We start from the raw sequence: 111,346 nt of genomic DNA, 5'->3' as shown, positions 1-111,346 counted from the left end.
CGACCAGCTCGCGGCCAAGTTCGGGCTCCCGGCGGGCACGTACGGCTCGATCGTGGTGTGGGACGACCCGGAGCCGTGGGGCAGCACGCACCACTGCGACGACCAGTCCCTCGGGGACCTGAAGAAGAAGCAGACCAACGGCATCATCTACCACAAGCAGCGGCTGACCCTGACGAACACGTCGAAGTACTGGAGCGCAGGCTGGCTGAAGCCGGGCACGGCGTACAGCGGCGGCGCGGGCTGCACCCTCTACAAGCCGCCGAACAACGACGACGGGACCACCAACGAGTGGAAGTGGAAGCGCACCAGCGCCATCGCGGCCCGGTTCACCACGAAGGACACCGGCACCAGCGTGTTCGTCGCGACCATGCACCTGCCCCAGGAGAACCGGCAGAACGCCTGCTCCGGCGACGGTGAGACGGGCATCGGCGGCACCGGCATCCACATCGGCGCCGACGCCACCACTCTGATGAACAGCTCCACGATCCGCGTCGTGGGCATCGACGCCAACCGCACCGGCATCCCGGCGAGCACGCTGAGCGGATACGGGATGACCGGCTACGGCACCGCCGCCACCAGTGGCAGCAGCAAGATCGATTACCTGTTCGTGCGGGGGACCGTGCAGTCTTCGCCGGTCGGGTACACGGTCGCCGGCACCAAGTCCAACCACAAGGCGCTGTACGGGTTCATCACGTACTGACCGGAAGGGCGGTGGTCCCCCGCACGTCTCGCGGGGGACCACCGCGTCCTGTTGCCCGGAGCCGCCCGAGCTCCGGTCAGCAGGTGTTGCCGAGCCCAATCCCGGCCGGCGAGCTCGATGGTCACCGCCTGCGCTCACGCTGCCCCATCCGGCTGCCTCCGCGTATCAGCCGTCCGTATGGCGCAGGGGTCCAGCAGATGACAGATCGGTGTACGCGGACCGACAGCCCCTGGCGACACGAGGGATCCATGCTGGTGAGCGCGGATGGTCGATCAGGTCGACCGATTGTCGCGGGGTGGCTCGGCCGGCCCCGCCCGGCACCGGACGAGGAGTGGGCGCGGGGTCGGCGGCGGCCTAGGATCAGCCCATGATCCATCCCGGGTATCCGCTGACCACCGAACGGCTGGTGCTGCGCCCGTGCACCGCCGGCGACCTGGACGACGTGTGGTCCTACCAGCGGCTGCCGGAGGTGGTCGAGCACATGCTCGCCGAGCCGCGTACCCGCGAGCAGTCCTGCTCCTCGGTGGAGGCGATGGCGCGCGAGACCGCCCTGACCCGCGAGGGCGACTGCCTCACCCTCGTCATGTTCTGGCCCGAGCGCGGCCGGGTCGTCGGCCACGTCGAGCTGGTGTGGCGCAGCGAGCCGAGCCGGCAGGGCGAGCTCGGCTACGTGCTGCACCCCGACCACCAGGGTCGCGGGCTGGCCACCGAGGCCGCGCGGGCGCTGCTGCGCTGGGGATTCGAGGACTTCGGGCTGCACCGGATCTACGGCCGGTGCGACGCGCGCAACACCGCCTCCGCCGCGCTGCTGGAGCGGCTCGGCATGCGCCGTGAGGCGCACCACCTCGGCAGCGCCCTGGTCAAGGGCGTCTGGCGCGACGAGTACGTGTACGCGATGCTCCACAGCGAGTGGCGCGAGCGGCAGGCCGCCTGACCCGGCCCGGACCGTGCGGTGCTAGCGTCGCACGGTGTCAAAGCGCGAGATGGACCAGCTCACCGCCGAGTTCTACGGCGCCTTCGACAACCGGGGCGGCGTCGCGCCGGACGTGGCACGGATCCGGCGCCTGGTCCTGCCGGGCGGCCTCATCGTCAAGACCGGCCCGGACTTCACGGCGTACACCGTGGACGAGTTCATCGAGCCGCGCCTGCGGTTGCTGACCGGCGGCCGTCTGGTCGAGTTCGCCGAGTGGGAGACGGCCGAGCGGACCGAGCTGGCGGGCGACATCGCCTGCCGGTTCGGTGAATACCGCAAGAGCGGGATCCTCGACGGGGTGGCGTTCGAGGGCGGCGGCCACAAGACCATGCAGTTCGTACGCACCCCGGACGGCTGGCGGATCGCGGCGCTGGCCTGGCACGACCACCCGTGACGGGTCCTGCGTGGACAGTCACCCCACGGCATCGGCTCGCAGCGCGTCGGCCAGGGCGGCCAGGCGGCGGCCGTAGGTCTCGCCGTCGCGGCGGCCCAGCGGCGTACGCTCCCACACGTCGCGGTCGGCGTTCTCCCGGAAGTCCGTCTCCCAGTACAGCGTCCCGTCCGGACCCCACTGCGACTCCACCGCGAACCCACCCGGCGCGGGGCCGAGCCCGCCGCTGACCCCGAACAGCGACTGCGCCAGCGCGGTGCGGTACTCGGTGCGGTGGAACAGCTGCAGGAACGAGTCCTCGTCGCCGACCAGGGGCAGCAGCACCGGCCGGGTCTCCTCGCGCAGCAGCCGGCTCTGCGGGAACTGCCACACCTCGCCGTGCCAGCGCGGGAACGAGTTCACCGTGTCGAAGTCCAGCACCCGGCAGTCGTGCAGCGCGTCCAGCGCCGCGACCGGCCGGTGACCGTTGCCGGCCTGGATGCGCCAGGTCGGGCGGCGCAGCAGCCGCAGCAGCACATCGTCGTGGTAGGCCGCGACGGCGGCGAGGCTCGCCGTGCGCAGCGCCAGCAGCGCGGGGTAGTGCTGCAGGTTCGTGGCGCGCGGATCGGGCGCGCTGTCGTCACGCTGCCGGGCGCGCATCAGCTGTTCGACGACCCGGACCCACAGCGCGGTGTGCTGCCGGTCCCGGTCGAGGAACACGCCGTGGGCGAGCAGCCGCATCAGGGTGTCGCACCGGCTGCGTACCTCGTCGTGGGCGTGCTGCAGCGCGGCGGGATCGGCGTCGGGGGCCAGGGGGGCGAGGGTGCGCAGGTAGTCGCGCAGCCGGCGCAGCTCCGTCTCGAACAGGTCGGCGACCTCGATGTGCTTGACCGGGTCGGGCAGCAGCCGCTTGAGCCTGGCCACCGCCATCGCCCTGGTCAGTGGCGGGTCGGCGAGGTCGTCGAGCGCCTCCAGCCGGTTGACCAGGTCGGGGAAGAACTGCTCGGCCGCCGCACCCGTGATGACGTGGGCGCGGTGCTGCGCGACGAGGCGCCGGGCGAGCTGGCCCAGCTCGTCGCGGGAGGTCCAGAACAGCGGGTAGCGCCGGGAGCGGGTGCCTTCGAGGGCGGCGACCAGGCCGTGGTCCCAGTCGCCCGACCAGCCGCTGACGACCAGGCCGTACTCGTCGAGCACCCGTTCGAGCAGCTTGCGCAGCGGCGGCACGTAGGCGCTGAGCTCCTCGACGGTGTTGAGCTGGTCGGTGCGGGCGTAGTCACCGTGCAGCTTGATCACGGTGCAGCGGGCGTGCGGCAGCGGCTCCATGCCCTCGATCGCAGCCGGAGTGGCGATGACCTGCGGGAAGATGCCCTCGGCTTCGAGCGCCTGCTCGATCAGGCGGTCGAAGTTGGTGGTCACGATGACGCGCACCGCGCCCCGGGCGACGAGCTGCGCGATGGCGCGATGGGCGGCGCCGGGCACCTTGACGCCCTGGGCCCGTTCCTCGGGGGTGGGCTCGAAGAACGACGCCAGCAGCGCGCGCCGGGCGGCGGGGGTGCTGGCCAGCGCCTCCAGCAGGGCCGAGTAGCCCAGCGGCGCGCCGTCGCCGTGCTTGGCCCACCACTGCTCGATGTCGGCCTCCGTTGGCACCTGCTCGCCGGCGGCCGCGGCCACCTTGGCAACGAGGGCGGTGACCACGCCCCAGCCGGTCGGCACACCGACGCCGGTGGACGTGCCCGAGCCGAGGAGCAGCGCATACACGCCGGGCTGGGCGTGCATGGCGGTGGCCAGGCTGATCCGGGCGTCGAAGGCGGGGCGGCCGGCGGGAAGGAGATCGTCCATGGGCAGCAACCATAGACAGGCGGGACGACGGTGCGCAGGCCCCCGTCGCCGTGCCGACAGGTGGTGCTCGCCTCACCGGGCGGTGAACGCGCCGTCCACTCAGGTCCCGGCATCATCGCCCGGTCGGCGAACAGGCCCTGTCAGCCGGCCGGGCGATGATGCCGGGTGCGTACCCCGAAATCAGTACCTGGTGTAGGTGACCGAGTCGTACCTTGCGGTCAGCGGTGTCCCCGGGTACACGAAAGGCCCGAGCCAGCCGTCGACGCCGATGCCCGGCCACAGGTTCGCCATGATGCGCTGCGGGCGGGTGGGCAGCGGTCCGCGTGAGCCGTTCTCCTGGTGTACCAGCCTCCCGTCGACGAACCAGTTGATGGTGCCCCTGTTCCACCACTCGATCGCGTAGTTGTGGTAGCCGGTGGAGGCGTCGAACCCGAGGTTGATGATCGTCTCGTGTCCGCCGACGCCGTTGGTGAAGTAGTTGGTCTGCATCTGGGTGGTGTTCTTGCCCAGGATCTCGATGTCGATCTCGTCCCAGGGCTGGCCGTCGCTCGGTCCGGTGTAGGTGAAGAACGACGTGACGGTGCCCGAGCGCTTGACCGCCATCATCCGCACCTCGAACCGGCCGTACGAGTACAGGTCCGTGGTCCGGAACTCGCCGGAGGCGTAGGGCTTGCCGGAGCACCCGGCGGGGCAGCTGGCGGTGTCCAGGTTGATGCCCGTGACGCCGCCGCTGTTCCAGACATGGTCGGCGCGCCAGCCGACGTTGAACATGCTGCCGTTGCTCCAGCCGTCGGCCTTGTACCAGCGGCTGGTGTTGAACGAGTTGAAGTTGTCGGTGAAGCTGCCGCCGATCGCGGCGAAGGCGGGGGACGGGATGCGGACCGCGCCGGCGACGGCGGCGAGGGCGACCGCCGCGGCGACGGCGAGGGTGCGGGTGAGGCGTCTCATTGCGTGCTCCATCTGCGAGGAGGCGACCGCGGGCGAGCGGTGCGCCGTGGACGGGGACTGCGGGCATCCGGCGCCGGTCGGCGGGCGGATGGGGCGGCGGCCGGCAGGCGGGCGTCGTCGGGAGCGACGCGTGCTGCCTTCCGCTACACGAACAGCAGACTGGAAGTGCTTCCAGTCGATTCCAGTGGTCCAGCGGCGTCACGAGAATGATGTGCATGAATCAGAGGAGTGTCAAGAGCTGCCTTTGTCATCGAGCGGCAACTTGGCATTTACAGGTTCGCTGGACGCGTGTAGCTTCCAAAGTGGAAGCGCTACCAGTGCACTGATCGAGGGTCCGTCCGGACCAGGTGGTCGCGGCGGCGTCAACGTACGTGAACACCTGCGGGACCCGGTGCCTTCCGTCCGCCCGTGCGGCGGATCGGCCCCGGCCGTACGGCGGGCGCGCGCCTTCAGCGACGGTCGGTCGTGCGCGTCGAACCGCGCACGACCAGGCGGGTCGGCAGGATCAGCGGAGTCGGCCGCGCGCCGTCCAGAACGGAGAGCAGCATGCGGGTCATCTCCGCGCCCAGCGCTGGAACGGGCTGATGGACCGTGGTGAGCTGGGGATCGGTGTGCTGAGCGGTCTGCAGATCATCGAAACCGACGACACCGACGTCGCCGGGAACGGCGCGGCCGTGCGCCCGCAGGACCCGCAGCGCGCCGGCGGCCATGTTGTCGGATGCGGCGAAGACCGCGTCGAGGTCGGGGTACGCCTGCAGCAGCCGGGTCATCGCGGCCGCGCCGCCGGCCTCGCTGAAGTCGGCGTGCTCGACCCGCCCCGCGGGAAGCTCCGCGACCGCCATCGCGTCGCGGAAGCCCCGGTAGCGCGCTTCGGCCACCTCGAGGCTGAGCGGCCCGGTGATGGTGGCGATGCGGCGGTGACCGGCCTCGACGAGATGCTCGGTGGCAAGGCGCGCGCCGCCCCGGTTGTCGGTGTCGACGTACCATCTCGGCTCGCCCCGAAGCGGCCGCCCGCCGTACACGACCGGCACCGTGGCCTGCTCGGCGAGCTTGGTCAGCGGATCGTCGCCGTGCAGGTTCATCAGCATGATGCCGTCCGCGCGGCGGGATCGCACGATCTGCTGGAGCTTGGCCCGCCCCTCGGGCCGTCCGGCCAGCACCAGGGTCAGGGTGAAGTCGGTGGGCTCCAGGGCGACGCTGATGCCGTAGATGACCTGGGCGAAGAAGGCGTCGGCGAAGATGCCGGGCTGATCGGTGGCCACCGCCAGGACCACCGCGCCGATCCGGTTGGTGGCCAGCGCCCGGGCGGACGGGTTGGGAATGTAGCCGAGCTCCCGGACCGCGCGCTGGACCGCCGCACGCTTGGGGGCGCTGACGTTGCCGACGTTGTTGATCGCCCGGGACGCCACCGAACGCGATACACCGGCCCGCTCGGCGACGTCGTCGAGGGTGGGCGAACGGTCAGGCGGAGCGGTGTCCATGAGGGGGACCGGTCTTTCATCGCGGGGATCAGCGGGACCCATAGTAGGGCAGTCGCGACGGGCCGAGGGCCTGCCGCACCTCCGCAGCCGGGGCCGGCCCACCCCGTGACCACATGTTGCAGCGGCGACCGCAGCCCGAGCAGTATCTGGAAGCGGTTGTGGCGGTCCGCATCGTGGCCTGCCATTGACATAGAACTGTCCATCCTCGACGATACAGCCTGAAACTGGGAGCGCTTCCAGTCCGTCCCACCGTTTCGAGGAGACCCGATGCACACACGACGACGACGGCTGCTCGCGTCGCTTGCCGCCGTAGCCCTGACAGCGGCCGCCGCCGCGCCCGCCGCGGCTGCCGGGCACGTGGCCCCGGCTGACCGCACCCTGCCCGCCGACACGCGCTTCTACGTCGACCCCGACGCCGGCGCGGCTCGCCAAGCCCTCGCCGACCTGCGCGTGGGCAACGTCGCCGACGCCGTACGGATGGGCCGGCTCGCCACCTGGCCGCAGGCGATCTGGATCGACAACGGCACACCCGCGCAGATCGGCGCCCAAGTACGCAAGATCATGGCTGCCGCGCGGCTCACCCGGACCGTGCCCGTGCTGGTGAGCTACTTCATCCCCGGGCGCGACTGCAGCCTGTACTCCGCGGGCGGCGCGCAGTCGTCGGCCGAATACCGGGCCTGGATCTCGGCGTTCGCCGCCGCGATCGGCGACGGCAGGGCTGTGGTCGTCGTCGAACCTGACGGTCTGTCGCTGCTGCCCAAGGACTGCGCAGGGAACATCGACCCGACCGGCGAGCTGACCGCGCAGCGCCTGGCCGACCTGAAGGCAGCCGTGGGCCTGTTCGGTGCCCAGCCCAACACCTCGGTGTACCTCGACGCCGGCAACAGCGGCTGGCAACCCGTCGGCGTCATCGCCGAACGCCTCGTGCAGGCGGGCGTCGGCCAGGCCCGCGGATTCGCCCTCAACGTCTCGAACTACTGGCGCACCGACCAGAACACCCGGTACGCGACCTGGGTCGCCAAGTGCATCTGGTGGTCGACGCGCGGCCCGGACTGGGCCCGCGGGCACGCCGACTGGTGCGCCAGCCAGTACTACTCGGCCGCCGCGCCCAACGACGGCCAGCCCGGCAACGCGGTCGTCTACGAGGACCCGGCGACGTGGCACTGGACCGACGCCTGGTTCGACCAGAACGTCGGTGACCCGCCCGTCGATCAGCTGGCCCACAACGTCATCGACACCAGCCGCAACGGCCTCGGCCCCTGGACCCCGCCCGCCGGCAAGTACACCGACGCCGAGACCTGGTGCAACCCGCCGCAGCGCGGCATCGGCGCCCGGCCGACCGCCGCCACCGGGCTGCCGCTGACCGACGCCTTCCTGTGGATCAAGACCATCGGCGAGTCCGACGGCAGCTGCAAGCGCGGAACCCCCGGACCCGCCGACCCGGAGTACGGCACCGTCGACCCTGCTGCGGGCGCCTGGTGGCCGGACATGGCCCACTGGCTGGCTGCGAACGCCGCCCCCGCCCTGACCGTCAACCCCGCCCTATTGCCGTGACGCGGCGGTGGGACGCCCTTCGGGCGCTCCACGGCCGGTTCTGAACGCGCGTGCAGCGGGCGATGGCGTCCGCTGCACGCGACGTGTCGAGCCGCTCGGCTGAGCCGATGTCCAGGACGCTCCCAGCCTCCTCCTAGAAGGATCTTGGCCGCTCCCGAGGATGGGGTCGCAGGATGAGGTCATCAGGCGATCAGCGAGATGACCAGGGAGATCGAGATGGGCAGGGCGGGGCGGTCGGGGCGGCAGCCGGCGTACGAAGGCCGGCCACTGGCCAGGCCTCAGGAGGAGGTCTTCGATCAGGGCCTCGGCTTCGACATCGGGACGTTGCTGGGCCGCCGGCAGCTGCTGCGCGGCCTGGGGCTGGGTATCGCCGGAGCGGGTCTGGCCGCCTGCGGGAGCAGCCCCGCGGGCACGTCCTCCACCGGCACGACGGCCTCCGGCGAGATCCCGGACGAGACCGCCGGCCCGTATCCGGGCGACGGTTCCAACGGCCCTGACGTGCTGGAGCAGAGCGGTGTGGTCCGGTCCGACATCCGGTCGAGCTTCGGCACCGGCAGCGCGACGGCCGAGGGCGTGCCCATGACGCTGGAGCTGACCGTCGAGGATCTGGCGGGCGGTGGCGCCTACGCGGGTGCGGCCGTGTACGTGTGGCACTGCGACCGCGACGGCGGCTACTCGATGTACTCCGACGGGATCATCGAGGAGAACTACCTGCGCGGTGTCCAGATCGCCGACGCGCAGGGCAGGGTGCGGTTCACCAGTATCTTCCCGGCCTGCTACTCGGGCCGGTGGCCGCACGTCCACTTCGAGGTCTACCCGGACCGGGCCGCCCTCACCGATGCGGCGAAGGCCGTCGCCACCTCGCAGGTGGCGCTGCCCGCCGACGTGTGCGAGACGGTGTACGCCACGGCGGGCTACGAGCAGTCCGTCAGCACGTTCGCTCAGGTCAGCCTGGACAGCGACAACGTCTTCGGGGACGACGGCGGCGCGAGCCAGCTCGGCGCGGTGTCCGGTGACGTGGGCAGCGGCTACACGGTGTCGCTCACCGTCGGCGTCGATACCGGGACGGCTCCGGCGGGCGGCGCGGCCCCGGGTGGCGGGCCCGGCGGGGCCCCGCCGAGCGGACCGCCGCCCACCAGCCGGTAACGGGCGATGGCCGGCCCGGACGCGCAGCACGGCCGGGCGGCTTGGGAGGGTCGCTGCACGGCGGCCCCCGGCACCGGCTTACCTCGCTGCGGCGACGTCCTGCACGGTCCAGCCCACGTACCGGGCGATCTCCTCGTCGGGTGTGCTCAGCAGGTCGACCCAGTCCTCCAGCGCCCTGGCGAGGCTCGGCGGGATACCCGGATTGTCGGGCTCGACCGGCCGGCGGACGACGTTGTCGATGTGGAGGAAAGCGCCGTCGGGGTCCAGGGCGGCCAGCACCTCGTCGTCACTGGTCCGGTCGTCACCGCTCGCGATGATCTCCCCGGTGTGCCAGTCGGTGTACTGCCAGGTCGCCGGGCCGGTCTGCCCACCGTCGATGATCCGGTGGCCGTCGGCTTCCAGCTTGCCGATCGCGTCGGCGAGATCGCGTTCCGCCTCGCGCTGCACGACCAGATAACGGCGCACATACTCCTTCACCAGGTCCATGACCCGCAACCCCCACGGCATACCTCGGCCCTTGCTCCTCCGGGCGCTCGATACAGAGTGCCCGGCCCGCCGCCCCGTGCCAACGGCACACGCCGTCGGCATCCGGCATTCACCGTCAGCGGTAATCCGCCGCACGGATCGCAGACGTACCCGGCCACCGGCCGAGCTAGCGCCTGCTGCTGATCCGCCGGCGGAACTCGGCCACCGCGGACCCGACAGCGCCGTTGAGGCGTTCCAGCTCGTCCTGGGACGGCTCCCGCCGGAGCCCCACGTTGAGCTGGAAATCGCCGTCCACGATCGTCACGTCCAGTTCGGCGAGCAGGTCGGCGGGCAGCCGGCTGAAGACGAACTCACGGAACGCCTCGATGATGGTCGACTCCATGTCTCCGCAGCCGCAGGTCTGCCCGGCCGTCACCGCGCTGAGGTGGCTTCGCCCCGTGATCGCGTCGGGGTGTACGCCGTCCAGCTGGGACACGCCCTCCTCCAGCACCGCGCGGGCCTCGGCGAGCCGTTCCTCATGTTGCAGGAAGACACCCAGGGCGACGCACGCCCGCCCGAGCATCTCCCGGTCGGCACCCCGGCGCGCCTGTGCCACCGCCTCGGCCAGGCGCTGCTCCGCCTGGTCGGCCTGCCCGGCTGCCTTCAGCGCGTTGCCCCAGTTGCGCAGCACCTGGCTCAGCTGCTCGGGCCTGCCGATCCGCTCCGCCCTGGCGTACGCCGACGCGTACGTGTCCAGCGCCGCCGCCTCGTCACCCGCCTCGGCCTGCGCCAGCGCCAGGCCGAGGGCCGCCGTGAGCGACTGCTCGGCGTTGCCCTGCCGGTCATGGGAGGCCAGCACCCGCCGGATCGCCTCCACGCGCCCGGCCTGCTCGCCGCGGTCGCGGCCGAGATTGGCCAGCATGGACAGCGTGTTGAGGGTCGCCGGGTGGTCCGGGCCGAGCCGCTTCTCCAGCGCGGCGGCCAGGCCGGTGAGGACGTTCTGGTGCACGGCCGGGTCGCCCTCGTCGAGCCGGTCCACGGCCGACCGTGCCAGCAGTTCGACGATACGGTCGGGCAGCTGGTGCAGGTCGGGGAACAGCGGGCCGGTGCCGCCCGCCGCGACGATCTCGGCCCGCAGCGCGAGCGCGGTCGCGAGCCGCTCGTGGCCGTTGCGCCAGAAGTTGTCCATCGCCTGCTCGGCGACCTGCTGTGCCTGGCGCAGGTCGCCGCGCCGGAGCAGCACCTCGGCCAGCGGTTCGAGGCCGAAGGCGTAGCCCGCGTGCCCGCGGCCGTAGAAGACTCCGCGATCCTGGGCGCACTGCCGCAGCTCGGCTTCGGCCTCGTCGAGCCGCCCGACCATCCGCAGCGCCATTCCGAGGTTCATCCGGTAGGTCAGGTGCTCGCGCCGGTGCTGCGGGTCGGTCCTGGTGGCTTCGGTGGCGGCGCGGTAGCACGCGATCGCGCGATCGGGCTGGCCGGCGTTCAGCAGCACGTTGCCCAGGTCGCACTGGGCCGAGGCCCACGCCGCGCTGCCGTGGCCGTGCTCGGCGGCGGCAGCGTGGAGTTCCCGCGTCATGAGTTCTTCGGCTTCGCTTAGGCGGCCCTGCCGCAGGAGGTCGAAGGCAGCTTCGATCGGGGTGGAGGCTTGTGTCACGGAGCGGCAGTCTAGCCCCGCCATGATCTTCCCGGGGGGCATGATCAGCGGCCGGACAGGCGGCCCTCGCCGGCGGCCGGAAAACGAAGCGACAGCCCGCATGCGCAAGATCTACGGTCGGCGGCATGTATGAGAACTCCAGCTCCCTCAGGTGGCGGCCGCTCGCCGTCGAGGACGCGAAAGCGGCGGCCGACCTGCTCAACGCCATGGAGACCGTCGACAGGATCGGCGACTACTACAGCGAGGAGGACACCCTCCAGGAGCTGGTCGATCCCTACGCGGAGCTGGAACGCGGCAGCCTCGCCGCCTTCGACGGGGACGTGATGGTCGGCTACATGAAGGCCAACTACCAGCCGGACGCCGACGAGGTCCATCAGGTCTACCTGGACGGCGGGGTCCACCCGGCCTACCGGCGCCGGGGCATCGGCGCCGCGCTGCTCAAAGCCGGCGTGACGGCGGCGAAGGAGCTGCACGACCGGTATCACCCGACGCTGAAGCTCGTGGTCGACGCCAAGAGAGGCGAGCACATCGCCGGGGTGGCGGAGCTGTTCCGTGCTCAGGGCTTCGCTCCGGCCCGCTACTTACAGCACCTGGAGCACCCGCTCGGCGACGCGGTCCCCGACCCGGCGATCCCGGACGGTCTGCGGATCGAGGCGTGGTCGGAGCAGAACGACGAGGAGTTCCGTGCGGTGCGCAACGAGTCGTTCCAGGACCACTGGGGCACCGCCCCGATGCCCGTGGACTCCTGGAAGAGCAACGTCACCAACCAGGCGTTCCAGCCTGAGGTCAGCTTCCTGCTGCGTGACGTGACGACCGGAACCCCGGTGGGCATGCTGGTGACCAAGTGCTGGGAGGCCGACACGGTGGCGACAGGCATCCGCGACGCGAACTTCTTCCTCATGCGGACCCTTCGGGAGCATCGGAGCCGAGGCGAAGCCCGCGCCCTGGTCGCGCACGCGCTACGGGCCGCCGCCGATCAGGACTACGGCCGGGCCAGCGTGCGAGTGGACTCGGCCGGTGCCGCGGGGGCGGTCGCGGTCTACGAGGAGGCCGGGTTCACGTCGAAGCTGCGCTTGGTGCGCTGGGCCCGCGACGTTTGAGCCCACGCCGAGGCAAGGCGTCGGCCGGCCGGCCTGCCGAGAATGGCGGGCCGCTCATCCTTCCGCTCCGTACATGGCGGCCAGGGTGCTGACCGTCGCGGTGATGCGGGCGCGCAGGGAGGCCGGGGCCAGGATCTCGACCTGGTCGCCCAGGCGCAGGAACTGCATCTCGGCGTGGCTGTCGGACTCGATCGGCACCCGGGCCAGCAGCCAGCCGTCGGGCTGCGGCTCGCCCGCGGCGGCCGCCTCGGCGACGGCGCGCCCCAGCAGGTGCGGCAGGCGTTCCACGGCCTGCGGGGCGAGGCGGATCACCGCCTCGCCCCGGTGCATCCGCGAGCGGAAGTCCGCGATGTGGGTACGCCAGTGCGCCTCCAGGTCGAACCCGGCCGGCCAGGGAAACGTCTGCGGCAGCACGGAAAGCTCACGGATCTGGCTGACCCGGAACGTGCGCACGCCCCGCTCGCCGCGCGCCACCAGGTACCACTTGCCCGCCTTGAGGACCAGCCCGTACGGCTCCAGCCGGTGCTCGGCCAGCGCGGTCCAGCCGTCGTAGCGGACGCTGAGCACGCGCTGCCGCCATACCGCGTCGGCGACGGCGGCGAGGTGGTCGGAGCTGTCGCCGTCCTCGTACCAGCCGGGGGCGTCGAGGTGGAAGCGCTGCCGCATCCGGTCCGCGCGCTCGCGCAGCGTGTCGGGCAGCGCGGCGGACAGTTTCAGCTGCGCGGCGGCGACCGCCTCGGCGAGGCCGAGGTCGGCGGCGACGCCGGGCAGCCCGGCCAGGACCAGGCCCCGGGCCTCTGCGGCGGTGAGCCCGGTGAGCTGCGTGCGGTAGCCGTCTACCAGCGCGTACCCGGTGGGGTCGGCGTAGACCGGGATGCCGGCGGCGCCGAGCGCCTGTATGTCCCGGTAGATCGTGCGCACGGACACGCCCGCCTCGGCGGCGAGCTGGGCGGCGGTCTGGCGGCCCCGGCTCTGCAGCAGCAGGACGAGGCTGAGCAGGCGGTCGGCGCGCATGGCCGAATTCTGCCGAGCGGCACTGACATGGTCTGTCAGGGGTGCCGCCATAACGTGCCGCACATGACGAACACGGATTTCGACTTCCTCGCCGGCCGCTGGCACAGCACGCAGCGGCGGCTGGTCAAGGCCCTGGTGGGCAGCGACGAGTGGTACGAGTTCGAGGCGACCCTGGACTGCCAGGTGCTGCTCGACGGCGAGGGCGTCTTCGACGTGCTGCGCGCGCCGGAGCGCGGCATGGAGGGCGTGACGCTGCGCCTGTTCAGCCCGGACGAGCAGGTCTGGCGGATCTGGTGGGCCTCGAAGGTCAGCGGCGGGCAGCTCGACGTGCCGGTGGTGGGGCGGTTCACCGACGGCACGGGCACGTTCGAGTGCGACGACGTGTGGGAGGGCACGCCGATCCGGGTGCGGTATGTCTGGTCACGTACGCGTACCGAGCACCCACGCTGGGAGCAGGCGTTCTCCACGGACGGCGGGCGCACGTGGGAGGTCAACTGGACGGCCGAGTTCCGCCGCGAGGTGTGAGCAAGGACAAGCCCGTCCTATCCACTAGTCGACAATAGTCGATATTGAATTGCCCGGCGGCACTGGCGGCTCGTAGCGTCCTGGCTACAGCCAGCAACGTCCAGAAGAGAGTCTCGATGACCCTGCTCGAAGCCCCTCAGCTCGTCGTCAACAGCCGGATGCTCTACTTCGGCTGGGTGCCCGCAGACCCGGACGCGGTCGCGGCGCTGGTGCCGCCGGGCCTGAAGCCCATGGCCAACCGCCAGGTCTTCATGAACCAGTACGTCGTCGACGCTCCGGAGCAGACCTCCGGCTTCGGCGCGTACTCGCTCACCTACATCGGCCCCGACCTGGAGGACGCGTACGCGCCCGACGGCGTCACCCCGGGCCGCTGGTGGACGCATTACTTCAACTCCAGCGCGGTGGTGCGTGACTACGCCTCCGCGCGCGGCGTCCCGGCGAGCGTCGGCACCACCACGCTGGACCTGCACGGGCACACGCTCACCGCCACCACGTGCTCGGACGGGGTCCCGGTCATCCGCACCACGGTCCGCGTCGGCCACCAGCTCGGCGAGACCAGCCGCGGGCAGCTGCGCTACCTCACCGAGGTGGGCGGCAGGTTCGTCGCGGGCAACTACCCGTTCATCTCCGAGCCGGTCGCCGACTTCGAGGTCGAGTCGCTGGAGTTCCTGGACCCGAGCCATTCGGTGTACGCGCTGCGCCCGGCGAACCCGCTGGAGATCACCTGGGGCTTCTACGCGCCGCGCGCCTCGTTCGCCTACCCCGGTGGCGAGACCGTGCTGAGCTGATCGAGACCCGGATGCGGCGGTGGTGCGAACCGCCGCATCCGACCTGTTCACACGACGTCGAGGTCGGCCATCATGGCCATGTCCTCGTGCTCCAGGTTGTGGCAGTGGAGCAGGTACCGCCCCCGGTATCCCTCGAACCGCACCAGCACCTGCACCACCTCGTACGGCCGTACGTCCACGGTGTCCTTCCAGCCCGCGTCGATGGCGCGCGGAGCCCGGCCGTTGCGGCCGAGCACCTGGAAGCGCCCCAGGTGCACGTGCACCGGATGGTGGAAGTCCGAGGTCAGCGTCCACAGCTCGGTGGTGCCGAGCCGGGGCGAGGCCAGCGGCGTGCTCGGCGTGAACGGCTGTCCGTTGATCATCCACTGCTTGCCGTGCGCCCCGGGCCCGCTGCGCCGGAAGTCGAAGCGCCTGCTCGTCACCGCCTGCGCCGCGGTCAGCGGCGGCACGTCCGCCAGGATCGCGGGCACCGCGCTGTCGTCGGCCGCCCGGCGGGCCACCCGGAACCGCATGACGTCACCGGCCGCCCCGGTGCCGAGCGCGTTGCGCAGCACCACCTCGGTGCCCACCGGGTACGTCCCGAAGTCGACGATCACGTCGGCGCGCTCGGCGCTCGCCAGCTCCACCCGGTCCAGCGGCTGCGGCCGGGCCAGCAGCCCCAGATCGCTGCCGAGCTGCGTGAACGCCGCACCCGACGGCGGCGGGGGATCGAGCCGCAGGTCCAGCCGCCGGGCGTTGGCGGCGTTGAGGATGCGCAGCCGGTAGCGGGCCGCGTCGACCTCCGCCTCGGGCCAGGGCGCGCCGTTGACCAGGATCACGTCGCCCTCGACGCCCTGGTGGTGCGTGCCGGTCACGCCCGGTTCGCCGAGCAGGCTCGGGTCGCGCGACGGGTAGCGGAAGGACCCGTCCTCCTCGAACGCCCGGTCGCAGATCAGCAGCGGCAGCTCGCGCTCGCCGCGCGGCAGCGGCAGCGCGTCCTCCACCCCGTCCCGGACCAGGAACATCCCGGCCAGGCCCCGGTACACCTGCGGCGCGGTGAAGTCCATGCGGTGGTCGTGATACCAGAGCATCGCCGCGGGCTGGTCCAGCGGGTACTCGTGCACGAACCGCTCCGGCGTCAGCCGCCACACCGACGAGGTATGCGCCGCCTGCCCGCCGTGCGCGGCGTGGAACGTGCCGGTGAGCGGGGCGGGCACCACCAGGTGGGTGGGGTAGCCGTCGGAGTCGGCCGGGGTCGCCCCGCCGTGCAGGTGCGTCGAGGTGGGCACGGGCAGGCGGTTGACCATCCGCACCCGCACCGGGCTGCCGGTGCGCACGTCGAACAGCGGGCCGGGGAACGTCCCGCCGTACCCCCAGATCTCGGTCCGGAAGCCGGGGATGATCTCCATGTCGGCGGGGCGCTGGACCAGCTCGTAGACGCCGTCGGCGCCGGGCCGGGCCGGCGCCGGCCGGGGCAGCGGCACGGTGAACGGCTTCGGCAGCGGGAGCCCGCTGGTCAGTGCGGCACCGGCCCGCTCCGGAGCGCCGCAGCCGCCGAGCCCGGCGATCGCGGCGGCACCCGCGGCCGCGGCGAGGAACGTGCGCCGCGACACCGACCGGCTCATCGGGCCGCCTCCGGCGTCCGGCGCGGCCGGGACCGGCGCACCCGAGGCGACCACACCGCGACGAGCAGCGCCACGGACAGGCCGAACAGCAGCACGCCCAGCGGGATGTGCACGGCGAGCAGGCGCGCGTACCCCATGCCGGACTGCAGCTCGGCGGTCACGAACAGCGCGGCGCACGCGCCGGCCGGCCAGGCGGGGCCGCGGCCCGGCCGCCACACCAGGATCGCGGCGACGAGCTGGAGGAAGATCACCGCGACCAGGATCGAGGCGGTCATGCTGTGCATCTCCAGCATGCCCACATCCCCGGTGACGAACAGCCCGGCGAGCACCGGCTGCACCAGGATCAGCGCGGTGACCAGCGTGGTGAGGGCACGGAGCGTCCACACGGCCCAGCCGGGCACCGGGGGCGGGACGGGGGACGTCGCCACGGGGACAGGGGGGACGCTCATCAGCTCTTCCGCGACTTCCGGTCGATCAGGACCGCGGCGACGGCGCCCGCGACGCCGAGCACGGGCATGATCATGCCGAGCAGGAGGGCCACCCCGACCGGGATGCCCGCGCCGTCGCCGTCGACGAACGGGCGCGCGACGGCGGAGGTCAGCAACGTGCCGGCGATCAGGCCGAGGAACAGGCCGAGGACCGCCACACCGAGTGTTCTCATGAACCCGAAAGTAGGCAGCGCGACGGTGTCGCGTCGTCCCCGCAGGATCGACATCGCGCGTCGACGGCTGACGTACGCCGCCCGCGCGCCGCGTACGTCAGGTGTCGACAGTCCACCTTAGGGGGCGATGATCATCGCAGGTCAGGGCCGGTCTCGGCTACGCTGGCCGACCGTGAGCCGACGACATCTCATGATCGACGCCAGCCTGGGCGGCATGGTGACCCTGATCGTGGCCGTCGCCATCACCGCCGACGTCGGCGGCGCCCGCGGCCCGGACGCCGGCGCCTACCTGTTCGCACTCGGCTTGGGCCTGCTCATGCTGGTCCGGCGAACTCACCCCGGCCTCGCGCTGCTGGCCACCGCCGTCGGCCTGTCCGGCTACTACATCGCCGACTACCCGCCGATCGGCCTGGCCGTGCCCGTCGCCGCAGCCCTGTACTCCGCCGCCGAGCAGGGGCGCACGCTGCTCGCGATCAGCGTCGGCTCGGTGCTGCTGGCCGCATCCTGCTTCTTCCGGCTGCGCGACGGCGAGCAGCTCTCCTACCTGCTCGGCTACGAGCTGCCCTGGTCGGTGGCGGTCATGGCGGGCGCGGTGGCGCTCGGCGACGGGGTGCGCAGCCGGCAGATCCGCCACGCCCAGCAGCGGCGGCGCGAGCAGGACCTGCTGGCGGCGACCCGGGAGCAGGCCGCCCGCCGCATCGCGCAGGAGCGCCTGCAGGTCTCCCGGGACCTGCACGACGTGCTCGCGCACACCACCACGGTCATCTCCCTGCAGGCCGACGTCGCCCGCGAGGCGCTCGACGACCGCGACCCGGCCGCCGCGCGGGCGGCGCTCGCCGTCATCCGGGAGGCCAGCGGCCAGGCCACCGAGGAGCTGCGGGCCACCGTCGCGCTGCTGCGGCAGCCCGCCGAGCAGGCGGCGCGTACACCGGCGGGCGGCCTGGCGCAGCTGGACCGGCTCGCCGCCGCGACGAGCGCCGCCGGGCTGCCCGCCACGGTGCGCGTGCACGGCGCGCGGGCGCCGGTGCCGGCCGTGGTCGACGCCACGGCGTACCGGATCGTGCAGGAGGCGCTGACCAACGCGGTCCGCCACGCGCGCGCCACCCGGGTCGACGTCGAGGTGCGCCACCTGCCCGGCCGGATCGAGATCACGGTCCGGGACGACGGCCGCGGCGACACCGGCGGCCGCGGCGGGCACGGGCTCACCGGCATGCGCGAGCGTGCCGAGATCGTCGGCGGCACGCTCAGCACCACCTCCGGCGCGGGGTTCGCGGTCCGGGTGGAGCTGCCGCTGCGGGTGGCGCCGTGATCCGGGTCGCCATCATCGACGACCAGCAGCTGGTCCGCGCCGGGCTGCGGGCGCTGCTGGAACGCGCCGCCGACATCACCGTGGTCGGGGAGGCCGCGGACGGGGAGGACGCGCTCGTCCTGTGCCGGCAGGTGCGTCCGGACGTGGTGCTGATGGACGTACGGATGCCCGGCGTCGACGGGATCGAGGCCACCCGCCGGATCGCCGCCGCCGCGGACCTCGGCGGGGTCCGGGTGGTGGTGCTGACGACGTTCGACACCGACGCGCACCTGTTCGACGCCATCCAGGCCGGGGCCGCCGGGTTCCTGCTCAAGGACACCCATCCCGACGAGCTGCGCCGCGCCGTGCACGTGGTCGCCTCCGGCGACGCCCTGCTGTCGCCCGCGGTGACCCGGCGGGTCATGGCCGCCGCCGCCCGTGCCGTGACCAGCCCCCGCGACGAGCGGCTGGTCGCCGGGCTCACCGAGCGGGAACGCGAGGTGCTCGGCCACATCGGCGCGGGCCGGTCCAACGACGAGATCGCCGCGGCCCTGTTCCTCAGCCCGGCCACCGCCCGCACCTACGCCAGCCGCCTGCTGGCCAAACTCGGCGCCCGCGACCGCGCCCAGCTCGTCGCGCTGGCCCACCGGGCAGGCGTGCCCGCGCCGAGCGAGCCTGGCTGAACCTCTGCACCCGGTCCAAGCGCCCGGCGCCGCGTTGGTCCGGGCCGCGGTCGGCGTGCACGGGAGCCGGGGCGACCCGGCCTCGCGGTGGCGTCACATGGTCGCGAACGCGCGACGCCGAACCTGCCGGACGGCCAGGCGGGCCGCCGTCTTGATCGGCACGCGGGCCAGGCGCGGGGTCGTCGGCGTGTGCCAGAGCTCGCCGGCGCGCCCGTGCGCCGAGGCGGCCGTCCGGAGCGGAGCCACCAGCCGCGCGCCGCGGGCCTGCCCGATGCGGGGCGCCGGCCGGGAGACCGGCGCCCGGCTCGCGGCCGATCCGCCGCGGCGGGCCGCGAACCACCAGCGGACCAGGAACGACATCACCAAGGCCGCCAGCGCCAGGCGCACCATCGTCTCGTCGGTCATCATCCCGCCTCCCTCGGCCCCTTCGCGGCAGTCGCATATCCCTTCCGCGTGATTTCAAACCAGCGCCACCCACACGGTGCTCGGGGCGCCCGAGGTGCGGGCCGCTGCCGGGCCCGCGGCGGCGATCAGGAAGGATCGGTGGTCTGCGGAAGGGCCCCGGCGGCCCGTTCCCGATCATGATCGGAGGCATCCGTGACCGGATACCCGCCGCCTGAGCCGCGGCCCACCGTCAGCTACGCCGCTTGCACCGTCTCGGTGGTGCCGGGATACCGGCCGCTGCACCTGGACCTGCACCTGCCGCCGGGGGACGGGCCGTTCCCGGTGCTGCTGTGGGTGCACGGCGGCGGCTGGCTGGAGGGCAGCCGGGTGGGCCTGCCCGCGACGGTCGCACCGCACCGCTTCCACCAGCGCTTCCTCGACCGGGGCTGGGCGGTGGCCGACGTGGACTACCGGCTCGCGCTGGAGGCGCACTACCCGGCCCAGCTGCTCGACGTGCAGTCGGCGGTGCGCTGGCTGCGGCTGTACGCCGACGAACTGCGGCTGGACCCGGCCCGGTTCGCCGCGCTCGGCGAGTCGGCGGGCGGGCACCTGGCCGCGCTGGCGGGGCTGACCGGCACCGGGGAGACCGCGGTCCAGGCCGTCGTCAACTGGTACGGAGCCGTCGACCTGTTCGCGTTCGCCGACGCGCCAGGCAGCCCCGAGGCGCTGCTGTTCGGCGGACAGGTCGGCGGGCGGCGCGAGTTCGTCGCGTTCGGCAACCCGCTCAGCCGGGTGCACGCCGGTGCGCCCCCGTTCCTCACCGTGCACGGCACCGCCGACCGGATCGTCGACGTGGCCCAGGGGCAGGTGTTCACCGAGGCGCTGCGCGCGGCCGGGGTGCGGGCCGACCTGGTGCTGGTGCCCGGGGCCGACCACTGCTTCGAGGGGCACGACGACATCGGCGGCCTGATCGAGCAGAGCATCGACTTCCTGGACGAGGTGCTGCCCGGCCGGTGACTCACGACGCGAGGACCAGCGCGGCCACGGCGGCCAGGGTGGGACTGCCCGGTTCGAGGTAGCCGTCGTGGCCGTCGACGCCGCCGGTGGGCAGCGGCCGGGCGCCGAACTCCGGGTCGGCGGGGTGGCGGCCGTGGCCGAGGCCGAGCACACGTACGCCCGGCACCCGGCGGATCCAGTCACCGGCCGCCTGACCGGCCCAGACCCGGGCGGCGGTGGCCAGGTCGGCGGCGCGGTCGACGCCCATCCCGGGGCTGCCCAGCGCGACGAGGTCGGTCACCTGCGCGGGCAGCGCCGGCGCGGCCAGCCCGAGCACGACCGAGCCGTAGCTGTGCCCGATCAGCGTCACAGTCGCGACCGGACGCTGCGCGGCCAGCCCGCGGACGAACCTGTTCAGCGCCGCCGCGCCCGCCGCCGCCCGGTGCTCGGTGGCCACGGCGAGTCCCCAGCCGTCAGGGGTGTCGTAGCCCAGCCACGCCACCACGGCTACCCGCTGCCGCGGGGCTTGCTCGCGGAGCGCGTCGTACAGGTGCCGGGCCTGCACCGCCGGGGCGCGGCGGGCGACGCCGCCCAGGCCGCGGTCGAAGTCGGCCAGCGTGGTGCCGACGCCGGGCACCAGCACCGCTATCCGGTCCGCGGTGGCCAGGTCGCCGAGCACCTCGGCGGCGAACCCGTCCCCGGCCGGGTCGAACAGCAGGAACGTCCGACCGGCGGCGGCCCAGGCCGCGTACGGGGGACCGGCCGCCGCCATCGCGGCACGGGCGGCCGCGAAGCCGCCGGGCGACGGCAGCGGCGGATCGGCGGGCGGGGCGAACAGTCCCAGCGCGACCGCACTGGCCATGCCCATGTTCATCACTCGGGTACGCATGGCCGACACGGTCCGGCGACGGCTGCCGGGTGCGCGTCACCCCGTGGCGCCCACCCGGGGTGCTACCGCGGTGCTACTCGCCCGCGGCGACCAGACCCGACTCGTACGCCAGCACCACCGCCTGCGCCCGGTCACGCAGCCCGCACTTGGTCAGCATCCGGCTGACGTGCGTCTTGACCGTCTGCTCGGCCAGCACCAGCGCGGCGGCGATCTCCTGGTTGGACAGCCCGCGCGCCACCATCCGGAGCACCTCGGTCTCGCGCGCGGTCAGCGCGTGCAGCGACACCGGCCGCGGCCGGTCCGGCCGGGGGCGCGCGGCGAACTCGGCGATCAGCCGCCGGGTCACCGACGGCGCGAGCAGCGCCTCGCCGCCCGCCACCACCCGCACCGCGTGCACCAGGTCGGCGGCCGGGGCGTCCTTGAGCAGGAAGCCGCTGGCCCCGGCGCGCAGCGCCTCGTACACGTAGTCGTCGAGATCGAACGTGGTCAGGATGACCACCTTCGGGCGCTCGGCGCCGGCCAGCCGCCGCGTCGCCTCCAGCCCGTCCATCACCGGCATGCGCACGTCCATCAGCACCACGTCCGGGTCGAAGCGCCGGGCCGCGGCCACCGCCTCTGCGCCGTTCGCGGCGTCGCCGACCACCACCAGGTCGGGCTGGGCGGATAGCAGCGCGCCGAATCCCTGGCGCACCATGGCCTGGTCGTCGGCGATCAGCACCTTGATCAAAGCACTCCTCCGTGGGGCAGCCGCGCCGTCACGGCGAACCCGCCGTCGCCCGTCGCCTGCGCGGACAGCTCGCCGCCCAGGATATGGACCCGCTCCCGCATCCCGACCAGACCGTGCCCGCCGCGTGCGGGCCGCTCCGGCGTGCCCCGCGCGGGGCCGTTGCGGACCAGCACCGACAGCCCGTCCGGGACGCCGGACACCGCGACCTCCACCCTCGCGCCGGGCGCGTAGCGGGCCGCGTTCGCCAGCGCCTCCTGCACGATCCGGTACGCCGTCAGCGCGACCGCCTCGCCGACCGCGCCGGTCGGCACGTTCGCGGCCAGCACGGCGTCGATCCCGGCCGCGCGGGCGTCCTCGACGAGCTGGGCGAGTTCGGCCAGGCCCGGCTGCGGGGCGGTCAGCGCGCGGTCGCCGCTCTGGCGCAGCACGGTCAGCAGGCGGCGCATGTCGTCCAGCGCGGCCCGCGCCGAACCGGCGATCTCGGTGAACTCCTCCCGGGCGGAGTCTGGCAGCTCCGGCAGCCGGTACGGGGCGGTCTCGGCGCGTACCGCGATCATCGACATCGAGTGCGCCACGACGTCGTGCAGCTCGCGGGCGATGCGGGTGCGTTCCTCCAGCACGGCGCGTTTTGCCTGCTCCAGCTCGCTGCGCTCGGCCTGCACCGCCAGCTCCTGCTGGCTGCGCCGCCGCCGCCGTACCTGGTCACCGACCAGCAGGAGCGCGGTGAACAGCACCGTGACGCCCCAGGCGTTGGCCCGGTTCGGCACGTACATCCACACCGGCAGCAGGCTGAGCAGGAAACACCAGGCGCTCACGGCCGGCTCGGCGCGCACCGCCACGAGGAACAGCACGAACAGGCACGCCAGGATCTGCACCGGGTTCCACGGCCACGACTCCGTGGCGGTGAATCCGGCCGTGCCGGCGAACTGGGCCAGGAAGGCCAGCCGCCAGGCCCACAGCGGCCGGTACGGCGCCAGAGCCGCCGGGGCCGTACCGGCCACTGCCAGCACCAGCGTAGTGCCGCCGGACATCCCGCGGTTGTCCGACAGGTACTCGCCCGCCGCCGCGGTCAGGCCGACCAGCGCGAGCAGCAGCACCGGCGCCGCGAACAGGCGCAGGCGCGCCCACCGCGGCCGGGGCGTGCCCGTGGGCGGATAGTCCGGCCCGAACGCCATGCGGCGCAGTCCCGCGAGCGACTGCCCGCCCCGCGGCCGTCTCGTCTCGCGTTCCATCCGGCGTACCCTAGCCGCGCCCGCGCGCCGCGTCGTCGTACCGGGGAGCCATTCGCCCCTGATACCGGCGTACGGGGTGGGAGGCCACCGGTCCCGAATTGGCCGTGGGTGGGCCCTGCCGGGCGGGCTACGGTCGGGCCATGGAGATCCTGCGGTACGCCGCGTTCAGCACCGACCCGAAGGGCGGCAACCCGGCCGGGGTGGTCCTCGACGCCACCGGCCTCGACAGCGCCGCCATGCTGCGCATCGCCGCCGACGTCGGCTACTCGGAGACGGCGTTCCTGGTCGCGCGAGGTGGCGGCCGGTTCGGCGTGCGCTACTTCAGCCCGCTGGCCGAGGTGCCGTTCTGCGGGCACGCGACGATCGCCGCCGCGGTCGCGTACGCCGAGCGCCACGGCACCGGCCCGCTGGTCTTCGACACGCCCGCGGGCACCGTCGAGGTGCTCACCGCCCATGCCGGCGACACGGTGACGGCGACGCTGACCAGCGTGGCCCCGCGTACCGCGCCGCTGCCCGAGGACGACCTCGCCGAGCTGCTCGCGGCGCTGGGCTGGACCGCGGAGGACCTCGACCCGGCACTGCCGCCCCGCATCGCCTTCGCCGGGGTCTGGCACCCGGTGATCGCCGCCGGCAGCCGCGCGCGGCTGGCCGACCTGGACTACGACTTCGCGGCGCTGGGCGAGCTGATGGCCCGTCGTGGGTGGACCACCGTCGACCTGGTGTGGCGCGAGTCGGCGGAGGTGTTCCACGCCCGTAACCCGTTCCCGCCCGGCGGCGTGGTCGAGGACCCGGCGACCGGCGCGGCGGCCGCCGCGTTCGGCGGTTACCTGCGTGAACTCGGCCTGGTGGACACGCCCGCCACGGTCACCGTGCACCAGGGCGCCGACATGGGCCGTCCCAGCCTGCTCACCGTCGGGATCGGTGCGGGCGAGGGGACCGGCATCGCGGTGTCCGGCGGGGGCGTGGCGCTCTAGGCGACTCCCGGGCCGGGGGAAGCGGGCAGGGAGTGGCACCGAGGCGGCGTTGTTAGCGATAACACGGCTGCCTCGGGCCCGGGCCGGCACGGCTCACCCGAGGGTGATCGACGATGCGTATCGACGACCACGGTCCATCCCTTGTAGAGGGAGCCGGGTGATGTTAGCGTTCCCGCAGACACGGGGGAACGCGTCTACATCCGACATACGTCGGCGTATACCCCTGCGCGTTCACAAAATGGAGGGGTCAATGCTCGCATCATCCAGCCGGCTCCGTCGCCTGACGGCCAAGAAGGTCGCACAAGCGGCGGTGCTGGGCGCCCTCGCGGCCGGGACGTTCGGTCTCGGTGCCAACGCGGCCGTGGCGCAGGGCGCCACGGGCGACGTCTACAACTGCTACACGCAGTGGTGGAACACCGCCTGGGCGCAGAAGTGCTACTCGGCGGGCGCCGAGGCCACCGGCACCTACGAGTCGACCATCGACTGCTCGGTCACCGGTCGCCGCTACCTGCCGAAGTTCCGGCGGGTCGGCAGCACCACGACCTACCCGGGAGTGGACTGCACCTTCTCCGCCAGCAACGGCGACATCTACTACTACTGACGCCCAGCGGCACAGTGACCGGGAGCGCGGCCGAGAGCCGCGCTCCCGGTTCCGTTCCATGAAAGAGAATGACAGCCATGACGGTCGTACTCAAAACGGTGTCGCAGGGATACGGGAAGACGCACGTCATCGACCGGTTCAGCAGCACCCTCCACCCGGGCGTCACCGCGCTGCTCGGCCCGAACGGGGCCGGCAAGACGACGCTGCTGCGCACGGTCGCGACGATCATGCCGCCCCGGTTCGGCACCATCCACATCGACGGCGTCGAGGTCGAGGACGAACGCAGCGCCCGCCGCGTACGCGACCAGGTCGGCTACCTTCCGCAGGACTTCGGGTTCGACCCCCGGATGACGGTCGCCGACTTCGTCACCTACGCGGCGTGGATGCGCGGCGTACCGGCACGCCGGTGGCGCCGGGACGTCGCCGAGGTCCTGGAGATGGTGGATCTCGCCGACCGGAGCCGGGACCGGATGGGGAAGCTGTCCGGCGGTATGCGCCAGCGTGCGGGCATCGCCTGGGCGATCGTGGGCAGGCCGCGGCTGGTCCTGCTCGACGAGCCGACCGTCGGCCTCGACCCGCGGCAGCGGCTGCAGTTCCGGAAGATCATCGGGGCGCTGGACGACACTGTCGTGCTGCTCAGCACCCATCTCATCGACGACGTGGCGGCCATCTGCGATCGGGTGATCGTGCTGCACGGCGGCGTGGCGAAGTTCGACGGATCGGTGCCTGACCTCGAGGCGATGGGCCGGGTGGACCTGCCCGGCCATTCCGCCCTGGAGCGGGCGTACATGCACCTGCTGCCGGAGGAGGAGCAGCAGCTGTGAAGGCACTGTGGCTGCACGTGCGCAACTCGCCGCTCCGGTGGGCGCTTCCGGTCCTCGTCACGCTGGACCTGGCGGTGCTCCTGCTGCGCGGCCGGCACTGGATCGGGGTCTGGCCGGAGACGGGTGCCGCCGGGCAGATCCCGGCCTACCTCGTCGGTGTGCTCGGCGCGGGCGCCTCCGCGTGGGCGTCGGCGGCACCCACCCGGCACGGCGTCGCGGAGCAGCTGTCCGCCTCCCGGGTCCACCCGGCCCTGCTCGAGGGCCACCGGCTCGCCGCGACCGCTGTCATCATGCTCGTGCCGTACCTGCTCGGCCAGCTCGTCGCCGGTGCGCTGACCGTGCGGACCAACCCGCCCGGGGTGCACCTGTTTCTCGGCTACCTCGCCCACGGCGTATTCGTCACGCTGCTGTGCGTCTGCCTGGGCTGGGCCGTGGGCAAGCTCTTCGGCTCCGTGCTGGCGTCGCTGGTCGCGTCGCTGGGCTGCCTGGTCCTGATGGGCCTGATGGACCAGTGGACCGGTTTCATCGTGCTCACCGGCCGGCCTGACGTCGCGATCGACCCGGGCGCGCTGCTGCTGCGGTTCGGCATGATCGCGGTCCTGCTGGTGACCCTGCCGTGGATGAACGGCGGCCCTCGGCGCACGCTGGCGCTGGTGCCCGTGCCCGCCTTTCTGGGGATCATGGTGGTCCTGTTCGCGGCGCCGGTGGTGGTGGACCGCGAGCCGCCCGGTGATGATGCCGTCTGCGTGGCCGGCAGGACGACACTGTGCCTGTGGCCGGAGCACGAGAAGTACCTGCCCGTACTGCGCGAGCTGGGTGCCCGCCTGGACCGGCTGCCCGCCGCGTTCACGCTGCCGCCGCGGATCAACGAGTTCGGCGTCGAGCGGGTCCGGGTGGTGGACGGTCAGGGCAACGAGTTCTTCGACGACGAGCAGGGCCCGCCGTTCTTCTACATCCTTGAGGGCAGTCCGTGGTCGTCGGCCGGCGACATCGGCACCGCCATCAGCGCTGAGACCTTCACCTTCGAGGACCGCGCGCGCTGCGCCTGGGGCCGGCTCACCGACGCCGACGACGGCCGGCTGCTCGCCGTCGGGGCGTGGCTGGAGGCCTACCTCGTCGGTGGCGGTGCCCCGGACTACCGCACGAACGCGCCGCCCCGGATCCAGCAGGCATGGGCGGTCGGCCGGGCGGTCGCCACGGACCGGCCCCTCGACGAGCAGTTCAACTGGGCCGAGCAGGAGGTGAAGCACCTCCGTGTCCAGTACTGCGAAGCTGCCGGATGAGGCGGCGGCCGCCGTCTTCCGTGCGCAGCTGCGGGCTTTCCTGGCAGCTCGGCGTACGCGGTCGCTGCTCGGGGCCGCGGTCGTCTGCGGTGCCGTGACCGCGCTGGTCGGCAGCTGGGAGGCGGCCGTGCCGACCGCGGTCGAGCAGGGTCGCGCGGTGATCCCGCTCTGGCGCATGATGGCGATGGCCGTCGCGGTGCTGCCCGTCCTCGCCCTGGACAGCCGCCTGAGTGACCTGGAGGTGGTGGCGACCCGGCGGTTGCGCCGCCTCCAGCGCCTGCACCTCGCCTGGATGAGCGCGGCGTGCCTGGCGGTCCAGGCCGGCCTGGCCGCGCTCGCGGTCCACCCGCTGCTGCTGATCGTCATCGCGAGGTCCTGGCTGGCCTGGTTCGGCCTGGCCCTGCTGGCCGGCGCGCTGCTCGGCTGGCGCCTGGCCTGGACCCTGCCCGCGGCGGCGGCGGTGATCCTCTGGTACTGGGGCTTCGCCGGCGACGGGCGCTACCAGTGGTGGGAGTTCAGTGCCCGTCCCCACGACGACGTGCCGAGCCTCCTACTCGCGTTGGTGCTGTGCTCCGCCGGGCTGGTCGCCTACTCGTTGACGCCCTGGCGGCGCCGGGCGCCGAGGATGCGCGCCCTACGCCCGGGGCGCGGAGCCGAGGCGCCGCCGGGCCGGTGACCGGCAACAGTCCGGCAGCCCGGCCCGTCATCCCACAACGTCCTGATAAAGCCGTTATGAGTGCTTATGCTGGCGGCGGACGTGTGAGGGGGATGGCCATGGAGTTCGGCGTCGGATACTTCCCGACCCACGACGGCATGCACCCGGGCGAGGTGGCCCGGCTCGTGGAGGACCGGGGCCAGAACGCCCTGTTCTTCGCCGAGCACAGCCACATCCCGGCCAGCCGCGAGTCGCCGTACCCGTTCGGCGAGATGCCGCCCAAGTACTGGCACTGCTACGACCTGTTCGTGGCGCTGACGGCGGCCGTGACGGCGACCTCGCGGCTGCGCGTCGGCAGTGGCATCTGCCTGGTCGTCCAGCGCGATCCGATCCATACCGCCAAGGCCGTGGCCAGCATCGACCACCTGTCCGGCGGCCGGTTCGAGTTCGGCGTGGGCGCAGGCTGGAACCGCGAGGAGATGCGCAACCACGGCACCGACCCGAAGGTGCGCATGGCCGTCATGGCCGAGCGGGTCGAGGCGATGAAGGAGATCTGGGCCCGGCACGAGGCCAGCTACACCGGCCGGTACGTCGACTTCGACCGGATCTGGTGCTACCCGAAGCCCGCGCAGTGGCCGCACCCGCCGATCCTGGTCGGCGGCACCGGGCCGACCGTGCTGGACCGGGTGCTCGCGTTCGGCGACGGCTGGCTGCCGAACTGGGGCGAGGACGCCGCCCTGCTCGACCGCATCGCCGGGCTGCGCACCCGCGCCGAGCGGCCGGTGCAGGTGCAGGTGCTGTCCGTGCCCAACGATCCCAAGGTGCTGGAGCGGCTCGCCGCCGCCGGGGTCCGCCGGGCCATGCACTGGCTGCCCTCCGGACCCGAAGGCGTGGTGCACCGGGCGCTGGACGCGTGGGAGACCGCCATCGGCACGTTCACCAAGGGGTGAGCGGCGCGCGGGAGCGGTTCGCCGCGGCCCGGGTGGCCCGGCTCGCCACCGTCGGCGCGGACGGGACCCCGCACCTGGTGCCGGTGGTGTTCGCGGTGGACGGCGACACCGTGTACACGGCGGTGGACCGCAAGCCCAAGCGCACCACGGCGCTGCGCCGGCTGGCCAACATCGCCGCCGAGCCGCGGGTGTGCCTGCTCGCCGACCACTACGAGGAGGACTGGTCGCGGCTGTGGTGGGTGCGCGCCGACGGCACCGCCCGGGTGCTGGACCCCGCTGATCCCGCCACCGGCACCGCGCTGGCGCTGCTCACGGCCCGCTATCCGCAGTACGCCGAGCCGCCGCCGGGCCCGGTCGTCGCCGTCGCCGTGACGCGCTGGACCACCTGGTCCGGCGCGGGGTTCACAGGGGAGCCCGGACACAGTCCGTGAGCACCCGCAGCACCGCGGGTGCGAAGTCGGCCGGCGGCCGGTCCAGGAACAGGTCGGGCTCGGCGGCGAACTCGGCCCGGGTCCGGAAGCCGAGCGACACCACCCAGCCGGAGCGCCCCGTCCACTCCGTCCCCACGTCACCGTCGTAGCGCAGCACACCCCACAGCCCGTGCGTGGTGACGAACAGCTGCGGGGAGTACGCGTTGAACAGCGGCCTGCGCCACATCACGAAACCCGGCTCGACCCGCACCGGCACGCTGCTCGCCAGCAGCGCGTAGGCGCGCTCGTCCCAGTGGTCCGGGCCGGGCGCGGGCAGGTACGCCCCCGACAGGCGGTGCCACCGTACGCGCCGCCGCCGCTCCTCGCCGAGCGCCGTGTGGATCCGCGCCGCCCGCGACATCGCCGCCCACAGCCGTGGCCCGTGCGCGGCGTGCATCTCCACCAGGAACCGGTGCACGTAGTCGTTGATCCGGTGACCCAGCGTGTAGACGGCGTCCCGGTCCACGCCGGGCGGCCAGGCCGCCGTGTCCCGGGCGGCGGTCACGGCGGCGGACTGCGCGGCGGCGTGCTGCCGCAGCGCGGCCTCCCACTCCTGGTCCGGTGTCATTCGCGGCTCATCGTCGGTGCGCGGTCCGCCACGGCCGGCGGCCGGGCATCCTCCTCAACGACGCGCGGCCCCCCGACGCGACGCCCCGCTCAGCGGCGGTCGACGGTGAGGGTGGAGACGCCCGCCGTCGCGTCCACGTCGTAGCGGTCGGCGGCGTCGGCCCAGCCCGGCGGGGTGAAGACGGTGCCACCGGCGATGCCGGAGCGGCGTACGCCGTCGACGGTCACCGTGGCGGCGCCGCCCCCGGCGGACACCCGGACCGGCACCGCCTGGGGCACCCGGACCAGGAACGTGTTCGCGCCGCCGCCCATGCGCACCGTCACCGCGCCGTCGGGCTCGGGCAGCACGGCCTCGATCCGGCTCGACCCGGCCGCGAAGTCCAGCGCCGACAGCCGCCCAGCCCCGAGGTCCACCAGCGTCTCGGTGCTCCCGCCGGACAGGCGCAGATCCCAGCGCACCCGCTGGTCGAGCAGCACCTCCACGGCGGCGGGCCCGGTGCTGCCGGTCTCGGCGAGATGCAGCTCGAACCGGCCGCCCGACTCGACCACCTCCGGGGCCAGCCGCGAATCCGGCGGGGTGCTGATCCGGAACAGGTCCGCGCCCAGGTCCACGGCCCGTACGGTCACCGTGGTGGCGCCGCCGACCACGGCCAGCGCCGCCGCGTCACGGTCCCCGCGCGCGGCGACGGCGACGTGCTCGCGGTGCCCGGGTTCTCCGCCGTCCGCCTCGCGGCCGTCGCGCCACGGCGCGCACCCGGCGAGCAGGGCGGTGGCCGCCAGTCCGATCAGGATGGTGCGTGTGCTCATGGCCTCCGCCTACCCCGGCGCAGCCAGGGCTAACGAATGAACGTGCCGGAACCGTGCGCCGACCCGCATGCGATGGCAGCATGACGGCATGGATCAGCTGCCCACGCCGTACCTGTCGGTGGATCTCGACGTCCTGGACCGCAACCTCGCCCGGATGGCGGCCTTCACCGCCGAGCGCGGGGCGGCGCTGCGCCCGCACGCCAAGACGCACAAGTGCCTGCAGATCGCGCGGCGGCAGCTCGACGCCGGTGCGGTGGGGCTGACCGTGGCCACCGTCGCCGAGGCGGAGATCTTCTCCGGCGGCGGCTGCACCGACCTGTTCATCGCGTACCCCCTCTGGATCGACCAGGCCAAGGGGGCGCGGCTGCGGGCCGTCGCGGAGCGCGCGGCCGTCGCCGTGGGCGTGGACAGCGCCGCGAGCGCGCAGGCGCTGGCCAAGCACGCCGGCGGCCTGGTGGAGGTGCTGGTCGAGGTGGACTGCGGGCATCACCGCAGCGGTGTCCAGCCGGGCGAGGCGGGTGCGGTGGCGCTCGCGGCGGCACGGGCCGGGCTGCGGGTGCGCGGCGTGTTCACCTTCCCCGGCCACGGGTACTCCGCGATCGGCGCGGGCAAGGACGTGGCCGTGCAGGAGGCGGCGGCGCTGCGGCAGGCCGCCGACGCGGTCCGCGCGGCGGGGCTGGAGGTGAGCGTCGTCAGCGGCGGGTCCACGCCGACGGCCTGGTACACCGACACCGCCGACGTCTCCGAGATCCGGCCGGGGGTGTACGCCCTCAACGACGCGCAGCAGTGGGAGCTGGGCAGCTGCGAGCCGGCCGACGTCGCGCTGACGGCGACGGCGACCGTGGTCAGCCGCGCGCCCGGTCACGTCATCCTGGACGCGGGCGGTAAGGCGCTCGGCGCCGACCGCGCCCCCTGGAACACCGGCTACGGCCGCCTGCCCGACCTGCCCGAGGCGCGCATCACCGCCCAGTCGGAGCACCACACGACGGTCGTGTTCCCGGCGGGCACGCCGCTGCCGGAGCCGGGCTCGCGGGTGCGGGTCGTGCCCAACCACGTCTGCGCGACCGTGAACCTCAACGACGAGCTGGTCATCACCTCGCGCGGCGAGGTCGTCGACCGGTGGGCGGTGGCCGCCCGCGGCGCGAACACCTGAGCGGTTCCGTTGCAATCGAGTGAGCTCTAGTGATCACTCGTGTTGCAGTCGGCCGTTGCCAGCCGACGGTCCCCGCCTGACCCACCAAGGTGGTGCGGGGTAGTCGCTTCACAGCCACCTGCCACCACAAGGGCGGTCTCACGGTCGGCTCCACGGCCGTTTTGCGTCTCCCAGCCACTCCGGGCGACGTACTGCTGCAGGTTGATCGCGGCGTTCAGATCACGGTCCATGCTGAGGCCGCAGTGCTCGCAGGTGTAGGTCCGTTCCCGCAGGCGCAGTTTGGGTTTCACTGCGCCGCAGGACGAACAGGTCTTCGAGGAGGCGAACCAGCGGTCGGCGGTGATCAGGCGGCCGCCGTTCCAGGTGGTCTTGTATTCGAGGTGCCGGCGCAGGGTGGCCCACCCGGCGTCGGCGATGTGCCGGGCCAGGCGCCGGTTGCGGATCATCCCGGCGACGTTGAGGTCCTCGACCACGATCGTGCCGTAGGTGCCGGCCAGGGACGAGGTGAGTTTGTGCAGGCCGTCGGCGCGCAGGTTCGCGACCCGGGCGTGTGCGCGGGCCAGGCGGGCTTTGGCCTGCTGCCAGCGCCGGGACGGCTGCCGGCCGGTGCGCCGGTCTGGTCCTTGCCGTCGGGACAGGGTCCGGGCTGCGGCGCGCAGCCGCCCGGCAGCGGCGGCCAGATGGCGGGGTTGGGCACGATTTGCCCCGTCGACAGCACCGCCAGGTTGGCGATGCCGACGTCGACACCGACAGTCTGCTGCGAGTAAGCGGGGGTGCATACGGTGCGGGTGATCTGCACGGTGAACGACACGTGCCAGCGCCCACCGGTGTGGCGGACGGTGGCCGACATGATGCGGGCCGTGCCCGCGTGCAGGCGGCGGGCCAGTTTGCGGGTCGATTCGTGGGTGCGGATGCGGCCCAGCCGGGGCAGGGTCACATGGTGGCGGGTGTCCTCGACCCGGATCGTGCCGGTGGTGAACCGCACCGACGGCGTCACCCGCCGCCGCGACCGAAACCGCGGAAACCCCACCCGCGCACCGGCACGGCGGCCCGACCGCGACGCCGACCAGTTGCCCAGCGCCCGCGCCAAACCATCCAGTCCGGTGTTGAAGGCTTCCTTCGAGCACTGCCCCCACCACGGCACCACCTGCGGCTTGGCCGTGTTCCAGGCGCGCCGCAACGCGGGCAGGGACCAGCCCAGCGCGGGCGTCAGCTGCTCACCGTCCAGGCCGTAGGTGCGCTCGGCGGCGCGCTGGTCGAGGTTGGCACGCACCGCCGCCAGGGCCCAGTTGAACGCGAACCGCCCCGCACCGGCATGGCGGTGCAGGTCACGGTCCTGGGCCGGGGTCGGGTCCAGGGCGAACCGGTACGCCTGCACCACCACGCGACCAGCCACATCGGACACCCGCGCAGACTAGGCGACCCGTACGACAAGACCGCCACCGCGCGCAGATATCGACCGGGCCGAGCACACCAGCACACGCTGGAGCGCACCAAAGCTCACTCCACCACCAGCAGCTGGACACCCTTCCACGAGGCGGTCGTGCAGGACGGGCGGGGGTGTCGCTCTCACCGCATGAAGTGCCACCCCCGCCCGCCGTTCTGATCCGCCGCCCGTCCTCCGGAATGGACGGCGACGGCGGACTACCCGGCCGCAGAACGCCGTCTGCCGCCGGTACACCCATCGAGCGCTTGCGGTGCCCGTAAGTGTTAGCGCGAACATGCCGACGCGTCAAGCATTCACCGTGTGCCAGGTTGCCCGTCCTGGTCGGGCTGATGCAGCACAATACGGCTGACCAGTCAGGACGGTGTGCGGTCGCGATTGCGCGCACGTTACGAAAACGAGTCTTGACGGTGCCGAATGTTAGCGCTAACACTATGGGCCAACAGTCACCGCGGAGGTTTTGGGATGAGCGACCGCTACGTCGTCGGCGTGGATTACGGCACGCTGTCGGGACGGGCCCTGGTGGTCCGGGTCAGCGACGGAGCCGAGGTCGGCACGGCGGTGCACGAGTACCGTCACGCGGTCATGGACACGGTGCTCGCCGCGACGGGGGCGCCGCTGCCGCCCGACTGGGCCCTGCAGGACCCGGACGACTACCGCGAGGTGCTGCGCCACGCGGTGCCCGCGGCCCTGGCGGACAGCGGCGTGCCGGCGGAGCACGTGATCGGCATCGGGATCGACTTCACGGCGTGCACCGTGCTGCCCACGCTGGCCGACGGCACGCCGCTGTGCGAGCTGCCCGACCTGCGCGAGCGCCCGCACGCCTGGGTCAAGCTGTGGAAGCACCACGCGGCGCAGCCGCACGCCGACCGGATCAACCGGGTGGCCGCCGAGCGCGGCGAGCCGTGGCTGGGCCGCTACGGCGGCAAGATCTCCGCCGAGTGGCAGTACGCCAAGGGCCTGCAGCTGCTGGAGGAGGACCCGGCGGTCTACGCCCGCGCCGAGCGCTTCGTCGAGGCGGCGGACTGGATCGTCTGGCAGCTGTGCGGAGTGGAGACGCGCAACGTCTGCACCGCCGGTTACAAGGGCATCTTCCAGGACGGGGCGGGCCCGTCCGCGGACTACCTGTCCGCGCTGAACCCGAACTTCATCGGCTTCCCGGCCAAGCTGGACGGCCCGCCGGCGGCGCTGGGGGAGCGGGCGGGCTCGCTGACCGCCCAGGCGGCGGCGTGGACCGGGCTGCCGGAGGGCATCGCGGTCGCGGTCGGCAACGTCGACGCGCACGTGACCGCCGCCGCGGCGCAGGCTCTGGAGCCGGGCCGCCTGGTCGCCATCATGGGCACGTCCACCTGCCATGTGGTCAACGGGACGGTGCCCGCCGAGGTGGCCGGCATGTGCGGCGTCGTGGACGGCGGCATCAGCGCCGGCGCCTGGGGTTACGAGGCCGGGCAGAGCGGCGTCGGCGACATCTTCGGGTGGTACGTCGAGCACGCCGCGCCCGCAGGCTACGCCTCGCACGAGGTGCTGTCGCAGCAGGCCGCCGCGCAGCCGGTCGGCGCGCACGGCCTGATCGCGCTGGACTGGTGGAACGGCAACCGCTCGCTGCTGGTCAACCACGACCTGTCCGGCCTGATCGTCGGCCTGACCCTGGCCACCCGCCCGCCGGACGTGTACCGGGCGCTGCTGGAGTCGACGGCGTACGGCACGCGCATGATCATCGAGGCGTTCGCCGAGGCGGGCGTGCCGGTCGAGGAGATCGTCGTGGCGGGCGGGCTGACCACGAACACGCTGCTGATGCAGATCTACGCGGACGTCACGAACCGGCCGCTGAGCATCATCGGCTCGGCCCAGGGCCCGGCGCTCGGCTCGGCGATCCACGCCGCGGTCGCCGCGGGGGCGTACCCGGACGTGCACAAGGCGTCCGACGCGATGGGCCGCGTGCACCGGGGCGTCTACCAGCCCGACCCCGAGCGGGCTGCAGCCTATGACGCGCTGTACGCGCAGTACCGGCTGCTGCACGACCACTTCGGGCGCGGCGGCGACGACGTCATGCTGCGCCTGCGCGCCATCCGTAACGCCGCCCGGGGGGAGTCCCACGCATGAGCCAGACCGTCACCGAGGTGCGCGAGACCGTCGCCGCGCTGCACGCCGAGCTGACCCGCTACGGGCTGGTCGCCTGGACGGCCGGCAACGTGTCGGCGCGGGTGCCCGGCAAGGAGCTGATGGTCATCAAGCCGAGCGGGGTGTCCTACGACGACCTCAGCCCGGCCAACATGATCGTGTGCGACCTGCACGGCGACGTGGTCGAGGGCGACCTGTCGCCGTCGTCGGACACCGCCGCGCACGCCTACGTCTACCGGGCGATGCCCGAGGTCGGCGGCGTGGTGCACACGCACAGCACCTACGCCACGGCGTGGGCTGCCCGCGGCGAGGCGATCCCGTGCCACCTGACCGCCCAGGCCGACGAGTTCGGCGGGGAGATCCCGATCGGGCCGTTCGCGCTGATCGGGGGCGACGACATCGGCAAGGGCATCGTCGCCACGCTGGCCGGGCACCGCTCGCCGGCCGTGCTGATGCGCAATCACGGCGTGTTCACCATCGGCAGGGACGCCCGCGCGGCGGTCAAGGCCGCAGTGATGTGCGAGGACGTCGCCCGCACCGCGCACCTGACGCGGATGCTGGGCGAGCCCGTGCCGATGGCACAGGCGGACGTGGACTCGCTCTACGCCCGCTACCAGAACGTCTACGGCCAGGTCGCACCTCCGCCCGCGCCGTAGCTGCACCGCACCGCTCCACGGCCGCCGAGCCCGGCGGCGTACCACCTCTCACCGCGCGCACCACTGAAACACCGTTCCGTCCGGTAGGGGGCGGATCGGCTATGCCCTCACCCATCAAGGAGATCGCATGTTCACCTTGGGCAAGCAGTTCACGCGACGCGCAGCCGTCGCGGTGCTGTCCGCGAGCCTGGTCGCGGGCGCCCTCGCCGGCTGTGGCAACAGTGACACCGGCGGCGAGCCGGCCGACGACGGCAAGATCACGCTGGGCTTCTCGCAGGTCGGCGCCGAGAGCGGCTGGCGCACCGCGAACACCAACTCCATCAAGGAGGCGGCGGCCGCGGCGGGCATCGAGCTGAAGTTCGACGACGCGCAGCAGAAGCAGGAGAACCAGATCAAGGCCATCCGCAACTACATCCTGCAGAAGGTCGACGTGATCGCCTTCTCGCCGGTGGTGGAGTCCGGCTGGGACAACGTGCTGAAGGAGGCCAAGGACGCGGGCATCCCGGTGATCCTCACCGACCGCTCCGTCGACTCGGCCGACAAGTCGCTGTACAAGACGTTCATCGGCTCGGACTTCGTCAAGGAGGGCCGCCTCTCCGGTGAGTGGCTGGTCAACGAGATGAAGTCGGCCACCGGCCCGGTGAACATCGTGGAGCTGCAGGGCACGACGGGTTCGGCGCCGGCCAACGACCGCAAGAAGGGCTTCGCCGAGGCCATCGCGGCCAACCCGAACCTGAAGATCATCGCGTCGCAGACCGGTGACTTCACCCGGGCCGGCGGCAAGGCGGTCATGGAGCAGTTCATCAAGGCCAACCCGAAGATCGACGTGCTGTTCGCGCACAACGACGACATGGGTCTGGGTGCGCTGGAGGCGATCACCGCGGCGGGCAAGGTGCCCGGCAAGGACATCAAGATCATCACCATCGACGCGGTCAAGGACGGCATGCAGGCCCTCGCCGACGGCAAGTTCAACTTCATCGCCGAGTGCAGCCCGCTGCTCGGGCCCCAGCTGATGGACCTGGTGAAGAAGGTCAAGGCCGGTGAGACGATCCCGCAGCGGATCGAGACCGAGGAGACCACCTTCACGCCGGAGCAGGCCAAGGCCGCTCTGCCCAACCGCAAGTACTGATCCGCACACCGAGGGGCCGCCGCCGGTAGCACGCCGCGGCGGCCCCGCCTCCGGCAATCCACATGAAAGGTCTGGTGGGATGGGTAGGCAGCCGGTCCTGACGATGACCACGATCAGCAAGACCTTCCCCGGCGTACGGGCCCTCGACTCGGTCGACTTCCGCCTGTTCCCCGGCGAGATCCACGCCCTCATGGGCGAGAACGGGGCCGGCAAGTCCACCCTCATCAAGGTGCTGACCGGTGTGTACACCGCCGACAGCGGCGTGGTCGCGCTCGACGGGCAGCAGGTGTCGTTCACCGGCCCGATGCAGGCCCGCGCGGCCGGCGTCAGCACCGTCTACCAGGAGGTCAACCTCTGCCCCAACCTGTCGGTGGCGGAGAACATCTTCATCGGCCGGGAGCCGCGCATCCTCGGCGCGATCAACTGGCGCGAGCTGCGCCGCCGGGCCCGCGCCCTGCTGGCCCGCCTGGAGCTGGACATCGACGTCACCGCGGCGCTGGGCACCTGCTCGCTGGCGGTGCAGCAGATGGTGGCCATCGCCCGCGCCATCGACATCCAGGCCCGGGTGCTCATCCTCGACGAGCCCACGTCCAGCCTGGACAGCAGCGAGGTGGCCCAGCTGTTCCGGATCATGCGGCAGCTGCAGAACGAGGGCATCGCCATCCTGTTCGTCACCCACTTCCTCGACCAGGTGTACGAGGTCGCCGACCGCATCACGGTGCTGCGCAACGGCCGCCTGGTCGGCGAGTACCCCACCGCCGAGCTGCCCCAGCTCGCGCTGGTCGAGAAGATGATCGGCAAGGAGCTGGACGCGCTGGAGCGGCTCGACGAGCAGCCCAAGCGCGAGCTGGCCGCCGTCGAGGCGTCCACGCCCCTGCTCGAGGCCGCCGAGCTGGGCCGCAAGGGCTCGGTCGCGCCGTTCTCGATGACCATCCACGCCGGCGAGGTCGTCGGCCTGGCCGGGCTGCTGGGCTCCGGGCGCACCGAGGTCGCCCGGCTGCTGTTCGGCGCCGACCGTCCCGACCACGGCCGGATCACCATGGACGGCAGCCCCGCCGCGATCCGCACCCCGATCGCCGCGATCGCCCGCGACATCGCGTTCTGCTCCGAGAACCGGCGCATCGAGGGCCTGGTCGGCGAGCTGTCCGTGCGTGAGAACATCATGCTGGCCATGCAGGCCGCCCGGGGCTGGACCCGGCCGATCCCGCGCCGCCGCCAGGACGAGCTGGTGCGCAAGTACATCGACGCGCTCAGCATCCGCCCGGCCGACCCCGAGATGCCGGTGCGCAACCTGTCCGGCGGCAACCAGCAGAAGGTCGTGCTCGCCCGCTGGCTCATCACCGAGCCGCGGCTGCTGATCCTCGACGAGCCCACCCGGGGCATCGACATCGGCGCCAAGGCCGAGATCCAGCGTCTGGTGGTGGAGCTGTCCGACGGCGGCATGGCGGTGCTGTTCATCTCCGCCGAGCTGGAGGAGGTGCTGCGGCTGAGCCACAAGGTCGCCGTGATGCGCGACCGGCGGATGGTCACCCAGCTGGCCAACGACGACACCCTCGACGCCGATCGCGTCATGGCCACCATCGCGAGCGGAGCCAGCTCATGAGTGAAGTACGCACCCGGCTCGCCGCAGCCTCCGGGCAGCGGCTGTTCTGGCCGCTGGTCGTCCTGGTCGTGCTGATCGCGGCGAACACCGCCTACCGGCCGAGCTTCGTGTCGATCGAGGTGAAGGACGGCCACCTGTACGGCAGCCTGGTCGACATCGTACGGCTGTCCGCGCCGCTGATCCTGGTCGCGCTCGGCATGACGCTGGTGATCGCGACCGGTGGCATCGACCTGTCCGTCGGCTCCGTGTGCGCCATCGCCGGATCGATGGCGTGCCTGCACATCAGCCAGGCCGCCGACCAGAACAGCCTGTCGACCCTGTTCACCGCGCTGGGTCTGGCACTGGGCCTGGCGCTGGTGGCCGGAGCGTGGAACGGGCTGCTGGTCTCCGTCATCGGCATCCAGCCGATCATCGCCACGCTGATCCTGATGGTGGCCGGGCGCGGTCTCGCGCAGCTGATCACCGAGGGCCAGATCATCACCATCAACTCCGACCCGTACCGGGTGATCGGCGCCGGATATTGGCTCACGCTGCCGGTGGCCATCCTCATCGCGATCGCGGTGACCCTGCTCATCGCGGTGCTGACCAGGCGCACCGCACTCGGCCTGATCATCGAGGCGGTCGGCGGCAACGCCGAGGCCAGCCGCCTGGCCGGCATTCGCGCGCGGCGCATCACGTTCCTGGTGTACGTGATCGCCGGGATCTGCGCCGCCGTGGCCGGATTCATGATCACCGCAGACGTGTCCAGCGCCGCGGGCAGCACCGCCGGGCTCTGGATCGAGCTGGACGCGATCCTCGCCGTCGTCATCGGCGGCACCTCGCTGGCCGGCGGCCGGTTCTCGCTCAGCGGCACCCTGATCGGCGCGCTGATCATCCAGACGCTGACCACCACGGTGTACGCCATGAACATCAGCCCGCAGACGTCGCTGCTGTTCAAGGCAGTCGTCGTGATCGTGGTGTGCCTCATCCAGGCCCCGGCGTTCCGGGCCAGGTTCGCCCGGCGGCGCCCGCCCGCCACCCCGACGGTCGCGGCGGCGCCGCAGAAGGAGCAGGTGCCCGCATGACCACCACCGATCTGGGGAACCTCGCCCGTATCGGGCGGTGGCGGCTGCCACGCCGGCACGTGCCCGTGCTCGCCACGTTCGCGCTGCTGCTGGTCATGTACGGCATCGGCGTCTCGCAGTACCGCGCCTTCTCCGACATCCAGGTCGTCTTCAACGCCTTCATCGACAACGGGTTCCTGCTCGTCGTCGCGGTCGGCATGACCTTCGTGATCCTCACCGGCGGCATCGACCTGTCCGTCGGCTCGGTGGTCGCGATGACGGCGATGGTATCGGCGTCGCTGCTGCAGAACGGCCTGCCGGCCGCGTTGGTGCTACTGATCGCGCTGCTCATCGGGCCGACCCTCGGGTTCGTGATGGGCTGCGTGATCCATTACTTCGAGATCCAGCCGTTCATCGTGACGCTGGCCGGGATGTTCTTCGCCCGCGGCATGTGCAACTGGATCAGCAACTCGTCCATCCCCATCACGGACCCGTTCTGGACCGGTGTGGCCCAGGAGCGCATCGGCGACCCGCGCGGCAACTTCGTGTCGATCAGCGTGCTGATCGCGTTCGCGGTCGTCGCCGTCGCCGCGTACGCCCTGGCCTACACGCGGCTGGGCCGCAACGTGTACGCCATCGGCGGCAACCCGCAGTCCGCGCTGCTCATGGGCCTGCCCGTGGCCCGTACGAAGATCATGGTCTACACGATCAGCGGGCTGTGCTCGGCCATCGGCGGCATCCTGCTCAGCTTCTACACCCTGTCCGGCGCCCCGCTGATCGCGGTCGGCATGGAGCTGGACGCGATCGCCGCGGTCGTCATCGGCGGCACCCTGCTCACCGGCGGCTCCGGGTACGTGCTCGGCACCGTGCTCGGCGTGCTGGTGCTCGGCGTGATCCAGACCCTCATCACCTTCGACGGCACCCTCAACTCCTGGTGGACCAAGATCGTGATCGGTGGCCTGCTGTTCGCGTTCATCCTCCTCCAACGCCTCATCGGCATCCGCAAGAAGTAGCCCCAGCAACCCGTTCCAGCGGAAGGCGACGCACCATGACGACACCCCCCGAGGTCTGGTTCCTCACCGGCAGCCAGCACCTCTACGGCCCGGAGACGCTGCAGCAGGTGGCCGACCAGTCGCGCCTGCTCGCGCAGCAGCTCGACGCCGACCCGGCCATCCCCGCCCGCGTGGTGTGGAAGCCGGTGCTCACGTCCGCCGCCGACATCCTCGACGTCTGCCGCCAGGCCGACATGGCGGGCGCGGTCGGGGTGATCGCCTGGATGCACACCTTCTCCCCGGCCAAGATGTGGATCTCGGGCCTGGACGCGCTGCGGGTGCCGCTGCTGCACCTGCACACCCAGGCCAACGTGGCGCTGCCGTGGTCCGAGATCGACATGGACTTCATGAACCTCAACCAGGCCGCGCACGGCGACCGCGAGTTCGGGTATGTGCAGACCCGGCTCGGGGTGGCCCGCAAGACCGTCGCCGGGCACGTCAGCGACCCGCGTACCGTCGCCCGTATCGCGACCTGGGTGCGGGCGTCGCTGGGCTACTCCGCGATGCGCTCGCTGCGGCTGGCCCGCTTCGGCGACAACATGCGCGACGTCGCGGTCACCGAGGGCGACAAGGTCGAGGCGCAGCTCCACTTCGGCGTGTCGGTCAACACGTACGGCGTCAACGACCTGGTCGCCGCCGTCGACGCGGCAAGCGACGCCTCGGTGGACGCGCTGGTCAAGGAGTACGACGACAGCTACCAGCTGGCGAACGAGCTGCGGCCGGGCGGCGACCGCCACGACGCCCTGCGCTACGCCGCCCGCATCGAGGCGGGCCTGCGCTCCTTCCTGGAGGCCGGCGGGTTCCGCGCGTTCACCACCAACTTCGAGGACCTGGGTGGGCTGCGCCAGCTGCCCGGCATCGCGGTGCAGCGGCTGATGGCCGAGGGCTACGGCTTCGGCGCCGAGGGCGACTGGAAGACCGCGGTGCTGGTCCGCACGCTCAAGGCGATGTCCGTCGGCACCACCGGCGGCACGTCGTTCATGGAGGACTACACCTACGACCTCAGCCCCGGCCAGGAGGTCATCCTCGGCGCGCACATGCTGGAGATCTGCCCGACCATCGCGGCCGGCACGCCGCGCGTCGAGATCCACCCGCTCGGCATCGGCGGCAAGGAGGACCCGGTGCGCCTGGTCTTCGACGCTGCCGAGGGACCGGCGGTGGTGATGGGCCTGGCCGACATGGGGGAGCGGTTCCGCCTGGTCGCCAACGAGGTCGACGTCATCGCCCCGCCGCAGCCGCTGCCGAAGCTGCCCGTGGCCCGCGCGGTCTGGAAGCCTCGGCCCGACCTGGCCTCCTCCGCGCAGGCGTGGCTCACCGCGGGCGGCCCGCACCACACCGTGCTGTCCCAGGCCGTCGGCGTCGACGAGCTGCACGACCTGGCCGAGATGAGCACCACCGAGCTGGTCGTCATCGACGCGGACACCACCCCGCGCCGCTTCGCCGACGAGCTGCGCTGGAACCAGGCGTACTACCGCCTCGCCCGCGGTTTCTGACCGGTCCGCCGCCGCGCTCCCGGGTCCTGCCTTCGATCCGGGAGCACGGCGGGAGTGGTACACCGGTGGACCTCGGGATGATCACACCGGGTTACGATGCGCCCGGGAGGGAGACACACCATGAGTCAGCAGCCCGCCGCACGCGCCGCGGTGATGAACGACGTCGCGCGCCTCGCGGGGGTCTCCCACCAGACCGTCTCGCGGGTGCTCAACAACCATCCCAGCGTGCGCGAGGAGACCCGCGAGCGGGTGCTGCAGGCGGTCCGCCAGCTCAACTACCGGCCCAACGCGCTGGCCCGCGGCCTGGCCGGGCGGCGCTCCCGGGTCATCGGCGTGGTCAGCTTCGACACCATCCTGTACGGACCCGCGGCGACGCTGCTCGGCGTCGAGCGGGCCGCCCGGCGCGCCGGATACGGCATCAGCATCGTCACGCTGGAGCAGCTCGACCGGGCCGGGGTCATGGCGGCCGTCGACGCGCTCACCGAGCAGTCGGTGGCCGGAGTGGTCATCATCGCGCCGCTGATGACGGCGGCCGCCGCCGTACACAGCCTGCCCACCGGCGTGCCCGCGGTGGTGGTCGAGTCCGATGCCGCCGGGGAGCTGCCCGCCGTCTCGGTCGACCAGGTCGCGGGCGCCGGGCTGGCCGTGCAGCACCTGCTCGACCTGGGCCACGAGACGGTATGGCACATCGCCGGCCCCCGCGACTGGGTCGAGGCCCGCGACCGCGTCGACGGCTGGCGGCAGACCCTGGAACGGGCCGACCGCCGCGTGCCACCGCTGGTCAACGGCGACTGGAGCCCGCGTTCCGGCTACGAGGCGGGGGAGCTGATCGCCGGGCGGCCCGACGTCACCGCCGTGTTCTGCGCCAACGACCAGCAGGCGCTCGGGCTGCTGCGCTCGCTGCACGAGCGGGGGGTGCGGGTGCCCGAGGACGTCAGCGTCGTCGGGTTCGACGACATCCCCGAGGCCGCGTTCCTCACCCCGCCGCTGACCACCGTGCGGCAGGACTTCGACGAGGTGGGCCGGCGGGGCCTGGCCGTCCTCCTGGAACTGCTCGACGCCGACGAGACCAGCCCGGCGACCCACCCGCGCGTCGCGCCGACGCTGGTGGTCCGCGCGAGCAGCGGCCCGCCCCGCACCCGCTGACCCTCGTGACGCGGTCCCTGACGGCGGCCGTGCCCACCGATCCGTCGGCGCGGTCCACAACACAGGAGTTGTGGACACAACCCAGAAGTTGTATCCCGGGGACGGACACCTACCGCTGGGCTGTGGAACGGGTCCGATGGTTGCCGTTGCGGGACGTCGTCCTCGCCCGCCACACCCAGACGGCCACCGCGACCACCGCCAGCCAGGTCAGCCCGAGCATCCAGCCGCCCAGCACGTCGCTGGGATAGTGCACGCCCAGGTAGATGCGCGACAGGCCGACCAGCACCGCGCCCGCCGCCGCGGCCAGCCACGCGGTGGCCCACACGGTGCGGTTGCCGGTCAGCATGCAGACCAGCCAGGCCAGCAGTGCGAAGCCGACCAGTGAGCTGGTGCTGTGCCCCGAGGGGAACGAGAACCCGGTCTCCGGCACCACCTGGCCCGGCGGGTTCGGCCGCTCCCGGCCGATCGTCACCTTGATGCCGAGCACCAGCAGCTGCACCAGGCCCAGCGTGAGCACCCCGAGCGCGATCGGATACCAGGAGCGCAGCCGCCAGGAGACGTAGGCGACCCCGGCGACGGACGCGACGGCCAGCGCGACGGCGCTGCCCAGGTCGGTCACCGCGATCATGATGCGATTGAGCCCGGGGGTGCGGTGCCCGGCCAGCCAGTCCACCACCGGCCGGTCGATCACGGTGAGGTCGTCCTCGTCCACGACCGCGTCGAGCACCTCGACGAACACCGACGCCAGCGTGAACACCAGCGCGGCCCCGATGACCAGCAGCACCAGCTCGGCCGCCACCTTCGCGGTCACCCGCGACAGCGCGGCCCGGCCGTGCCGGTCGCCGGTGCGGTACCAGGACGCGCCCGCCAGCATGCGGGCCGCCGGGCGCACCGCGCACACCACGGCGTACGCCGCGCACACCAGCAGCACGACGACGCCCAGCCCGAGCAGCACACTTCCGGTCATCGGCCCTCCTCGGCCGCCATTCGATCAGAGAAGGCTGGGCGAACGCTGGCAACGGGCCGCGGGCTGTCCGGCGTGTCCGGCCGCCGGTCACCGGACGGCCCACCCTGACCGGCGCGGACGGGCACCGCCCGACCCTCCTGTCCGGACTTCCCGTTCCGGGCCCGCGCCCGTCGGCACCATCGACACATCCGTTCCGAACCGAGCAGAAGGAGTGACGGATGAACATGCGGCGCAGGCTGATGACGCTGGTGGCGGCGGTGGTCGTCGCGGCCACCGCGGGCACGGCCCTGGCGGGATCGGCCCATGCGGCCCCGGCGTCACAGGACGTGCAGCCCCTGGGCGTCGGGGTGTTCCAGCAGATCCGCAACGAGTTCTCGAACAAGTGCGTCATCCCGAAGGGGAACTCGCTCAACCCGAACGCGCCGATCGTGCAGCGCACCTGTGAGAACCGGACCCAGCACCGCTGGGCGCTGTTCTCCACCGGCAACGGCTACTACTGGATCGTCAACCAGGGCAGCGGCCTCTGCCTCGACCTCGCCGCCAACAGCGAGGACGAGGTGACCTACGGCACCCGGGCCCAGCAGTTCACCTGCGACATGGCGTACACCAGCGAGCAGTGGACCCCGATCTCGTACTTCGGCACGGGCATCTACCTGTTCCAGAACCGGGTCAAGAACCTGTGCCTGGACGTGCTCGGCCGCTCGGGCAGCAACGACGCCCCGCTGCAGGTCATCGAGTGCAAGCTCTACGAGACGGCGCAGCAGTTCTACTACTACTGATCCACCGGCACGGCCGGACGGCGTCGCTCAGGCGGCGCCGTCCAGCCGTGCGCGCACCAGGTGCGCGTGGTCATGGCCGACCCGGTCGAGGATGGTCCACGCCTCGTGCAGCGCGTCCCGCTCCGCCGCGCCGTCGCCGAGGGCGGCGTGGCTGTCGGCGAGGTTCTGCAGCGTGCTCGCCGCCCCGAAGCGGTTGCCCGCCTCCCGGAACATCGCCAGCGCGCGCCCGTAGTACGTCACCGCCGTGGTGAACTCGCCGAGGTGATGGTGGGCGTAGCCGAGGCTGTCCAGGGTGTCGGCGACCCCCTGCGAGTCGCCGACCCGCCGCAGCCGGTCCAGCGCTCGCTCGCAGTGCGACACCGCCTCGCGGTACTCGCCGAGCAGGCCGAGCTGCCAGCCCACGGCGTTGAGCGTGTACGCCTGCCCGGCCGTGTTGCCCGAGGCGGTGAACAGCTCCAGCGCCCGCCGCGACTGCTCCAGCGCCTCGCGGTGGCGCGCCGAGCGCTCCAGCGACTGCCCCAGGTTCAGCAGCGTCTGCGCCAGCCCGTCCCGGTCGCCGAGGTCGGTGAAGTCGTCCAGCGCCTGCTTGAGGTGGCCGTACGACTCGTCGTGGCGGCCCAGCCGGGAGCAGGCGCGGGCCAGGTCGCGGTGGGCGTGCGCCTGCCCGGTCAGGTCGCCGTCACGCGTCGCCGCCTGTAGCACCAGCTCCTGCGTCTCGTGCCACTCCGGCCAGTGTGCCCGCCGGTCCAGGTAGCCGGACAGCGCCCAGGCGAGCTGCCACGCGTGCCGCCCGAAGCCGCCGTCGGCGGCCCGGCGGATCTCGGCCAGCAGCACCGGATGCTCGGCGTCGAACCAGGCGGCGGCCGCCCCGCCGTCGGCGAGTTCGGCGGCCGCCGCGCCCGGCACCGGTGGCGCGGGCGCGATGTCGCAGAACGGCGGGTGCAGCAGAACCGCGGCCCGGTGCGCGGTGTGCAGGTAGTGGTCGAGCAGCCGGTGCCGAGCCCGCTGCCGCTCGCTGGAGTCCAGGTCCCGCGCCAGCTCGGCGGCGTACGCCCGGACCAGGTCGTGCAGCGCGTACCGGCCGGGGCGGGGCTCGCTCAGCAGGCCCGCGTCGACCAGCTCGGCGAGCACCCGGCCGGTCGGCCCGGCTCCGGTGCCGGCGAGGCAGGCGACCGCGCGCACGCCGATGTCGCCGCTCGCGGTCAGCCCGAGCAGGCGCAGCAGCCGCGCGGCGTCCGCGTCCAGCGCCCGGAACGACCATGAGAACACGGCGCGCAGGTCGGTGGACCCGTCGCCGGTGCGCAGCGCGTCCAGCTCGCCGGAGCCTCCGCACAGCTCGGCGGCCAGCTCGCCCAGAGGCAGCGCGGGCTGCAGCGCCGCCCGGCAGGCGACGATGCTCAGGGCCAGGGGCAGCCGCGCGCACGCGCCCGCGAGCTGCGCGGCGGCGCCGGGCTCGGCGTGCAGGCGGGGCTGCCCGATGCGCGCGGCCAGCAGCTCCACGGCCTCGTCGGTGCTGAGCAGGGAGAGGTTCAGCACCTGCGCGCCGTGTGCCACCACCAGCCCGGCGAGCCGGCTGCGGCTGGTGACCACGGCCAGGCAGCGCGGCCCGGCGGGCAGCAGCGGGCGCGCCTGGTCGGCGTCGCGCGCGTTGTCCAGCACCACCAGGACGGCGCGCTCGGCGAGCAGGCTGCGGTACAGCGCGACCCGGGCGTCCGGCTGCGCGGGCACGCGGTCCGGCGCCACCCCGAGCGCTGCCAGGAAGCCGCGTACCGCCTCGTCCGGGGTCATCACCGCACCCGACGGCTCGAAGCCGCGCAGGTCGACGTAGAGCTGGCCGTCGGGGAAGCGCGGCGCGGCGTCGTGCGCCCAGTCCACCGCGAGCGAGGTCTTGCCGACACCGGCCGGGCCGGTGATCACCACGGGCCCCGCGGCCGCGGTGAGGGCGGCCAGTTCCGCTCCGCGTCCCACGAAGCCGCGTACGCGGGGTGGCAGGCTGCGTGGCGTGAGCCGCTCGGGTGGGGGTGGTGCGTCCACGCCGGGCCGCGTCGGCGCGGCCGGGGCCCGGTCGGCGGGCGCGCTCAGCGCCGCCTCGCCCAGCAGGTGCTCGACCACGGTGTGACGCCGGCGCCAGAACTCCTCGACGCCGAACTCGCGGGAAACCTGTGCGGCGCGGCCGGTCTCACGTGCGTGCACGAGGCAGCCGGCCACCAGGGCCCGGATCACCCGCCAGTCCGGCAGCCGCCCGATCCGCCCGGCGAGGATCGCGCCGAGCTGGCTCTTGCCCAGGCCCACCTCGGCCGCGAGCTGCCGCAGGCTCGGCCCGCCCGCCTGCTCGCGCAGCTGCCGCAGATCGTCACAGAGGCGGGCGAGCAGCTGTGGCGCGACGTCACCGGCGGTCGGCATGACTCTCCCCGTGTCGATGGTCCTACCGACCGTAGTCAGCCCCGCGGTGGCGCTGTATCCACGAACCGACCATGTCCACTTGAAGACACCTCAACCCGGCGGAAGCGGCATCAAGCCGCCGGTGGGCGCGCCTCGTCATCGGCGTTCTCACCGCTCAGGAAGGCGTACATGTCGACGATGTCGAGCACCTCCCGGACCATGCCCGAGGCCCGGGTGAGCCGGAACGAGCCGCCGTGGCGCACCGCGAGACCGTGGGCGCCGAGCAGCACCCGGATGCCGCTGGAGTCCAGGAAGGTGACCTCGTGCATGTCGACCTCGACGGCCCGCCCGGGGTGGCTCTCGATGGCGCCGGCCAGCCAGGTCGTGAGGTCCTGCTCGGTCAGCAGGTCGAACTCACCGGCCAGGGAGACCCGGACGGCGTCTGGCAGAACCTCCACCTCGTGTGTGGCCTGCGGGGTGCTTGCTCGCTCCATGAACAAAGACAATCACAGCCTCCGGACGGCGACAACGGCGACGTCATCGGCATTGGGCGGACTGGTCAGCCGAGTGAGAAGCCGGTCACAGTAGAGATCGAGATCCGCGTCGACGGCGCCGGCGATCTCGGTGAGGTCGGCGATGCCGTCACGGATCGTGATGTCACGCCGTTCGACCAGGCCGTCGGTGTAGAGCAGCAGGGTGCCCCCCTCGGCGACGGTGAACTCCAGGTCGGCGGGCCGGGGGTGGCCGATGCCGAGCAGCGGTGCGCGCTGCCACACCTCGCTCACCTGCCCGTCCTCGATGAGCAGCGGCGGCAGGTGACCGGCGTTGGCCAGCCGGGCGCGGCCCGTACGCGGGTCGAACAGCATCAGGCACAGCGTGGCCATCTCCCCGGGCAGCAGCCGCACCATCAGATCGTCGATGCGCCGGACGATCTCACCGGGCGCGTGCCCCTCGACGGCGTAGGCGCGCAGCGCGTGGCGGATCTCGGCCATGACCGTCGCCGCGTGCAGCGAGTGCCCGACGACATCGCCGATGGCGATCAGCAGCAGGTCGCCCAGCGCCGCCAGCTCGTAGAAGTCACCGCCGATCTCGGCTTCCTGGCTCGCGGGCTCGTACCGCACCGCGAACTGCACGCCGTCCACGGCGGGCAGGCGCCTGGGCAGCAGGCTGCGCTGCAGCGTGATGGCGATCTGGTGGTCCTGGTACTGCGCGCGCTGCGCCTCGGCCGCGGCGGCCAGCGCCGAGGTCAGCTGCGTGAGCAGCTGGACGTGGTGCTCGTCGTCGGAGGCGGTGGTGAACACGTACAGCGGCGGCCGGTCGGCGCGCGGCCGGGCCGTCGCGACGGTCGCGGTCCCGGCGGGCCACCCGAAGGGCAGCTGCCACCGTGCCGCGTCACCGGTGACCAGGCGGGTGCCGATCGGCACCTCCTCGCCGGGCTGTTCCCACTCGGTCAGCGTGACGTGGCCCACACCGGCCGCCAGCGCGCAGGTCCACCCGGCGTCCGGGGTGCTGACGGCGACCGCGGCGACCCCGCCGAACAGCCTGGCCGCGCCGGTCGCGGCGTGGCCGAGCAGCTCGGCGAAGTCCCTGGCCATGGTGACCGCGAGGGTGGTGTCGGCGAGCTGGGCCAGGCCGTCGGCGAGCTGCTCGGCGGCCCGGCGCGCGCGGTAGTAGCGCAGCACCGCGTGCACCGTGGCCACCAGCTCCTGCGGATCGATCGGCTCCACGAGGTAGCCGTCGGCCCCGCCGACCAGGCCCAGGGTGCGGTCCGGCGCGTCCACCGCATGCGCCGACACATGGATCACCGGGATGCCGGCGGTGTGCGGGTCCGACTTGATCCGGCGGCACACGTCCAGGCCGCTCATGTCGGGCAGCTTCACGTCGAGCACGATCATGTCGAAGTGCTGCCGTTCGATCTGGTCCAGCGCGTCGTGGCCGCTCTCCGCCTCGGTCACGGTGAAGCCCGCGCGGGTGAGCCAGTTCTTGATCAGATAGCGCTTCGGGGCGCTGTCGTCGACCAGCAGGACGGCCGCCGCCTCCGGCGCGTTCACCGCTGTCTCGAGACGGGCAGGGTGACGGTGAACACGCTCCCGCTGCCCGGCTCGCTGTCCAGGCTCATCACGCCGCCGAGGATGCCGACCAGCCGGCGGGCGTACGGCAGCCCCAAGCCGGTGCCGCGGATCTTCTGCCGGCGGGGGAGCTGCACGAACTCCTCGAAGATGCGCTCGTGGTCGGCGGCCGGGATGCCGATGCCGGTGTCGGCCACGGTGATCCGCCACTGCCCGCCGTCGCGCTCGGCCCGCATGGTGACCGTGCCCTGCTCGGTGAACTTGACCGCGTTGTGCAGCAGGTTGCGCAGCACCTGGGAGAGCAGCACCTCGTCGGACTCCAGGCAGGCGCCGTCCTCCGGTGCCTCCACGACCAGCTCGACGTCGGGGCTGACCAGGATGGCCTTCAGGGTGCCGCGCAGCTGCTTGAACAGCTGGCCGAGGTCGACGGTGGCCCAGGTCGGCTCCAGATGGCCGGACTCCGCCTTGGCCAGGTCCAGCAGGTCGTTGACCAGCGACAGCAGGTCGGTGGCCGAACCACGCATCAGCTCGATCTGCTCGGCCTGCGCCGGGGTGAGCGGGTCGGAGGCGGAGTCCGACAGCAGCCGGACCAGCCCGATGATCGAGGTGACGGGGGCGCGCAGCTCGTGGCTGACGTTGGCGAGGAAGCGCGACTTGGCCTCGCTGGCCTGGCGCAGCTGCTCGGACTTCTCGTCCAGCTCGGCGTAGAGGGCCACCACGCCGCGGTTGGTCTCCTCCAGCTCGGAGCTGAGCTGCAGGTACAGCGCCATCACGCCGCGGTTGGTCTCCTCCAGCTCGTCGTTGAGCGTCTTGAGCCGGTCGCGCTGCTGCCGGGCCTCCTCCAGGGCGGCCAGCAGGTGCTCGTTCTGCGAGGCGAGCTCGTCCAGCGGGCTGGCCACCGCCGAAGCCGCGAGCGCACGCTGTACCTGCTCGACGCGGTCGGCGTCGGGCAGGCCCTGCTGAGGAAGGCGACGTGACAGCATGACCACTGTCTCCTGCCCGTTCTCGGTGACTTCTAAAACCTCGACGAGCCGTCCCGCGGGCCGCAGTCCCGCCCGGTCGACCGGGCCGGCCACCCGGAGCCGGATCCGCAGGTGGGTGGGCTGGCCGCCGAGCAGGAACGTCACGTCCACCGCATCGGCGCGGGACAGCAGCTGGCGGCCCACGTCGCTGAGCGCGGTGGCCAGCCGGATCTGGTCCTGGTGCTCCAGGCCCAGCGCCGACGCCGCCTCGCGCCCCCGCTGCCGCACGGTGAAGACGTCCTGCTCGCGGCGGAGCACCAGGTGCAGCAGTTCGGTGCCGCTCATGGCGTCGCCCTGGCCACCAGCACGCAGGCGTCGTCGCGGCGGACTCCGGCGTCGCGCAGCACGGTGGCGGCGATCAGCAGCGGGGAACGGGTGTCGAGCCCGGGATACCCGGTCAGGCTCCACTTGTCGCTCACCCCGTCGGAGTGCATGACGAGCAGCGACTGCGCGGTGAAAGGCTGTACGAACTGCCGGAAGCTCGCCTTGCCGTGCCCGACGATGCCGGGCATGGACACCATGCCGCGCCGCTCACCGCCGGTCACCACGGCGGTGGCGACGTTGCCCACGCCGCAGGCGCGGACCACCCCGGCGGCCGGGTCGATCTCGGCGATGGTGACGGCGGCGCCGCGCGTGTGCGACAGGCCCCGGTGCAGGCGCTCCACCAGCGTCGCGGGCGCCTCGTCCGGGGCGGTGTGGAAGATGTTGAAGGCGGCCTGGGCGGCCGCGGCGGCGGCGGGGCCGTGTCCGAGCCCGTCGCACACCATGACCTGCCGATGGGTGGTGTGGTCGCGTACGGCGAAGCAGTCGCCGCTGACCGTCTCGCCGGTGAGTGGACGGGTGAGACCGTCCGCCCAGGCCGGCGGCGGCTCGGCGGCCTGCCAGAGGCGGGCGGCGAGCACGGAGCCGCGCCCGGGGAGGGAGAACCCCTCACAGCGGTCGGCGAGCCGGGCCACCGCCCCGAGACCGATCCCGAGCGTGCCGGTGGTGGAGTGGCCGTCCTCGTACATCGCGGACAGGTCCACCATGCCCGGTGCCGAGTCGATGCTGACGATCTCGACGCCGACGTTCTCGGCCTGCCGCACCGGGCGCACCAGCAGGCTGCCCTCGTCCGCATGCTTGATCAGGTTGGTGGCCAGCTCGGCGACGACGATGGCGATGTCGGCGATCCGCTGCTCGCCGAGGCCGACCGCCCGCGCCAGCTCGACGGTGTAGCGGCGCACCGTGCCCACGGCACTGGCGTCGTCCATCCGGAACCAGGCCGGGGTGGGGGTGAGTGAGCTCAGCGCGCCCACTTGACCACCGCCACGGTGGTCCCTGCGCCGACCGCCGTGTCCAGGTGGAACTCGTCGACCAGCCGGCGCGCGCCGCTCAGGCCCAGCCCCATGCCGGTGCCGCTGGTGTAGCCGTCGGTCAGGGCGAGCTCCACGTCGGCGATGCCGGGCCCGCTGTCGGTGAACACGATGCGCACCCCGTGGCGGGATCCGTTGAGCACACGGCAGACCTCGGCGCTGCCGCCCCCGCCGTAGACGAGCGTGTTGCGGGCCAGCTCACTCGCGGCGGTGACCACCTTCGTCTGGTCGACCAGCGACAGCTTGGCGGCGACCGCGGCGGTCCGCACCAGCTGGCGGACGCGCACGACGTCCTCGTCGCTGCTGATGGCCTGCACCTGGCGGTCGGTGGCCTCGCTCGTCGTCATGAGGAGGCCGTCTCCGGATCGCCGAAGAGCTCCAGATCGTCGGCCGTGTCGGGCTCGGTGCTGCGGGCCAGCAGCTCCAGGCCGCGTTCCACGTTGAGGGCGGTGCGGATGCCCTCCAGGGAGAGGCCCAGCTCCACCAGCGTGATGGCGACGGCGGGCCGCATGCCGACGACGATGGTCTCGGCGTCCAGCACCCGCGAGATCGACGCGATCGTCGACAGGGTGCGCCCGACGAAGGAGTCGACGATGTCGAGTCCGGTGATGTCGATGATGACACCCTTGCAGCCGGTGTCGACGATGCGCTGGCCGAGGTCCTCCTGCAGCTGGAGGGCCATCTGATCCTGCATGTCGATCTGGATCGACACCAGCAGCACCGATCCGATCTTGAGGATCGGCAGCCGGTCCATCACGCCTCCCGCTTCACGGCGCGCTGGTCGGCGTTGCGGCGCTGCACCGCGTGCCGCAGCGCGTCGGCGAGGCTGGCCTTCGTGACGATGTCGCCGAACTCGATGCCCAGGGTCACGATGGTCTGCGCGATCTGCGGGCGGATACCCGAGATGATGCACTCCGCGCCCATCAGCCGGGCGGCCATCACGGTCTTGAGCACGTGCTGCGCGACCTGCGTGTCGACGGCCGGCACGCCGGTGATGTCGATGATCGCGTACGGCGAGCCCGTGTCGACCAGGGCCTCCAGCAGCCGCTCCATGACCACCTGGGCCCGCGCGGAGTCCAGGGTGCCGACCAGCGGGACGGCGACCACGCCCTCCCAGAGCTTCACCACGGGCGTGGACAGCTCCAGCAGCTGCTCGCCCTGCGCGGTGATGATCTCCTCGCGGGCGCGGGAATACGCCTCGAAGGTGAACAGGCCCAGCTCGTCGATCAGCGCCGACCACGCCACATAGTCACGCAGCGCCGCGTCGTCGCCCTTCTCCACATCGGCGGCCTCGTACAGCGCGGTCTTGAGCGCGAACACGCTCGTCGCGGTCTCGCTGGCGGTGAAGCCCATGCGGGCCCGGCTGCGCGACAGCTCGGTGAGCAGCGCGCGGAGCTCGGCGCTGTGCACCGAGTCGACACCGGTGGCGCCGGCCAGCAGCGCGGAGCGCAGCTGCGCCTGGAGCTCGCCGGTGTGGCGGGCCGCCTCGGCGACGGTGAGCCGGCCCTTCAACGGCGCGGCCGCGACCTCCGACCAGCGCTGTGAGATCCTGTCCGAATGGGTGGACAGCAGCTGGCCGAGGCGTTCCGCCTGTTCTGCGTTCAGCGCCATGTTCTCGTGTCCTCTGCCGTGTCGTCGTGTCGCCCTGACCGGTAGGCGACTCTAACACCGTGCGCCGAGCGCTCCCACAGGCTGTGACGGCACAAGGATCACGGTGCAACCAGGTTTGGGACGCGGTCCTGCCGGGCAGGGGCGCCAAGTGATCCCGTGCAGCTGCGACATCCTGGCCGGGCGGGAAACTGCGCGTCCGGCCGCCGGAGGGCGCACCGGACAGCGGCGCGTCCCGTTCACCGGGCACGGATCATGTATGTTGCTCATGCTCCGGGCGCGGGCCGGACCACAGGTGCCGTCGCACCCCGCCCGATCGCGAGCAGAGCCGCCGAGCGCTGCCGGCCTGTCCGCCCGACATCGCACCAGGATGCCGATGGGCAGGGTGGAGGAGATGTGCGCAAGGTGAGCACCCCGTTCGAGCAGCCGCCGTGGGACGTGGCCACGATCTCCTTCAGCAGCGCGTCGCAGCTGGCGGCCGTCCGCGACTTCGTGGGCGACCACGCGCTCGCGGCGGGGCTCCCGCCGGACCGGGTACGCGGGCTGCGGCTGGCGGTCAGCGAGGTCGTCACGAACACCCTGCGGCACACCGTCGGCGGCGGCGTGATGCGGGTGTGGACCGACGGGGACGAGGTCATCTCCGAGCTGACCGACAACGGATCGTTCCGGCACGAGGTCCGGGCGCCCGTGGAGCACCCCACCGCCGCGGGCGGCTGGGGGCTCTACATCACCGGGCAGGTGTGTGACGAGTTCCTCTGCTACAGCAGGCCGGGCCGGACCGTGTGGCGGCTCGTGCTCAGGCGGGCGCCCCGGCCCGGAGCGGCCGGACCCGCACCCGCCCGCCCGCCGGAGGACGCCGGTGAGCCGCGCCTGTAGCCGCTGTGTACCGCTGGTGTAGCGGGCCCGCCTAGCGTCGCGCGCACAGGCCGGGACACCGCCCGGTGCCGTCTCACCGCCGGGAGTGCGCATGCCCACCAGAAGAAGCCTCATCGTGGCGGGGCTCGCCGCCGCGGGGTCCGCGCTGGCCGCGACACCCGCCGCCGCGCTGCCCACGGCCGACATGGAGGCCGTGGTCAAGGCCGCGCAGATCGACCCGCGCCGGGCCGACTCCGCGATCACCCCCGGCAGCCGCGACAGCGTGCTGCTCGTCGAGCAGGCATTGCAGGCGAAGGGCCTGCTGGCCGCGGCGTACGCCGACGGCCACTTCGGCACCCGGACCATCGACGCGTACGCCGCCTGGCAGCGCTCGCTCGGCTACACCGGCCTGGACGCCACCGGCCTGCCCGGCCCCACCTCGCTGCGGCTGCTCGGCGAGGGCCGGTTCACGCTGACCCGGGTGCTGTCCCCGGGCACGGTGTCGACCTGGCGCGGCGTGCCGGTCAACGCCCGGACCAAGGCGATGCTGCTGGAGGCCGAACGGCTGCTCGGCCGGCAGTTCACCATCACCCAGGGCTCCTACAGCCCGGGGGAGGACCCGACGTCGGCCGGCACGCACGACGGCGGCGGCGCGCTGGACCTCGCGGTGACCGGGCTGACCAGCACGCAGCGCACGGCGTCGGTGCGGCGGCTGCGCGAGGTCGGCTTCGCCGCCTGGCTGCGTACCCCGTCGCAGGGCAACTGGCCGTACCACATCCACGCGGTCGCGCTCGCCGACACCGATCTGTCGACCCCCGCCCGCAACCAGGCCGGCGACTATTACCTGGGCATGAACGGCCTGGCCAATCGGGGCCCCGACGACGGCCCGCAGGTCACGAAGGTGACCTGGGAGGAGTACCAGCGGGCGCGCTGAGGCTGCGCACCAGCGCCTGCGCCTGGGTGAGGAGACGGGCGTAGCGGGCGGGCGTCCGGGCGTGCAGCCGCTCGGCCGCGACGGCGGCGGCGCGGGCGTGCGCCGCGGCAGCGGCGGGGTCGAACGGGCGCAGCGTGTAAGCCAGCGCGTAGCGCGCGTAGGCAGGCCCGTCCGTCTCGTCCTCGGCGAATGCGCCGGTCTCGATCAGCGTCTGCCACACCTGCCGGGACTCCTCGGCGGCGGCGCGGCCGTCCTGCCCGGCGTCGGCGAGAGCCAGCGCGAGGGCGAGGTGCGCGTAGGCCGTGCCGGCCCCGGTGAACGCGGGCAGATCCCGGTGGTCCAGGCCACGGTCGACGGTGACGGCCCAGCGGGCCAGCTGCACGGCCTCGTCCACGGCGCCGGCGCGGCGCAGCACCAGGCTCAGGTTCGCGGCGACGAGCACCCGCTGGATGTCGGTGGCCGGATCGCGGTCGGGGTCCAGGCGCGCGTAGGCGTGGGCCTGCCGCAGCCGCGGCAGCGCGGCCCGGTCGTCGTCCAGCACGGCCAGCATGCGGCCGAGCGTCAGGTTGGGCCGGACGGCTGCGCCGGGGTCGCGCTCGGCGTAACGGTCGGCTGTGGCCGCGGCCTCCTCGGCGTAGGCCAGCGCGGACCTCATCCGCCCGGCCGTACCGTGCTCGTCGGCGTGCCACAGCAGCGCCTCGGCGAGCGAGGGCAGCACGGCGTCCGCGGTGCGGCGGCGCAGCCGGGCCGTGTCCTGCCGCAGCCGCGTGGCCGCCACGGCGTCCTCACGCGCGAACAGCCTGTCGGCGCGGCGGGTGATGCGGCGCAGGCGCCGGGTGAGGCGGCGTTCGCGGATGGCGTTCCGGTTGAGATAGAGGCCGAAGACGAGCAGGCCGACACCGACCAGCAGCGGGGAGAGGTCCAGATCCGCGGGCACGGCCATGATCGTAGAGAGCCGTCCGGCCGCTGGTGATCATCCTTTTCGGTATTCGTGCCCGGCCGCCGAGCGTGGACCGGTTTCGCGGCCGCTATTCGAAAATCAGGGCATAATACACATGTGGTACGCGATGCCATTCACGACGAGGTCGTCCGCGAGCACCTGGACCAGCTGGGGCTCAAGCACTTCCTCGACGTCCGGGCGACCGTGCGCTCCCTGCTGGAGCACCTGGCCCGGCTGCAGCGCGCCGCGTACGCCGCGGTCGTCGCCGAGCGGCTGCTGCACGAGCACGAGAGCCTGCCCGCGCGGGAGCGCGCCGCGTACGCCACCGACTGGCGGCCCGCCCTGGACATGGTCTGGCGCGGGCTGTCCGGGGACGCCACCGCCGAACCGGAGCTCGCCCACGCGGTCGGCTGCTTCTACCTGAGCCCCAACTTCGCCGACCGCCGCCGCGACGACCCCACCGACATGCCCGGCAACGCCGCGCTGGCCGCCTTCTACGCCGCCGAGTGCTACCTGCACGGCTGCGTCGAGTTCGCGACCTGGACCGGCTGGCGCGGCTTCGACACCGCCGCCGTGCACGCCGCGGGCGACCGGGCCTGGCCGCGCCGCCGCCCGCCCGAGGTGGACGCGCTCGCCTGGGAGCTGGCCCACCCCGCGATCCAGGCCGAACTGGACCTGCAGCTGGCCGAGATCGAGCTGGTCAGCGCCGAGGGCGCCGACCTGCTCGAGGACACCGCCCGGGACACCTTCCTCAAGCGCCTGCGCCGCCTGTCCGGCTGACCACCGGCACCGTCGGGCGGCGCAGGAGCCATTCGGCGAGCAGCAGGTTGGGCACCCAGCACAGGAACGGCACCAGGTGGTACGCCAGCTCGAACGCCGCCTCGGGGTCCATCCCGAACCCGGCCAGCACCGGGGTCAGCACGCCCAGCCACAGCCGCAGCGTCACCGCCGCGTACGTCATCGCGAACGTGCGCACCGCCCAGCGCCGGTGGGCGGCGAAGTGCCGCCGCCGGGCGGCCCGGACCGCGGCGCCCACGAACCCGATCCACAGCACCGCGAGCAGCCCGAACCCGGCCGTGCCGATGAGGCCGGCCTGGTTCGACGGGGCCAGCACCAGGCCACCCAGCCCGGCCGGCAGGATCGAGAGCGCCACGATCCGCCCGTTGACCCGGTGCAGCCGGGGGAGCCGGGTCCGGATCCGCGCGGCCAGCTGCAGCGGGGACAGCGCCAGCGCGATCCCGCCGCAGACGATGTGGACGTAGAAGGCCGCCTGCGCCCAGCCCGGCAGCGCGGCGTAGCTCGCGGCGAACGCGTCGTCCTGCGCCGCGAGCCCGCGCAGCGAGGTGCTGAGGTACGGCAGCGGCGCGAAGGCCGCGATGGCCACCGCCGTGAGCGCCAGCCACCAGAATCCGGCCGCGCGGCCGCGTGACCTGGGGCGTTCGGTGGGCAGGCTGGTCGTCACCATGAGGAGTCCTTTGTGCTCGGCCGTCCGGTCGGCCTGAGCGTAGGCAGCCCGGCGTGCCCGGGTCTCCACTCGCGACAGGGATCCGGTCTCCCTCACGCGAGGGGTTTCCGGTCGTACGCCTGCCGCCCGGTGCGGCCGGTCGGGCAGGATGGCGGCCATGCGACTGCCCGAAGCGCTGCGGCGCGTGCCGGTGGCCGACCTGTGGCTGGCCGCCGGCCTGTCCGCGGTCTCGGTCACGGCCGCGCTGCTGCTGCCGGTGGGGCCGCCCTACCGGCCCGTCGACGTGGTGGGGGCGGCGCTGAGCGGGGTCGCCCCGCTCGCCCTGGCGCTGCGGCGGACCGCGCCGCTGCCGGTGCTCGCCGCCACCGGCGCGATGGTGCCGCTCGCGGCGGTGCTGGGCTACCCCGTGATGACGGTGCAGTGGCCCGCCTGGATCGCCCTGTTCACCTGCTTCTCGCTGGGCGAGCACTGGGGCCGCCGCGCGGTGGCGGTGCTGCTGACGTGCCTGTCGGTGGCCGGGTTCGCCGTCGCCGACCGGGGCGCGGTCGGCACGCTGGATTACTTCGGCATCGCCATGTGCTTCCTGGTCTCGACGGTCGCCGGGGACGCCGCGCGCAGCCGCCGGGCCGCCGCCGAGGCCGCGCACCTGCGGGTGCTCGCGCTGGCCCGGGAGCGTACGGAGGCCGCCGAGCGCGTCGTCGCCCGGGAGCGCCGCCGCCTGGCCGAGGAGCTGCACGACGCGCTCGGGCACGCCGTCAACGTGATGGTCATGCAGGCCGGCGTCGGCAGGCGCGTGTTCGCCGAGAACCCGCAGTTCGCGGAGCAGGCGCTGGCGCACGTCGAGACGGTGGGCCGTGACGCGCTCGGTGAGCTGGACCGCCTGCTGCGGGTGCTGCACCCCGATTCGGCATCGTCGCCCGGCGGCGAGCCCGCGGTCAGCCGCGCGGACGGGCCCGCACCGGCCCTGACCGGCCTTGCGGAACTCGCCGACCGGGTCCGCGCGGCCGGGCGCGAGGTGGTGCTGAAGCCCGCCGACGTGGCCCTGTCCCCGAGCGCCGAGCGCGCCCTCTACCGCATCGCCCAGGAGGCCGTCACCAACGCGCTGCGGCACAGCAGGAACGGCCCGGTGACCGTGGAGGTCACGCAGCTCGCGGACACCGTGGTGCTGGAGGTGGGCAACGAGGTGCCGCCGATGTCCGCGCCGGTCCCGGGGCGCGGCCTGATCAACATGCACGAGCGGGCGCGCCTGGAGGGCGGCTCGTTCGAGGCGGGGCCGGTCGGCGGCCGCTTCCGGGTGCGGGCCGCGCTGCCCGCCGCCGTGGCGGTGCGGCCGTGATCCGGGTGCTGCTCGCCGACGACGACGCCATGGTGCGGGGCGGGCTGCGCGCGCTGCTGGCGGCCGAGCCCGGTATCGAGGTCGTCGGCGAGGCCGCCGACGGGGGCGAGGCGGTCGCGGCGGCCCGCGCGTCCCGCCCCGACGTGGTGGTGATGGACGTACGCATGCCCGTACACGACGGGACCTCGGCCGGTCGCGAGATCGTCTCCTGGCCCCCGCCGCGTCCCCGGGTGCTGATGCTGACCACGTTCGACCACGACGAGGTCGTCGACGCCGCGATCGCCGCCGGGGTGGACGGTTTCCTGCTGAAACGCGCCACCCCGGAGGAGCTGGTCGCCGGTGTCCGCACCGTCGCGGCCGGGCACGCGCTGCTGGCCCCGGCGGTGACCCGGCGGCTGCTGCGCGAGGCGGCCACCCGGCTGGCCCGCACCGGCGGCACGGCGGCGGCCGCGGCCCGGCTCACCGACCGCGAGGCGCAGGTGCTGGACGCTCTGGCCGCGGGCAAGTCCAACGCGGAGATCGCCGAGGCGATGTACATCTCGCTGGAGACGGTGAAGTCCCACATCAAGAGCGTGCTCGGCAAGCTCGGCGTACGCGACCGCACCCAGGCCGTGGTGTGGGCCTACCGGAGCGGCTTCACCGCCCGGTGAACGCGGTCAGCCGTCGCGCAGCATCGCGTCGGCGACCCCGGGCACGAGCCGCCGGACGACCCGGAACGGCCGTGCCCTGCCCACCGCGACCACCGGCACCCGGCGCGCGATCCCGGCGATGATCTGCCGGGCGGCGTCGTCGGGGCTCATCGCGCCGTCGTTGCGGCCCGCCGTCATCGGCGTGGCGACCAGCGGCATCAGCGCCTCCTGCACGCACACCCCGGCCGCCTCGTCCTCCCACTGGTAGCGCAGCGCCCGCAGGAACACCGCCAGCCCGGCCTTGGTGGCGCAGTACACGGGCGCGCCCTTCTTCGGTGAGTAGGCCAGGGCGGACGTGAGCGCGGTGAACACCCCGCGGGACCGGCGCAGGTGCGGTCCGGCCGCGCCCGCCAGCGCGATCGGCCCGGCGAGGTTGGTGTGCAGCTCGGCCAGCACCGCGGCGCTGTCCGCGGTGGACCAGCCGCCGGTGAACGACTGCTGGTGCTGCACGGCGGCGTTCGCGACCACGACGTCGAGCCCGCCGAGCGCCTCGGCGGCCCGCGCGACCAGCTCGGCGTTGCCCGCCGGGCCGGACAGGTCGGCGACCCAGCCGGTCACCCCGGCACGGCCGGTCGTCTCCGCGAGGCGGCCCTCGTCGCGCCCGCACGTCGCGACCAGCGCGCCCCGCTCGGCGAGCTGCCGGACCAGTGCGGCGCCGATGCCGCTGGTGCCGCCGGTGACCAGTGCGCGTGTTCCGTGGAAGTCCATGCGGCAAGACTGTCCGGGGAGGGCGCCGGTCGGCTTGTACGATTCCGCCATGCAGCTGCGGGTCCCCGGGCACGAGCGCACCGTGCACCCGCACCTGGCCCGCGCCGCGCTGCTCGGCGTACGCCGCCACGGCCCCGGCGCGACCGCCGAGGAGGTCGCCCGGCTCCAGGCGACCGGGGCGCCGGTGCCGGAACGCCTGCACCACCGGCTGCTCGCCGAGCTGGCCGGACATGGCTGGCCCGCGTTGACGGGCGCCGCCGGGCATCTGCTCGACCGCCCACGCGAGGGCGACGTCGCCGAGATGATCGACCGTGGCGCACTGCCCGAGCTGCTGGCGCTGCTGCCCTCGATCCAGCTGCGCTACCACGTGGGCCACACGACCGAGCTGCGCCTGGACGGCGATCTGCTCACCGTCACGCATCGAGCCCTGCTCGGACACCCGCCGAACCCCGCAGAGAGCCTGTTCACGGCCGCCGTCCACGAGGTGCTCGTCGGCGCCTGCACCGGCCGCCGCCCGAAGGTCACGCTCCTGCTGTCCGGCAGCGTCCGGCTCCCCACCGCGAAGCTCATGCGCACCGGCGGCACCCGGCCGGCCGCCGCGACGCCGGCAGGTGTCGCGTCCGCGGCTGGGTCAAGGCTCGCCGGTTGGGAGCTCGACCTCGGCGGACCGCCATCTCCGCAGTCGCCGGCGGCGGTCGTTCGTGACATGATCGCCGCCGATCCGGCCCGCTCCTGGCGGCTGGAGGCGGTCGCGGCGCGCCTGGCGACCTCGTCCCGCAGCCTGCAGCGCGCCCTGGCCGCGGAGGGCACCGGCCTGCGCGAGCTGGCGATCGAGACCCGGGTCGGCATCGCGCGCGGCCTGGTCCAGCGCACCGACCTCGGACTGGCGGAGGTCGCCGCGGCGTGCGGGTTCACCGACCACGCCCACCTGACGCGCTGCTTCACGGCCCGGCACGGGATCGGCCCCGCCGCCCTGCGCCGCACCGGGCAGGAGGAAAGGAAGGGCACCTTCTTAACGGACGTCCGTTAAGAAGGTGCCCTTCCTTTCCTTGGGCCGGTCCTGAAAGGATTCGGACGGTGACGACATCTCTGCTCGCGGTCAGTGACCTACATGTGTCCTACGCGGAGAACAAGCGGGTCGTGGACGGGCTGTGGCCGGAGTCGGACGGGGACTGGCTGATCGTCGCCGGGGACGTGGGCGACCAGTTCGCCGACGTCGAGGCGACGCTGCGGCTGCTGCGCTCCCGCTTCGCGAACGTGATCTGGGTGCCGGGCAACCACGAGCTGTGGACGCCGCCGTCGGACCCGGTCCAGCTGCGCGGCGTGGCGCGCTACGCCGAGCTGGTGCGGATGTGCCGTGACATCGGCGTGGTCACCCCGGAGGACGAGTATCCGGTCTGGCAGGGGCAGGGCGGTCCCGCCGTGATCGCGCCCCTGTTCCAGCTGTACGACTACTCGTTCCGCGCGCCCGGCACCAGCACCAAGGAGGAGTCGCTGGCCAAGGCGTACGCGGCGGGCGTGGTCTGCCGGGACGAGATGCTGCTGCACCCCGACCCGTTCCCGGACCGCGAGTCGTGGTGCTGGGCCCGGCTGGCCGAGACCGAGCAGCGCCTCGCCGCTCTCGACCCCGCCCTGCCCACGGTGCTGGTCAGCCACTGGCCGCTGGTCCGCCAGCCCACCGAGATCATGTGGTATCCGGAGTTCGCGCAGTGGTGCGGCACCGAGCGCACCGCCGACTGGCACGTCCGGTTCCACGCCGCCGTCGCCGTCTACGGCCACCTGCACATCCCGCGCACCACGCACTACGACGGGGTGCGCTTCGAGGAGGTGTCGCTGGGCTACCCGCGCGAGTGGGGGCGGCACGGCACGGACCCGAAGCCGATGCGGCGGGTGTTCACCGCCGCATCGGTGCCCAGCGGCTTCGACTGACCCGTCAGCGGGCCGCCTTGGCCGCCGTGCGCAGGGCCTCCAGCAGCACCTCGACGTCGTCGGCGGTCGTGTAGTGGTAGATGCCGGCCCGCACCGCGCCGCCGGAGTCGCGCAGGCCCATGGTCTGGAAGTACTCCCACGCGTAGTAGTCCCCGGCGAACGCGCAGATGCCCTGGTCGCCGAGCATCGCCGAGGTCGCCGCCGGGTGCTGCGCGCCGAGCCGGAACGAGACGGTCGGGCAGCGGTCGTCCGGCGCCGGGCACAGGGTCACCCCGTCGATGCCGGCCAGGCCGTCCACGAGCCCGGTGAACAGGCCGGCCTCGTAGTCGCGTACCGCGGCCAGCGAGGTGAGCAGCCGCTCCCGCCGGGAGCCGGTCGCGGCCGGGTCCAGCGTGGCCAGGTGTTCGACCGCGGCGGTGACCCCGGCGAGCGAGGCGAAGCTGGGCGTGCCCAGCTCGAAGCGCTCGGGCACGGCGTCGCTGGACGGGCGCAGCTTGAGCGGGTGCAGCGTCTCCAGCAGCACCGGGTCGGCGGCACACGCGGCCAGGTGCGGCCCGGACCACTTGTACGCGCTGGTCACGTAGAAGTCCGCGCCCAGCGCGGCGACGTCGGTCGGCTGGTGTGGGGTGGCGTGCACGCCGTCGACGTACACCAGCGCCCCGGCCGCGTGCGCCAGCGCGGCGATCGCGGGCACGTCGGGCCTGGTGCCGATGGCGTTGCTGGCGGCGGTCACCGCGACCACCCGGGTGCGCTCGCCGATCAGCGCCCGGTACTGCTCCGTGGGCAGCTGGCCGGTGGCCGGGTCGAACTCGGCCCAGCGCACGGTCGCGCCGCGCTCGGCGGCCAGCTGTACCCACGGGCGGACGTTGGAGTCGTGGTCGAGCCGGGACACCACGACCTCGTCACCGGGTTGCCAGCTCGCCGCGACCGTCCGCGCGATCAGGTAGGTCAGCGAGGTGGCGCTGGAGCCGAACATCACGCCGGCCGGGTCGGCGCCGAGCAGGTCCGCCACGGCCCGCCGGGCCTCGGCGACGATCTCCAGCGCGCGGCGGCCGGGCGCGAACGCGTCGCTGCGGTTGGCGACCGCCCCGGTGTGGACGGCGTGCACCGCCCGCGCCACGGGTTCGGCGACCAGCGAGCCCGCTGCCGCGTCGAAGTGCCGGAATCCCTCGCCCAGGGCCGGGTAGGCCGCGCGGGCTCTCGTGATGTCGAACGCCATGGCGGCGACTCTAACCCGGCTCGGGTTGTGTCCGCCGCCGCAGCGCCTGCCAGCCGAGCTGCACGCCGAGCGTCGCCGCCAGCGCGACGCCGAACGCGAGCGCGGTGCCGCGCGGCTCGGCGAGCACCGCCACCAGGAAGCAGAAGACGGCGAAGCCGACCAGCCCGTGGAGGACCCCGCGCAGGGTGTGCACGGCCTGGCCCGAGCCTTGCCGGGCGAGCACGAACGCGGCCACCACGCTGGTCGCGATGGGGAACGGCGCCAGCACGCCTAGGGGCCTGGTGACTTGCCCGGGAGCCCGGCCGGATGCCACTGAGAGTGATGAGTCAATCGCCTGATGTGCGTCTCTGCTGCTCAGGGTGGTCGGATGCGGCTCAGATTGTTGGCGATCGGGCTCGCGGCTGGCAACCTTGCCGCGTGCATGTGGATCAGCTCACCGACTTCGCCTGGACGTTCGACGTCGTGCATCCCGACCCCGACCGGCGCCGGGCGGCGATCGAACGCGAGCGCGGCTACCAGCAGGAGTGGGCGCGCCACCACGCCTGGGTGCGGATGGTGCGCCAGCGGACCGCCGAGGGCGGCGGCGGGTATCCGATGCGCCTGCTCGCCGAGTACGACCAGGTCCACGCCGCGATGCGCGACGCGTACGGCCGCATGTTCGCCGCCCCGATCTGGCACTACCTCTCCGGCGGCGTCGCGCTGGAGGAGCTGGCCCCGTTCACCCGCCACGCGGTGCTCTACCTGCGCTGGGAGACCGAGTACCCGGACGAGTGGGCGGCGCTGGGCAAGAGCTGGGCGGCCAAGCGGCACGTGCTGCGCACCCTCGCCGCGCTGGGGCCCACCCCGGAGACCCACGGCGACCTGCTCGGGCTGGTCGACGCCGCGCTCCGCCGCGAGCACCGCTGCGAGGACCTCGGCTACGTCAAGGTCGCCCGCGTCCTGCACGGGCCGTCGGTCCGCATGATCATCGACTGGGCCGAGGAGGACCTCGACGGGCTGGTCCGGCTGCGCGCCGGCTACCTGCGCTCGGCCCTGGACCACCCGGCCGCCCCGGTCACCCCCGCCTCCTGGCGCGCCTGGCTGCGCGGCTGACCGGCCCGGCATCGCCCAAGCGTGCGCGGAGCCCGGAAACCGAGCCGCGCCCGTACCGCCCGCCGTGGCTAGACTGCCCGCCGAGCGGTGCCGTAGCGCAGAAGTCGTCGCGCCCGACTGCGAATCGGGAGGACGCCGGTGCGAATCCGGCCGGCCCCGCTCCCACGGCGACGACAGGGGAGCGGGTATGGCCGACCAGCGGCGGGAACACCTCATCCGGCTGCCGCTGCACCACCCGGCCCCGGATGTGGTGGCCGAGTGCACCCGCCTGCGCCAGGCGGGTGACTGGGCGGGCGCCTGCCGTGCCGCCGGGCTGACGCCGTCGCTCGACCTCACCGAAGTGCGCGCCGAGTACGGCCTCACCGCCGCCGAGCAGATCGCGGCTGACCTGCGCCGCCTCGCCCCCGACCTGCTACGCGTCTTCCTGCCGTCCGACCATCTGCACCGATACCACTGGGGGCGGGTCCTGGTGCTGACCCGGCGGGTCCACGTGCACCGTCCCCGGGGCGCCGACTTCCGGCGGGAGCCCCAGCGCCTGATCGAGCTGCTCGACGGGCCGCTGCTCGTGATCACCGGCCCGGCCTCGCCGGACGAGCGGCGCGGGCTGCACCTCGGCGTCACCGACGCGTCCCGGCTGCCGAACTACTGGACCCCGCTGCCGTTGTGGTGCTGGGACGCCGAGGCGGTCGCCGAGCGGCGGGCCGCCTACGAGTCCCGGGACCTGGAGACGCTCGGCGACGCGGCCTGCCTGGAGTCCGGCCTGACGAGCGCCCACGACCTGCACCCGCTGGTGTTCGGCGCGGTGCGGCCGGGGCAGGAGCAGCGTCCCGGGCCCGTGCGCTTCGACCTGCCCGAGGTCATGGTGCGCTGCACCGGGCGCTGGCATCGCATGCGGGTGGGCGACGGTCGGCTCGCGGCCCTGGACCACACCCCGCAGGAGATCCAGCGGGAGCTGACGCTCGGCGCGCTCGGCGGCCCGGTGCAGGGCTGCGCGGCCGCGTTGCGGGCCTGGCAGACCGGCCACGGGCGGCTGCCGAAGCGGCTGCGCTGGCAGCGCACGGACCTCTACCGCGCCGCGCGGCACGGGCGCGCGGACGTGGTGATCGCGCTGCTCGACGCGGGCTTCGACCCGGCCGTGGCCGAGGGCAGCGGCGGGACGCTGCTGCACACGCTGTCCCACCTGGACCACGAGCTGCTGCTGCCCCGGCTGCTCGCGGCAGGGCTGCCGGTGAACGGCGCCGACAAGGAGGGCGGCACACCCCTGCACCATGCCGAGGAGGCGGACGCGCGGGAACTCGTGGCGGCGCTGCTCGCGGCGGGCGCCGACCCCGACGTGCGCGACCGCTACGGCCGGCTGCCCGCGAAGCTGCGGCCCGCGCTGCGCTACGACGCGGTCGCGAAGATCCGCACCCCCCTGGGCTGACCGGGGGCCGCCTCACGCGTCGGTGCCGACGGTGGGCGGCTTGGGGATGATCGCGAGTTCGTGTCAGAACCTGCGGTCCAGCCGCAGATCATGACACGAGACGGCGATCATCCCCGGCCACCGCGACGCCCAGCCCCGCCGAAAGGTTTCGGTTAACACCCGGACATCTTGCCGAAAGGGTTTTCGTAGGACATCGTCGTATCGCTCGGACACTTCGCTCTCACCGCCCCGTCCCCGAGAAAGGCGAAGAGATGTCCGCACTGTCCCGCCGTACCGTGCTGCGTGCCGGCGCGGTCGGCGCCGCAGCCGCAGCGGTCGCCGGTAGCCTGCCCGCGTCCCCCGCCCATGCCGCCCGCACCGACATCGGCACATCCGTCCACCCGTTCCCGCTGGGCGCGGTCACACTGCTGAGCGGCCCGTTCCTCAGCAACACCGGCCGTACCCACAGCTACCTGAACTTCCTCGACGCCGACCGGCTGCTGCACACCTTCCGCCTCAACTACGGCCTCAGCTCCTCGGCGACCGCGTGCGGCGGCTGGGAGTCGCCGACCACCGAGCTGCGCGGGCACTCCATGGGCCACGTGCTGACCGGCCTGGCCCAGGCGTACGCCAGCACCGGCACCACCAGCTTCAAGACCAAGGGCGACTACCTGGTCGCGCAGCTCGCGATCTGCCAGGCGCGCGCCGTCACGGCCGGCTACAACACCGGCTACCTGTCGGCGTACCCGGAGAGTTTCATCGACCGGGTCGAGGCCCGCCAGCAGGTCTGGGCGCCCTACTACACGCTCCACAAGATCATGGCGGGCCTGCTGGACATGCACCTGCTGGCCGGCAACGCGCAGGCGCTGACCGTGCTCACCGCGATGGCGTCCTGGGTGAAGTTCCGCAACGACCGGCTCACCCTCACCCAGCGGCAGAACATGCTCGACACCGAGTTCGGCGGCATGAACGAGGTGCTGACCAACCTGTACCAGCTCACCGAGAACAGCGCGCACCTGACCGCGGCGCAGCACTTCGACCACGCGGAGGTGTTCGACCCGCTCGCGTCGAACACGGACGCGCTGAACAACTACCACGCCAACACGCAGATCCCGAAGGTCATCGGCGCGATCCGGGAGTACCACGCGACCGGCACCACCCGCTACCGCGACATCGCGGTCAACTTCTGGGACATCGTGGTCGGCCGGCACACCTACGCCATCGGCGGCAACTCCAACGGCGAGTACTTCAAGGCCCCCAACCGGATCGCCAGCGAACTGTCCGACAGCACCTGCGAGTGCTGCAACACGTACAACATGCTCAAGCTGTCCCGGCTGCTGGTCTTCACCAACCCGGCCCGCGCCGCCGAGTACATGGACTACTACGAGAAGGCGCTGTACAACCACCTGCTCGGCGCGCAGGACCCGAACTCCTCGCACGGCTTCCACAGCTACTACATCCCGCTGCGGGCCGGCGGCATCAAGACCTACAGCAACGACTACGGCAACTTCACCTGCTGCCACGGCACCGGCATGGAGACCAACACGAAGTACGGCGACAGCATCTACTTCCACTCCGGTGACGACCTGTACGTCAACCTGTTCATCGCCTCGCAGCTCACCTGGGCGGCCAAGGGCGTGACGATCCGGCAGGAGACGACGTTCCCGGAGGCGCCGTCCAGCAGGCTCACGGTGACGGCCGGGTCGGGCACGTTCACGATGCGCGTCCGGGTGCCCGCGTGGGCCGGCGGCGCGAGCATCCGGGTCAACGGCACCGTGCAGAGCGGGGTGACGCCCGGCTCGTACGCCGTCATCACCCGCACCTGGGCCACCGGGGACGTGGTCGACGTCGCGCTGCCGATGGCGCTGGTGCGCGAGTCCACCCCGGACAGCGCCACCACCCAGGCGGTCAAGTACGGCCCGATCGTGCTCGCCGGGGCGTACGGCACCACGAACCTGTCCGCCCTGCCCACCCTCAACCCGTCGACCATCGCCGCGACGGCCACCCCGCTGCAGTTCACCGCGAGCGCCTCCACCGGCACCGTCACCCTGCTGCCGTTCTACAAGATGCACGGCCAGCGCTACACGGTCTACTGGAACGTCACCACTACCACGCCGCTGCCCGCGTTCGTGGCGCACTACCTGTTCAACGAGACCTCGGGCACCAGCGCCGCCGACGCCACCGGCAACGGGAAGACGGCCGCCCTGGCCGGGGGCGCGACCTGGGTCGCCGGGCGCACCGGCAACGCGGTCGACCTCAGCGGCACGTCCCAGTACGTGTCGCTGCCGTCGGCCATCCTGGCCGGGGCGTCCGCGTTCAGCATCGCCACCTGGGTGCGGCTGGACACCCGGACCAACTGGGCGCGGCTGTTCGACTTCGGCTCGAACACCACGTCCAACCTGTTCCTCGTGCCCAGCAGCAGCTCCGGCACCGCCCGGTTCGCGATCACCAACTCGGGCTCCGGCGGCGAGCAGCGCATCAACGCCCCGGCCGCGCTGCCCACGGGCGTGTGGACGCACGTCGCGGTGACCGTCGGTGCGGGCGTCGGCATCCTGTACGTCAACGGGGCCGAGGTGGCCCGCAACCCGGCGATGACGCTCACCCCGGCGTCGCTGGGCAGCACCTCGCAGAACTGGATCGGCCGCTCGCAGTACAGCGGTGACCCGTACCTGGACGGTGCGGTCGACTCGTTCCGCGTGTACAGCCGGGTGCTGACCGCGTCCGAGGTGTCCGGCTTCTATTCCTCGGGCCTCTGAGCCCGGCCCCGCCGGTCGCGGCCCTGGGCGGGCCCGCGACCGGCGGAGGCGGATTGTCGGGGTACGCGCGTAGCCTGGCGTCCCATGTGGAACGCTGCGCTGATCGAGGACCTCGCCTCGGCCGACGAGGCCGTTCAGTGTGCGGCCGAGCAGGCGCTGGTGCGAGCCGGGGCGGCCGCCGTGCCCGCCCTGGTCGACGAGCTGTGCCGCACCCCGCCGCGCGTCGACCGGACCGTGACCGGCGCCCTGCTGGCCCGCATCGGCGCGCCCGCGTTCACCCCGCTCACCGACGTCATGACCCGCCACCGGGTGCGGCAGGTGCGCCGCACCGCACGGTTCGCGCTGAGCTGGATGCGCCTGGACGACCTGACCCCGTACGCCGAAGCCCTGTCCCACCCCGACCCCCGCGTCCGGACGCAGGCGGCCATCGGCTTGCGGCATGCCGGTGCACGGGCCCTGCCGTACGCCACAGCCCTGCTGGAGCTGCTCGGCGACCCCGACGCCGACGTGCGCCGCCACGCCGTCGCGGCGGTGACCGCGCTCGGCCCGCAGGCGGTGCCCGCCCTGCTGCGTATCCGTGCCGGAGGGCCCGGCCGCTGCCGCCTCGCGGCGCTGACCGCGCTGGCCGGCATCGACCCCGCCGTGATCGCCGAGCGCGACCGGGCCGCGCTGGCCCGGCTCATCCGCATCAAGTCACGCACGGAGCAGCCGGAGCCGATGCGCCCGTGCGGCACGTGGCTCGCGCTGCCCACCACCGACCAGGCGGCGGTGCTGGCGGCGCTCGACCTGTCCGACGCGCAGCCGGTCACCCTGCGCCTCGGCACCGCCGCCTGGTGGCACGACCAGCACGCCGACGCCGCCACCATGGGCCACCGCCTGCACGCGCGGGTCTTCGTCACCCCGGCCGTGGACGGCTGGACCCTGGTCTTCGGCCTGCCCACCGCGCTCGCCCACGCCACGGACCCCGGCTCGTGGTCCCGGGCGGCCCGGGACCTCTGCGCCAGGCTCAGCGCTCGCTTCGGCGCCGCCCACCTCTACGGTATGGCGTGCACGGACGGCTGGACCGTGTGGTGCCTGGCCGAGCACGGCACCGTGCTGCGCTACTTCGAGGCCGACGGGGAGCGGTGCGGCCCGCGCCACCCGGCCGAGGAGGGCTTCCTGCTGCCCGGCGAGCAGCCGGACCTGCCCGCCGACGCCTACGCCGGGGTCGACCCCGCCGACCCCGGCGCCTGGGCAGCCCGCCGTGCCGACCTGGCCGAACGTCACGCGATCCCGCAGACCTGCCATGCCACCGACATCGCGGCCGCGACCTCGGCCGACCCGAGCACGTTCGGCCCGCACACCCGCATGACCGGGCGGGCGGTGCTCGCGCTGACCGCGTGCGGGCGGGCGTACGGCACCGCGCCCGGCGCGCTGGAGATCTGACGGGTGGCCCGGACCGGGTACCGTCAGCCGATGACCACGACCGACGAAGTCCTGACGCAGCTCGACGCCGCGGCCCGCGCCTTCCACTTCGCCGACCCGGATCACGGTTACCTGCACGCGATCGACGCGCGGCTGCACGCGTACCGCGACGAGCAGCGCTGGGCGATGGTCATCGAGATGGTCGGCTACCACTCCCGCGCGGGCAACGTCATCGATGTGCTGCACTGCTTCGGCAACTGCCTCACCGGCGGCGCCCCCGGTTACGGCGCGGGCGACTTCCTGGAGCGGATCGAGAACATGCACGCGCTGGAGCACGTCGGGCAGCCCGGCGGCCGCGGCGGCATGGTCCCGGTCGTGGTGCGCGGGGAGACCCTCCTGGCGCGGGCTGAGGCCGGGGACCAGCTGTGGGACGTCCTGCGCCGGCTCGTGCCCGAGTACCGCGACCTGCTGCTCGCCGACGAGCAGGAGCTGCGGCACCGGCTGCCGGAGGACCTGCCCCGGGTCCTGGTGCTGCAGGAGTGGTGGCACCGCGACCCGGCCCGCCACGACCAGCTGCCCAGCCAGACCGAGACGTTCCAGCAGCTCGCCCAGGTGCTCGCCGACGGCGACGTGGCGGCGTACCGGCCCACTCAGCGGCCGAACACCCACTGGTCGTTCTGGCCGGAGTCCGGGACGCTCTGACGCCGGCCGCCATGGAGGCGGGGCCGTCCCGGCCCATGGACCGTCCGTCCAGTCACGATCATGGTGGGGGCCGGTCGGGTAACGTCGGTGTCGTGGCGATCATCCTCGTGCCGTACCACCTCGACGAACGACTGCCCGATCGCGACCTGCCGCTGCCGCCGCACCTCGACGTCACCGCGGTGACCGAGGACCTGCCCGGCGGCGACGTCTGGGGGCGGCTCGGCAGCCTCTACACCTCGGTGTCGCGTGAGGTCGCCCGTGCCGCGCGGACCGGCTCGGTGCCGGTCGTCGTGTCCGGCGACTGCACGGTGTCCCTGGCCACCATGGCCGGGCTGCAGCAGGCCGGGATCGATCCGGGCATCGTCTGGTTCGACGCGCACGGCGACGTGCAGACCCTGGAGACCACGGCGTCCGGGTACGTCGGCGGCATGCCGTTGCGGATCATCGTCGGCTACCGGCCGGAGCTGATCTCGCAGCGGATCGGGCTGCGACCGATCGCCGAGGACCGTGCGGTGCTCGTCGACGCCCGGGACCTGGATCCGCCGGAGGCCGATTACCTTTCGAGCGCGGCCGTGCGCCGGAGTGGGGTCGCGGACCTGACCGGCGAGACCCTGCCGCCGGGGCCGCTGGTGCTGCACCTCGACCTCGACGTGATCGACTCCGGGGAGCTGGCCGGCCTGCGCTTCCCCGTGCCCGGCGGACCGACCGCGGACGACGTCCTGGCCGCCGCGCGACGGGTGCTCGACACCGGCCGCGTCGCCGCGATCGACGTCGCCTGCACCTGGCACCCGGGCGGCGCCGACCCCACCGGCCTGCGCGCCCGCCTGCTCGCCGAACTCACCGCCCGCTGACCGTCCGCCTCGGGAGGGCACAGTTTCGTCGAGAGCAGGGATGATCGCGAGTTCGTGTCGGAACCTGCGGTTCTACCCGAGCTTGTGACACGAACTCGCGATCATCGCCGTGGGGCGAGTGGTGACCGGGGCGAGCCGGGCTGGCGTGGTGGGCGCCCGGCGCGCGCGGTGGGAGCGGCGGGGAGGTCGGCGCGGTCGGCGTCGGGCAGCCAGTCGTGTGCGGGGTCGAACCGGATCGCGCCCGGCCCGGGCAGCAGCTTCAGCAGGCGGGGCAGCAGCGGGTGCGGGTTGTCCGCCCGCCACACCACCGACCAGGGCAGATACGGCGTCGGGTGTAGCGGTATCCGCACCACGTCGGCGGGCAGCTGCCACCATGCGCCCAGCGGCGTCACCCGCTCCGGCCGTCGCCGCAGCTCGGCCAGTGTGTGCTCGACGCCCAGGTTGCTCGCGGTGCCGGTCAGCGGCACGCCCAGCGCCGCCGCGTACGCCCGCAGCAGGCCGGTCAGCTCCGGCGGCCGGTCCTCGAACGGGATCCACAGGCCGTACTCGGCCAGCTCCGCCGCGCCCACCGACCCGGCCCCGGCGAGCGGGTGCCCGGCGAGCACGCCCACGGCGATCGGCTCCAGGCACACCAGCCGCCGGTGCACCCCAGCCGGCCAGGGCATGTCCAGGTCGTGCACGCGCCCCCAGGCCACGTCGAGATCGCCGCGGGCCACCGCCTCCAGCGCGGAGCCGAGACCGCGCCGCATGCTCAGCTCCAGCAGCAGGTCCGGGTACGCCGACACCAGCTCGCCGAGCAGCGACAGCGGCCGGTGCACCGGCCCCCACACGTCCACTTTCAGCGGCAGCACCGTCGGCCGGGCCGCCTGTGCCGCGCGCGCGGCCAGGAGCAGCAGCTCGCGGGCGTACGGCAGGAACCGCCCACCGGCCTCGGTCAGCTCGACCCGCTGCCCGCCGCGCTCGAACAGGCGCTCGCCCAGCGCCTGCTCCAGACGGCCGACGCGTTTGGACGGGGCCTGCTGGGTCAGGTACAGCCCCGCCGCGGCCCGCCCGAAGTGCAGCTCCTCGGCGGCGCGCACGAACGCGCGTACCTGCGCCAGATCCAGATCCATCGGGCCAGCCTGGCCTGACAACCGACGGTTGTCCACCCCGTTCGCATGGTTGTTCGACGTGGGCCTGTCCCGGCCGGTTGACTGGATCGCATGACGCTGACCGGAACCGCGGCCGGAGTGCCGTACGTCGCCCTGCCGCCCGAGACCCCTAACGCCCACAGCCCGCTGCTGGTCGCCTGGCACCTGCTCGACCCGCCGCGCAGCGAGGAGGCCATGGCCGCCGCGCTGCCCCTGCACGGGCTCAACGCCTGGCGGGTGTACCTCGGCCTGCCCCTGACGGGCGCCCGGTCCCTGCCCGGCGGGCCGGACGAGCTGATGAAGCTCGTCATGGAGGACGCCGTGCTCAACCTGTTCGAGCCGCTCACCCGGCAGGCCGCCGAGGAGTTCCCGGCCGCGCTCGCCGAGCTGCGTACGCAGCTCGGCACGGACGGGCCGCTGAGCCTGCTCGGCGGGTCCATCGGCTCGATGACCGCGCTGCGGGTGCTCACCGGCAGCGGCCTGGCGATCGACCGGGTCGCGCTGGTCAGCCCGGCGGTGCAGCTGTTCGAGCTGGTGGAGGCGAACTCGCGCCGCTTCGGGATGCCGTACACCTGGAGCGACGCGAGCCGGGCAGCTGCCGAGCGGCTCGACTTCGTGGCCCGCGCCGGGGAGATCGACCGGCCGTTGCTGATGGTGGTGGGGGAGGAGGACGAGAAGGACGCATTCCGCGATCCCTCAGCGCGCCTGTGGGCCGCCCTGCCGGCCACCGCCTCCCTGGTCACGATCCCCGGGCTGGGTCACGCCCTGGCCGAGGAGCCCGGTCTGGAGGCCGCCCCCCAGACCGCCCACGCCGCCCAGGTCGACGCGATCCTCACCGACTGGCTCTCCCGCTAGCCCAGCAGTTCGGCGATGATCGAGGCTCCCACCGCGCTGTTCCAGGTGGGAGCCTCGATCACGGGTGCCCAGGTGCGACCGTGCAGTGCGAGCGTGCCGGTCAGGGGCGTGGGCGGCGGCCGGAGGTGAGGTCGTCGAGCGCCTTGCGCAGGCGGGTAGCGCGGATCTCGGGTGTGGTGGCCTTCAGCAGCGGCAGCATGACGAGATACTGCTCGGTCTTGCCGAGCTGCTCGAAGAACTCCCGCGCCGCGCGGTCGGCGGCCAGCGCGGCGGCCAGGTCGGGTGGGACGGTCGCGTCGCGCTGCGCAACGTAGGCCGCGTCCCACCGGCCGTCGGCCTTGGCCGCCGCCACCTCGGCCAGACCCGGGCCGCGGGCGCGGCCCGCGGCCATCAGCGCCTCCATCCGCTCCACGTTGACCTTCGACCACGGGCTGCCCGGCCTGCGGCGGGAGTACCGCTGCAGGAAGTGGTCGGCGTCGTAGGACTTGCGGACGCTGTCGATCCAGCCGTAGCAGAGCCCGACCTCTGCCGCCTCGATCACGGTGATGGTCGGCCGCTTCGCGTTCTTCTTGCGCACCTTCAGCCACGCGCCGTCCGGGCTGCCGTGATGCTCGGCCAGCCAGGCCTCCCACTGCTCGGCGCTCTCGAAGTCCAAGATCTCCACAGCGTGACCCTATGCGCGATGCCCGACATTCGTGCGACCATGAGCGCCGGATCGGCGGCGAGGTGGAGTGGTTATGCGCTGGGTGTGGCTCGTCGTAGGAGTGCTGCTCGTGCTGTCCGGGATCGTCTGGACGCTGCAGGGCCTGAACCTGCTCGGCCAGTCCGGCGGCATGAACGGGCAGCCGATCTGGGCGGTGATCGGCCCGGTGACCGCGCTCGGCGGCCTCGCGCTGGTCTGGTACGGCCTGCGCCGGCGCCCCCCGGCCCCGTAGCCGGCTACAGCCAGATGTGCTCCTCGGCGATGGCCCCGTCGCGCCACTTCGCGATGGTGACCATGCGCCGGCCGTCCTCGAACTCGCCGACCACGCAGGTCCACTCGCCCGACCCGAACGCGATCGGGTGGGACGCGACCTGAGGCGGGGTTCCGCCAGCGGAGTCGACGATCGCCTTCATGGCGTCGATGTGCTCGTCGATGCCGTGGGTGCGCGGCTGCCCGTGCAGCTCGACGACCACGTCGTCGGTGTGGCACCGGGCGAACGAACCGTGCCAGTCGGCGCCGTTCCAGGCCCGGAAGTCGAGTTCGTCCATGGTCTGCAGGTTGCGGGCCACCTCGTCGTTCGTCATGATCGGCGCTCCTCCGTCGACTCGGTTCATCGAGGGGGTGTCACTTCGCGGGCGGCAGGGCGCCCTCGACCCAGCGCAGCAGCGCGTCCGGGGGGACGGCGCCGAGCTGGCGCGCGACCACCTCGCCGTCCTGGAGGACCAGCAGCAGCGGGATGGACTGGGCCTGGTAGCGGGCGGCCGTGTTCGGCGAGTGGTCCACGTTGACCTTCACGACCTTGAGCCTCCCCGCGAACTGCTGCGCCGCGCGCTCCACGCCGGGCGCGACCATGCGACACGGCCCGCACCACGGCGCCCACAGGTCCAGTAGCACGGGCAGCGACGACTGCACGGCGACGGCGTCGAAGTCGGCGTCGGTGGCCTCGGTCAGCCACGGCAGCAGGCCGCGGCAGCTGCCGCAGCGGGCCACCCCGCGGGCCGCCGCGCTGATCCGGTTGCGCTTGCCGCAGTGCGGGCAGCCGACCAGGTCCGACCTGGACGTCTGTGATGCCTGTGTCATGTCAAACTCCTATGGCCGCGCCCGCTTCGGCCCTCGGCTGCGCCGCCTCGGGTGCCGCGTCGAAGGTAACGTCCAACTCGCCGTCGCGCACGCCCACGTGGATCACCGCGTCCTCGCGCAGGTCACCGGCGATGATGGCGCGCCCGATGCGGGTTTCGACCTCGTGCGCGATGAAGCGGCGCAGCGGCCGGGCGCCGTACACCGGGTCGAAGCCGTGCTCGGCGATGAGCTTGCGGGCGTCCTCAGTGAGGTCCAGGCTGATCCGGCGCTCGCCCAATCGCCGGCGCAGGTCCGCGAACTGCAGGTCGACGATCTTCTCGATCTGCGGCAGGGTCAGCCGGTGGAACAGCACGATGTCGTCGACGCGGTTGAGGAACTCGGGCCGGAAGTGCCCGCGCAGCTCGGCCATGACCCGGGCCCGCGCCTGCTCGGAGATGTCCGCGCCGGACCCCTCCAGCAGGTGCTCGGCGCCGATGTTGGAGGTCATGATGATGACGGTGTTGCGGAAGTCGACGGTGCGGCCCTGCGAGTCGGTGATGCGGCCGTCGTCGAGCACCTGCAGCAGCGTGTTGAACACGTCGGTGTGGGCCTTCTCGATCTCGTCGAACAGCACCACCGAGTACGGCTTGCGGCGCACCGCCTCGGTGAGCTGCCCGCCCTCCTCGTAGCCGACGTAGCCGGGCGGGGCCCCGACCAGGCGGCTGACGGTGTGGCGTTCCTGGTACTCGCTCATGTCGAGGCGGACGATGTTGTCCTCGGAGTCGAACAGCGCCGCCGCGAGCGCCTTGGCCAGTTCGGTCTTGCCGACACCGGTCGGGCCCAGGAAGATGAACGACCCGATCGGCCGGCGCGGGTCCTTGATGCCCGAGCGGGCCCGGATGATCGCGTCGGCCACCACCTGGACGGCCTCGTCCTGGCCGATGACGCGCTCGTGCAGGATCTCGTCGAGGCGCAGCAGCTTCTGCCGTTCGCCCTCCTGCAGGCGGGACACCGGGATGCCCGTCCACGCCGACACGATCTCGGCGATCTCGTCCTCGGTCACGACCTCGCGCAGCAGGCCCCGGCCCTCCTGGCGGGAGGCGAGCTTTTCCTCCTCGGCGGCCAGCCGCCGCTCCAGGTCGGCGATGCGGCCGTAGCGCAGCTCCGCGGCGCGGTTGAGGTCGTACGCCCGCTCGGCCTCCTCGGCCTCGCGGCGCACCCGTTCCAGCTCCCCGCGCAAGTCCTGCACGCGCCGGATGGCCTGGCGCTCGCTCTCCCACTGGGCCCGCTTGGCGTCCGACTCGGCCTTCAGATCGGCCAGCTCCCGGCGCAGCTGGTCCAGCCGGGCCAGGCTCGCCGGGTCGGTCTCCTTCGACAGCGCCGCCTCCTCGATCTCCAGCCGCATCACCCGGCGGGTGACCTCGTCCAGCTCGGCGGGCATCGAGTCGATCTCGGTACGCAGCCGCGCACAGGCCTCGTCCACCAGGTCGATCGCCTTGTCGGGCAGGAACCGGTCGGTGATGTACCGGTGCGACAGGGTCGCCGCTGCCACCAGCGCCGAGTCCTGGATCTTCACGCCGTGGAAGACCTCCAGGCGCTCGCGCAGGCCACGCAGGATCGAGATGGTGTCCTCGACCGTCGGCTCGTCGACCAGCACCTGCTGGAAGCGGCGGGCCAGCGCGGCGTCCTTCTCGATGTGCTTGCGGTACTCGTCGACGGTGGTCGCGCCGATCATGTGCAGCTCGCCGCGGGCCAGCATCGGCTTGAGCATGTTGCCCGCGTCCATCGCGCCCTCGCTGCCGCCGCCCGCGCCGACGACGGTGTGCAGCTCGTCGACGAACAGCAGGATGCGGCCCTCGGCGGCGCGGACCTCGTTCAGCACGGCCTTGAGCCGCTCCTCGAACTCGCCGCGATACTTCGCGCCCGCGATCAGCGAGCCCATGTCCAGGGCGAACACGGTCTTGTCGCGCAGGCCCTCGGGCACGTCACCGCGGACGATCCGCTGCGCCAGGCCCTCCACGATGGCGGTCTTGCCCACACCAGGGTCGCCGATCAGCACCGGGTTGTTCTTGGACTTGCGGGACAGGATCTGGATGACGCGCCGGATCTCGGCGTCGCGGCCGATGACCGGGTCGAGCTTGTTGGCGCGGGCGTCGGCGACCAGGTCCCGGCCGTACTTCTCCAGCGCCTCGTAGGTCACCTCGGGCATCGCGGAGGTGACCCGCTGGTTGCCCCGGATCTGGGTCAGCGCGGACAGGAACGCCTCGCGGGTGACCCCGTTCTCCTTCAGCCGCCGCCCCGCCGCGCTCGCCGAGCCCTCCTCGGCCAGCGCCAGCAGCAGGTGCTCGGTCGAGACGTACTCGTCCTTGAGCCGCCTGGCCTCCCGCTCGGCGGTGTCCAGCACCCGCGACAGCCGCTGCGTCACGAACACCTGGCCCGGCTGCGCGCCCGGCCCGCTGACCTTCGGCATCCGCGCCAGGTCGGTCTCCACCTCGGCGCGCAGGCGGCGCGGGTCGGCGCCCATCTGCTCGACCAGCCGGGGCACGATCCCGTCGGGCTGGTCGAGCAGCGCGGCCAGCAGATGCTCGCCGTCGACCTCGGTGTGCCCCAGCCGCAGCGCTATCGTCTGCGCGTCATGCAGCGCTTCCTGGGACTTCTGGGTCAGCCGGTTCATATCCACGGGCCTGGCTCCTTCGCAATGCGGACTCGAGCTCGTCGACGCGATCCAGCAGGTCCATGACCAGCCCGATCGCCGTGTAGTTCAGGGACAGGTCGGTGTGCAGCCGCTGCACCCGGGCCACCCGGCGCACCGCGGCGGGGGAGAACCACAGCTCCCCGGCCGCGTCGCGGGTGCAGTCGAGCAGGCCGAGTGCCACGTAGCGGCGCACCATGACGGGGTGCAGGTTCGACTGGCGGGCGAACCGGTCCAGGCTGAGCCGGGCCGGGACCGCGAGCGCGTACACCGTGGTCATCGGCTGCTCCTCGGGTCGAAGTCGGACACCTGCGCCAGCTGTTCGTAGAGTTCGCGCTCGCGGTCGCTCAGGGTGCCCGGCACCACGATGCGGACCTCGGCGAACAGGTCGCCGGGCTCGCCGCGCCGGTGCGGCATGCCCTGCCCGCGCAGGCGCAGGCGGCGGCCGCTGGAGGTGCCCGGCGGCACGGTCACCTTCGTCTCGCCGCCGGGCGTGCACAGCGGCACGGTCGCGCCGAGCGCCGCCTCGGCCGGGCTGATCCGCAGCGTGGCGTGGATGTCGCGGCCCTCGACCCGGTAGCGCGCGTCGGGCTGCAGGCGTACCACCAGGTAGAGGTCGCCGGGCTGGGCGTTGCCGCGCCCGCGGCCGCCCTGCCCGGCCAGCCGGATGCGCTGGCCGTCGGTGACGCCCGCCGGGATGTTCACGTCGTAGCTGCGCGGGCCCTCGGCCCCGGACAGCGTGATGCTGCGCTGCCCGCCCCGGTACGCCTCCTCGACCGTCAGCGGCAGCTCCGCCTCCTGGTCGGCGCCCGCGATCGGGCCGGCGCCCCGGCCACCGCGCGCGCCGAACATGCCGCCGAACAGGTCCTCCAGGTCGACGTCGCCGCCGTCGTAGCTCCACGTGAACGGCTCGCCCTGCTCGCCGCCCCGGAACCCGCCGCCGGGGAAGCCCCCGCCGGGGAAGCCGCCACGCCCGCCGCTCCGGCCGCGGAAGCCGCCCGCCCCGGCGCCGGCCATCTCGTCGTACCCCTCGGGGATCCTCCGGAAGTCCTCGCCGAAGCGGTCGTAGCGGGCGCGCGTCTTCGGGTCGTGCAGCACCTGGTACGCCTCGTTGATCTCCTTGAACCGGTCCTCGGCGTCCGGGCTCTTGTTCACGTCCGGGTGGTACTTGCGGGCCAGCTTGCGGAACGCCTGCTGGATCTCGTCGGCGGACGCGCCCCGCCCGACCCCGAGCACCTCGTAGAAGTCACGCGCCACCGCTCACCCCTGGGTGTTGCCCGCGACCACCACGGTGGCCGGGCGCAGCTGCCGGTCGGACTCGCCGTAGCCGGGCCGGATCACCTGGAGCACGGTGCCGTCCGGCTCGCCGGTGCCGGGCACCACGCTGACCGCCTCGTGCCAGACCGGGTCGAACGGCACCCCGGCGTCCTCCCGGCGCGGGAAGCCCAGCGTGCCCAGCGTGCTCACCGCCTGGTCACGTACGGCGCGCACCCCGTCGACGACCGCGGCCGGGTCGCTGTCGGCGTGCGCCAGCGCCAGGTCGAGGTTGTCGATGACCGGCAGGAACACCGAAGCCACCCGGGCCCGCTCGTTCTCCCGTTCGAAGGCGACCTGGCGCTCGTACCGCTTGCGCATGTTGTCGAGGTCGGCCAGCGCCCGGCGCAGCCGCGCCTCCAGCTCCGCCGTGTCCGGCCCGGCGGCCGCCGCGCCCGCCGCCACCGGAGCCGCGCCGGGTGTGGCATCGGCGGGTTCCTCGGCGGTGGCCTGCCCGGCATGGCCGGCCGGACCGTCCAGCTCGGCCGGGTCCATGGCGACCGGTCCGGGCGGGTCGGCGCTGTGCCGGGGCGTGTGCGGCTGCTCCTGCCCGGGCTCGGTGTCGGCCTGCGGACCCGAGCCCCCGTGCGGGTGGTGTGCCATGGCCGGGTCAGCTCGGCGAGAACTCGGCGTCGATGACGTCGTCGTCGCCCTGGCCGGTGCGGGCCCCGGCGCCCTGGCCCGGCTGCGCGCCCTGGCCGGGCTCGCCACCACCGGGCGGCGGTCCCGACGGCCGGGCCATCAGGCCCTGGGCGACCTGCTGCAGGTCGCTGGTGAGCGAGCGCAGCCGGTCCATCGGCGCGTTCTCCTTCAGCGCCTGCCGGGCGTCGTTCACGAGCAGTTCCGCGCGGGCCTTCTCGTGCGCGGGCGCGGATTCGCCCAGCTCGCCCAGCCGCTGCTCGACCTGGTACGTCAGCGACTCCAGCTCGTTGCGGGCGTCGATGAGCTGGCGCATCTTCGCGTCGTCCGCGCGGTGCGACTCGGCGTCGGACACCATCCGCTCGACCTCCGAGCGGTCCAGGTTGCCGCTGTCGGTGATGGTGATCTGCTGCTCGGCGTTGGTCTCCTTGTCCTTGGCGGACACGTTGAGGATGCCGTTGGCGTCCACGTCGAACGTGACGTCGATCTGCGGCACCCCGCGCGGCGCGGGCCGGATGTTCTCCAGCCGGAACTTGCCCAGCGTCCGGTTGTCCGAGGCCAGCTCGCGCTCACCCTGCAGCACGTGGATGTCGACGGCGGGCTGGTTGTCCTCGGCGGTGCTGAACGTCTCGGCGCGCCGGGCCGGGATGGTGGTGTTGCGCTCGATGACCTTGGTCATCCGGCCGCCGAGCGTCTCCAGGCCCAGCGACAGCGGCGTGACGTCCAGCAGCAGCACGTCCGGGCCCTCGCCGGTCAGCACCCCGGCCTGGATGGCCGCGCCCATCGCGACGACCTCGTCCGGGTTGACGCTCATGTTCGGGTCCTTGCCGCCGGTCAGCCGCCGTACCAGCGCCTGCACCGCCGGGATGCGGGTCGAGCCGCCGACCAGGATCACCTCGTCGAGGTCGTTGGCGGTCACCTTCGCGTCGGCCATCGCCTGCTCGACCGGGCCGAGGCAGCGCTGCACCAGGTCCTTGGTCAGCTCCTCGAACTTCGAGCGGGTGATCGTCGTGGTCAGGTGCTTGGGCCCGGACGCGTCCGCGGTGACGAACGGCAGGCTGACCTGTGTCTGGGTGACCGAGGACAGCTCGACCTTGGCCTTCTCGGCGGCCTCGAACAGCCGCTGCAGCGCCTGCGGGTCGCTGCGCAGGTCGATGCCCTGCTCGTTCTTGAACTCCCCGGCGAGGAAGTCGACCAGGCGCCGGTCGAAGTCGTCGCCGCCCAGGTGGGAGTCACCGGCGGTGGCGCGTACCTCGACCACGCCGTCGCCGACGTCGAGGATGCTCACGTCGAAGGTGCCGCCGCCCAGGTCGAACACCAGGACCGTCTCGTGGCCCTTCTTGTCCAGGCCGTAGGCCAGGGCCGCCGCGGTCGGCTCGTTGATGATCCGCAGCACCTCCAGCCCGGCGATGCGGCCCGCGTCCTTGGTGGCGGTGCGCTGCGCGTCGTTGAAGTACGCCGGCACGGTGATCACCGCCTGGGTGACCTTCTCGCCGAGGAACTTCGACGCGTCGTCGGCCAGCTTGCGCAGCACCTGCGCGCTGATCTCCTCCGGTGAGTACAGCTTGCCCTTCACGTCGAAGCGGACCAGGCCGTCCGGGCCCGGGACCACGTCGAACGCGACGGCCTTGGCCTCCTCGCTGATCTCGTCGAAGTGCCGGCCGATGAAGCGCTTGGCCGAATAGATGGTGCCCTTGGGGTTCAGGATCGCCTGGCGCCGGGCGAGCTGCCCGACGAGCCGCTCACCGGCGTCGGTGAACGCCACCACCGACGGGGTGGTGCGCGAGCCCTCCGCGTTCTGGATGACGGTCGGCTGGCCGCCCTCGAAGACCGCGATCACGGAGTTCGTGGTGCCCAGATCGATACCCACTGCCTTGGCCATGCCCAGCTCCCGACGTCGGCCGTCTCCGGCGCGGTCCCCTGCGCGGGGACGCTCACCACCGGGCTGCCTACCCGGGGCACGCCACCTGAAGGTCCGTTATCTGCACATAAATCGGACTCACATCAATCTAGCGGAGCTGGCCGCTGGATGTGCCCGTACCTGCTGTTCAGTGCCCGCCGGACCCGGCGCCACGGCGCGCGCGGGCGGCCCAGATCGCGTACGACGGGTCGCGGTCCAGGTTGTGCCGGTCGCGGTCGTAGCGGCGGGTGGTGCGCGGGTCGGCGTGGCCCATCGCGTCCTGCACGTCCTCCAGCGGCACGCCCTCGCTGCGGGCCGTGGTCGCGAACGCGTGCCGCAGCGAGTGCGGCGACAGGTGCGCGGCGCTCGGGATGCCCGCCCGCTCGGCCAGGCGGCGCACCAGCCGGAACACGGCCACCCGGTCCACCGGCTTGCCGGTGTCGGAGACGAACACCGGCCCGGACAGGTCCGCGACGCTCACCCCGGCCCGGTCGGCGCGCTCCTGCAGATAGCCGTCGAGCGCTGCGGCGGTGCCAGGGGCCAGGGCGCGGCGGCGCGGCTTGCCGCCCTTACCGGAGAAGCGGACCGTACGGTGCCCGCGCTCGTGGCCCAGGTCGGCCAGGTCCAGCTTGACCGCCTCGCCGACGCGCAGGCCGAGGTCGGCCAGCAGGGTGAGCAGCGCGTGGTGCCGGGCGGAGTCCTCGGCCGCGGCGCGCAGCAGCGCGTCCACCTCGGCCGGGCTCATGCCCACGGTGGCCGAGTGGTCGCGGTGCACGCTGGGCCGGTCCGCGCCGGTCACCGGGTTGACCGGGATGACCTCCAGCTTGTGCAGGAACTCATACCAGCTGGACAGGCCGGACAGCTTACGGGCGACGGTGGTGGGCGCCAGGGTGCGCCCCGTGCGCGCGTCCACGCACGACTCCAGCCAGCGCCCGTACTCGTTGACGTGGGTGAAGCGGGCCCGCAGCGGCTCGACGCCGTGCTCGGCGCACCAGGCCAGGTAACCGTTGACGTCGCGGCGATACGCCTCGCGGGTGTTGGCCGACAGCCGCCGGTTGTTCAGCCACGCCTCGGTGAAGTCGACGAACTCCTGCGGCGCGGCGAGCGCGCCGCCCTGCGCCGGGATCACGATCTCACCGTTCACGATCGACAGCTTATCGGCGCGGCCCGACAATGCGGGCCGCGCCACCTCTCACACCGGCAGCGACAGCACGTGCTGCAGCAGCGCGACCAGCACCCGCCGCGACGAGACCTGGTCCCGGGCGTCGCACAGCACCACCGGCACCCCCGGGTCCAGGTTCAGCGCCAGCTGCACGTCGGCCGGCTGGAAGCGCTCGCCGCCGTCGAAGCAGTTCACCGCGACGATGAACGGCGTCTCCCGGTCCTCGAAGTAGTCGATGCAGGCGAAGCTGTCCTTCAGCCGGCGCGTGTCGGCCAGCACCACCGCGCCGATCGCGCCCGCCGACAGCTCGTCCCACAGGAACGAGAACCGGTCCTGGCCCGGCGTGCCGAACAGGTAGAGCACCAGGTCGCGGCTGATGGTGATGCGCCCGAAGTCCATCGCCACGGTGGTGTGCGTCTTGCCCTCCACCCCGGACAGGTCGTCGACCCCGATGCCCGCGTCGGTCAGCACCTCCTCGGTGCGCAGCGGCCTGGTCTCGCTCACCGTGCCGACCATGGTCGTCTTGCCCACGCCGAAGTGGCCCGCGATCAGGATCTTCACCGCGGTGGGCAGCACCACCGGCACGGTGTCGCTAACCACTGAGTCCATTGATGACCGCCTCGAGAACGGGCCGGCTCGCCACACCACGGGCCGGAGTGGGGGATCGGGTGACGATGAGCTGCTGCGCCAGCAGGTCGCCGAGCAGCACCATGACCGTGCCGGCGGGCAGGTCCAGCTCGGCGGCCAGCTCGGCCACGGACACCGGCTGCCGGCTCAGGCGCAGGATTTGCGCGAGCTCCGGTTGCAGGCCGTCGTCGTCCGGCTCGGGCGGCCGGGTCGCCATCACGATCGAGATCAGGTCGAAGGCGCCGCGCACGGGGGTGGTGCGGCCCGACGTCATCGCGTACGGCCGCACCACCGGGCCCGCGTCGGGCCACTCCTGGCTGGACTCCATCCGCTCAGCCCTGCGCCCCGGCCGGCTGGCGGACGGGCGTGGTGATGTACTGGCCCACCCGGACCACCAGCATCTCCATCTCGTACGCGGCCACACCCACGTCGATGTCGCTGCCGCACACCACGGCCAGGCACGCGCCGTTGCCGGCCGAGGTCACGAACAGGTAGCCCGTCCCGAACTCGATCATGGTGCGGCGCACCACGCTGTCCCCGAAGTGCCGCCCGGCGCCCCGGGCCAGGCTGCTCAGCCCCGCCGCCGCGGCGGCCAGGTGCTCCGCGTCGGCCTTGCCCAGCCCCTTCGAGGTGGCGATGAGCAGCCCGTCCGTGGACAGGATGATGGCGTACCTCGCCTCCACGACCCGGTGGACCAGGTCGTCGACCAGCCAGGCGAGGTCGGCCGACGCTGCCGTCTTCTCCGTCACGATGCTCGTCCTTCTCCGTGCGTGGTGGACAGGTCTGTGCGCCCGGCCTCGCCGCGGGCGCGGTGCGCCTCGTCGACGTATGCGGCCAGCATCCGGCTGACCTCGCGCGGCTCGCGGCCGTTCGGGTAGGGCTGCGGCTCGGCGGGCAGCCGCTCGGCATCGGACAGGTCGCGGGGTCGCGGCACGGCCCGCTTCGGCCGCTTCTCCCGCCACGGCAGCCCCACCGGCGTGTACTTCGTGTCGTCGCCGTCCTGGCCGGTGGCGGCCGCGGGTACGGCGGTCGCGCCGTCGTCGGCCGGCTCGCGCACCTCCGGGCTCACCGCGGTCGCGCCCGCCACCGCGGCCAGCAGCCGCTCCCGGGGCCGGTCGCCGACCTCGGGCGCGGAGCGCGACACCAGCTCCGCCGGGATGGTCACCGCCGCGGTCACCCCGTCGTACGCCGAGCGCCGCAGCCGCACCGCGAGCCGGTGGCGCCGGGCCAGCCGGCCGACGACGAAGAAGCCGAGCCGCGCCGCGCCGGTGAGCTGGAACTCGGGCGGCTCGGCCAGCCGGAGGTTCGACTCCTCCAGCGCGTCGTCGGCCATGCCCAGCCCGCGGTCCTCGATCTCGACCAGGTAGCCGCCCGGCACCGCCCGCCCCAGCACGTGCACGTCGGTGTGCGGCGGGGAGAACTGCACCGCGTTCTCCATCAGCTCGGCCAGCAGGTGGATGACGTCACCCGCCGCGTGACCCGCGAGCGCGGCCGGCTCTGCCGCTCGCAGCCGCACCCGCGGGTAGTCCTCGACCTCGGCCAGCGCCGCGCGCAGCACGTCGACCATCGGCACCGTCGCCCGGTAGGTCCGGCTCGCCGGCACGCCCGACAGCACCACCAGGTTCTCCGCGTTGCGCCGCATCCGGGTGGCCAGGTGGTCGATCTGGAACAGCTTGGCCAGCTCCTCGTCGGTGGCGGCCTGCCGCTCCATGGCGTCGATCAGCTTCAGCTGCCGGTGCACCAGCGCCTGGATGCGGTGGGCCAGGCTGAGGAACACGTCGCGTACCCCGCGGCGCAGCTCGGCCTGGTCCACCGCGGCCTGCACGGCCGTCTGCCGCACCACGTCGAACGCCTGGCCGACCAGCCCGATGTCGTCGTCGCCGAAGGCCAGCGGCGGCGCGGCCTCGCCGACGTCCACCTCCTCCCCGTCGCGCAGGCGCGTCACCACCCGCGGCAGGCGCTCGTGCGCCAGCTCCAGCGCCGCCGCCTTCAGCTCGGCCAGCTGCTCCTGCAGCGAGCGCAGCGCCCGGATGGTGAACCGGATCGACAGGATGACCGCGATCAGCCCCAGCCCGGCGGCCAGCACCAGGCGTACCAGGATGCCGATCGCCTTTGGCCGGAACCGGACCACCGTCCGGTCGGCCAGGTCCAGCACCATCGTGCGCAGCGCGTCGATGGCGGCGGTGACCGCGTCGCGCCACTGAGCGGGTCCCGTCAGCGGGGCCGTGCCCGGGACGGCCCGCATCACCTGGCCCTGCAGCGTCTGCAGGGCCAGCATCGCCGGGCTGTTCAGCAGCCGGGTGTAGTCGGCCCGGTCCGGCTGCGGCAGCCGCTCGGCGACCTGGGTGGACAGGTAGCGCTGCGCACCGACCAGCTCGGTGAACGTGGTCCGGTCGGCGTCGGTGAACAGGTTCGCGGCGAGCACCCCGGACAGCACCGCGTCCTGCCGGGACACCATCTCCTGCGCGTGCGTGAGCAGCACCAGCGTGGAGGTGTGGAAGATGACCTCGGAGTCGTCCCAGGCGGTGTACGTGTCGTACACGTCGAAGCCGAGCTGCGCCAGGCCGGTGAAGTAGGCGCCGGCCCCGACCCGGTCCAGCCTGCCCTGGTCCAGCTGCCGGCGCTTGTCCGGCAGCCCGTTTAGCGCGCGCAGCAGCTCGGCGTGGCGCACGTCGCTGGCCTCGCTGGTCGACCACTGCCCGATGGTGCTGTCCAGCGCGGTGCGCAGGCGCTGCTGCGCGGCGTCGGTCGCGGCTCGCGCGGCCTCCAGCGGGGCACGGTCGGCGGTGGCGCCCGCCGCCGCGTAGGTCACCGACTCGCGCCGCTCCTCCTGGACCGCCGCGATCAGCGCCTCGGCCGGCTTGGCGACCTGCTGCTCCAGCGCGGCCAGCCAGACCAGGTTCACGCCCTCGGCGACGGTGACGTACGCGGCGAACGCCCACAGCGCCACCAGGGAGGCGAGCACAGCGACGATCTTGTTCCGGAGCCGGGGATTGCGTGGTCGGGTCATGGCTTCCGCTCTGCGAGGGGTCAGCGGCACGTGCGGTCGTTGCTCACGCCCCGGGGGAGGCCGGGGCGTGACGGGGTGCGCACGGTGTCGCCGACACCGCCGGCCCGTTCTAACAACGCCGTATCCGCGCCGATCGCACTCCCGGTGCGACGCCGCCAAAGCTGCCCGTGAGGCCGATCCGCGCCTGCCCGATCACCGGCTCGCGGCGCGCCGATCGGCCTGCCGCCGGCCGCTCCCGGCGGCCGTGGCGCGGTCAGCGCACCCGCGGGTCGAGCAGCGCACGGGCTGCGGCGGCCAGCACCCCGTCCGCGCACATGGTGGGCGCGCCGATGTAGACGACCTCGCGGTCCATCCATGCCACCTGCGCGATCCCGCCCCGCGCGCGCAGCGAGTCGTCCAGCGCCAACTCGGCGTCGTCGTCGTAGAAGCAGCGTGCCGCGTCGCCCGCCCACAGCACCCAGTGGAAGACGTCCACCCCGGTCACATCGCCGGCGTCGTCGTGAACGGTCCAGCGCCGCTCTCCCTCGGGCAGCGGCTTCACGCTGAAGTCGCCGGTGTCGCGCAGCTCGCGCACCGTCATCGGCGGCAGGTGGTGCGGCGGGACGCTCGGCACGACCAGCTCGTGCAGCTCGTCGACGTGCTCGGGGCAGGTGCAGGCGGGCCGCTGCGGCGGGGTCCAGTCATCGGTGGGGTGGTCGCTCATCGCGGCATCGTAAAGCGGGAGCCCGACAGGCGCCGGTCGTGATCGGAGGCTGCCGAAACGGCGCTCGCCCCGGCGGACGAGACCACCGGGGCGAGCTGGTGCGGCCGTGGCCGCGACCGTCAGCGTCGCGCGACGGCCGCTTCCTCGGCGGCCTCCGCGGCCGCTCGGCGGCGGGCGAAGTGCTCGCTGACGGCCAGGTGCAGGCCGAGATTGAGCACCGCCGGGAACGCGACCAGGAACTCCACCACACCCGGTGAAGCCCCTTCGGCGAACTGCGCCGTCAGCACCGACCACGGCGCGCCCGCCAGCAGCACCGGCAGGCTGAGCACCACGGTTCCGAGGGACGAGCCTCCGGAGATCACCCCGGATCCGACCACGACGAACACCACGACCAGCGGAAGCACCAGGAGAGCGTGCACCAGTACGGCCAACCGTCGACCCGAGATAGTCATTCGGTGGAGGTTAGTGCCGCGCAGGCGACAACGCGAGACCTGTGACGTGCTGCGATGGACCGGATGCGCTGCGTCGGCGCGAGCGCCTCACGCGCCGGGCACCTGCCACGTCATCACCTGGACCGGCGCCGAGCGCACCGACTCGCCCGCCGAGTTGAGCGCGGTGACCTGGAACGTGTAGAGCGTGCCGTGCCGCAGCCCGGTGGCCGTGAACGCGGGCCCGTAGGACCAGCCGACGAGCTGCCCGTCGCGGTAGATCCGGTAGCCGTCGGTCGCGGTCTGCACCGCCTCCCAGGCCAGCCATGCCTGGTACGCCTGCGCCGAGGCCACCAGCGACCGGGTGGCCGGGGGCACCTGGCTCTGCGCCGCCATCGTGTTGACCGCCACCGGGGCGGTGGGCTGGGATTCGCCGGCCCGGTTCACCGCGGTGACGTGGAAGGAGTATCCCGTGCCCGGGGTGAGCCCGTCGACCACCTCGCTCGCGGTGGTGACCGAGCGCAGGAGGACCCCGTCACGGTAGATCCGGTAGGCGGCCGCGCCCGGCGACTCGATCCAGCTCAGCCGGACCGAGTGGCTGGTCGTCTCGTCCGGCAGCGGCATCGCGGGCGCCGCAGGCACGCGCACGGTGCTGTCCGGGCCGCTCAGCACGACGTCGTCGGCCTGGTACGCGTCCTGCGCGTACCAGCCGTGCAGGTAGATCCGCACGGTGTCGGCGGTGGCCGTGAACGTGGTCGACAGCTGGGTCCAGGCGCCGCTGGGCGGGGTCCAGGCGACACCGTGGTCGTGGCCGAGGAAGGCGTATCCGCCGCGCACCCAGGCGGTCAGCGTGTAGCTCGCGCCCGGCTGCACCGGCACGGTCTGCGCGCAGCGGGCCAGGGAGGTCTCGGTCGGCGTCCCGGTGAGCGAGCGTGCGCCGGTGCGGGCCGGGCCGGCCTGGCCGGTGCCGGGCTCACAGTCCCAGGCCGACACCGTGGTGTGCTCGGGGTAGCGGGCCTGTTCGAAGGAGCCGTTCGCGGCGAGGCCGCCCGCGCCGGCGTGGGCCGGGGAGGGCAGGGCGACGGCGGTCGCCGCGGCCAGCACGGCGAGGAGGACGAGGCGCCGCATGATCACTCCATACTGTAAGGTTTCCTGTCTAATTGCGACGCACAGTAACGGCGGCGATCCGCGCCTGTCAATGGTTCGGCGGTCAGGCCGTGTCGAGGTCGTTTGAGAACAGGCCGGAGCCGCGCACGTCGCCGCCGCGCCACCACAGCCGTATTGCGGCGACGGCCTGACCCCGGTCGAGGAAGCAGGCGGTGGGGACGGTTAGGAAGTCGTCCCAGGCCACCCGGCGCCTGGTCCCGTCGGGCGCCCGGCCTCCGCGGGTCACCTGCTGGAACAGGTCGTCGTCGGTATGGATCAGCGCCCACCCGTCGGCCGCCACGCAGATGCCCAGCGAGTCCTCGGGGGTGTCGGCGTCCCGCCACAACGTGAGCCCAGGCAGGTAGCCGACCCCTGCCGCGGCGTGCTCGGCCAGCGCCAGGTCACCCAGGCGCTCGACCTCGGCCGGTTCGGTGATCTCGCCGCCCACCTCGGCGTGGGTGTGCGGCCGGTAGTAGCGCAGATAGGCGGGCGGCACGGCCGTCCCCTTTCGTCGGGGTCGTCGCGCGGCTCACCCCGCGATGTCGACCGGCAGCGAGTTGAGCCGCCCGACGAGCGTGTGCAGCGCCTCGATGACGAGCCGGCGATCGTAGGTCAGCACCGCATCGTAGAGCTGCGTCTCGCCGTCGAGCGGGTGCCGCTCCGGCTCGGCCTGCCGGGCGATCAGCGCGGCGGCGAAGTAGCTGCCCACGGCGATCAGGGCCCGCTCCTCCTGCAGCGGATCGTCCTCCGGCAGCGGCACCACGTGCACCCCGGCACCCAGCGGAGCGGGTGACTCCTGCCCCAGCACGGCCACGGCGACCCCGCGCTGGGCGATGTGGGAGTACGTCATCCAGTCCTGCTCGGAGAACGGCGTGCTGGCGGGGGCCGCGGCCAGCAGCAGCCGGACCGCGTCGGTGTGCAGGGCCATGTCCTCCAGCAGCGCACACATCGGAGTCAGCATGCGCCGGCTCATGCGCAGTGCGCGCGCCCGCTCGCCCGCCACCGAGAACGGGGTGGTCGCGCAGACAGGGTAGGGGTCGACCCGGGGGAGCGCCTCGGCCGACAGCGGCACCTCGACGGCGGGCAGCGGGCCGGGCTTGCCGAAGAGCCAGCCCTGGCCGAACGTCGCGCCCATCGCGCGGGCCGCCTCCAGGTCCTCCGGGGTCTCGATGCCCTCGCAGAGCACCGCGGCGCCGGTGGCGGCCGCCTCCGCGCACACTGAGTTGATCACGAAGGTGCGGGCCCACCCGGGCACTCGGCTCTGCGTGATGCTGCGGTCCAGCTTGATCACGTCGGGCGCCAGTACCGAGATCATGTTGAGGCTGAACGGGTTGACGCCGACGTCGTCGATCGCGATCCGCCCACCCCGCTGCCGGAACGAGGTGACCGCGTGCAGGATCGCCGCGGGATCCCCGGCCCGGCGCTCGGTGATCTCGAGAACCAGGTTCAGCTCCTGCAGCGCGTGCTGGTAGGTGGGCAGCAGATCGATGGGGCACGGGGTGCCGAAGGTCGCCGGATCCACATTGAGGAACAGCGGCACGTCGCGCACGCCCGAGTCGAGGAATCGGGCGCAGGCGTTGATGCCGCACACCCAGTCCAGCTCCGCCAGCACCCCGCGGCGTTCCGCCTCGGCGAACAGAGCCAGCGGCGCGTGGTACAGGCTGTCGGCCGGACCGCGTGCGAGCGCCTCGTACCCGACCGTCTGCTCATCACGGAGCGAGACGATCGGCTGGAAAACGGGGTAAACCTCCCGATCTGCCAGCAAAGCGCTGAAATCGTCATTCACAGCGGGCATAGACATCGCCGCCTCGAACGGGACCTCGCTGAGTGCACAAAACGATCCGTCAGCCTCCGATGGTAGTCGTGCCGGACGCCCCACGCGCCTCTCACCTCGGCAACTGGCACGCCTGGTGGGGGTGTGACATCCTCGGCCCTCTGCCCCGATCGCCGTTCCGCCGTCACCCTGCGAGGAAGGGCAACATACCGATGAGTCTCACCGTGCCGCCCCGGTCGGGGCGTCACCGCAGCCGCATGTCCCGGCAGCGCCGTGTCCTGTTCATCGTCGGGGGCGTCGCCGCCGTCACGGCGCTGAGCGTGGCCGCCGCGTTCTCCCTGACCGCCCTGACGGCCGGCGCGGCCGACCCCGAGGTCCCGTCCGCTCAGGCCACCGGCACGGCCTCCGCGTCGGCGGCGGTGACCGCGTCCGCCTCGGCCGCGCCCTCACCGTCGGCCGTGGGCGGCTGCGCCAGGCCCGCCGCACCCGCCCCGGCGGTGCGGGTCACCGAGGTCAAGCTCGGTACGCGGGTGGTCGGCTACGGCCGCGAGGGCGACACCGAACCGCTGCCGATGGCCCTGGCGGCCGACCCGAACGGCGGCTCCTGGCTGGCCTGGCTGGGCACCGACAAACGCGTCCACCTGGGACGGCTCGACTGCGCGGACCGTCTGGTCGGGACCCCCACCAGCTTCGCCGGCATCGACCTGCAGGACGTGCACGCCGACGCGACGGGCGGGGTGCTGCTGGTCACCCGGCGCGGCGAGTGCGGCAGCGGCCCGCTGTGCGGCGGCTCGTCCAGCCCGTGCAACACGATGCACATGATCCGCTTCGACACCACGGGCCGCCAGGTGTGGGAGCGGCAGGTCACCAACCTGGGCGGCGGCCGCCGGGGCTACGACGACGGCGCCCGGTTCGTCTGGTGGTACCAGCACCACGGGCGGCTGGCCACCGACGGGAGGAACTACGCGGCGTACTTCGGCGTGGCCATCACCGTCCGCAACGGCAACTGCGTGGACATCCACGAGGGCGACCGGATGCAGGTGGTCGACGCCGAGGGCGACCTGGTCTCCCGGCACCGGGACGCGTTCGAGGTCGGGTGCAGCCACAGCTGGACCACCCGCATCGTGTGGGACCCGCGCGTCAGCCGGTTCGTGATGGTCTGCGCGACCGACAACGGCTGCCGTATCGCGCAGCCCGACCCGTACCGGACGGTGGCCGCCGGGACCTGCGACGGCGCCCTGTTCGGCGGCGACCTGGTGCTGGCCGCGCAGAAGGGCTACTGGACGGCGTGGAGCCAGGGCGGGCAGGTGCGGCTGGAGCGCTTCACCACCGGCCGCGCCGACGCGACCGTGCGGACCGGGGTGCGCTCGTCGCATCCGCACCTGGTGGCCTACGGGCCGGGCCGGATGCTGCTGGCCTGGGCGTCGGGCTCGTCGATCGCCGCCCAGGTGTACGACACGGCCGGCGGCAAAGCCGTGGGCGGCCGGTTCACCATCGGCGTCAGGGACCACGACTACCAGGCGTTCAAGCCGTACCCGGACGGCAGCGCCGCCTACCCGGCGGCGGGCTCGGGCAGCTCCTCGATCCGCATCGCCCGGGTGCTGCCGCTGAGCGGCTGACCCGCCGCCGGACCGGCCGGGCCGTCCGCAATACGGCGGAATGTCAGACCAGCGGCCTACGGTGTGGGGGAATCAACCGATCGATGGGGGATGCACCATGTCCGTGTCCGCGAAGACCCTGACCCGCGAGCGCGCCGACCTGCTGGAGACGCTGGCCAAGCACCGCTACTTCCTGCGCTTCACCGCGCAGGGGCTGACCGACGAGCAGGCGTCCGCGACCCCGACCACGAGCGCGCTCAGCGTGGGCGGGCTGATCAAGCACGTGACGCTGACCGAGCGGCAGTGGGCGCGCTTCGCGGTCGAGGGCGCGTCGGCGATGAGCGGCGCCGACGGCGAGAACGACTGGGCCGACGGGTTCCGGATGGTCCCGGGGGAGACCGTCGAGAGCCTGCTGAAGGCATACGAGGAGGTCGCTCGGCACACCGACGAGCTGGTGGCCACGCTCGACCTGGACACCGCGCACCCGCTGCCGGAGGCGCCCTGGTTCGAGCAGGGCGCGGCCTGGTCGGTGCGCCGGGTGCTGCTGCACATCATCGCCGAGACGTCCCAGCACGCCGGGCACGCCGACATCATCCGCGAGACGCTCGACGGCCAGAAGACGATGGGCTGACGCCCGCCCGGGCCCCGGTGCAGGCCCGGCCGGGCAGCGCGTGATCTCCTTGGGGCGCCGACGTCACGAGGAGATCAGCCATGCTTCAGCGCTACGACGCCCGCAACGCCGACCTGCGGTACTGGGTCAACGGCGTCCTGCGCCACCGGGACGAGCCGGGGATCTCCCCGTTCGACTCGGTGGTGCAGGGCGGCGACGCGGTCTGGGAGGGCCTGCGCCTCTACCACGGCCGGATCTTCGCGCTGGACGCGCACCTGGCCCGGCTGCGCCGCTCGGCCGCCGCGCTCGGCTTCGCCGCCGTGCCGTCCGACGCCGACATCACCGCGGCGATCACCGAGACGCTGCGCGCCAACGACATGAGCGACGGCGTGCACCTGCGGCTCACCCTGACCCGCGGCGTCAAGATCACCAGCGGTATGGACCCGCGCCTCAACCAGGCCGGCTGCACCCTGATCGTGCTGGCCGAGCACAAGGCGCCGGTGTACGACACCACGGGGCTCAAGCTGGCCACCTCCAGCGTGCGCCGGCCCGGCCCGGACGTGCTCGACCCGAAGATCCACCACAACAACCTGATCAACTCGATCCTGGCGAAGATGGAGGCGACCCTCGCCGGGGCCGACGACGCGCTCATGCTCGACGGGCGGGGCTTCGTCGCCGAGACCAACGCCACCCACCTGTTCGCGATGATCGGCGGCGTGCTGGCCACCCCGCGCACGGTCGCCTGCCCGGAGGGCATCACCCGGGCCACCGTGCTCACCCTCGCCGCGCAGGCCGGGCTCGACGTCGAGGTGCGCGACATCTCCCTGGCCGAGATGTACTCCGCCGACGAGGTGTTCTGCACCGGCACCATGGGCGAGATCGCCGGCGTCACCCAGCTCGACGGCCGGGTGCTCGGCGACGGGAACATCGGCCCCGTGACCAAGCAGCTCGCCGAGGTCTACCAGGCCCACGCGCGCAGCTCGGGCACGCAGGTGCTGTAGCCGCCTCAGGCGGTGACGCGGTGGGCGTGCAGCTCGGCGTAGTACGGCTGCGCGGCCTCGACGAGGTGGCGCAGCCGGTCGGGCACCCGGGCCGGGGCGGGGTCGTACGCGGCGAAGCCGGTCGACGCCTCGACCGAGGCGTACCAGTGCGGCGCCCACACGCCGTCGGTGTCGCGCGGGCCGGGCGCCCAGCTCAGCATCGCCGGATCCCAGGCGATGCCGAGCGCGGCGCAAAGCTTCGACAGCACCCCGGCCGGATCGCGCAGCAGGTCGGCCGAGTCCACCACGGGGCCGCCGTGCGCCCGGAAGATCTCCGCCTGCTGGACGTAACCCAGGTCGGCCAGGGTCGGCTCGCCGCGCACCTTCGCGTACGACGCCACCACGTGCGCCGGGTCGCGGATCAGGTACGCGTTCGCGAGCGCGCTCAGCCAGTCCCGGCCCACCTCCGGCAGCAGGTGGTGGGTCATGTGCTTCTGGTAGTGCACCGTCACGCCCTCCGGCAGCGGGCCGGTGAGCTGCGCGGCGACGTCCTGCCAGCGCTGCGGCTGGCTCGCCAGCACCGCGTCGCGCCCCGGGTGGTCCAGGCCGGTGGCGGCCAGGTAGTACGCGTACAGCGGCTCGTCGACCACGGCCGTGTCCGGCCGGGCGCCGAAGCTGCGCATCAGCGCGGTGGACACGTTGCGCGGCCCCGACCACATCGCCACCCGCGTCACCATCGCGCCGCCTCCTCGCGTCCGCACCCGTGTCAGTGCCGCAGCGTACCTCCCGCGTTGCCGCCCCACCCCGGACCGGCCCGGCGTAGGCTCGGGTGACCTGCGCTTCCGGGGGCGAGCATGGCGGTGTACGACAGCGGTAGCACCGGCTTGATCATCACGGACCCGTACAACGACTTCATGAGCGAGGGCGGCAAGCTGTGGCCCCGCCTCAAGGACGTCGCCGAGTCCGTGCACCTGCACGAGCACATGCGCGAGATCGTCGTCGCGGCCCGCGCCGCCGGGATCACGGTCCTTTACTCCCGCCACCGCCGCTGGCGGCCCGGCGACTACGAGAACTGGCGCAACGCCACGCCGTACCTGCAGCGCGCGGCGAAGCTGCAGCTGTTCGCGGCGGACAGCTGGGGCGGGCAGTGGCATCCCGACTTCGAGCCCGAGCCCGGTGACGTGCTGCTGCACGAGCACTGGGCGCAGAGCGGCTTCGCCAACACCGACCTCGACGTGCAGCTCACCCAGCGCGGCCTCGACCGGATCATCCTCATCGGGCTGCTCGCCAACACGTGCGTGGAGTCCACCGCCCGGTTCGGCATGGAGCACGGCTACCACGTCACCCTGGTCCGCGACGCCACCGCGGCGTACACCGCCGAGGCGATGCACGCCGCGCACGAGATCAACGGCCCCACCTGCGCCAACGAGATCACCGACACCGCGAGTCTGGTGCGGGTCCTGGCCGGCCCGTGAGGGACCGCGCGGGCGGCCGCCGTGCCGTGGCGTTGCGCCGATGGACGGCCGCGCCACCGGCACCCTGCGCGGTGCCCGGATCATCCTCTGGTTCCAGTTCGCTCTCGTCACGGTGGTCTTCGTCGGCTCGGTGCTGCCGCTGCTGTCGGCGGCCGTCGGCACCGGCGACCTCGCCGGGCTGGCCGATCCCGGTGCTGCTGCTGACGCCGTACGGCGCCCAGCTGCGGATGTGGCTGCTGGACTGAGCCCGGGATCGCGGATCGCCTGCCGCGCTCAGGCTCTGGTGTGCGCCTTGAAGAAGTCCCACATCGCGTCCGTCGCGGCGACCGGCGCGTCGGGCTGGGCCATGCCGCCCTGCTTCGCGCCCGGCCAGCTGTGGCCCATCGCCGCGATGTCGTAGACCAGCACCCGGCTGCCGTCGCCGCACTTGAACCGCTCGATCGTGAGCCCCTTGGCGGGCCGGATCGTGTGCGGCCCGTCCGGGGTGCAGGCCAGCCGCTCGCGCCACGCGGCCAGGCCTGCGGTGAACTGGGCGTGGTAGCGGTCCTGCGCGCCGATGAAGGTGACCAGCGAGACCGGTTTCGCCGGTCGGTACGCCGGATCGCTCAGCGCCCGCCCGCCGATGCCGCCGCTGACCGGGGCGACCGCCGCGAACACGTCGGACAGCTCGATCGCCAGCCGCACGGACATGTCGCCGCCGTTGGAGATGCCGGTCGCGTACACCCGCGCCGGATCGGCCTTCCAGCGCCGCACCATCCGGTCGACGAGCGTCCGGATCAGGCCGACGTCGTCCTCGTCGCCGCAGCAGATCAGCGCGTTCATGCCGCCGGACCAGCCGTCGGGGTAGAGGACAAGGAAGCCCTCGCGGTCGGCCTTGGCGCTCATGGCGCTGGTCTCGGCGACCGCGTCGCCGCTGCCCGGGAACGCGTGCATGACGACCACCAGCGGGAGCCGCTTCGTCCCGTCGTACGACGGCGGCGCGTGCACGGTGAAGGTGCGGTCCCTGCCGTTCCACCGGGTGCTCAGCCGGTGATCGCCCGGCGCGGGCGTCTCCACCGGCTCCGGCGCGGCGCTGGGGCTCGGCGCGGGCCCCGGTCCCGCGTCCGGTGCGGCCTGCTCGCAGCCGCTGGCAGCGAGCAGCGTGAGCACCAGCATCGCCGGCATCCGGCGCAGACGAATCGCGATCACACAAAGTGGACGCGCCGAACCCGCCGCGCGGTTGCCCCGCCCCACCCGCCAAGATCGCGTCGATCTTGCGCGAACTGTTGCCCATATGCCCTGTTTGGGCGTGTCGTCCCCACAGTCCGCGCAAGATCAGCGCGATCTTGGCTGAGCCCACGGGGGGTGGACCGGGGCGGCGGCGTGGCTGCCCCGGTCCGGGTTCGGGTCAGGCGCGCGAGCTGTAACTGACGAAGGACTGCGGCGAGGCGGGGCTGCCGCTCGCCTTCCAGCAGATCACGTTGCGGACCAGCACCACCGAGCCGGACAGGGTCCACACGTTCTGCAGGTTGCAGTACTCGTTGCCGCCCTTGTATCCGGTGACCTGGATGTGGCCCTCCTTCACGCCGACCTTGTGGAACTCGATGTAGTGCAGCCCCGCGCCGGCCGGGGTGAGGTTGTTGACCGAGCCCACGGAGTTGTAGCTGGCCGTGCCGGGCCAGCCGGGTGTCCACAGGTAGGCGAAGTGGTTCGGCGGGCTGAACGCGCCGTACACGGAGCGCTCGCGGTGGTAGGTCAGGTCGAACCAGCTGTCGGCGGGCGCGCCGGTGTGGTCGTAGCAGCGCACCACCACGTCCACCCCGTTGGGCGTGACCTGCCAGGTGTCGACCTTGCAGCGGCGGGGGCTGTTCCCGTGCTGCGCGGTCACCTGCAGGTTGCCGGCGAGCGCGGTCCCCCCGACGCCGGGTAGGAACACCCGGTAGGTGCCGGTGCCGACGCCGAGGTGCACCGAGGTGTTGATCCCGCCCACCGGGTTGTACGAGGTGACCGTGCCGCCGGTCGACTTGCCCTGCAGGTAGGCGTAGGTGCTGGGCCCGGGGAGCAGGCCGGAGCTGGTCGAGTACATGACCGTGAACGCCGACCAGTCCTGGGTGACGACGGCGCCCGTGTACTTGTAGCACTGCACGTCGACGATCTGGTCCGCGCCCAGCGGGAAGTAGTTCCACACCTGGCACCAGCGCGGGTCGCCCGCGACCGCGGTCACGTGCGCCACGCCGTTGGTGGAGGCGATGTTCGGGAAGACGACCCGGTAGCGGCCGACCGCCCCCGGGCTGACCGTGCTGTTCTGCACGTTGTCGCTCTTCCACTGCCGGGCCAGGTCCATCAGGTAGCCGGCGGGCGGCAGGGGCTTGTCCATGAACGCGAACGCCCAGCGGTCGGGCGTGGCCGCCTGGGCGGGCGCCGTCGCGACCAGGGCGGCGCCCGCGCCGAGCAGGGTCGCCAGCAGCGCCGGCAGGATACGGCGGAGTCTCATCGGATACCTCCGGGGGAGGGGGCAGGTGCCGCCACGCTAAACGCATGCATAGCGATGTATCGATGTAGAGACCTAGATCTGCCAGCCGGGCCCGTCCGGGCCGGTCAGCGCCGGGCGGCGCGCCAGGGGGCGGGGCGGCCGTGCAGCCACCACTCCAGCCGCCGGGTGATCCACGGCAGCAGCAGGTACGTCATGATCGGGGTGAGGCACAGCGTAATGAGCAGGGTGCGCGACACCAGCGACACCCCGGCCAGCACCCGCGAGGCGACCGCGTTGGCCGCCAGGCTGAGCGGGAAGAACACCAGCCAGATGGTGACCGCCTGCTTCCAGCGCGGCGGCGCGGCCGGGCGCGCCTCCTCGATGCTGTGCTCCTGCGGCGGGTCGAACCAGCCCTCGATGCCGGTCCGCCGCTCGGTGCGGGCGTGCTCGACGATGCCCTGCGCCGACGACAGCCACCACTGCCGCTGCGCCGAGCGCTCCCACCCGGCCAGCGCCGCGGCGTCGGCGAACCGGTAGAGCATGTGCCACTCGGTGGAGCCGGGGCCGGGGCGCACCCAGCCCGCCCCGAGGAACCCGGGGAACTCCTCGGCCAGCGTCGTGCCCGCCCGCATCCACGCGATCATCTCGCGGGCATGGCTGGGATCGGCCCGGCGGGTGATCGCCACGGTCACCGGTACGGCGTCGCTGCTGCTCATGCCTCCATCCAACACGGCCGGGCGGCGCCGCGCTGTTACGGAGATCAACACCGGTGCTGCGTCACACCGGCTCAGTGCCGCAGGCCGCCCACGACGGTGCCCACGCTGTCCCAGAACTCGGGGTTGCCGAACACGTACGACAGGAACGGGATCAGCAGGCCCAGGTTGTTGAGGCTGAACCAGCGCCGCAGCCCGGCGTCGACGGGCCACCGCGGCACGGACTGCAGCACGGCGTACCAGTCGGCCGCGGCGGCCAGCCGGCTGCTCAGTGCGTCGTGGTCGTCGGCCGTCGACACCAGTGCCTGCCGCAGCGCACCCATCGACGCCGACAGCCGGTCGGCCTCCGCGGCGAACCTGCGCCGCCAGGCCGCCATCAGCCGGTGCACCCGCAGCATGGGCAGCAGGAAGACGAGCACCTCGAACACGATGGCGACCGCGAGCAGCGCCAGGTAGACCGGCCGCCAGGCGAGCTGGTCCGGGGCCAGCGCGGGGATCGCGAGCCACCACGCGGTCAGGTACACCGCCGGGATGGCCGCGACCAGCGACTGCTGGAAGTAGAAACGCCCGATCGGGCGCATTCCGGCCGCGCCGTCCGGGTGACCCGGGGTGATGACGAAGCTGTCGTCGGCCACGTGCAGCATCCGCCACGCGAACCCGAACGCGACCAGTCGGCCCAGCGACTGGCCGGCCACCACCCCGGCCAGGGACTGGAAAACGATGACCGCCGGGTTCAGGGTCAGGAAGTCGCCCAGCCGCGGCGCGGCCACGACCAGCCACGCGACCAGCATGACGCCGCCGAGCAGCGCCCCGCATACCAGGCGGGTACGCCGCACCCGCCGCCGCAGCGTCCGCCGGAAGACGCCCACCTCGCGCCGGGGCGCCCGCAGCGCGCCGCTGTCGAGCAGGTGCCGCAGCGTGTCGGTGAACCGCGCGCCCATGCCCTCAGCCGCCTCGACGCCGACCAGCAGCGCGGCGACGCCGGTCAGGTAGAGCCAGTCCCACCCGGCGGGGTCTGGCCCGTGCGCGAACGCGATGGCGAGCACGGCGGCCGCCGCGACGGACAGCAGCGCCAGCCGGCGCGGCACCGGGCGCGGGCGGCCGCCGGACGGGCGCAGCGCCAGCCCGCCGATCACGGTGATCATCCAGCCCTCCGGCAGGGCCCGGCCGGGGCTGACACCGTGACGCAGCTCGACCAGGGCGACCGTCGCGCCGGTCACGGCCGCCGCCAGCCAGGCGAGCCGCCTGCGCGCTTGCCTGGCGGAGATCGGTGCAGGTGGCACGGGATGGCTCCCTCGGCAGGACCGGTCGACTGCGACCGATGCTGCCGTACCCGCGGCGGGTCTGTCGAGAATGTATCCAGCACCCGTCAGGCGCCTCCTACAGGTGCGGCGCAGTCGCGCCGCGACCACCCGGAAGAGGAGCCATCATGTCCGAGCACCGCGCCAGCCCGCACTTCCGCAAGTCGACCCGCTGCAACCCGGAGGGCGGCTGCGTCGAGGTCGCCCGCACCGACGGGGGCGCCCTGGTCCGCGACGCCAAGAACCCCGACAGCCCGGTGCTGAGCTTCACCGAGCAGGAGTGGCAGGCGTTCGTCGGCGGCGTACGCGCCGGCGAGTTCGACTGACCGTCCACCGGGCCCGGCGCATGTCGCCGGGCCCGTCCCTCACAGCTCCTGGAGCAGCTCCGACAGGATGATCCGGCCCGCCGCCTCGATCAGCGCCAGGTGTGAGAACGCCTGCGGGAAGTTGCCCAGGTGCCGCCCGGCGTCCACGTCGAACTCCTCGGCGTACAGGCCCAGCGGCGAGGCGATGTTCAGCAGCCGCTCCATCATGTCCCGGGCCCGGCCCATCTCACCGACCACCGCCAGCGCCGACACCAGCCAGAACGAGCAGATGAGGAACGTGCCCTCCTTGCCGCTCATGCCGTCGTCGGTCTGGTCGGTGCGGTAGCGCAGCACGAACCCGTTCTCGCTCAGCTCGTCGGCGATCGCCTCGACCGTGTCGCGCAGCCGCTGGTCGTCCGGCGGCAGGAAGCCGAACAGCGCGGCGAGCAGCGTCGAGGCGTCCAGCGCGTCGGTGCCGTAGTGCTGGCGCAGCACGCCGCGCTCGCTCACCCCGTGGGCCAGGATGTCGGCCCGGATCTGTTCGGCCGTGTCCCGCCAGCTCGCGGCCTGGGCGGTGTCACCGCGGATGTCGGCCAGCTGCGCGGCCCGGTCCAGCGCCACCCAGCACATCAGCTTCGACGACACGTAGTGCTGCGGCTCGCCGCGCGCCTCCCAGATGCCCTGGTCCGGCTGCTGCCACACCTTGGTGGCGCACTCGGCCTGGGACACCACGATCGGCCACAGCCGCCGCGGCAGGCGCCTGCTGTGCCGGGTGTGCAGCAGGATCGAGGCGAGCACGGCGCCGTAGACGTCGTTCTGGCGCTGCTCCCACGCGGCGTTGCCGATGCGCACCGGCCGCGCGCCGTCGTAGCCGGACAGCTCGTCACGGGTCGACTCGGGCAGTTCCCGGCGGCCGTCGATGCCGTACATGATCTGCAGCGAGCCGTCCTCGGTCGGTTCGACGTCGGCGACGAACTGCATGAACTCCTCGGCCTCCCACTCCAGGTTCAGCCAGTGCAGCGCCTTGAGCGTGAAGGTGGTGTCCCGCATCCAGGTGAAGCGGTAGTCCCAGTTGCGCTCGCCGCCCGGCGTCTCCGGCAGCGACGTGGTCAGCGCGGCGACCGTGGCGCCCGTCGGCATGTAGGTCAGCCCCTTGATGACCAGCGCGGACCGCTGCAGCGGCTCGCGCCAGCGGTGGTCGGGCACCCGCGCCCCGGCCAGCCAGGTCCGCCAGTACTCCGTGGTGGACTCGATCATGGCGTGCGCCTGCTCGCCGTCCGGCGGCACGGCCTCCGCCTCGGCCCACGACAGCACGCAGTACGCCCGGTCGCCGGCGCGCAGCACCCGCCGCGCGCGGACCCGGTTGCCCTCCACGCCCAGCGGCAGGTCGGTGCGGATGCGCAGCTCGCGGCTGCCGTCGCCGGCGGTGGCGGTGGAGGGCTCGGCCGGGTCCATCACCCAGACCGCCGGGTTGCGGCCGTAGTCGAACACCGGCTCGCACACCAGCTCCAGCTCCACCTCGCCCTTCAGGCACAGCGCGGTGCGCACCAGCAGGTGCGCGGCGTCGTTGTCGGCCGGCGGCCGGGTGTGCGGGGTGACCACGTCGGGCGTGCCGCGCGGGCCGATGACCAGCGCGTCGGTCACCAGCAGCCAGCCCGCCTGCGTGCGCCAGGTCGTCTCCAGCACGTTGGTGCCCGGCCGGTACTCACGCGCCGTCGGGTGCGCGATCGCGTACGGCGCGAACCGGAACATGCCCGCCTCGCGGTCCAGCAGGCTGCCGAACACGCTGGGGGAGTCGAAGCTCGGCACGCACAGCCAGTCCACCGAGCCGTCCGGTGCGATCAGCGCGCCGGTGTGGCAGTCGGACAGGAACGCGTACTGCGCGATCGGCGGGAACGGCGAGGGCGACGCGGCGCCCGGCTCCGCCGTCGCCGCCGTGTCGACCGCGGTCACCACGACGCCCGCCGGAAGCTGATCCTGGTCCGCATTCTCGTCATCCCCGATCCACGGCCGAGAGTCTGTTTGGTGATATTTTATGGACCATTGCGACTCGCCAAGCTGACTTCGGCCGGAGGCCCGGTTGGACCTGATCCGTCTCCGGCTGGTCAGCCCACCGCACCGCACCGACCGCGTGGCGGCCGCGCTCGCCGCCGACCCATGCGTGCTCAACCTGGCGGTACGCCGCGACGCGATCCAGCAGCCCCCCGGCGACCTGCTCGAATGCGACCTGCTGCAGGCGGCCGCCGACCGGGTGCTGGCGACCCTGCGCGCGCTGGAGGTCGACCGGCACGGCTCGCTGACCGCCGACCCGGTCGCGCTGGCCCTGTCCGAGCACACCGACGCCGTCGCCGCACGGCTGCCGCGCCGCCTGTCCCGCGCGCCCGTCTGGGCCGCAGTGGAGGCGCGCATCCGCGCCGACGCCGCGTACACCCCGAGTTTTCTGCTCCTGCTGGTCGTCGCGGGGGTGATCGGTGCGGTGGGGCTGCTGACCAACTCGCAGATCCTCATCGTCGCGGCGATGATCCTCGGACCCGAGTACGGCGCCATCACCGGCGTCGCGCTGGGCCTCGACCGCGGCGAGCGGCGCCTGGCCGGGCGCGGCATGCTCGCGCTGACGGTGGGCTTCACCCTGGCGGTGCTCGCCGCCTACGCGTTCACCCTGCTCGTCAGCGTCGCCGGACTGGTGCCCGAGGCGTTCGCGCGGGGCATCCGGCCGGTGTCCCACCTGATCTACACCCCCGACTTCTACTCGGTGACGGTGGCGCTGCTGGCCGGCATCGCCGGGGTGGTCGCGCTGGCGCACACCCGCTCCAGCGCGCTGATCGGGGTGTTCGTATCCGTCACCACCATCCCGGCCGCCGCCGACGTGGGCGTCTCGCTCGCCGTCGGCAGCCCCGGCCAGGCGGGCGGCTCACTGGTGCAGCTGCTGCTCAACATCGCGATCCTGATCGTCACGGGCTTCGCGACGCTGCGCGCGCAGCGCGCCATGTGGGCCCGGGTCGCCCGGCGTCATCCGGGCGGCTGAGCGGCCCGGTTCTCCGGTTCGGGCTCTGGCTCGCCCGCCGCGGGAGAGAATGATTGCCTGCCCGGTCCGCCGGAACACGGGGAAGAACATCATGAGCGCAGACGTGAACGTGGTCATCGTGGGCGGCGGCCTGGCCGGGGTCGCCTGCGCCAAGCGCCTGGCCGGCAAGCCCGGGATGCGGGTCGAGCTGATCGACCGCGCGGGCTTCCAGCAGTTCCAGCCGCTGCTCTACCAGGTCGCCACGGCCGAGTTGACCTCCAAGGACGTGCGCTTCGACCTGGACCGTCTCTTCCGCCACCACCCGAGCGTGAACGTGCGCAAGGACGACGTGACCGCGATCGACCCCGGCGCGATGACGGTCACCCTCGCCTCCGGCGACACCCTGACCGCCGATCACCTTGTCCTCGCCGCCGGTGCCCAGCCGAACTTCTTCGAGACCCCCGGCGCCCGCGAGCACGCGTTCCCGTTGTACAGCGTCGAGGACGCGCTGCGGGTCCGCGGCCGGGTGCTCACCGTGTTTCAGGACGTCGCCGCGAACCCGGCGCTGGTCGACGAGGGTGCGCTGAACTTCGTGATCGTCGGCGGCGGCCCCACCGGGGTCGAGACCTCGGGCGCACTGGCCGAACTGGTCCACGACGTGATGCCGGGGGTGCACCACGACGTGCCGTGCGCCGAGGCGCAGATCATCCTGGTGGACGGCGGGCCGACGCTGCTGTCGGCGTTCAGCCACGAATCCGGCGACTACGCGGCCCGCCAGCTCAAACACCGCGGCGTCCTCCTGCACCTGGGCACCCGCGTGCAGGAGGTCACGCCCGAGTCCGTCACCCTCGCCGACGGCACGGTCATCAAGACCAGGCTCGTGGTCTGGGGCGGCGGTGAGAAGGCCGCGGACATCGCCGCCGCCTCCGGCCTGACCGCCGGGCACGGCGGGCGCATCCAGGTCGAGCCCGACCTCAGCGTCGCCGGTCACCCGCACGTCTACGCCATCGGCGACGTCGCGAACATCCCGTACGGCGACGAGGCGGCGCTGCCGCAGCTCGGCAGCGTCGCGCAGCAGTCCGGCCGGTGGGTCGCCGACAACATCGTCGCGCAGAGCCGGGGCGAGGCGCCGCAGCCGTTCCACTACCGCGACAAGGGCATCATGGCCATGATCGGCACCAAGGCCGCGGTCGCCGAGATCGGCCCGCACCGGCACGAGATCCACGGCCGGTTCGCGTTCGCGGCCTGGCTGGGCGTGCACCTGGAACTGCTCAGCGACATGGGCTCGAAGATCCACTCATACGTCACCTGGGCCGAGGAGTTCTACCTGCGCCCCAACCACCGCTCCGCCAAACTCCTCGACCCGACCCGCATCGACACCCCGGCCATCAACTGGGACGAGGACTCCTGACCCGGATCCCGCCCGCCCGACCCGGTGCCCGCGTCCGCCGCGTCCGCCGCGCGGCCGCCTTGATCACCGGACTTGCCTGGCACCTGGGCGAAAACCGGCCCAAGATACGGCCATGTGCCAGGCAAGTCGCGCGATCTAGGGGGCGGCGCCGCCCATGGACGGTGCTGCTTGTCGCGGGGCTGGCCGGGCTGGTGGACCGGGTCGGGTCACGCTGCCGATTCGGCAGGCTTCAGGTCGGGCTGGGCAGGGACGGTCAGTTTCGCGGTGAGCTGGGTGAGGGTGCCGGCGAGCTGGCCGACCTGGCCGGTCAGCTCGTCGACGCGGGCGCGCAGGGCGGCGGCCTCGGCCACGGCCGCGTCGCGTTGCACGGTGAGCACGGTGACGTCGGTCTGGCGCTGCTGGGCGAGGGACTCGGCGGCGGCGCGGCCGGTCTCGGCCGTGGCCAGGGCGGACTGCGCGGCTGACAGCTCCGCGCGAGCGGCAGTGGCCTGCTGGGCGTGCTCCTCGCGGGCCGCGGAGAGCTCCCCCTGCACGGCGGTGAGCTGCTGCTGGGCGCGGGTCAGGTCGACCTTCGACGCCTCGGCCTCGCGGGCGGCCTCCTCGGCGGCGGCGCGGGCCAGGTCGAAGGCCGCCTGGACCTGGTCCGCGGCCGCACGGGTGGCATCACGGTCGCGGTACGCCTCAGCGCGCAGCGCGTCAGCGGCGGCCTGATCCCGCCGCGCGGCGTCCCGTTCGCCCAGCGCCGCGGTGGCGGCGCGCGCGGACCCGGCCGCCGCGGCATCGGCCCGTTCGGCACGTTCGGCCTGCTCCGCGGCGTGCTGCCGGGCGGCGGCGACGTCCCTGTCGGCGGCCTCACGGGCGGTGCGGATCGCGGCCTCGGCACGCTCCTCGGCGTCGCGCTTGGCCAGCTCGGCGTCGGCGCGGGCGCGCTCGGCGGCGTCGGCGGCCTCACGGGCGAGGCGGGCGGCGCGCTCGGCGTCGTGACGGGCCTCGTCACGCTCGGTGTGCGCCGTGGCGACCTGCCCGGCGGCCTCGGCCCGCACCTCGGCGAGCTGGCGCTCCACGCCGGTGGGGGAGAGTTCCGCCTCCAGCGCCTCGGTGAGGGTCTCGGCGACCTGCTCCAGCCGCTCGACCACCTCGAACGCCTTCGCGACCTGCCCCGCGAGCCCGGGGGAGTTGCGGTGGCGCAGCCGGCTGTTACGTGCGGCGGACTGGCAGGCGCCGTCGTTGTCGCGGCAGTAGCGGAACGGCCGGCCGGCGGAGGCGCGCTGGACGACCGGCTTGCCGCAGTGCGCGCAGGGCCGGGTCGTCTCTTCGGTGTGCGGTGTGGACATCAACTGCGCAGCGTAGCGGCTCGTGGCTCGAACTGGTGTGCGGGGCACGTGCTGCAGTTTCGGGGAAACTGCAGCACCCACCCTCGGCGTTCGTGCGCTTTCCCCGAAAATGCACAGAACCAGTCTCCTAGGACGGTGTAGGGGCGGTGCCCTCGCACACCGCCTGGCCTTCCAGGCCCTGGCCCGGTGCCGGCCGCGCCAGGCCGAAACAGGGGCTGGCCTTTCGACGGATGTGGATCCGGCTGCGGCCTCACTAGCCTTTGAAGACTGACCGCACCTCGACGGGGAGGCCTCATGGAAGCGGCTGTGCTGCACCAGCCACGGATAGCCTGGGACGCGGCCAGGATGCTGGTCACCGCGGCGGAAGCCGGCGGCGCGCACTTCGAGTGGTTCGCCGACGAGCTGGCGGCGGTGCTCGGGTCCGCCTGGCGCCAGCCGCTGGAGCAGACCCGGACGCAGCTCGCGGCCGCGGTCCGGCCGGACGTACGCAGTGTCGAAGCGGGCAAGTGGCGGTTCAGGCTGGAGGACGCCCTGCGGACCCGCCCGGATGTTAGCGCGCCGATGCACTCGCTGGTCCGCTCGGCCAGGGTGCGATTCGCCCACCTCGGCTGATCCAGACAGCCACCATCACCGCACGGACAAGCACGCCATGCCCTATATCCCAGAATCCTAGGATGGCTTACGGGGTGTGACCCCCCGCGCCCCAGAAGACCAATGCGGACGGGCTTCGCCCGGCTCACCGACTGAAGAGCGGGGCTTGGGCGATTTGTCGTTGTTAAGGTGAATCGACGTCCAGCGCACGGGGAGCGCTACATGCTCGATTTACTGGCCGCGACCGAGCCCGCGCAGCTGCTGCCCGCGCGCTCGCAGATGGCCTTCACACTGATGTTCCACATCATCCTGGTGCCGCTCGGGGTGGCGCTGCCCGCGATCATGCTGATCGCCGAGTACAAGGGCCTCAAGCATCGCGACCGCGCGGCGCTGACCCTGGCCCGGCGCTGGTCGCACGTGGCCGGCGTGACGTTCGCGGTCGGCGCGGTGTCCGGCACGGTGCTGTCGTTCGAGATGGGCCTGCTCTGGCCGGGCCTGACCGGCAAGTACGGCGACGTGTTCGGGCTGCCGTTCGCGATCGAGGGCATCGCCTTCTTCCTGGAGGCCATCCTCGTCGCGATCTACATCTACGGCTGGAAGCGGCTCAGGCCGTGGACACATTTCAAGCTCGGGCTGCCCATCCCGCTCGTCGCGCTGGTGGGGGCGTTCTCCATCATCGCGGCGAACTCGTGGATGAACACCCCGGCCGGGTTCACGCCCGGACCGAACGGCTGGCCCACCGACATCGACCCCATCGCCGCGATCTTCAACAAGGCGCTGCCGTGGGAGTTCCTGCACTTCGCGTGTGCCGCGTACATGGCGGCGGGGTTCACGGTGGCGTCGGTGTACGCGGTCGGCTGGCTGCGCGGGCGCCGCGACCGTTACCACCGCCTGGGCTTCCTCATCCCGTTCACGGTCGCCGCGATCGTCACGCCGCTGCAGATGGTGGTCGGCGACCTGATCGCGGTCTGGGTGTTCCAGGAGATGCCGGTCAAGTTCGCGGCCATGGAGGTGGTCACCAACTCCGGCACGCACCAGGCGGAGATCTTCTTCGGCCGGTACGACTCGGCGACCAACACGGTGTCCGGCGGGCTGCGCATCCCCGACCTGAACTCGATCCTGGCCGGCAACAGCCCCGACACCTATGTGCAGGGGCTGGACGCGGTCGCGCCGGCCGACCGGCCGTCCAACGTCAACATCGTGCACTGGGCGTTCGACGTCATGGTCGGCATCGCCACGCTGCTGATGCTGTTCGTCGTCTGGTTCGCCTGGCACTACTGGCGCAAGCGTGAGTTTCCGCAGTCGAAGCTGTTCCTGTGGCTGGCCGCGTCGGCCGGGGTGCTGACGTACATCGCGATCGAGGCGGGCTGGATCGTCACCGAGGTGGGGCGGCAGCCGTGGATCGTGTACGGCTTCGAGCGCACGTCGAGCGCGGTGACCGGCGCGGACGGCATCTGGCTCAGCTTCGCGGTGGTCGTGGTGCTGTATCTGCTGCTGGCGGTCGGCACGGTGGCGGTGATCCGGGCCATGGCTCGCCGGTGGCGGCGGGCCGACCTGGGCGATTTCGTGGACGAGGCGGTGCCGTACGGGCCGCGGCCCGAGGTCGAGGCGGCGGGCAGCGAGAAGGCACCGTCGTGACCGCCGCGGACGCGGTGGCGGTGCTGGTCGTGCTGGCCGTGACGCTGTACGCCTGGTCGGGGCTGGCCGACTACGGCGCCGGGTTCTGGGACCTGTGGGCGGGCGGCCGCGAGCGCGGCGCGGCGGTGCGTTCGATGATCGACGCGGTGATCACGCCGGTGTGGGAGGCCAACCATGTGTGGCTGGTGTACCTGCTGGTGCTGACGTGGACGGCGTTCGGGACGGCGTTCGCGTCGGCGATGACGACGCTGTACATCCCGCTGATGCTGGCGGCGCTGGGGATCGTGCTGCGGGGGGCGAACTTCGCGTTGCGTAAGGATGCGGCGCGGGCGGGGCGGCGGCACGTGGCGGGGGTGCTGTTCGGGCTGGGGGCGGTGCTGACGCCGTTCTGCCTGGGTGCGGCGCTGGGCGGGATCATCGCGGGCCGGGTGCCGCCGGGCAACGCGGCCGGTAACGAGGTGACGAGCTGGTGGAATCCGACGTCGATCCTGGTGGGGCTGCTCGCGGTGGCGATGGGTGCGTTCCTGGCGGCGGTGTATCTGATCGCGGAGGCGCATCGGCGAGGGCTGCCGGTGCTGCGGGAGTACTTCCGGCGGCGGGCGCTGTGGACGGGGGTGGTGGCGCTGCTGTGCGGGATCGGTGCGCTGGTCGCGCTGCGGGGTGATTCGCCGGAGATGTTCGACCGGTTCACGACGCGAGGCGGGGTGCTGCTGGTGGCGGGGGCGGTGCTGCTGGCGCTGACGTTCATGCGGGCGGCGCGGGGCGGGGTGCGCGGGTTGCGGCTGCTGGCGGCGGGCGGGGTGGCGGCGCTGGTCTGGGCGTGGGGGGTGGCGCAGTACCCGTACCTGCTGCCGTTCGGGCTGACCATCGCGGATGGTGCGGGAGCGGCCATCACGCAGAAGTGGATGCTGGCGTGGTTCGGGGTGGCGCTGGTGACCCTGGTCCCGGCGCTGGTCACGCTGTACGTCCTGGATCAGCGCGGCGAGCTGGGTGAGGATCCGCTGACGTCGCTGGAGGCGGGTGAGCCGGGCGACCTGAGGCCGTGAGCCGCTGTGCTGGGTTGCTCCCGTCATGTCGTGCGGCGACGTGGCGGGAGTTTCGTCATGTGGCGGCTTGGCGGCGGTGGGCGACGGCGAAGGAGAGCAGGCCCATGGCGAGGGCGATGACGGCGCCGATGGTGTAGAGGCGGGAGATGGGGGTGCCGGCGTCGAGCAGGGGTCCTGCGCCGAAGGCGGCGATGCCGTAGCCGAGCTGGTAGAAGGCGATGACGCCGCCGGCGACGGCGGTGCTGTATGCGGTGAGTTCGTGCTGGCCGAAGCTGATGGTGAGGGGGAGCAGGGCGGAGCAGCAGAGTCCGGCGGCGCCGAAGGCGAGCACGCCCTGGACGCCGGCTCCGGCGGGTAGTGCGGTGATGATCGCGAAGACGCCGGCGAGGGCGAAGGGCAGCAGGTGGTAGGTGGTGCGGGCGGGTAGCCAGCGGGTGATGGCGGCGAAGAGGAGGCGGCCTGCGGTGACCATGGCCCAGAAGGCGGTGAGGGCGAGGGCGGCGAGGGTGGTGCCGGCGGCGAGGCTGCGGGTCATGTCGAGCTGGGCCCAGTTGCCGTTGAGGGTTTCGCAGATGCCGTAGAGGAGGGCGAAGGCTGCGTAGACCCAGTATCTGGCGGGCAGGCCGTGGTGGCCGGTGGTGGGTTCGGCGGTGGTCTGGGCTTGCAGGGGCAGGCGGAGGCTGACGAGCAGGAGTGCGGTGAGCAGGAGGGTGGACAGGACGGGTAGTCCCCACCAGTAGCCGAGGCCGACGAAGAGGGCGACGAAGACGGGGGCGAGGGCGGTGCCGAGGCCGAGGAGGGCGTTGAGGATGAGGACGGCTTTGTCGACGTTGGCGGGGTGGAAGGCGGCGGTGAGGGTGTTGAGGGTGGGGACGGTGAGGCCGAAGCCGGCGCCGAGGAACGCGGTGGCGGCGAGCAGCAGCGGGTATGCGGTGGGCTGGTGCTGGACGGCGGCGCTGGCGAGTAGCAGGAGCATGGAGATGAGGGAGCAGAGCAGGCCGGTGAGATAGAGGGGCCGGGTGCCGTGGCGGCGGGCGAGGCCGGCGCCGGCGAGGCTGGTGGCGATGGCGGCGATGACCTGTGGGGCGAACATGGTGCCGTATTGGGAGCTGCTGAGGCCGTAGTGGTCGGGGTTGGTGAGGATGGTGCTGGCGGCGGGGATGGTGACGAGGACGATGCCCTGGATGACGCCGGCGGTGTTGACGGCGGTGGTTTCGGTGCGGGTCGTCATCGTTGCTCGCGGCGGTTGACGACGGTTTCGAGTGGGGAGAGCTGGGGGCGGAGTTTGCGGCGGTCTTCGGCGCGGATCTGGAAGCGGCCGCGGCCGTAGGCGTCGCGGTGTCCCCAGCGGCCGGGTACGTCGAGCAGGGCGAGGTGGCCGATGCCCATGGGCAGGGCGGGGTCGACGACGAGGTGTGGTCCGACGGCTTGCAGGCCGAGCATGGTGCCGAGGAGCAGGAGTGGGGTGCCGGTGGACCAGGCTTGTGGGCTGCAGGCGGTGGGGTAGGGGACGGGGTATTTGGTGACGGTGCGTTCGTAGCCGCAGAAGGCTTCGGGTAGGCGGCCGTTGAAGTATTCGGCGGCGTCGAGGATGCCGGCGGCGACGCGGGCGGCTTCTTTCTTGTAGCCGTAGCGGCGTAGTCCCCAGGCGATGAAGCTGTTGTCGAAGGGCCAGACGGTGCCGACGTGGTAGCCGACGGGGTTGTAGCGGGCTTCGCCTTCGGCGAGGGTGCGGATGCCCCAGCCGGAGTAGAGGCGGGGGCCGAGGAGGTGGTCGACGATGTGTTTGGCGCGGGTGCGTTCGACGATGCCGCTCCAGAGGAGGTGGCCGATGTTGGAGCCGAGGGCGTCGACTTTGTTGCCGTCGGCGTCGAGGGCGAGGGCGTAGTACTTCTGGTCTTCGATCCAGAAGTCGCGGTTGAAGCGGGCTTTGAGGTCGGCGGCTTGTTTTTCGAGTTGGGCGGCCCAGGAGGGGTCTTTCCAGACGTCGCGGGCGAGGCGGGCGGCGCGGCGTTTGGCGTCGTAGGCGTAGCCCTGTAGTTCGCAGGTGGCGCGGGGGAAGCCGGGCAGGGTGCCGTCGTGGTAGGAGATGGAGTCCCAGGAGTCTTTCCAGCACTGGTTTTCGAGGCCGGTTTCGGGGTTGCGGGTCTGGTACCAGATGTAGCCGTCGCCGCGCAGGTCGGCGTATTGGTCGATCCAGTTGATGGCGGCGCGGGCTTCGAATTCGAGGTCGGCGGCGAGCCGGGTGTCGCCGCTCCAGCGTTCGTATTCGTCGAGCAGGGTGATGAACAGT

The 111,346-nt window shown here is 73.0% G+C and carries 111 protein-coding genes, 1 tRNA gene and 1 pseudogene (2 of these 113 only partly in view); 54 read left to right on the top strand and 59 right to left on the bottom strand.

The window, feature by feature from the left end:
* The 3 genes from Cba03nite_RS08935 to Cba03nite_RS08925 form a co-directional block, all read left to right on the top strand.
* On the top strand, positions 1-700 hold the 3' portion of the coding sequence (locus Cba03nite_RS08935; RefSeq protein ID WP_203743968.1) for a hypothetical protein. It extends 317 nt beyond the left edge of the window; 700 of the gene's 1,017 nt are visible here — the last part of the coding sequence; the start codon falls outside the window, past its left edge; its stop codon occupies positions 698-700.
* Between the two features lie 367 nt (positions 701-1,067).
* A complete protein-coding gene (locus Cba03nite_RS08930; protein WP_203743965.1) occupies positions 1,068-1,634 on the top strand; it encodes a GNAT family N-acetyltransferase in 567 nt (188 codons plus the stop codon).
* 34 nt (positions 1,635-1,668) lie between these two features.
* Positions 1,669-2,067 (top strand): nuclear transport factor 2 family protein, encoded by a 399-nt coding sequence (locus tag Cba03nite_RS08925; RefSeq protein WP_239125572.1) that lies wholly within the window; start codon positions 1,669-1,671, stop codon positions 2,065-2,067.
* 18 nt (positions 2,068-2,085) lie between these two features.
* Here Cba03nite_RS08925 and Cba03nite_RS08920 read toward each other — a convergent pair whose 3' ends face one another.
* The 3 genes from Cba03nite_RS08920 to Cba03nite_RS08910 all read right to left on the bottom strand — a co-directional run bounded on the left by Cba03nite_RS08920 (position 2,086) and on the right by Cba03nite_RS08910 (position 6,311).
* Complete coding sequence (locus Cba03nite_RS08920; RefSeq protein ID WP_203743963.1) at positions 2,086-3,882, bottom strand: SIR2 family protein; 1,797 nt, start codon at positions 3,880-3,882, stop codon at positions 2,086-2,088.
* Positions 3,883-4,062: 180 nt separating this feature from the next.
* Positions 4,063-4,830 (bottom strand): beta-glucanase, encoded by a 768-nt coding sequence (gene bglS, locus Cba03nite_RS08915; RefSeq protein WP_203743962.1) that lies wholly within the window; start codon positions 4,828-4,830, stop codon positions 4,063-4,065.
* A 449-nt stretch (positions 4,831-5,279) separates the two neighbouring features.
* A complete protein-coding gene (locus tag Cba03nite_RS08910) occupies positions 5,280-6,311 on the bottom strand; it encodes a LacI family DNA-binding transcriptional regulator (RefSeq protein WP_203743960.1) in 1,032 nt (343 codons plus the stop codon).
* A 267-nt stretch (positions 6,312-6,578) separates the two neighbouring features.
* Here Cba03nite_RS08910 and Cba03nite_RS08905 point away from each other — a divergent pair, with 267 nt between their 5' ends.
* Both Cba03nite_RS08905 and Cba03nite_RS08900 read left to right on the top strand, forming a co-directional pair.
* Positions 6,579-7,865 carry a glycoside hydrolase family 6 protein gene (locus tag Cba03nite_RS08905; RefSeq protein WP_203743958.1) on the top strand — a complete coding sequence of 429 codons (1,287 nt, stop codon included), beginning with the start codon at positions 6,579-6,581 and terminating at the stop codon, positions 7,863-7,865.
* Between the two features lie 198 nt (positions 7,866-8,063).
* A complete protein-coding gene (locus Cba03nite_RS08900) occupies positions 8,064-9,011 on the top strand; it encodes a dioxygenase family protein (RefSeq protein ID WP_239125571.1) in 948 nt (315 codons plus the stop codon).
* A 78-nt stretch (positions 9,012-9,089) separates the two neighbouring features.
* Here Cba03nite_RS08900 and Cba03nite_RS08895 read toward each other — a convergent pair whose 3' ends face one another.
* Positions 9,090-9,497 carry a hypothetical protein gene (locus tag Cba03nite_RS08895; protein WP_203743956.1) on the bottom strand — a complete coding sequence of 136 codons (408 nt, stop codon included), beginning with the start codon at positions 9,495-9,497 and terminating at the stop codon, positions 9,090-9,092.
* 166 nt (positions 9,498-9,663) lie between these two features.
* Positions 9,664-11,052 (bottom strand): tetratricopeptide repeat protein, encoded by a 1,389-nt coding sequence (locus Cba03nite_RS40240; protein WP_203743953.1) that lies wholly within the window; start codon positions 11,050-11,052, stop codon positions 9,664-9,666.
* A gap of 203 nt (positions 11,053-11,255) precedes the next feature.
* On the opposite strand from Cba03nite_RS40240, the gene Cba03nite_RS08885 reads away from it, so the two are divergent.
* Positions 11,256-12,230: a GNAT family N-acetyltransferase gene (locus Cba03nite_RS08885; RefSeq protein ID WP_203743951.1), complete on the top strand. Its 975-nt coding sequence runs from the start codon at positions 11,256-11,258 to the stop codon at positions 12,228-12,230.
* Positions 12,231-12,284: 54 nt separating this feature from the next.
* Here Cba03nite_RS08885 and Cba03nite_RS08880 read toward each other — a convergent pair whose 3' ends face one another.
* Positions 12,285-13,244, bottom strand: coding sequence for a helix-turn-helix transcriptional regulator (locus Cba03nite_RS08880; protein WP_203743949.1), 960 nt, complete (start codon positions 13,242-13,244; stop codon positions 12,285-12,287).
* A gap of 63 nt (positions 13,245-13,307) precedes the next feature.
* Here Cba03nite_RS08880 and Cba03nite_RS08875 point away from each other — a divergent pair, with 63 nt between their 5' ends.
* The gene (locus Cba03nite_RS08875; protein WP_203743947.1) at positions 13,308-13,769 is read left to right on the top strand and encodes a hypothetical protein; all 462 of its coding nucleotides are present in this window, start codon (positions 13,308-13,310) and stop codon (positions 13,767-13,769) included.
* Between the two features lie 116 nt (positions 13,770-13,885).
* On the top strand, positions 13,886-14,557 hold the full coding sequence (locus Cba03nite_RS08870; RefSeq protein WP_203743945.1) for an acetoacetate decarboxylase family protein: 672 nt from the start codon (positions 13,886-13,888) through the stop codon (positions 14,555-14,557).
* Positions 14,558-14,604: 47 nt separating this feature from the next.
* Here Cba03nite_RS08870 and Cba03nite_RS08865 read toward each other — a convergent pair whose 3' ends face one another.
* The 3 genes from Cba03nite_RS08865 to Cba03nite_RS08855 are packed head-to-tail and all read right to left on the bottom strand — an operon-like array spanning position 14,605 to position 16,822.
* Entirely contained in the window at positions 14,605-16,161 is a 1,557-nt protein-coding gene (locus Cba03nite_RS08865) for a multicopper oxidase family protein (RefSeq protein ID WP_203743943.1), read from the bottom strand.
* Positions 16,158-16,610 (bottom strand): hypothetical protein, encoded by a 453-nt coding sequence (locus Cba03nite_RS08860; RefSeq protein WP_203743941.1) that lies wholly within the window; start codon positions 16,608-16,610, stop codon positions 16,158-16,160. Before Cba03nite_RS08860 ends, Cba03nite_RS08865 begins: the two co-directional genes overlap by 4 nt.
* Positions 16,610-16,822, bottom strand: coding sequence for a hypothetical protein (locus tag Cba03nite_RS08855; protein ID WP_203743939.1), 213 nt, complete (start codon positions 16,820-16,822; stop codon positions 16,610-16,612). The genes Cba03nite_RS08860 and Cba03nite_RS08855 overlap by 1 nt, the downstream gene beginning before the upstream one ends.
* 172 nt (positions 16,823-16,994) lie before the next feature.
* Between Cba03nite_RS08855 and Cba03nite_RS08850 the strand changes: the two genes are divergently transcribed.
* Positions 16,995-18,131: a sensor histidine kinase gene (locus Cba03nite_RS08850; RefSeq protein ID WP_203743936.1), complete on the top strand. Its 1,137-nt coding sequence runs from the start codon at positions 16,995-16,997 to the stop codon at positions 18,129-18,131.
* Positions 18,128-18,793 carry a response regulator gene (locus Cba03nite_RS08845; protein WP_203743935.1) on the top strand — a complete coding sequence of 222 codons (666 nt, stop codon included), beginning with the start codon at positions 18,128-18,130 and terminating at the stop codon, positions 18,791-18,793. Before Cba03nite_RS08850 ends, Cba03nite_RS08845 begins: the two co-directional genes overlap by 4 nt.
* A gap of 93 nt (positions 18,794-18,886) precedes the next feature.
* Here the strand turns inward: Cba03nite_RS08845 and Cba03nite_RS08840 are convergent, their stop codons facing one another.
* On the bottom strand, positions 18,887-19,201 hold the full coding sequence (locus Cba03nite_RS08840; protein ID WP_203743933.1) for a hypothetical protein: 315 nt from the start codon (positions 19,199-19,201) through the stop codon (positions 18,887-18,889).
* A gap of 189 nt (positions 19,202-19,390) precedes the next feature.
* On the opposite strand from Cba03nite_RS08840, the gene Cba03nite_RS08835 reads away from it, so the two are divergent.
* Complete coding sequence (locus Cba03nite_RS08835; RefSeq protein ID WP_203743931.1) at positions 19,391-20,194, top strand: alpha/beta hydrolase; 804 nt, start codon at positions 19,391-19,393, stop codon at positions 20,192-20,194.
* 1 nt (position 20,195) lies between these two features.
* Here the strand turns inward: Cba03nite_RS08835 and Cba03nite_RS08830 are convergent, their stop codons facing one another.
* The 3 genes from Cba03nite_RS08830 to Cba03nite_RS08820 form a co-directional block, all read right to left on the bottom strand.
* Positions 20,196-21,062, bottom strand: a complete 867-nt coding sequence (locus tag Cba03nite_RS08830) for an alpha/beta hydrolase (RefSeq protein WP_203743930.1) — start codon at positions 21,060-21,062, stop codon at positions 20,196-20,198.
* Between the two features lie 73 nt (positions 21,063-21,135).
* Positions 21,136-21,789: a response regulator gene (locus tag Cba03nite_RS08825; protein ID WP_203743928.1), complete on the bottom strand. Its 654-nt coding sequence runs from the start codon at positions 21,787-21,789 to the stop codon at positions 21,136-21,138.
* The gene (locus Cba03nite_RS08820) at positions 21,786-23,021 is read right to left on the bottom strand and encodes a sensor histidine kinase (protein WP_239125570.1); all 1,236 of its coding nucleotides are present in this window, start codon (positions 23,019-23,021) and stop codon (positions 21,786-21,788) included. The genes Cba03nite_RS08825 and Cba03nite_RS08820 overlap by 4 nt, the downstream gene beginning before the upstream one ends.
* 140 nt (positions 23,022-23,161) lie before the next feature.
* Between Cba03nite_RS08820 and Cba03nite_RS08815 the strand changes: the two genes are divergently transcribed.
* The 7 genes from Cba03nite_RS08815 (at position 23,162) to Cba03nite_RS08785 (ending at position 28,739) form a co-directional block, all read left to right on the top strand.
* Positions 23,162-23,995 carry a PhzF family phenazine biosynthesis protein gene (locus Cba03nite_RS08815; protein ID WP_203743926.1) on the top strand — a complete coding sequence of 278 codons (834 nt, stop codon included), beginning with the start codon at positions 23,162-23,164 and terminating at the stop codon, positions 23,993-23,995.
* 250 nt (positions 23,996-24,245) lie between these two features.
* Positions 24,246-24,596: a hypothetical protein gene (locus Cba03nite_RS08810; RefSeq protein ID WP_203743924.1), complete on the top strand. Its 351-nt coding sequence runs from the start codon at positions 24,246-24,248 to the stop codon at positions 24,594-24,596.
* A gap of 77 nt (positions 24,597-24,673) precedes the next feature.
* Entirely contained in the window at positions 24,674-25,420 is a 747-nt protein-coding gene (locus tag Cba03nite_RS08805; RefSeq protein WP_203743922.1) for an ATP-binding cassette domain-containing protein, read from the top strand.
* Positions 25,417-26,703: a hypothetical protein gene (locus tag Cba03nite_RS08800; RefSeq protein ID WP_203743920.1), complete on the top strand. Its 1,287-nt coding sequence runs from the start codon at positions 25,417-25,419 to the stop codon at positions 26,701-26,703. The genes Cba03nite_RS08805 and Cba03nite_RS08800 overlap by 4 nt, the downstream gene beginning before the upstream one ends.
* Entirely contained in the window at positions 26,675-27,379 is a 705-nt protein-coding gene (locus Cba03nite_RS08795; RefSeq protein WP_239125569.1) for a hypothetical protein, read from the top strand. Before Cba03nite_RS08800 ends, Cba03nite_RS08795 begins: the two co-directional genes overlap by 29 nt.
* Before the next feature lie 98 nt (positions 27,380-27,477).
* The gene (locus Cba03nite_RS08790) at positions 27,478-28,308 is read left to right on the top strand and encodes an LLM class F420-dependent oxidoreductase (RefSeq protein ID WP_203743918.1); all 831 of its coding nucleotides are present in this window, start codon (positions 27,478-27,480) and stop codon (positions 28,306-28,308) included.
* The gene (locus Cba03nite_RS08785; RefSeq protein ID WP_239125568.1) at positions 28,305-28,739 is read left to right on the top strand and encodes a TIGR03668 family PPOX class F420-dependent oxidoreductase; all 435 of its coding nucleotides are present in this window, start codon (positions 28,305-28,307) and stop codon (positions 28,737-28,739) included. Before Cba03nite_RS08790 ends, Cba03nite_RS08785 begins: the two co-directional genes overlap by 4 nt.
* On the opposite strand, the gene Cba03nite_RS08780 is transcribed toward Cba03nite_RS08785, so the two are convergent.
* Both Cba03nite_RS08780 and Cba03nite_RS08775 read right to left on the bottom strand, forming a co-directional pair.
* Complete coding sequence (locus Cba03nite_RS08780) at positions 28,711-29,346, bottom strand: hypothetical protein (protein ID WP_203743914.1); 636 nt, start codon at positions 29,344-29,346, stop codon at positions 28,711-28,713. The two genes, Cba03nite_RS08785 and Cba03nite_RS08780, sit on opposite strands and share 29 nt — an antisense overlap.
* Before the next feature lie 89 nt (positions 29,347-29,435).
* Positions 29,436-30,152 (bottom strand): hypothetical protein, encoded by a 717-nt coding sequence (locus Cba03nite_RS08775; RefSeq protein WP_203743912.1) that lies wholly within the window; start codon positions 30,150-30,152, stop codon positions 29,436-29,438.
* Positions 30,153-30,240: 88 nt separating this feature from the next.
* Between Cba03nite_RS08775 and Cba03nite_RS08770 the strand changes: the two genes are divergently transcribed.
* On the top strand, positions 30,241-31,305 hold the full coding sequence (locus Cba03nite_RS08770; RefSeq protein WP_203743910.1) for an alanine racemase: 1,065 nt from the start codon (positions 30,241-30,243) through the stop codon (positions 31,303-31,305).
* A 26-nt stretch (positions 31,306-31,331) separates the two neighbouring features.
* Here Cba03nite_RS08770 and Cba03nite_RS39595 read toward each other — a convergent pair whose 3' ends face one another.
* Positions 31,332-32,084, bottom strand: coding sequence for an RNA-guided endonuclease InsQ/TnpB family protein (locus Cba03nite_RS39595; protein ID WP_239125567.1), 753 nt, complete (start codon positions 32,082-32,084; stop codon positions 31,332-31,334).
* A 497-nt stretch (positions 32,085-32,581) separates the two neighbouring features.
* Positions 32,582-32,683, bottom strand: a pseudogene (locus Cba03nite_RS40235) (helix-turn-helix domain-containing protein); the annotation flags it as partial.
* 531 nt (positions 32,684-33,214) lie between these two features.
* Here Cba03nite_RS40235 and araB point away from each other — a divergent pair.
* The 8 genes from araB to Cba03nite_RS08720 all read left to right on the top strand — a co-directional run bounded on the left by araB (position 33,215) and on the right by Cba03nite_RS08720 (position 42,992).
* A complete protein-coding gene (gene araB, locus Cba03nite_RS08755; RefSeq protein WP_203743906.1) occupies positions 33,215-34,852 on the top strand; it encodes a ribulokinase in 1,638 nt (545 codons plus the stop codon).
* A complete protein-coding gene (locus Cba03nite_RS08750) occupies positions 34,849-35,526 on the top strand; it encodes an L-ribulose-5-phosphate 4-epimerase (protein WP_203743904.1) in 678 nt (225 codons plus the stop codon). Before araB ends, Cba03nite_RS08750 begins: the two co-directional genes overlap by 4 nt.
* 127 nt (positions 35,527-35,653) lie before the next feature.
* Positions 35,654-36,655: an ABC transporter substrate-binding protein gene (locus tag Cba03nite_RS08745; protein WP_203743902.1), complete on the top strand. Its 1,002-nt coding sequence runs from the start codon at positions 35,654-35,656 to the stop codon at positions 36,653-36,655.
* A 79-nt stretch (positions 36,656-36,734) separates the two neighbouring features.
* On the top strand, positions 36,735-38,258 hold the full coding sequence (locus tag Cba03nite_RS08740) for a sugar ABC transporter ATP-binding protein (RefSeq protein WP_203743900.1): 1,524 nt from the start codon (positions 36,735-36,737) through the stop codon (positions 38,256-38,258).
* Entirely contained in the window at positions 38,255-39,322 is a 1,068-nt protein-coding gene (locus Cba03nite_RS08735) for an ABC transporter permease (protein WP_203743898.1), read from the top strand. Before Cba03nite_RS08740 ends, Cba03nite_RS08735 begins: the two co-directional genes overlap by 4 nt.
* On the top strand, positions 39,319-40,314 hold the full coding sequence (gene yjfF, locus Cba03nite_RS08730; RefSeq protein ID WP_203743896.1) for a galactofuranose ABC transporter, permease protein YjfF: 996 nt from the start codon (positions 39,319-39,321) through the stop codon (positions 40,312-40,314). Before Cba03nite_RS08735 ends, yjfF begins: the two co-directional genes overlap by 4 nt.
* A 35-nt stretch (positions 40,315-40,349) precedes the next feature.
* The gene (gene araA, locus Cba03nite_RS08725) at positions 40,350-41,846 is read left to right on the top strand and encodes an L-arabinose isomerase (RefSeq protein WP_203743894.1); all 1,497 of its coding nucleotides are present in this window, start codon (positions 40,350-40,352) and stop codon (positions 41,844-41,846) included.
* A gap of 120 nt (positions 41,847-41,966) precedes the next feature.
* Entirely contained in the window at positions 41,967-42,992 is a 1,026-nt protein-coding gene (locus tag Cba03nite_RS08720) for a LacI family DNA-binding transcriptional regulator (RefSeq protein WP_203743892.1), read from the top strand.
* A gap of 109 nt (positions 42,993-43,101) precedes the next feature.
* Here the strand turns inward: Cba03nite_RS08720 and Cba03nite_RS08715 are convergent, their stop codons facing one another.
* Positions 43,102-43,959, bottom strand: a complete 858-nt coding sequence (locus Cba03nite_RS08715; RefSeq protein WP_203743890.1) for a phosphatase PAP2 family protein — start codon at positions 43,957-43,959, stop codon at positions 43,102-43,104.
* A 218-nt stretch (positions 43,960-44,177) separates the two neighbouring features.
* On the opposite strand from Cba03nite_RS08715, the gene Cba03nite_RS08710 reads away from it, so the two are divergent.
* Positions 44,178-44,738, top strand: coding sequence for an RICIN domain-containing protein (locus Cba03nite_RS08710; RefSeq protein WP_203743888.1), 561 nt, complete (start codon positions 44,178-44,180; stop codon positions 44,736-44,738).
* Positions 44,739-44,765: 27 nt separating this feature from the next.
* Here the strand turns inward: Cba03nite_RS08710 and Cba03nite_RS08705 are convergent, their stop codons facing one another.
* From Cba03nite_RS08705 to Cba03nite_RS08670, 8 genes are all read right to left on the bottom strand, one after another.
* The gene (locus tag Cba03nite_RS08705) at positions 44,766-47,141 is read right to left on the bottom strand and encodes an ATP-binding protein (protein ID WP_203743886.1); all 2,376 of its coding nucleotides are present in this window, start codon (positions 47,139-47,141) and stop codon (positions 44,766-44,768) included.
* 110 nt (positions 47,142-47,251) lie between these two features.
* The gene (locus Cba03nite_RS08700; RefSeq protein ID WP_203743884.1) at positions 47,252-47,614 is read right to left on the bottom strand and encodes an STAS domain-containing protein; all 363 of its coding nucleotides are present in this window, start codon (positions 47,612-47,614) and stop codon (positions 47,252-47,254) included.
* 12 nt (positions 47,615-47,626) lie between these two features.
* Positions 47,627-49,171: a fused response regulator/phosphatase gene (locus tag Cba03nite_RS08695; protein ID WP_203743882.1), complete on the bottom strand. Its 1,545-nt coding sequence runs from the start codon at positions 49,169-49,171 to the stop codon at positions 47,627-47,629.
* Positions 49,168-50,496 carry a sensor histidine kinase gene (locus Cba03nite_RS08690; RefSeq protein WP_203743880.1) on the bottom strand — a complete coding sequence of 443 codons (1,329 nt, stop codon included), beginning with the start codon at positions 50,494-50,496 and terminating at the stop codon, positions 49,168-49,170. The genes Cba03nite_RS08695 and Cba03nite_RS08690 overlap by 4 nt, the downstream gene beginning before the upstream one ends.
* The gene (locus Cba03nite_RS08685) at positions 50,493-51,506 is read right to left on the bottom strand and encodes an ATP-binding SpoIIE family protein phosphatase (RefSeq protein ID WP_239125566.1); all 1,014 of its coding nucleotides are present in this window, start codon (positions 51,504-51,506) and stop codon (positions 50,493-50,495) included. The genes Cba03nite_RS08690 and Cba03nite_RS08685 overlap by 4 nt, the downstream gene beginning before the upstream one ends.
* The gene (locus Cba03nite_RS08680) at positions 51,494-51,910 is read right to left on the bottom strand and encodes an anti-sigma regulatory factor (protein ID WP_203743878.1); all 417 of its coding nucleotides are present in this window, start codon (positions 51,908-51,910) and stop codon (positions 51,494-51,496) included. Before Cba03nite_RS08680 ends, Cba03nite_RS08685 begins: the two co-directional genes overlap by 13 nt.
* Positions 51,907-52,317 carry an STAS domain-containing protein gene (locus Cba03nite_RS08675; RefSeq protein WP_203743876.1) on the bottom strand — a complete coding sequence of 137 codons (411 nt, stop codon included), beginning with the start codon at positions 52,315-52,317 and terminating at the stop codon, positions 51,907-51,909. Before Cba03nite_RS08675 ends, Cba03nite_RS08680 begins: the two co-directional genes overlap by 4 nt.
* Positions 52,317-53,174, bottom strand: coding sequence for an STAS domain-containing protein (locus Cba03nite_RS08670; RefSeq protein WP_203743874.1), 858 nt, complete (start codon positions 53,172-53,174; stop codon positions 52,317-52,319). Before Cba03nite_RS08670 ends, Cba03nite_RS08675 begins: the two co-directional genes overlap by 1 nt.
* Positions 53,175-53,576: 402 nt before the next feature.
* Here Cba03nite_RS08670 and Cba03nite_RS08665 point away from each other — a divergent pair, with 402 nt between their 5' ends.
* Both Cba03nite_RS08665 and Cba03nite_RS08660 read left to right on the top strand, forming a co-directional pair.
* Positions 53,577-54,047, top strand: coding sequence for an ATP-binding protein (locus Cba03nite_RS08665; RefSeq protein WP_203743872.1), 471 nt, complete (start codon positions 53,577-53,579; stop codon positions 54,045-54,047).
* Between the two features lie 91 nt (positions 54,048-54,138).
* Positions 54,139-54,960 carry a peptidoglycan-binding protein gene (locus tag Cba03nite_RS08660; protein WP_203743870.1) on the top strand — a complete coding sequence of 274 codons (822 nt, stop codon included), beginning with the start codon at positions 54,139-54,141 and terminating at the stop codon, positions 54,958-54,960.
* Here Cba03nite_RS08660 and Cba03nite_RS08655 read toward each other — a convergent pair.
* Positions 54,920-55,897 (bottom strand): hypothetical protein, encoded by a 978-nt coding sequence (locus tag Cba03nite_RS08655; protein ID WP_203743868.1) that lies wholly within the window; start codon positions 55,895-55,897, stop codon positions 54,920-54,922. The genes Cba03nite_RS08660 and Cba03nite_RS08655 overlap by 41 nt on opposite strands.
* Positions 55,898-56,017: 120 nt before the next feature.
* Between Cba03nite_RS08655 and Cba03nite_RS08650 the strand changes: the two genes are divergently transcribed.
* A complete protein-coding gene (locus tag Cba03nite_RS08650; RefSeq protein ID WP_203743866.1) occupies positions 56,018-56,680 on the top strand; it encodes a hypothetical protein in 663 nt (220 codons plus the stop codon).
* On the opposite strand, the gene Cba03nite_RS08645 is transcribed toward Cba03nite_RS08650, so the two are convergent.
* On the bottom strand, positions 56,652-57,365 hold the full coding sequence (locus tag Cba03nite_RS08645; protein WP_203743864.1) for a DUF2306 domain-containing protein: 714 nt from the start codon (positions 57,363-57,365) through the stop codon (positions 56,652-56,654). The genes Cba03nite_RS08650 and Cba03nite_RS08645 overlap by 29 nt on opposite strands.
* Positions 57,366-57,522: 157 nt before the next feature.
* Between Cba03nite_RS08645 and Cba03nite_RS08640 the strand changes: the two genes are divergently transcribed.
* Complete coding sequence (locus tag Cba03nite_RS08640) at positions 57,523-58,701, top strand: sensor histidine kinase (RefSeq protein WP_203743861.1); 1,179 nt, start codon at positions 57,523-57,525, stop codon at positions 58,699-58,701.
* Positions 58,698-59,351 carry a response regulator gene (locus Cba03nite_RS08635; RefSeq protein ID WP_203743859.1) on the top strand — a complete coding sequence of 218 codons (654 nt, stop codon included), beginning with the start codon at positions 58,698-58,700 and terminating at the stop codon, positions 59,349-59,351. Before Cba03nite_RS08640 ends, Cba03nite_RS08635 begins: the two co-directional genes overlap by 4 nt.
* A gap of 6 nt (positions 59,352-59,357) precedes the next feature.
* Here the strand turns inward: Cba03nite_RS08635 and Cba03nite_RS08630 are convergent, their stop codons facing one another.
* On the bottom strand, positions 59,358-60,098 hold the full coding sequence (locus tag Cba03nite_RS08630; RefSeq protein ID WP_203743857.1) for an SDR family NAD(P)-dependent oxidoreductase: 741 nt from the start codon (positions 60,096-60,098) through the stop codon (positions 59,358-59,360).
* Between the two features lie 49 nt (positions 60,099-60,147).
* Between Cba03nite_RS08630 and Cba03nite_RS08625 the strand changes: the two genes are divergently transcribed.
* Together Cba03nite_RS08625 and Cba03nite_RS08620 are read left to right on the top strand one after the other, a co-directional pair.
* Positions 60,148-61,128, top strand: coding sequence for a helix-turn-helix transcriptional regulator (locus Cba03nite_RS08625; protein ID WP_203743855.1), 981 nt, complete (start codon positions 60,148-60,150; stop codon positions 61,126-61,128).
* Positions 61,129-61,175: 47 nt separating this feature from the next.
* On the top strand, positions 61,176-62,027 hold the full coding sequence (locus Cba03nite_RS08620) for a metallophosphoesterase family protein (RefSeq protein WP_203743853.1): 852 nt from the start codon (positions 61,176-61,178) through the stop codon (positions 62,025-62,027).
* A 4-nt stretch (positions 62,028-62,031) separates the two neighbouring features.
* Here the strand turns inward: Cba03nite_RS08620 and Cba03nite_RS08615 are convergent, their stop codons facing one another.
* Positions 62,032-63,246 (bottom strand): cysteine desulfurase-like protein, encoded by a 1,215-nt coding sequence (locus Cba03nite_RS08615; protein WP_203743851.1) that lies wholly within the window; start codon positions 63,244-63,246, stop codon positions 62,032-62,034.
* Positions 63,247-63,256: 10 nt separating this feature from the next.
* Positions 63,257-63,514, bottom strand: coding sequence for a hypothetical protein (locus tag Cba03nite_RS08610; RefSeq protein ID WP_203743849.1), 258 nt, complete (start codon positions 63,512-63,514; stop codon positions 63,257-63,259).
* A 149-nt stretch (positions 63,515-63,663) separates the two neighbouring features.
* Here Cba03nite_RS08610 and Cba03nite_RS08605 point away from each other — a divergent pair, with 149 nt between their 5' ends.
* The 7 genes from Cba03nite_RS08605 (at position 63,664) to Cba03nite_RS08575 (ending at position 71,453) form a co-directional block, all read left to right on the top strand.
* Positions 63,664-64,338: a hypothetical protein gene (locus Cba03nite_RS08605; RefSeq protein ID WP_203743847.1), complete on the top strand. Its 675-nt coding sequence runs from the start codon at positions 63,664-63,666 to the stop codon at positions 64,336-64,338.
* 86 nt (positions 64,339-64,424) lie between these two features.
* Positions 64,425-64,497, top strand: a tRNA-Arg gene (locus Cba03nite_RS08600).
* Between the two features lie 28 nt (positions 64,498-64,525).
* The gene (locus Cba03nite_RS08595) at positions 64,526-65,761 is read left to right on the top strand and encodes an ankyrin repeat domain-containing protein (protein WP_203743845.1); all 1,236 of its coding nucleotides are present in this window, start codon (positions 64,526-64,528) and stop codon (positions 65,759-65,761) included.
* 251 nt (positions 65,762-66,012) lie between these two features.
* Positions 66,013-68,496: a glycoside hydrolase family 127 protein gene (locus tag Cba03nite_RS08590; protein ID WP_203743843.1), complete on the top strand. Its 2,484-nt coding sequence runs from the start codon at positions 66,013-66,015 to the stop codon at positions 68,494-68,496.
* An 84-nt stretch (positions 68,497-68,580) separates the two neighbouring features.
* On the top strand, positions 68,581-69,921 hold the full coding sequence (locus Cba03nite_RS08585; protein ID WP_203743841.1) for a HEAT repeat domain-containing protein: 1,341 nt from the start codon (positions 68,581-68,583) through the stop codon (positions 69,919-69,921).
* A 30-nt stretch (positions 69,922-69,951) separates the two neighbouring features.
* Positions 69,952-70,602: a DUF7003 family protein gene (locus tag Cba03nite_RS08580; RefSeq protein WP_203743839.1), complete on the top strand. Its 651-nt coding sequence runs from the start codon at positions 69,952-69,954 to the stop codon at positions 70,600-70,602.
* A gap of 92 nt (positions 70,603-70,694) precedes the next feature.
* The gene (locus Cba03nite_RS08575) at positions 70,695-71,453 is read left to right on the top strand and encodes an arginase family protein (protein WP_203743837.1); all 759 of its coding nucleotides are present in this window, start codon (positions 70,695-70,697) and stop codon (positions 71,451-71,453) included.
* 101 nt (positions 71,454-71,554) lie between these two features.
* Here Cba03nite_RS08575 and Cba03nite_RS08570 read toward each other — a convergent pair whose 3' ends face one another.
* The gene (locus Cba03nite_RS08570) at positions 71,555-72,565 is read right to left on the bottom strand and encodes a LysR family transcriptional regulator (RefSeq protein WP_203743835.1); all 1,011 of its coding nucleotides are present in this window, start codon (positions 72,563-72,565) and stop codon (positions 71,555-71,557) included.
* Between the two features lie 90 nt (positions 72,566-72,655).
* On the opposite strand from Cba03nite_RS08570, the gene Cba03nite_RS08565 reads away from it, so the two are divergent.
* Positions 72,656-73,438, top strand: coding sequence for an alpha/beta fold hydrolase (locus Cba03nite_RS08565; RefSeq protein ID WP_203743833.1), 783 nt, complete (start codon positions 72,656-72,658; stop codon positions 73,436-73,438).
* A 100-nt stretch (positions 73,439-73,538) separates the two neighbouring features.
* Here Cba03nite_RS08565 and Cba03nite_RS08560 read toward each other — a convergent pair whose 3' ends face one another.
* A complete protein-coding gene (locus tag Cba03nite_RS08560; protein ID WP_203743831.1) occupies positions 73,539-74,102 on the bottom strand; it encodes a YdeI/OmpD-associated family protein in 564 nt (187 codons plus the stop codon).
* Between the two features lie 73 nt (positions 74,103-74,175).
* Here Cba03nite_RS08560 and Cba03nite_RS08555 point away from each other — a divergent pair, with 73 nt between their 5' ends.
* Positions 74,176-74,373: a hypothetical protein gene (locus Cba03nite_RS08555; RefSeq protein ID WP_203743829.1), complete on the top strand. Its 198-nt coding sequence runs from the start codon at positions 74,176-74,178 to the stop codon at positions 74,371-74,373.
* A 4-nt stretch (positions 74,374-74,377) separates the two neighbouring features.
* Here the strand turns inward: Cba03nite_RS08555 and Cba03nite_RS08550 are convergent, their stop codons facing one another.
* The 17 genes from Cba03nite_RS08550 to Cba03nite_RS08470 all read right to left on the bottom strand — a co-directional run bounded on the left by Cba03nite_RS08550 (position 74,378) and on the right by Cba03nite_RS08470 (position 90,607).
* Entirely contained in the window at positions 74,378-74,725 is a 348-nt protein-coding gene (locus Cba03nite_RS08550; RefSeq protein ID WP_203743827.1) for a hypothetical protein, read from the bottom strand.
* A gap of 40 nt (positions 74,726-74,765) precedes the next feature.
* Complete coding sequence (trxA, locus tag Cba03nite_RS08545) at positions 74,766-75,221, bottom strand: thioredoxin (protein WP_239125565.1); 456 nt, start codon at positions 75,219-75,221, stop codon at positions 74,766-74,768.
* A gap of 1 nt (position 75,222) precedes the next feature.
* Complete coding sequence (clpB, locus tag Cba03nite_RS08540) at positions 75,223-77,880, bottom strand: ATP-dependent chaperone ClpB (RefSeq protein ID WP_203743825.1); 2,658 nt, start codon at positions 77,878-77,880, stop codon at positions 75,223-75,225.
* Complete coding sequence (locus tag Cba03nite_RS08535; RefSeq protein WP_203743823.1) at positions 77,834-78,172, bottom strand: chaperone modulator CbpM; 339 nt, start codon at positions 78,170-78,172, stop codon at positions 77,834-77,836. Before Cba03nite_RS08535 ends, clpB begins: the two co-directional genes overlap by 47 nt.
* A complete protein-coding gene (locus Cba03nite_RS08530) occupies positions 78,169-79,149 on the bottom strand; it encodes a DnaJ C-terminal domain-containing protein (RefSeq protein ID WP_203743820.1) in 981 nt (326 codons plus the stop codon). The genes Cba03nite_RS08535 and Cba03nite_RS08530 overlap by 4 nt, the downstream gene beginning before the upstream one ends.
* A 3-nt stretch (positions 79,150-79,152) precedes the next feature.
* Entirely contained in the window at positions 79,153-79,809 is a 657-nt protein-coding gene (locus Cba03nite_RS08525) for a nucleotide exchange factor GrpE (RefSeq protein WP_203743818.1), read from the bottom strand.
* A gap of 7 nt (positions 79,810-79,816) precedes the next feature.
* On the bottom strand, positions 79,817-81,727 hold the full coding sequence (gene dnaK / locus Cba03nite_RS08520; RefSeq protein WP_203743816.1) for a molecular chaperone DnaK: 1,911 nt from the start codon (positions 81,725-81,727) through the stop codon (positions 79,817-79,819).
* A 166-nt stretch (positions 81,728-81,893) separates the two neighbouring features.
* A complete protein-coding gene (locus Cba03nite_RS08515; RefSeq protein WP_203744158.1) occupies positions 81,894-82,892 on the bottom strand; it encodes a tyrosine-type recombinase/integrase in 999 nt (332 codons plus the stop codon).
* A gap of 45 nt (positions 82,893-82,937) precedes the next feature.
* Complete coding sequence (locus Cba03nite_RS08510; RefSeq protein WP_203743814.1) at positions 82,938-83,516, bottom strand: GTP-binding protein; 579 nt, start codon at positions 83,514-83,516, stop codon at positions 82,938-82,940.
* Positions 83,500-83,862, bottom strand: a complete 363-nt coding sequence (locus Cba03nite_RS08505; RefSeq protein ID WP_203743812.1) for a DUF742 domain-containing protein — start codon at positions 83,860-83,862, stop codon at positions 83,500-83,502. Before Cba03nite_RS08505 ends, Cba03nite_RS08510 begins: the two co-directional genes overlap by 17 nt.
* 4 nt (positions 83,863-83,866) lie before the next feature.
* Positions 83,867-84,286: a roadblock/LC7 domain-containing protein gene (locus Cba03nite_RS08500; RefSeq protein WP_203744155.1), complete on the bottom strand. Its 420-nt coding sequence runs from the start codon at positions 84,284-84,286 to the stop codon at positions 83,867-83,869.
* The gene (locus Cba03nite_RS08495) at positions 84,280-86,499 is read right to left on the bottom strand and encodes a sensor histidine kinase (protein WP_203743810.1); all 2,220 of its coding nucleotides are present in this window, start codon (positions 86,497-86,499) and stop codon (positions 84,280-84,282) included. The genes Cba03nite_RS08500 and Cba03nite_RS08495 overlap by 7 nt, the downstream gene beginning before the upstream one ends.
* A gap of 298 nt (positions 86,500-86,797) precedes the next feature.
* Entirely contained in the window at positions 86,798-87,247 is a 450-nt protein-coding gene (locus Cba03nite_RS08490) for a hypothetical protein (RefSeq protein ID WP_203743808.1), read from the bottom strand.
* A 119-nt stretch (positions 87,248-87,366) separates the two neighbouring features.
* On the bottom strand, positions 87,367-87,651 hold the full coding sequence (locus Cba03nite_RS08485) for a hypothetical protein (RefSeq protein ID WP_203743806.1): 285 nt from the start codon (positions 87,649-87,651) through the stop codon (positions 87,367-87,369).
* A 135-nt stretch (positions 87,652-87,786) separates the two neighbouring features.
* Positions 87,787-88,803: a fibronectin type III domain-containing protein gene (locus Cba03nite_RS08480; protein WP_203743804.1), complete on the bottom strand. Its 1,017-nt coding sequence runs from the start codon at positions 88,801-88,803 to the stop codon at positions 87,787-87,789.
* A gap of 82 nt (positions 88,804-88,885) precedes the next feature.
* Complete coding sequence (locus Cba03nite_RS08475) at positions 88,886-89,317, bottom strand: hypothetical protein (RefSeq protein WP_203743802.1); 432 nt, start codon at positions 89,315-89,317, stop codon at positions 88,886-88,888.
* Between the two features lie 33 nt (positions 89,318-89,350).
* A complete protein-coding gene (locus Cba03nite_RS08470; RefSeq protein WP_203743800.1) occupies positions 89,351-90,607 on the bottom strand; it encodes a sensor domain-containing phosphodiesterase in 1,257 nt (418 codons plus the stop codon).
* Between the two features lie 200 nt (positions 90,608-90,807).
* Between Cba03nite_RS08470 and Cba03nite_RS08465 the strand changes: the two genes are divergently transcribed.
* The 3 genes from Cba03nite_RS08465 (at position 90,808) to Cba03nite_RS08455 (ending at position 93,804) form a co-directional block, all read left to right on the top strand.
* Positions 90,808-92,214, top strand: coding sequence for a hypothetical protein (locus Cba03nite_RS08465; RefSeq protein WP_203743798.1), 1,407 nt, complete (start codon positions 90,808-90,810; stop codon positions 92,212-92,214).
* A gap of 97 nt (positions 92,215-92,311) precedes the next feature.
* Positions 92,312-92,824, top strand: a complete 513-nt coding sequence (locus tag Cba03nite_RS08460) for a DinB family protein (RefSeq protein ID WP_203743796.1) — start codon at positions 92,312-92,314, stop codon at positions 92,822-92,824.
* 80 nt (positions 92,825-92,904) lie between these two features.
* Positions 92,905-93,804, top strand: coding sequence for an aminotransferase class IV (locus tag Cba03nite_RS08455; protein WP_203743794.1), 900 nt, complete (start codon positions 92,905-92,907; stop codon positions 93,802-93,804).
* Positions 93,805-93,809: 5 nt separating this feature from the next.
* Here Cba03nite_RS08455 and Cba03nite_RS08450 read toward each other — a convergent pair whose 3' ends face one another.
* A complete protein-coding gene (locus Cba03nite_RS08450) occupies positions 93,810-94,520 on the bottom strand; it encodes a sulfotransferase-like domain-containing protein (RefSeq protein WP_203743792.1) in 711 nt (236 codons plus the stop codon).
* Positions 94,521-94,637: 117 nt separating this feature from the next.
* Between Cba03nite_RS08450 and Cba03nite_RS08445 the strand changes: the two genes are divergently transcribed.
* The gene (locus tag Cba03nite_RS08445; RefSeq protein ID WP_203743790.1) at positions 94,638-95,258 is read left to right on the top strand and encodes a cysteine hydrolase family protein; all 621 of its coding nucleotides are present in this window, start codon (positions 94,638-94,640) and stop codon (positions 95,256-95,258) included.
* 273 nt (positions 95,259-95,531) lie between these two features.
* Here Cba03nite_RS08445 and Cba03nite_RS08440 read toward each other — a convergent pair whose 3' ends face one another.
* The 4 genes from Cba03nite_RS08440 to Cba03nite_RS08425 all read right to left on the bottom strand — a co-directional run bounded on the left by Cba03nite_RS08440 (position 95,532) and on the right by Cba03nite_RS08425 (position 99,706).
* Positions 95,532-96,446 carry a CE1 family esterase gene (locus Cba03nite_RS08440; RefSeq protein ID WP_239125564.1) on the bottom strand — a complete coding sequence of 305 codons (915 nt, stop codon included), beginning with the start codon at positions 96,444-96,446 and terminating at the stop codon, positions 95,532-95,534.
* Between the two features lie 199 nt (positions 96,447-96,645).
* On the bottom strand, positions 96,646-97,731 hold the full coding sequence (locus tag Cba03nite_RS08435) for a hypothetical protein (RefSeq protein ID WP_203743788.1): 1,086 nt from the start codon (positions 97,729-97,731) through the stop codon (positions 96,646-96,648).
* 104 nt (positions 97,732-97,835) lie between these two features.
* On the bottom strand, positions 97,836-98,426 hold the full coding sequence (locus tag Cba03nite_RS08430; RefSeq protein ID WP_203743786.1) for an antibiotic biosynthesis monooxygenase: 591 nt from the start codon (positions 98,424-98,426) through the stop codon (positions 97,836-97,838).
* Positions 98,427-98,497: 71 nt separating this feature from the next.
* On the bottom strand, positions 98,498-99,706 hold the full coding sequence (locus Cba03nite_RS08425) for a hypothetical protein (protein ID WP_203743784.1): 1,209 nt from the start codon (positions 99,704-99,706) through the stop codon (positions 98,498-98,500).
* Between the two features lie 146 nt (positions 99,707-99,852).
* Between Cba03nite_RS08425 and Cba03nite_RS08420 the strand changes: the two genes are divergently transcribed.
* On the top strand, positions 99,853-100,050 hold the full coding sequence (locus tag Cba03nite_RS08420; protein WP_203743782.1) for a DUF397 domain-containing protein: 198 nt from the start codon (positions 99,853-99,855) through the stop codon (positions 100,048-100,050).
* Between the two features lie 39 nt (positions 100,051-100,089).
* On the opposite strand, the gene Cba03nite_RS08415 is transcribed toward Cba03nite_RS08420, so the two are convergent.
* Entirely contained in the window at positions 100,090-101,982 is a 1,893-nt protein-coding gene (locus Cba03nite_RS08415; RefSeq protein WP_203743780.1) for a glycoside hydrolase family 15 protein, read from the bottom strand.
* Between the two features lie 127 nt (positions 101,983-102,109).
* Here Cba03nite_RS08415 and Cba03nite_RS08410 point away from each other — a divergent pair, with 127 nt between their 5' ends.
* Both Cba03nite_RS08410 and Cba03nite_RS08405 read left to right on the top strand, forming a co-directional pair.
* Positions 102,110-103,054, top strand: coding sequence for a DUF389 domain-containing protein (locus tag Cba03nite_RS08410; RefSeq protein WP_203743778.1), 945 nt, complete (start codon positions 102,110-102,112; stop codon positions 103,052-103,054).
* 91 nt (positions 103,055-103,145) lie between these two features.
* Positions 103,146-104,444: an NAD(P)/FAD-dependent oxidoreductase gene (locus Cba03nite_RS08405; protein ID WP_203743776.1), complete on the top strand. Its 1,299-nt coding sequence runs from the start codon at positions 103,146-103,148 to the stop codon at positions 104,442-104,444.
* Between the two features lie 206 nt (positions 104,445-104,650).
* On the opposite strand, the gene Cba03nite_RS08400 is transcribed toward Cba03nite_RS08405, so the two are convergent.
* Complete coding sequence (locus tag Cba03nite_RS08400; protein WP_203743774.1) at positions 104,651-105,778, bottom strand: coiled-coil domain-containing protein; 1,128 nt, start codon at positions 105,776-105,778, stop codon at positions 104,651-104,653.
* Between the two features lie 294 nt (positions 105,779-106,072).
* On the opposite strand from Cba03nite_RS08400, the gene Cba03nite_RS08395 reads away from it, so the two are divergent.
* The 3 genes from Cba03nite_RS08395 to Cba03nite_RS08385 all read left to right on the top strand — a co-directional run bounded on the left by Cba03nite_RS08395 (position 106,073) and on the right by Cba03nite_RS08385 (position 109,053).
* On the top strand, positions 106,073-106,390 hold the full coding sequence (locus Cba03nite_RS08395; protein WP_203743772.1) for a hypothetical protein: 318 nt from the start codon (positions 106,073-106,075) through the stop codon (positions 106,388-106,390).
* A 201-nt stretch (positions 106,391-106,591) separates the two neighbouring features.
* The gene (locus Cba03nite_RS08390; protein ID WP_203743770.1) at positions 106,592-108,007 is read left to right on the top strand and encodes a cytochrome ubiquinol oxidase subunit I; all 1,416 of its coding nucleotides are present in this window, start codon (positions 106,592-106,594) and stop codon (positions 108,005-108,007) included.
* Complete coding sequence (locus Cba03nite_RS08385) at positions 108,004-109,053, top strand: cytochrome d ubiquinol oxidase subunit II (RefSeq protein WP_203743768.1); 1,050 nt, start codon at positions 108,004-108,006, stop codon at positions 109,051-109,053. The genes Cba03nite_RS08390 and Cba03nite_RS08385 overlap by 4 nt, the downstream gene beginning before the upstream one ends.
* 55 nt (positions 109,054-109,108) lie before the next feature.
* Here the strand turns inward: Cba03nite_RS08385 and Cba03nite_RS08380 are convergent, their stop codons facing one another.
* A complete protein-coding gene (locus tag Cba03nite_RS08380) occupies positions 109,109-110,284 on the bottom strand; it encodes an MFS transporter (protein WP_203743766.1) in 1,176 nt (391 codons plus the stop codon).
* Positions 110,281-111,346: the 3' portion of an amylo-alpha-1,6-glucosidase gene (locus tag Cba03nite_RS08375; protein WP_203744151.1), read on the bottom strand. Its footprint extends 1,058 nt past the window's final position; the window shows 1,066 of its 2,124 coding nt (coding positions 1,059-2,124); its start codon lies off the right edge, out of view; the stop codon is at positions 110,281-110,283. The genes Cba03nite_RS08380 and Cba03nite_RS08375 overlap by 4 nt, the downstream gene beginning before the upstream one ends.

Source organism: Catellatospora bangladeshensis (genome assembly GCF_016862575.1).
Lineage (GTDB): Bacteria > Actinomycetota > Actinomycetes > Mycobacteriales > Micromonosporaceae > Catellatospora > Catellatospora bangladeshensis.
Note: the sequence above shows the minus strand (reverse complement) of the source record. Positions and strands in the feature narration are given on the sequence as shown.

Coding starts and splice junctions, on each gene's coding strand:
- Cba03nite_RS08930 (WP_203743965.1), top strand. CDS start 1,068: ATGATCCATCCCGGGTATCCGCTGACCACCGAACGGCTGGTGCTGCGC.
- Cba03nite_RS08920 (WP_203743963.1), bottom strand. CDS start 3,882: ATGGACGATCTCCTTCCCGCCGGCCGCCCCGCCTTCGACGCCCGGATC.
- bglS (WP_203743962.1), bottom strand. CDS start 4,830: ATGAGACGCCTCACCCGCACCCTCGCCGTCGCCGCGGCGGTCGCCCTC.
- Cba03nite_RS08910 (WP_203743960.1), bottom strand. CDS start 6,311: ATGGACACCGCTCCGCCTGACCGTTCGCCCACCCTCGACGACGTCGCC.
- Cba03nite_RS08905 (WP_203743958.1), top strand. CDS start 6,579: ATGCACACACGACGACGACGGCTGCTCGCGTCGCTTGCCGCCGTAGCC.
- Cba03nite_RS08900 (WP_239125571.1), top strand. CDS start 8,064: ATGACCAGGGAGATCGAGATGGGCAGGGCGGGGCGGTCGGGGCGGCAG.
- Cba03nite_RS08895 (WP_203743956.1), bottom strand. CDS start 9,497: ATGGACCTGGTGAAGGAGTATGTGCGCCGTTATCTGGTCGTGCAGCGC.
- Cba03nite_RS40240 (WP_203743953.1), bottom strand. CDS start 11,052: ATGACGCGGGAACTCCACGCTGCCGCCGCCGAGCACGGCCACGGCAGC.
- Cba03nite_RS08885 (WP_203743951.1), top strand. CDS start 11,256: ATGTATGAGAACTCCAGCTCCCTCAGGTGGCGGCCGCTCGCCGTCGAG.
- Cba03nite_RS08880 (WP_203743949.1), bottom strand. CDS start 13,244: ATGCGCGCCGACCGCCTGCTCAGCCTCGTCCTGCTGCTGCAGAGCCGG.
- Cba03nite_RS08875 (WP_203743947.1), top strand. CDS start 13,308: ATGACGAACACGGATTTCGACTTCCTCGCCGGCCGCTGGCACAGCACG.
- Cba03nite_RS08870 (WP_203743945.1), top strand. CDS start 13,886: ATGACCCTGCTCGAAGCCCCTCAGCTCGTCGTCAACAGCCGGATGCTC.
- Cba03nite_RS08865 (WP_203743943.1), bottom strand. CDS start 16,161: ATGAGCCGGTCGGTGTCGCGGCGCACGTTCCTCGCCGCGGCCGCGGGT.
- Cba03nite_RS08860 (WP_203743941.1), bottom strand. CDS start 16,610: ATGAGCGTCCCCCCTGTCCCCGTGGCGACGTCCCCCGTCCCGCCCCCG.
- Cba03nite_RS08855 (WP_203743939.1), bottom strand. CDS start 16,822: ATGAGAACACTCGGTGTGGCGGTCCTCGGCCTGTTCCTCGGCCTGATC.
- Cba03nite_RS08840 (WP_203743933.1), bottom strand. CDS start 19,201: ATGATGACCGACGAGACGATGGTGCGCCTGGCGCTGGCGGCCTTGGTG.
- Cba03nite_RS08830 (WP_203743930.1), bottom strand. CDS start 21,062: ATGCGTACCCGAGTGATGAACATGGGCATGGCCAGTGCGGTCGCGCTG.
- Cba03nite_RS08820 (WP_239125570.1), bottom strand. CDS start 23,021: ATGGAACGCGAGACGAGACGGCCGCGGGGCGGGCAGTCGCTCGCGGGA.
- Cba03nite_RS08815 (WP_203743926.1), top strand. CDS start 23,162: ATGGAGATCCTGCGGTACGCCGCGTTCAGCACCGACCCGAAGGGCGGC.
- Cba03nite_RS08810 (WP_203743924.1), top strand. CDS start 24,246: ATGCTCGCATCATCCAGCCGGCTCCGTCGCCTGACGGCCAAGAAGGTC.
- Cba03nite_RS08805 (WP_203743922.1), top strand. CDS start 24,674: ATGACGGTCGTACTCAAAACGGTGTCGCAGGGATACGGGAAGACGCAC.
- Cba03nite_RS08790 (WP_203743918.1), top strand. CDS start 27,478: ATGGAGTTCGGCGTCGGATACTTCCCGACCCACGACGGCATGCACCCG.
- Cba03nite_RS08780 (WP_203743914.1), bottom strand. CDS start 29,346: ATGACACCGGACCAGGAGTGGGAGGCCGCGCTGCGGCAGCACGCCGCC.
- Cba03nite_RS08775 (WP_203743912.1), bottom strand. CDS start 30,152: ATGAGCACACGCACCATCCTGATCGGACTGGCGGCCACCGCCCTGCTC.
- Cba03nite_RS08770 (WP_203743910.1), top strand. CDS start 30,241: ATGGATCAGCTGCCCACGCCGTACCTGTCGGTGGATCTCGACGTCCTG.
- Cba03nite_RS39595 (WP_239125567.1), bottom strand. CDS start 32,084: ATGCACCCCCGCTTACTCGCAGCAGACTGTCGGTGTCGACGTCGGCAT.
- araB (WP_203743906.1), top strand. CDS start 33,215: ATGAGCGACCGCTACGTCGTCGGCGTGGATTACGGCACGCTGTCGGGA.
- Cba03nite_RS08750 (WP_203743904.1), top strand. CDS start 34,849: ATGAGCCAGACCGTCACCGAGGTGCGCGAGACCGTCGCCGCGCTGCAC.
- Cba03nite_RS08745 (WP_203743902.1), top strand. CDS start 35,654: ATGTTCACCTTGGGCAAGCAGTTCACGCGACGCGCAGCCGTCGCGGTG.
- Cba03nite_RS08740 (WP_203743900.1), top strand. CDS start 36,735: ATGGGTAGGCAGCCGGTCCTGACGATGACCACGATCAGCAAGACCTTC.
- Cba03nite_RS08735 (WP_203743898.1), top strand. CDS start 38,255: ATGAGTGAAGTACGCACCCGGCTCGCCGCAGCCTCCGGGCAGCGGCTG.
- yjfF (WP_203743896.1), top strand. CDS start 39,319: ATGACCACCACCGATCTGGGGAACCTCGCCCGTATCGGGCGGTGGCGG.
- araA (WP_203743894.1), top strand. CDS start 40,350: ATGACGACACCCCCCGAGGTCTGGTTCCTCACCGGCAGCCAGCACCTC.
- Cba03nite_RS08720 (WP_203743892.1), top strand. CDS start 41,967: ATGAGTCAGCAGCCCGCCGCACGCGCCGCGGTGATGAACGACGTCGCG.
- Cba03nite_RS08715 (WP_203743890.1), bottom strand. CDS start 43,959: ATGACCGGAAGTGTGCTGCTCGGGCTGGGCGTCGTCGTGCTGCTGGTG.
- Cba03nite_RS08710 (WP_203743888.1), top strand. CDS start 44,178: ATGAACATGCGGCGCAGGCTGATGACGCTGGTGGCGGCGGTGGTCGTC.
- Cba03nite_RS08705 (WP_203743886.1), bottom strand. CDS start 47,141: ATGCCGACCGCCGGTGACGTCGCGCCACAGCTGCTCGCCCGCCTCTGT.
- Cba03nite_RS08700 (WP_203743884.1), bottom strand. CDS start 47,614: ATGGAGCGAGCAAGCACCCCGCAGGCCACACACGAGGTGGAGGTTCTG.
- Cba03nite_RS08690 (WP_203743880.1), bottom strand. CDS start 50,496: ATGAGCGGCACCGAACTGCTGCACCTGGTGCTCCGCCGCGAGCAGGAC.
- Cba03nite_RS08680 (WP_203743878.1), bottom strand. CDS start 51,910: ATGACGACGAGCGAGGCCACCGACCGCCAGGTGCAGGCCATCAGCAGC.
- Cba03nite_RS08675 (WP_203743876.1), bottom strand. CDS start 52,317: ATGGACCGGCTGCCGATCCTCAAGATCGGATCGGTGCTGCTGGTGTCG.
- Cba03nite_RS08670 (WP_203743874.1), bottom strand. CDS start 53,174: ATGGCGCTGAACGCAGAACAGGCGGAACGCCTCGGCCAGCTGCTGTCC.
- Cba03nite_RS08660 (WP_203743870.1), top strand. CDS start 54,139: ATGCCCACCAGAAGAAGCCTCATCGTGGCGGGGCTCGCCGCCGCGGGG.
- Cba03nite_RS08645 (WP_203743864.1), bottom strand. CDS start 57,365: ATGGTGACGACCAGCCTGCCCACCGAACGCCCCAGGTCACGCGGCCGC.
- Cba03nite_RS08640 (WP_203743861.1), top strand. CDS start 57,523: ATGCGACTGCCCGAAGCGCTGCGGCGCGTGCCGGTGGCCGACCTGTGG.
- Cba03nite_RS08630 (WP_203743857.1), bottom strand. CDS start 60,098: ATGGACTTCCACGGAACACGCGCACTGGTCACCGGCGGCACCAGCGGC.
- Cba03nite_RS08625 (WP_203743855.1), top strand. CDS start 60,148: ATGCAGCTGCGGGTCCCCGGGCACGAGCGCACCGTGCACCCGCACCTG.
- Cba03nite_RS08615 (WP_203743851.1), bottom strand. CDS start 63,246: ATGGCGTTCGACATCACGAGAGCCCGCGCGGCCTACCCGGCCCTGGGC.
- Cba03nite_RS08595 (WP_203743845.1), top strand. CDS start 64,526: ATGGCCGACCAGCGGCGGGAACACCTCATCCGGCTGCCGCTGCACCAC.
- Cba03nite_RS08590 (WP_203743843.1), top strand. CDS start 66,013: ATGTCCGCACTGTCCCGCCGTACCGTGCTGCGTGCCGGCGCGGTCGGC.
- Cba03nite_RS08585 (WP_203743841.1), top strand. CDS start 68,581: ATGTGGAACGCTGCGCTGATCGAGGACCTCGCCTCGGCCGACGAGGCC.
- Cba03nite_RS08580 (WP_203743839.1), top strand. CDS start 69,952: ATGACCACGACCGACGAAGTCCTGACGCAGCTCGACGCCGCGGCCCGC.
- Cba03nite_RS08570 (WP_203743835.1), bottom strand. CDS start 72,565: ATGGATCTGGATCTGGCGCAGGTACGCGCGTTCGTGCGCGCCGCCGAG.
- Cba03nite_RS08565 (WP_203743833.1), top strand. CDS start 72,656: ATGACGCTGACCGGAACCGCGGCCGGAGTGCCGTACGTCGCCCTGCCG.
- Cba03nite_RS08555 (WP_203743829.1), top strand. CDS start 74,176: ATGCGCTGGGTGTGGCTCGTCGTAGGAGTGCTGCTCGTGCTGTCCGGG.
- Cba03nite_RS08550 (WP_203743827.1), bottom strand. CDS start 74,725: ATGACGAACGACGAGGTGGCCCGCAACCTGCAGACCATGGACGAACTC.
- trxA (WP_239125565.1), bottom strand. CDS start 75,221: ATGACACAGGCATCACAGACGTCCAGGTCGGACCTGGTCGGCTGCCCG.
- Cba03nite_RS08535 (WP_203743823.1), bottom strand. CDS start 78,172: ATGACCACGGTGTACGCGCTCGCGGTCCCGGCCCGGCTCAGCCTGGAC.
- Cba03nite_RS08525 (WP_203743818.1), bottom strand. CDS start 79,809: ATGGCACACCACCCGCACGGGGGCTCGGGTCCGCAGGCCGACACCGAG.
- dnaK (WP_203743816.1), bottom strand. CDS start 81,727: ATGGCCAAGGCAGTGGGTATCGATCTGGGCACCACGAACTCCGTGATC.
- Cba03nite_RS08510 (WP_203743814.1), bottom strand. CDS start 83,516: ATGGACTCAGTGGTTAGCGACACCGTGCCGGTGGTGCTGCCCACCGCG.
- Cba03nite_RS08505 (WP_203743812.1), bottom strand. CDS start 83,862: ATGGAGTCCAGCCAGGAGTGGCCCGACGCGGGCCCGGTGGTGCGGCCG.
- Cba03nite_RS08490 (WP_203743808.1), bottom strand. CDS start 87,247: ATGAGCGACCACCCCACCGATGACTGGACCCCGCCGCAGCGGCCCGCC.
- Cba03nite_RS08480 (WP_203743804.1), bottom strand. CDS start 88,803: ATGCGGCGCCTCGTCCTCCTCGCCGTGCTGGCCGCGGCGACCGCCGTC.
- Cba03nite_RS08465 (WP_203743798.1), top strand. CDS start 90,808: ATGAGTCTCACCGTGCCGCCCCGGTCGGGGCGTCACCGCAGCCGCATG.
- Cba03nite_RS08460 (WP_203743796.1), top strand. CDS start 92,312: ATGTCCGTGTCCGCGAAGACCCTGACCCGCGAGCGCGCCGACCTGCTG.
- Cba03nite_RS08455 (WP_203743794.1), top strand. CDS start 92,905: ATGCTTCAGCGCTACGACGCCCGCAACGCCGACCTGCGGTACTGGGTC.
- Cba03nite_RS08450 (WP_203743792.1), bottom strand. CDS start 94,520: ATGGTGACGCGGGTGGCGATGTGGTCGGGGCCGCGCAACGTGTCCACC.
- Cba03nite_RS08445 (WP_203743790.1), top strand. CDS start 94,638: ATGGCGGTGTACGACAGCGGTAGCACCGGCTTGATCATCACGGACCCG.
- Cba03nite_RS08435 (WP_203743788.1), bottom strand. CDS start 97,731: ATGAGACTCCGCCGTATCCTGCCGGCGCTGCTGGCGACCCTGCTCGGC.
- Cba03nite_RS08430 (WP_203743786.1), bottom strand. CDS start 98,426: ATGAGCAGCAGCGACGCCGTACCGGTGACCGTGGCGATCACCCGCCGG.
- Cba03nite_RS08420 (WP_203743782.1), top strand. CDS start 99,853: ATGTCCGAGCACCGCGCCAGCCCGCACTTCCGCAAGTCGACCCGCTGC.
- Cba03nite_RS08405 (WP_203743776.1), top strand. CDS start 103,146: ATGAGCGCAGACGTGAACGTGGTCATCGTGGGCGGCGGCCTGGCCGGG.
- Cba03nite_RS08400 (WP_203743774.1), bottom strand. CDS start 105,778: ATGTCCACACCGCACACCGAAGAGACGACCCGGCCCTGCGCGCACTGC.
- Cba03nite_RS08395 (WP_203743772.1), top strand. CDS start 106,073: ATGGAAGCGGCTGTGCTGCACCAGCCACGGATAGCCTGGGACGCGGCC.
- Cba03nite_RS08390 (WP_203743770.1), top strand. CDS start 106,592: ATGCTCGATTTACTGGCCGCGACCGAGCCCGCGCAGCTGCTGCCCGCG.
- Cba03nite_RS08380 (WP_203743766.1), bottom strand. CDS start 110,284: ATGACGACCCGCACCGAAACCACCGCCGTCAACACCGCCGGCGTCATC.